We start from the raw sequence: 115,343 nt of genomic DNA, 5'->3' as shown, positions 1-115,343 counted from the left end.
GGCGGGGCGGGCGGAGGTACGCATCGTGTCGGACCGGGGTCGGCTGGTCGGCGGGCGGTAGCGGCCGGCCGAACACACCGGGCCGGCGGCATCGGGACGGCCTGGCGGACCGAGGACGAGGTGCTCGGCCGGGACGTGGCGCTGAAGCCTGCTGATGGGCAATCTGCGGCCCGCCTCCGGTCGACCTGCCGTCTCCGGTCCGCGACGTCCGCCATCGGTTCGCCGCGGTGACGCAGGTCCGCCCGTGAGGGCGCTGTGAATAATCGCTGTCGGATCATCGGAGCACGGTGATAGAAACTCGGGGTGATCATGACACTCGAGTTCCCCGTTCTGCTGCGACTGATCGACGAACGATCGACCGCCTTCCGCGCCGCGATCGCCTCCGCGCCCAGCCTCGACGCGCAGGTACCGACCTGCCCCGAGTGGACGCTGTTCGATCTGGCACAGCACATCGGCGAGGGACGCCGCGACTGGGCCGCCACCGTCGCCGCGGGGCCCGCTCCGGCCAAGTCCGCGGCACAGGGCGCCCCGGCCGCGCCCCGGGAGCGTGAGGCCCTGCTGGCCTGGCTGGCGGAGTCCACGGAGCAGCTGGTCGACGCGTTGCGGAAAGCCGGCCCGGATCGCGGTTGCTGGTCGTGGTGGGAGACGCTGCAGTCGCCGCACACCACCGGTGCCGTGGCCCGGCACCAGCTCCAGCAGATGGCGGTGCACACGTACGACGCCGAGATCACCGTCGGTGCCCCGCGGCCGCTGCCGGTCGAGGTGGCGCTCGACGGTGTCGAGGAGTTCCTGTCCACCTGCGTCGCCACGGCGAGTGCCTGGCCCCACAAGCCCGCCGCCATCGACTTCCACGCCTCCGAGGGTCGCTCCTGGCGCCTCTCGCTCTCCGCCGACGGCGCACGGACCGTCCGCCTCGCCGAGCCCGGCACCCAGCCGGCCACCGCGGCCGGCCAGGACCCGGACGCGGCTCCCGCCTCCCTCTCGATCCGGGGCACGGCCAACGAGCTGGTCCTCATCCTGCACAACCGCATCCCGATCGACTCCCTGGAGCTCGACGGCGACCGAGGCGTCTTCGAGCAGCTCGCCGCCTGGGACCCGAGCGAGTAGGACGTGACGGCGCGCCACCCCGCACGCCCGGAGGCGCAGTTGACATCGTCCTCCTCGAAGAGCACAGCCGTGAACAGGGGCACCGTTCACCCTGGGCGCCCTTCCGGGCAACTGATGACAGCGGTGTCAGCCGATGGCGGAATCGATGGGAGAGGAGACCGTCCCACACCTCGCCGGCTGCGGGTCCGGCCGCCGGAACCGGGCACCGCGTCAGGGCGTCAGCGGGGCAGCTCTCCGGAGCCGCGCTGGATCAGACGGGTCGGGATCTGGAGCCGCTGGGGCTGCGCCTGCGCGCCGTCCATCCGCCGGAAGAGCAGGTCGGCCGCCATCCGCCCCATCGCGGTCGGGTCCTGCGCCACCACCGTCACCGGCACGGGGAGCATGTCGGCGAGTTCGAAGTCGTCGAAGCCGACCAGCGCCGGGTGCGTCCCGCGGGCGGCCAGGTCGCGCAGGACGGCGACGGTCGCCCGGTTGTTACCGCACATCAGCGCGGTCACCGGCTCGGGGCCGGCCAGCATCCGGTCGAGGGCGAAGCGGATGCCCAGCGGGTCGGGCCGGCCCATCGCCACCCAGTGCTCCCCCGTCCCGCACCCCGCGTCCGCCATCGCCTCGCGGTAGCCGGCCAGCCGCTCGGCGGCGGTGTAGATGCCGGGGGCGTCACCGAGGTAGCCGATCCGGCGGTGCCCCTGGCGGATCAGGTGACCGACCCCGTCCGCCACACCACCCCGGTTGTCGGCCAGGACGGTGTCCACCGACAGTCCCGCGGCGGGGCGGTCGACGCAGACCACCGCCGTACCCGCGGCGAGCTCGCCGGCCAGGTAGCCGTGGTCGGCCGAGGTCGGCACGATGATCAGCCCGTCGACCCGGCGCTCGCAGAACTCCAGGGCCAGCTCCTCCTCCCGGACCGGGTCCTCGACGGAGGAGGCGGTCAGCAGCAGCGAGTCGTGCGCGCGGGCGATCTCCTCGACCGCCCGGCCGAGCTGTGCGTAGAACGGGTCGGCGAGGTCCTCCAGGATCAGGCCGACGCACCGCGTCCGGCTGCCCTGTCGCAGCATCCGGGCACCGTCGTGACGGCGGAAGCGGAGCTGCTCGATCGCCGCGCGGACCTTGGCCTCGGTCTCCTTGCTCACGCCCGGCTCACCGTTCACCACGCGTGACACCGTCTTCAGCGCCACGCCCGCGACGGCCGCCACGTCCTTCATGGTCGGTCGCCCGGAGGGTTCCGGCCTGACGCGCTCCGCTCCCACTGGCATGACGTGACCGCCTCTTCCTGGACCTGGGTGCTACCAGCCGGACAGTAACTCCACCAGGGTAGATAACGTTGCCGAAGGGTGGGCAACCGGGTCCGTCCCGCACCTCCGGATCCGGCCGCGGCCGGGGGCGCGGGCCCTCGGCGACGGCGGAGAGGTCGGGAAACGGCAGGACCTCCGCGCCCCCGGAAGTCTCCGGGCCGGGGGCACGGAGGTTCCGGGGGACGGAGGTCCCGAGCGTCGATGAAGCCGATCAGCCCCGGCGCGGGGCCGACGGACGGATCACTTCAGCGGGCGGCAGAGCAGCGCGTCGGGGACGCCGTGCTCGTTCCAGCGCCAGGTCATCGCGACGCCGGCGATGTACTCGTCGTCCTTGCACTGGCCCTTGTAGTAGCCGGCCGCCCAGTCGCTCTGCACCGACCCGCCGGTGGTCGGCCGGTTGTCGCCGTGGTCGAACCAGATGGTGCGGCCGCCGGTCGGCAGCGGCGCGGCGGAGGGCCGGCAGACCAGGGCGACGATCGAGCCGTTGGCGCTGTAACCGGCGGCGAAGGTGTCGTCCGGGCACTGGATCTTGTTGTAGCCCCAGGCCCAGTCACTGGTCACGTACTTCTCGCTGTTGACGACGGTCCAGTCGCCGCTGCCGGCGGCGGGCTCGTCGGCGTCGGTGCACAGACCGCTGCTGTTGCCGCGCCCGAGGGCGATCAGGCGCTCGCTGTCCGGGCAGGCGGCCTTGTAGTTTCCGTACGACCAGTCGCCCTTGGCGCGCATGGTGATCGAGAGGTTCTGGTCACCGCCCGAGAGGCTGAGCATGTTCCAGTGGTCGACCTTGTCGACCTGGCCGGTCCTGCTCTGCTCGTTGACGAGCTGGTTCCAGCCGTCGACCCGCCAGTCGCCGCCGTCCTGGAGGCCGTAGCGCTTGCCCTTGGCGTCGTAGGAGATCAGGGCCCAGTTGTCGTTCGGCTTGCCGTTGGCGTCGGTCCAGCCGACCAGCGGCCACATGGCGAAGTCGATGTCGTGGCTCGCCAGGAGGTCGGTGAACCGGTCGAACCAGTCCTTCTCCTTGGCGTTGTCGGACCCGCGGCCGGCGGCGCCGAACTCGCTGATCCACACCGGGGCGGTGAAGTGCTGACCGGCCTCGGTGACGAACAGCGCCTGATCGCCGACGGTCTTGACGAGCTCCTCGGGGCTGAGGTCCTGGTACCGGGGGTCGTTGGTCTCCCCGTTCTGCCAACCACCGCTCGCACCGGTGTGGTTGGGCCCGGTGTAGCCGTAGAAGTGCGCGGCGTAGACCAGCTTGCCCGACCGGATCAGGGTGTTCGACAGATGGCCGACCGGGGTGAGCATCGGACGGCCGTGGCTGAACATGCCCTGGGGGATGCCCTGCCAGTTGATGCCCTCCATGACGATCAGCATGTCCGGGTCGGCCTCGAGAATCGCGTTACCGGCCTCCTCGAACGCCTTGTAGAGGTCGTGGCTGTCACCCGTGCCCCAGTTGGGGTCGTCCCAGGTGTCGCGGCGGACCTCGTTGCGCAGGTCGGCGCCGACCACCCGCTTGTTCGCCTTGTAGCGGTTCACCAGGAACACCCAGTCGTCGACCCACTGCTGGGTGGACTGACCGCTGTTCCACCGCTCGTTGCCGTCCAGGGAGCAGCAGAAGCGGTAGCTGGTGGTGTGGTTGTTGAGGACGACCGCGAAGCCGTCGGCCGTGAGCGCGGCGACCACGGCGTCGTAGACCTGCAGCGGAGTTTTGCCCTTGAGCTGCGGGTTGGCGGTGACCGCCGCGTCGGGCACCGTCGTGGTGTCGTGGATCATCGCGTTGGCGAACGGCAGCCGGACGCTGTTGATGCCCAGGCCGTGGAAGTCCGACATCAGCTGGGCCATCGGCACCCGGTCCAGACCGAGCGGGATGTTGTGCGACACCTGCCCCGCCTGGTTGTTCGCCGGGTCGTCGACGTCCCCGCTGCCCTCCCAGGTGCCCTGGGCGCCGGCCCAGTTGGCCGACTTCAGCTTGAAGCGGTCTCCCTTGGCGTCGACGATGTACCGGCCTTGGGTACTCAGCGGGCCCGTCCAGGACGCGGCGAGCTGTCGTCCCGTCAGCACCGGGGCGGTGACCGCGGAGTCGGCTGCGGCGGCGACCGGCACGGCGGTGACGCCGGGCACGCCCGCGAGGACGAGTGCCGCCGCGGCGACCGCGGCGGGCAGGAAGCGGTTGACCGATCGCCGGACAACAGGAGCCGTACTGCTGGATCTCATGGTGCTTTCCCTCCAGGGGTGGGGGACGGTGGCGTCCCGGAGTGGTGCGACCGTGGATTGCTGCGGCCGGACCGTAGGGCGGTCCGGTGTCGGGGCGCGGCTGCTGGTGGTGGCGATGGGGGGTACGGCTCGTCGTCCGACGTGGCCGGTTTCCGCCGTGCACGCCCGGCGGTGACGGGCACCGGCGGCTCGGTGCGGGTGTTCGGGCCCCGGTGGCCCGCGGGGTGGTGGCGCCCTCGGGAGGAAGAGCGCCTGGATGCCCACGACGGCGCCACCGCGGGCCCATTCGTCCCAGGGGAGGGGACGCAGGGTCAGCGGGCATTTCGCGGCCGCCTTGAGCAGCGCGAGGTGTAGGCCTCCTTGATGTGCGCGCCGAAGAGGTCGCAGGTGTCGAGCCCTTCGCCGGGATGGCCCGACCGGCCCGGACGAAGGCTCCCCGCGCGGCCCGGTCCCCGTCCCGGGTGAGCTGCACGGCGCCGGCGAAGTCCGCCCCCGGATCCTCGAGGGCGCGTCGGACGGTCCGGAGGATGGCATCGGCGGAGGCGATGGCCTCGACGCGGCCGACCGCGCCGCAGTGGCAGCGCGGGCCGGACGGATCGACGCTGACGTGCCCCCTCTCGCCGGCCACTCCGTAGGCTCCGGCGAGCGGTTCACCGTTGACGACGAGACCCGATCCGATCTCCGCCCCGATGGCGATCAGGGCGAAGTTCCCGGTGCCGATGCCCTCGCCGAACCGGTGCTCGGCGACGGTCAACGCCTTGACATCGTTGTCCACGGTGCCCCGCGGCCCGGTCGCGGCCGCCACCGTCCCGACGACCGGCACGTCGCGCCGGTCCGGGAGGACGGAGTAGCGGACGCCACCCGGACGGCGGTCGACGTCCCCGGAGCCCGCGATCCCCAGGCGCCGGGTACGCTCCCTGAACTCGGTTCCGATGTCGAGGAGTTCGGCGACCAGCCCGGCCAGGAGCGCGCAGACGGCCGCAGGGCCGCGCTCGGGCCCCAGCGGACGACTGACGGTGTCGGCGCACCTCCGGGCCCGGGAGTCGCGGACCGTGCCGGGGAGCGCGTCGGCAGCGATCTTCACGCCGACGAAGTACTCACGCCCGGCGGTGACGGCCAGCGGGTTCACCGGGCGACCGGCCCCCGGCGCCGTGCGCTCCGGGGGGAGTTCGCGCGGGCAGCCGCCGACGAGGAGCGGCCTGGCGGCCTTGGTGACGGCGGTGGACGACAGGCCGGTACGGCGGACCGGTTCGACCCTGCCGACCGGGCCCTCGGCCAGCAGCATGGCGAGGACGGCGGTCTCGGCAGGCGCGGAGACCAGCGGCTGCGAGTGATTCGGAAACACGGCGGCAACGTACTCGCAATTAAATAACGTTGTCCAGTATTGATTTTCGGCCACTCCCGCCCTACGCTCTGGCCACCTTCTCCCCTGGGGACCCGCCCGTTCCCGTCCCGGGGTCGGGGCGCCGCACCGCGCCCCGCCCTTCGGCCGGTGACGTGCCGCCCGGGTCCGCTCGAATTTCGGCGTACGGAGATCAACCTGCCGGACATGGACGGCGGGACGGGCTTCCCATCGGCCTTCCCATCGGCCTTCCCGCCGGCCTTCCCGTCGGCCGGGCACAGCGGGTCGCGCCGCCGGCCGCGGCCGCCGCGGGCCGGCCGGGGTCAGCTCCGGACGCGGCTGACCCGCCCCTCGTCCCAGACCGGTTCGTCGGCCTCGACCACCCGGCCGTCCGCCCGGAAGACCAGGAAGCGGCTGAACACCCGGGCGAACCAGCGGTCGTGGGTGACCGCCACCACCGTCCCGGTGAACGCCGCCAGGGCCTCCTCCAGCGCCTCGGCCGAGATGAGGTCGAGGTTGTCGGTCGGCTCGTCCAGCAGCAGCAGCGTCGCCCCGGCCAGCTCCAGCAGCAGGATCTGGAACCGCGCCTGCTGGCCGCCCGACAGGGTCTCGAAGTTCTGCCGGCCCGCGCCCGCCAGCCCGTACCGGCTCAGGGCCGACATCGCGCGCTCCAGGTCCAGCCCGGGGCGGTCGCCCTCGCCGGCGCCCAGGATCTCGGCCGGCGTCCGGCCGGCCCACTCCGGGTGCCGGTGCGTCTGGGCGAACAGCCCGGGCCGCACCCGTGCGCCCAGCCGGCACTCGCCGGTGTGCGCCACCGTACCGGCCGCCTCCCCGCCGGCCTCGTCCAGCAGGCGCAGGAAGTGGCTCTTCCCGGACCCGTTCGACCCGAGCACGCAGACCCGGTCCCCGAAGAACACCTCCAGGTCGAACGGCCGCATCAGGCCGCTGAGTTCGAGCCCCTGGCAGGTGATCGCCCGGATGCCCGTCCGGCCGCCGCGCAGGTCCGGCGCGACCCGCTGGCGGCGTGGCGGCGCGGGCGGCGGCCCGGCCTCCTCGAACTTCGCCAGCCTGGTTTGCGCGGCGTGGTAGCGCGAGGCCATCTCGTCGCTGATCGAAGACTGCTGACGCAGCGTCCGGACCAGCTCCTTGAGCTGCTCGTGCTTCTCGCTCCAGCGCTGCCGCACCTCCGCCGCGCGCTGCCAGCGGGCCTCCCGCGCCTCGGCCCAGGTGGCGAACCCGCCACCGTGCGTCCAGGCCGTGCCGCCCTCCAGGGTGACCACCTGGCCGGCCGTGCGGCTCAGCACCTCCCGGTCGTGGGTGATCAGCAGCACGCCCTGCCGGGTCTGGGCGAGCTGCTCCTCCAGCCAGCGCTTGCCGGGCACGTCGAGGTAGTTGTCCGGCTCGTCCAGCAGCAGCAGTTCGGCCGGGCCCCGGAGCAGCGCCTCCAGGACGAGCCGCTTCTGCTCGCCGCCGGACAGCGTCGCCACCTCGCGGTACTGGGCCACCTGGAAGGGCGTGCCGAGCGCGGCGACCGTCACGGTGTCCCAGAGCACCTCGTAGTCGTAGCCCCCGGCCTCGCCCCAGTCCACCAGCGCCTGCGCGTAGCGGAGTTGGGTGGGCTCGTCGTCGGCCTCCATCATCGCGAGCTCGGCCTCGTCGAGGGCGGCGGCCGAGGCCCGCAGCGGCGGTGGCGCGACGGTGAGCAGGAGGTCCCGGACCGTCCGGTCGTCGCGCAGGCTGCCGATGAACTGCGGCATCACCGCGACCGCACCCTGGCTGCGGAACGACCCCCGCTGCGCGGGGAGTTCTCCCGCGAGGATGCGCAGCAGGGTGGTCTTGCCCGCGCCGTTGTCGCCGATGAGCGCGACGGTTTCGCCTGCCGGGACACGGAACGAGACGTCGTGGAAGAGCTCGCGACCGTCGGCGAGAACATGCCCGAGACTGGCGGCTTCGAGGTAGCCCATGCGCGGATTGTAGCGGCCGGACACTCGGTGGGCGATCCATTTTCGGCGATGCCTCCGGAGCGGGCCCGGCCGGACTGATGGATCACCAACTCTCGTTCATCAGATCATCGTTAGTCGCTCGATCGCGCAATTCACTCGCAAGTCGGAATGCCGGATAAAGGCCTTGTGCCGTTCCTTGATCTGCGGAACGGTTGTACCCGAAGGAAGCGGAACCGCAGGGCGGGCGTGATCTCCCTCCGGCTTTCCCCGTGTTCGTCCGCGCCGCCGCGCTCCTTCCGATTCCGACCCTGCCGGCCCTGCCAGGAAGGCGAGAGATATCCCATGCCGTCCGATCTCGCTTCGCACTCCGACCACCACAGCTCGCGGTCCGGTCCGGCCACCGTCGCACTCGTCGGCGCGGAATTCGGCTGGGGCAGCTCGGGGAAGCTCAGTGCCGTGCTCTCCGCCCTGCGGGACCGGCCCACCCCTCCCCTGCGGTTCGTCGGGCTGGCCTCGGGGCTGGGCCGCCCGCTGCTCGCCGAGCACGCGGTGGCCGCCTGGCACGACCTGCCCGCCGATCCCGGGCGACTGGCCCCGGCCGTCGAGGAGTTCGTGCGGTCCCAGGGGGTGCGGGCCGCCCTGGTCGTACTGGACGGCGCCGCCGCGACGGCCCTGCTGGCGGCCGGGGTGCCCACGGTGTTCGTCGACAGCCTGCCCTTCCTCTGGTCCGAGGGCGACCGGGCCGCGCTGCCACTGGACGCCACGGTGTACTGCGCGCAGAAGAGCGTCGAGCTGCCGCCCGAGTGCCTGGACCTGCTGGCCGACGCCCGGGCGCTGCGCTGGGTCGAGGCGGTCATCGCCGGGCCCCGCGGCCCGGATCCGGCGACCGGCCACCGCCGCGCCGGCCCCCGCCGCCCGTACCGGAGGGCGCTGGTCAGCCTGGGCGGGCTGCGCGCGCCGACGCTCGGCGATCCGGAGCACTACCCGCGCCTGGTCGTCCCCGCCGCCCTGGAGGCCCTCGCCGCCCACGGGGTCGAGGAGGTGCACATCGCCGGCAACCTGCCCGCCGAGCTGGCGGGCCGGCTGGTCGACGAGTCGGTCGCCCCGCCCCGGACGACCACCGGCCCGCTCGGCCACGGCGCCTTCCTGGAACGGCTGGCCGACAGTGACGTCCTGCTGACCTCCCCCGGGCTGACCACCCTCCTGGAGGCGGGCGGCCTGCGCGTCCCCACGGTCTGCCTGCCGCCGCAGAACCTCAGCCAGATCTTCAACGGCCGCTACCACGGCCAGGCGCTCGGGGCCCCGTTGCGGGTGCTCTGGCCCAAGGACGTGCTCGTCGAGGAGGAGGCGCTGGCGCTGCGCTCCGAGGGGGAGGACCACGCGCTGGAGCTGATCTACGACTCGATCGGGCGGGCCGCGCTCGGCGACGACCGCCCGGCCGTCCGCCACGCCCTGCGCGACGGCGTCCTGGAGGCGCTGCGCCGGTCCACCGCGGTCGACGACTGGGGCGCGCTCACCACCGCGGTCGGCACCGGCGGAGCGGTCCAGGTGGCCGACGCCCTGCTCGGCGTCCTGGCCGCACCGGACCGGCCCGTCTGACCGCCCGTCCCGGGCGCACCGCCCGTCACCCGCCCCGCCCGTCCCGTGAGTCGTCTGGAAGGTCCCCCCTCCGTGCGTGCACGTGATCGCTACCTCTTCATCCGGATCCTGGAAGCCTGCAACGCCGACTGCTTCATGTGCGAGTTCGCTCTCTCCCGCGATACCTTCCGCTTCTCCCGCGAGGACTTCGACGACCTGCTGCCCAAGGCCCGGGCGGCCGGCGTGGGCTACGTCCGGTTCACCGGCGGCGAGCCGCTGATGCACCCGCACGTGGTGGAGCTGGTCCGCTCGGGCGCCGCCGCCGGGATGAGGATGTCCCTCATCACCAACGGGTCGCTGCTGCCGCGGATGGCCGCCCCGCTGGCCGCGGCCGGCCTGGCGCAGGTGATCGTCAGCCTGGACGGCTCCTCGGGCGCCACCCACGACGTCTACCGGCGCTCGCCCGGGATGTTCGACAGCGGGCTCGCCGGGCTGCGCGCCGCCGCGGAACTCGGCGTGCTGCCCCGGGTCAACACCGTCGTCGGGCCGCACAACTACACCGAGATGCCCGCACTGCAGGAGGTCCTGACCGGGGCGGGGGTGCGTCAGTGGGAGCTGTCCGCGCTCAAGCTCGACCGCAGCATCACCTACCCCGACGCCGACCACGTCCGAAGCGTCTGCGATCCGATCTACGACGCCGATCCGGCCGCGCTGCTCGTCCCGATGGGCAAGCGCTTCTACGGCGACACCCCGCAGGAGCAGGAGCGGTACTTCACCGACTCCGTCACCCCGCGCGCGGCCGAACCGCTCTGCCACGTCGCGGACGACGTCATCTACGTCGACGGCAAGTACGGGCGGATGTACGCGTGCAGCTGCATCCCGCACCGGGAGGGCGACGACGGGCCGGGTGGCGCCCCGCTGCGGGAGCAGGGGGCGATCCAGCTGGACACCCCGGTCTTCCGGGCCCACGCCGAGTGGTTCCGCGAACGCGGTCCCGCGGTGTGCAACGGGTGTTCCACCACGGCCGCCGGATACAGCGACGACGTGGCGCGACTGGGGGCGGTGGGCCCGTGGCACTACTGAGCTCCGGTCCGCAGGCACCGGCCGCACCCGACCGACCGGCACCCCTGGACCCCGGCACCGACCCGGCCACGCCCACCCGGCGCACGCCCGCCGGCTCGGGGTCGGCGGCGGCCCACGGCTCGCCGCAGGGCCCCCGCGTGCTGTTGAGCGCCCGACCGGACCAGCTGGACTCGACGCTCGCCCTACGGCGGGTGGCCGCCCACCTCGGCGACCTCCGCCCGGTCGGCGCCGAGGACGTCGATCCGCCGCCGGTCGCCGCACTCGTCTGCGACGACGTGGCGAGGACGGAGCACCTGCTGGGCCTGGGCGTGCCGGTGGTGCACCTGATCTCGGGCCACCCGGTCGGCGGCCCGGCGACCGAGCACCTGCCGGCCGGCACCCCGGCGGCCGGCACCCCGGCGGCCGACAATCCGGAGACCGACGCGCCGCCGGAGCGCGCCCTGGGGCGGGTCCACCGGCCCGGGTGGCTGCCGGCGGCCGGGCCCGCCGCCCGGGGCGTCCGGCCCACCGGAGTGCTCGCGCCGCAGCGCACCGGCCGGAGCCGGTCCCGCTCGGGCACCCTGCTGCTGCTCTCGCTCTGGCGCGTACCCGCCGCCGAGGCGGAGGCCTTCGCCGGGGCGGCGCTGCCCGCCCTGGTGGCGGCCGCGCTGCACCGCACCGGGGGCTGCACCGTGGTCGCCGACACCGGGCTCGACCTGCTGCGATCCGCCCTGGGCGGCCTCACCGGGCGGCCGGGCCTGCGACTGGGCCAGGCCGCCGAGACCGACCCCGACGCGCTGCACGCCGAGGCCGGCGTGTTCCTGGCCTCCCCGGTGCTCGGGGCGCTCGCCCTCGCCCAGGCGCGGCGGGCACCGCTGGCCCTGCTACCGGCGCTCGGGCCCGCCCAGCGCGCTCTGGCCGAGCAGCTCGCCGGCGTCCTGCCCCTGCCCTCGGCCGAGGATCCCGCGGATCCGGGCCTGTGGGCGCAGTCCGGCGCCGGCGGCGCACCCGCCGCGGGCCCGTGGCACCTGCTCGACCCGGCCCTGGACGACCTGCGCGGCGCCCAGCGGGTCGCCCGCACGCTGCGCCAACTCGCGCTGGCTCCGCTGTGAGCCGCCGCCCGCCCCGATCCGCGCCCCGGACCCCACCCGGGCCCCGGGCCCGTCCTGATCCCCCCACCCCGTCCGGCCGCCGGTCCGGCCCCACCCGTCCCGGCCACCTCCACAGCCCCACCCTCAGCACCTTCACACCCGTCGACCGCGTCGTACTGGAGCCGCCATGTCCGACACCCTTCGCGAACCCACGGCTGTCACCCGCCCCGAACTGATCCGTCCCAGGGTCCCGGAGAGCGACTGGGACGACTGGCGCTGGCACATGCGTCGGCGCATCACCACCCTCGACAAGGCCCGTCAGTGGATCAACCCGAGCCCCGACGAGGAGAAGGCCATCGCCGGGGTGGCGGGCAAGTACCGCTGGAGCGTCACCCCGTACTACGCCTCGCTGATGGACCCGGACGATCCCAGCTGCCCGGTCCGGCAGCAGGCGGTGCCCGCCCTCGGCGAGCTGATGGAGTTCCCCGGCGCCGAGGTGGACCCGGTCGGTGACACCTTCTACCGCAAGACCAACCGGGTGGTGCACAAGTACCCGGACCGGGTGATCATGTTGATCACCGAGGCGTGCCCGGTCTACTGCCGCCACTGCACCCGCAAGTTCCACACGACCGACGTCGACGGCACCTACTTCCGCGACGACGAGGGCGGTTCCTACGACGAGGACCTCCGCTACATCGCCGACCACCCCGAGATCCGGGACGTCCTGCTGACCGGCGGCGACCCGCTCTCCTACCAGGACGGCAAGCTGGAGGAGATCATCGCCGGTCTGCGGGCGATCCCCAGCGTGGAGATCATCCGGATCGGCAGCCGGTTCCCCGTGCTGCTGCCCCAGCGGATCACCGACGACCTCTGCGCGATGCTCGCCAAGTACCACCCGGTCTGGCTGAACACCCACTTCAACCACCCGAAGGAGATCACCCCGGAGGCCGCGGCGGCCGTCGACCGCCTGCTGCGGCACGGGATCCCGGTCGGGAACCAGACGGTGCTGCTGCGCGGGATCAACGACGACGTCGCCACCATGCGCACGCTGATGACCGAGCTGCTGCGGATCCGGGTCCGGCCGTACTACCTGTACCACTGCGACAACGTCACCGGGGTCTCGCACTTCATGACGTCCGTCGAGAAGGGCTGGGAGATCATGGCCGGCCTGCAGGGCCACATCACCGGGTTCGGCGTCCCCCAGTACGTCCTCACCACGAAGATCGGCAAGATCCCCATCCCGCCGCCCTCCTACACCCAGATCCCCGAAGGCCTGCTGCTCCGCAACCACCGAGGCCAGGAGATGGTCGTCGACGGTTCCGCGCAGCCGATCACGGAGTCGGACACCGCATGAGCTCACTCGACAAGCGGCTCGGGCAGCGCTTCCTGCCCTACGGCGCGAACTACCTCGACTGGTCCGACATGTCGGAGCTGCGCAAGGTGATCGAGCACCAGGTCCTCTTCCGCTACCAGACCGAGACCGAGAGCATGGCCTCCCGGCTGGAGCGGACGGTGGCCGAGCGGCTGGGCGCGGGCCACGCGCTGGCCGTCCACAACTGCACGGAGGCGCTGCGGCTCGCGCTGATCTCCACCCGCCCCGCCGTCGGGGACCTCGTGTACATCCCCGCGGTCACCTTCGTCGCGGTGGCCGGCGCGGTGCTGTCCTGCGGCCTGATCCCGGTGCTCGTCGACGCCGACGACTCGCTCTCGATGGACCCGACGCTGGTGCCGCCCGACGCGCAGCGGGTGATCGTCGCCCATATGGAGGGCACCGTCGCCCCACTGCCGGCCGGGGTGCCGTACCTCGTCGAGGACTGCGCGCAGTCGCTCGGCGCCCGCTTCCCCGACGGCCGGCAGGTCGGCACGGCGGGATACGCCGGGACGTTCAGCTTCCACCACAACAAGGTCCTCACCTCGGGCGAGGGCGGCCTGCTCGTCACCAACGACGAGGACGCCTGGTCGACCATGCGCTGCTACCACGACCACGGCTCGGCCCGGGTGCCGGGCCACTACCCGACGTGGAACCAGGACGCCCACTTCGGCGAGAACTTCGTGACCAGCGAGCAGGTCGCGGCCGTCCAGTGCCAGCAGTTCCGGCACCTCGACGAGCTGCTCGCGGGGCTGGAGCGGATGTACGCCATCGCGATGGGCGAGCTGCCCGACCGGCCCGACCTGGAGGTCCGGCCGCGGGCCGCCGGCGACGTCAAGGTCAGTCTGCGGTTCCGCTGCGAGAGCCGGGAGTTGCGGGACGCCGCGGTGGCGGCGCTCAGCGCCGCCGGCATCGCCAACTGGACGCTCGGGAAGTACCTGCTGCCCGACCACCCGGTGCTCACCGGCCGCCGTTCGCTCTACCGCGACGGCTTCCCGTGGAACCACGCCCCCGACGTCCCCCTGGCCCTCAGCCACGACGGCTTCGCCCGGACCAGGGACGTCCTGGACCGCACGCTGTGCGTACCGCTCTCCCCGGAACTGCCCGAGGAGGAGCAGGCCCTCGCGGCCAAGGCCGTCCGCCAGGTGCTGGAGTCGGTGTGAACGACACCGAGGTGCTGCTGATGGTGGACGACCGGCCGTCCTCCTTCACCCGCTACGCCGCCCGGGAACTGGCCGACCGGCTGGTCCTGCTGCGGTTCGCCGAGACGCGCCAGGACCTCTCGGAGGACTACCTCCTCGAAACCGCGCACCTGCCAGCCTTCTGGGTGCGCGAGGGCGCGGCGCCGGCCCAGGAGGCGCAGCGGTACCGGCAGTGGGCGGCGGGGCTGCCCGTACCGCCCACCCGGTTCTGCAACCCGTCGGAGCCCCGGCAGGCGGCGGCCCAGCGGTTCGCGGCGCTGGCCGGCCTCCCGCACCTGACGGAGCAGCAGGTGACCCTGGTCCGGGACAAGGCCGTCATGAAGGAGCGCTTCCGGCAACTCGGACTGCGGACGGCGGAGTTCGCCCGGGTGCGGTCGGGCGCCGAGATCGGGCGGTTCGCCGACCGGCACGGCTGGCCGGTGGTGCTCAAGCCGGTGGACTCGTTCGCCTGCGTGGACACCTACCGGCTGGCCGGGCCGGGGGACCTCACCGGGATCGACCTCGGCGCCCGGCGCTGGATGGTGGAGGAGCACCTCGGCGGCACCGAGTGGGAGGTGTGCGCGATCGTGCTCGGCGGCGAGGTGCTGGACGCCTGGCCGAGCGCGATGCCCTGCCGCCCGCTGGACATCGTCGACGGCGCGATGAACGCCAACATCAGCGTCGGCACCGGCGACGGGCCGGCGGTCGACGTGCGGGCGCTGGTCCAGCGCGTCATCACCGGGATGGGCATCGACCACGGGTACGCCCACATGGAGTTCTTCCTGATCGACGGCGAGGTGTACGCGGGCGAGATCGGTGTCCGGCTGGCGGGCTGCGAGATCCCCGCCAACCACGGGCACGCGTACGGCTTCGACGTGTTCGGCGCGACGCTGGCGGTCTACCTCGGCCGCCGGCCGGAGCTCGACTACCGCGAGCGCCGCTGCGCGGGCGACCTGCTGCTGCCGCTGCCCGGGTCCGGGACGATCCGGAGGATCACCTCCCGGGAGGAGCTCCTGGGCCTGCCCGGGGTGGTCGACGCCGTCCTCAAGGTCGGTGCCGGTGATCGGGTGGCGGCCCGCCGGGCCTCCCACAACGCCTCGGGGTACGCCCATGTCGTGGGAGGGTCGGTCGCGGAGGTGGAGACCCGGATGCGCGAGGTGCTCGACCGGTTCACCATCGAGGTGGTACCGGCCCGGGAGGCCGATGCCGTCCCCACCTGACCCCGCCGGGCCGGCCGCCCGCGCGGCGGCCCGGCGCCCGACTCCGCCGCCCCCTACGGCTGTTGAACGGAGACCGACCGCGTGACCCTCCCCTCCGGCGGCCTGCCGCGCCGCTTCCTCGACCTGCTCACCCGACCCCTGGTGGCCGGGCCGGCCTGGTGGAGCGTGGTCTCCAGGCTGCCGGTCTACCTGATGTCGCTGGCCCTCGTCCTGACGGTCCGTGAGCAGGGCGGCGGCTACGCCCAGGCCGGCCTGGTGGCCGCGCTGTACACGCTGGGGATGGCGCTCGGCAGTCCGCTGATCGCCCGCCACCTCGACCGGCGCGGACGGGCGGCGGTGCTGACAGCGACCGCCCTCGCCTACCCGGCGGCGCTCACCGTGCTGGTCTGGTTCACCCACCCCGGTGGCTGGGCCCAGCCCGCCGCGGCGGTCGTCGCCGGGGCGGTGCTGCCGCCGGCGAACGCCTGCATGCGCTCGCTCTGGGCGCGGCTGCCGCTGCGGGAGGAGGAACGCGAGACGGCCTACCTCTGGGAGGCCCTGCTGACCGAGGTGCTGGTGATCAGCGCACCACTGATGCTGGCGGCGCTGATGCTGGTCGGCTCGGCGGGCCTGGCGCTCACCACGGTCGCCGTGATCGGCGGCCTCGGCACGCTGGGGCTCGCGCACACCCGGCTGCCGGTCGGTACCGAAGCCGCGGTCACCGAAGCCGCCGGTACCGAAGCCGCGGTCACCGGAGGCCGCGACTCCGAAGCGGCCGGTACCGGGGGCCCCGGCGCCGCCGGCACCCGCGCCGACGGCGCCGGCGCGGCCCACCAGGACACCGGCCCGTCCCGGTCCCCGGCCGCCGCCGGACCCGCCGACCGGAGTGACCCGCGCCGGCTGCTGGGCCCCCTGCGGGAGCCGGCGCTGCTGGCGCTGACCGCCGTGATGGCCCTGTCCGCGGTGCCCATCGGCCTGCTGACCCTGGCCATCCCGGCCTTCGTCGACCGCCACGGGGCTCCCGGCGGCGCCGGCGTGGTCTACGCGTGCTGGGGGGTCGGCAGCGCCGTGGGCGCCCTCTGGCTCGGCCGCTCGCAGTCCGAGGTGGCGCCGCAGACGCGCTTCCCCCGGCTGCTGCTGGCCTACGCCCTCGGGACGGGTCTGACCCTGCTCGCCGGTTCCCAGCTCGGTCTCGCGCTGGCGCTGGCCGTGGGGAGCGCACCCATCGCGCTGGTCTCCGCCACCGAGATGACCCTGGTGAGCACAATCGCCGACGGCCGCTCCCTGGCCGAGGCGTTCACCTGGGCCTCGCTCGCCACCGTCCTCGGTGACGCGCTGGGCCAGCAGGCCGGCGGGCTGCTGATGGACCCGCTCGGGCCGCGCGCGGTGTTCGCCGTGGCGACCGGCACCGCCCTGGCGGCCGCCGCCCTGGCCTTCGTATGCCGGGGATTGCTGACCCGGCGGGCGGCGCCGATGGTGGAGTGCGCGGTATGACCGCCGGACCCTCCGGCCGCGGCCCCCCGGCCGCCCGCGCAGCGGCCCGCCGGCCCGTCGCACCCGCCGTCCCATCCGTCCTTCCCACGCCCCAGAGGTGGTCCACCATGAACGCCGCCCCCGCCGACCGACGGCCCGACCAACGGCCCGACCTGCCCGGTCCGGCCGCCCTGTTCCGCACCGTCACCCGGCACCAGTTACCGCGGGCCGTGCGGGAGTTCCTGGACTCCCCGCAGCTCCTGCCGGTGCCGGTGCCCACCGACGACCGCGCCGACCTGGCGCAGAGCGTCGAGCTCGCCGGCCGGCTGTACGGCGGCCGGCGGCAACCGCACCCGCTCGACTTCGGGATCGTCCTCGGCGCGGCCGAGCTGCCCGAGGGGCTCGCCGAGCTGGCCCGACCGCTCGCCCGGACATGGGTGGCCGAGGAGGAGTTGGCGGACGTCGCGTCGTTCCGGGCGCGGCACAGCGGTTCGCTGCTGCTCGTCGGCCGCTACGACCGGCTCACCCTCGACCCCGTCCGGGACCTGCTGCTGGACACCTACCGCGGCCGGCCGCACGGGCTGACGCTGCTGAGCGGCCGGGACGACGCCTCGGTCGGCTGGAACATCGCCAAGCAGTACGCCGAACCGGCCCTCGACGTCGACGCGCTGGGCCTGTTCACCGACACCGACCGGCCGCCCCGGCTGCCCGGGGTCCAGGTCTTCGACGACCGTGACTTCGAGCGCGAGGACATCCAGGCCCGGATCCTCGGCACCCGGTGGCGGCGGGTGGCCTTCCAGGGGCACGGCAAGGACGACAGCGTCAACCTCGGCGAGTTCACCATCTGCGGCCTCAACGGCACGGCCACGGCCGTGCCCGGGCTGCTCGGCCCGCGCTGCGCCTACGGGCTGCCCTGCTACAAGCCCGAGGACAAGCTCGTCCCGCTCAACCGGGTGGAGGCCGTGGAGCTGGTGCTCAGCGCGTGCAACAGCGGCCCGCTCGCGGACCTCGCGCTGTACGACCCCAAGTACCAGCTGCTGCTGAACGCGCTCGACGGCCCGGCCCGCACGGTGGTCTCGGCCGTGTCGGTGCACGACTCCGACCGGCCGGAGAACGTCGCCTGGATGCACGGCGCCCTGGTCGGCGCGGACTCCGTCGACACCCTCAACGCCAGCCTGGCCGGCTCGCACCCGTACCCGGCGTTCATGCGCTTCGGGCTGCCGTCGGCGCCGGAGGACACCCCGCCGCCGCCCGCCCCGGCGGACCACCGCCCCGACCCGCTGCTGCTCACCGTGGGCGCCCGGCTCACCGCCTACCTCGGCTCGGAGCTGCTGCCGCACAACCACCCGCTGCGGCCCCGGCTGACCAGGCTCGCCCGGAAGGTCGACCTCTGGGTGGCGCGGCCGACCCATCTCGCCGACCAGTCGCCCGAGCAGATCCACGGCTCGCTGACTGCCGACCTGCAGTCCCTCGACCACGTGATCACCGAACAGGTCGCGGCCAACCCCGAGCACGAACTGATGAACTACCCGGCGCACTTCGGTGACCGCAGCAGCCTGGACCCGCAGGTGCGCGAGGTCACCTGCCACTGCGGCCGCCCCGCCCAGGAGTTCACCCGGCGCGGCCTGCTCCCGCACATCCTGGACACCACCTGCGCCGTCTGCATGCGCTGCGGCGACGTCACCTTCCGGCTCCCCGACTCCCCCGCGCTGCTCGCCCACGCCCCCGACGAGGTCGAGCAGGGCGGGGTGCTGGAGATCCGGGCCATGGTCACCGCGACCCGGAGCGGCCCCGTCCGCCTCGGCCTCTTCGTCCCGAGCTACCTGCGCGAGGACACCACGGTCGAGCCGGTCACCACCCGGCTCCGGCTGACCGGCGGCCGGCCCGAGGAGGTGGGGTTCCGTGTGCGGTTCGCCGCCGACACCGCCCCGCAGGCCTACTACTTCACGGTGTTCGCCGTGCAGGACCTCGCCGTCTCGACGGCCCGGCGCCACTTCGGGGTCGTCCCCCGCAGCGCCTGACCCACCGCACAATCCAAGGAGAACCATGGAGAGCCAGACCAAGCCGGCGATCGAACTGATCGAGCAGAACGGCGAGGTGACCCTCAGCATCGGCGGCGAGCAGGCCATGCAGGCCTGGGAGCGGGACCTGATGTGGGCCAGCGCGGACATGCTCTGCGAGTACGGCCAGGACTTCTACGAGGTGGGGCTGGGCCTCGGCCTGTCCGCGCTGCGGATCGCGGGCAACCCGGCGACCCGCCGGCACACCGTGCTGGAGCTCTTCGACGAGGTCGAGGACCTCTTCCGGGCCCGCCACCCCGAGCTGCCCGGCAACCTCGCCATCGAGCGCGGCAACTTCTTCCAGCGGATCTTCGAGCTGCCGTCCGAGAGCATCGACGGGATGTTCTTCGACCCCGCCCTCGACATGGACGTCTGGACCGACGCCGAGCTGTGGGCCAGGACCATGCCCGAGGTCGTCCGGGTGCTGCGCCCCGGCGGAGTGTTCATCCCCTTCTTCAGCACCAAGCCGGAGCTTCGCTGGCAGTACCTGCCGCACTTCCGCTCGATCCGGGTCGAGCGGCACCCCTTCGTCGCCTACGACACCACCGAGTACACCCACGGCGGCACCAGCGGTGACGCCTTCATCCAGTGCTTCCTCAAGGACTGACCGGTCCACCGCTCCCCCTCGGCCGGTCCGGCCCGTGACCGCCCCGCCGGCCGACCCCCACCCACCCCGCGCACCGGCGCTGTTCCGGAGGTACCTCCCCCCATGAGCATCACCCTGACCAACGGCTCCCGCCCCGACCTGGGCATCCGGTCGGTGTTCCTCGCCGGCCCGTTCATCCAGCTCCTGGACCCGGAGACCGGAGAGATGTCCGCCGAGTCGCGGGCCCCGTTCGACATCCTGATCAAGCACTTCGAGTCGCAGGGGCTCGCCGTGCACAACGCCCACCGGCGCGAGGCCTGGGGGGCGGAGCTGATGCGGCCGGAGCAGTGCACGAAGCTCGACCAGGACGAGATCCGCAAGGCCGACGTGTTCGTCGCCCTGCCCGGCCACCCGGCCTCGCCGGGCACCCACATCGAGATCGGCTGGGCCAGCGCCTTCGACAAGCCGATCGTGCTGCTGCTGGAGCGCGACCGGGAGTACACCTTCCTGGTCCAGGGCCTGCACACGGTGGCCTCGGTGGAGTACGTGGTTCACACGGACCTCGCCGCCGGCCTGGCGGCCGTCGACCGGGCGGTCGACCTGGCGGTACTGCGGCAGCGGGAGGGCAGCGGCACCCGGTGACCGTCCTCCGACCGACTCCCGGTCCCGTCCCGTCCCGCACCCCGGGCCGGGACGGGACCCGTCCGGCCGTGCCGCCGCACCGCCCGGCCGGACGGCCGCCGTCCACCGGCGCCCCGGGCCCGTCCGTGCGGCCGTCCCCAGACCCGTCCCCGGGCCACGGCTCCCGGGCGGCCCCCGCGGACTGCCCGCCGGGCCGCCCACCGGGCCGCCCACCGGGCCGCCCACCGGACCGGCTGCTGGCCGCGCTGCTCGCCTGCCTGGCGCTGGTCGCCACCGCGACGGGCTTCGCCCCGCCCGGCCGGGAGCGGTCCGCCGAACCGGCCGGCACACCGGCGGCGGCCGCCTACACCGTCGCGCTGACCGGGGACTCCTCGGGCGCCCGCTGGACCGGCCACGAGCGGGTGAGCTTCACCAATGTCTCGGCGCAGCCTCTCCCCGAGGTCTACCTGCGGCTGTGGGGCAACGCCCACGGGGGCTGCCCGGCGCCGGCCGTCACCGTGACGCGCCTGGTCGGGGGCGCCGCGGCCACCCTGTCGGCCGACTGCACGGTGCTGCGGGTCGCCCTGCCGGCCCCGTTGCACCCCGGGGGCCGCCACAGCATCGGCTTCGACCTCGACCTCAGGGCACCGGAACTCGCGGACAAGGCCGGGCGGTTCGGGCGGCACGGGGCGTACAGCCACTTCGGCAACGCCCTGCCGGTGCTCGCCGTGCGGGACGCCGACGGCTGGCACCTCGACCCGTTCACCGACACCGGGGAGTCCTTCTACGCGCTGGCCGCCGACTTCACCGTGGTGCTCGACCACCCGGCGGCCCTAGGGGTCCCGGCCTCCGGAAGCTCGTCCGACGGCCCGGGCGCCGCCGGACGGACCGTGACCACGGCGACGGCCCGGCAGGTGCGTGACTTCGCCTGGTCCGCGGGCCCGTTCGAGAGGAGTTCCGCGGTCTCGGCCGGCGGGGTCAGGGTCACCGTGCACGCGGTGGCCGGAGTCGGTGCGGCGGATACCCGGACCATGCTCGGCCTCGCCGTGTCCGCGCTGGACACGCACGCCCGCGCCTTCGGCGGCTACCCGTACGCGGAGCTGGACGTCGTGCTGGACGACGACCTCTGGTTCAGCGGCATGGAGTACCCGGGCTTCGTCCTGGACCGGGTGAAGACGACCGCCCACGTCCACGAGATCGCGCACCAGTGGTGGTACGGCATCGTGGGCGACGACCAGTACCACCAGCCCTGGCTGGACGAGTCCTTCGCCGAGTACGCCACCGACCTCGCCCTCGGCCGGGACGGCGCGGACTGCTGGAGCCGCGTCGCCTGGTCCGCCCCCGAGGAGCGGATCACCAACGGCATGGCCTACTGGGACGAGCACCCCGACCGGTACGGGGTGGTGGTCTACGACTACGGCGCCTGCGCGCTGCACGACCTGCGGCGGCTGATCGGCGCGGACGCGATGGCCCGCCTGCTCCACGGCTACACCCGCGCGCACTGGTACGGCGTGAGCGGCACCCCCGCGTTCCTGGCCGCCGCCGGGGCCGCCACCGCGGAGGACCTGGCCCCGTTCTGGGCGGCGCACCGGATCGGCGTCTGAGCGGCCCCGGCGCTCCGGAGCGGCTCGGCCAAAGCCCGGAGCCGCTCAGGCAGGAGCCCGGGGCCGCGCCCGGGCTCCTGCCCGGCCCCGGTCAGGAGACCAGGCTCTGCTCCTCCAGTTCCGTCAGCGTCACGGTGCACAGGCCGCCGCGCTCGGCCTTCACGTTCGTCACCTTGAGCTGGGTGCCCGGCAGCAGGATGAACTCCTCCTCGCCGGTGAACGCGGAGTAGCGCTGGATGCCCGCGGCCCGGACGGGGAGCACCTCGAACAGCGTCCGCCTGCCCCGGCTGCCGAGGAACCCCTTCGCCACGCCGAGCTCGGAGGTGCAGGAGGAGACGCCCCACCAGGTGACGGTCCGTCCGAGCGGGTACTGGGCGCGCAGGTCCAGCGAGACCCCGCGCCAGAGCGGCTCGGTGCGGGCCGGGAGCTGCGACACCGCCGAGAACAGCAGCCGTAGGTACGGGAGGTACGGCACGACCCGGCTCCGGTCCGGTGCGCGCAGGATGGCGTTGATCTCCCGGTAGAACGCGGACTCGCAGGTGTAGAGGTAGAGCGCCGAGATGGCCTCGGCGGAGAGCCCGCCGGCCGCCGCCTCCTCCGCCCGCCTGCGGCCGAAGGCGTGCGACCGCTCGACGTGCCGGTCCAGACCGGACAGCAGCGCGGCCACCGGGGCGACGGCCGCGCGGAAGTCCATCAGCGGGGTGTCGAACACCCCGGTGATCGCGGGCAGGACGAGCCCCTCGTCCTTGACGCTCGCGAGCCGCTCCAGGTAGAGCTGGTGCAGCTCCATGGTGGAGGTGATGAACGCGCCCATGCGTTCGGCGAGATCGCCGCCCTCCCCGCCGCCCTGCGCCGCGCCCTCGTTCCACCCCTTGGCCGGCAGCCAGTCGATCCCCTCGGCGCCCAGCGAGGCGAGCGCCGCGTTCACCATGGCGAAGTGGTCGCCGTCGCAGAAGATGTCGCCCTGCGCGGCCGGGTTGGCGTGGTCGATGTGCCGGACCTCGACCCCGGGATACTTCTGCTGGAGCCGGAGCACGACCTTCTTCAGGCTACGGGCGTGCGCGCCCCACCACGCGAAGACGACGCCCCGGTCCTCCTCGTCCTCGGCGTCCTGCTTGGCCCGGAGGATCTCCTCCACGATCCGCTCGGCGACCGGGCGCCAGAACGCGGTGTGCCGGTCGGTCGCCGTCGACCCGTCGCTGCTCGCGGTGAGCGCCGCGTTCAGCAGCAGCACGCCCTGGGTGAGCATCGCCTGGAACCACTCCGGCGGCTGCACGGTGTCCTGTTCCTTCAGCAGCCCGCGTATGTCGGCGATCGGCGTCTTCTTGGGGATGCCGTGCTTCCACATCGCCGCCGCCTTGATGATGCAGCGGATGCTGACCACCCGGCCGAACTGGCTGTCCTTCCAGTCGTGGAAGGTGTTGTCGAACATGGCGATGCCGGTGGCGCTCTCCGGCCGCGGGTACGGGTTCTGGCCGAAGACGACGACCTTCCACTTGTGCGGCGCGTTGGGCTTGAGCGCCTGGAAGGTCAGCTCGCGGACGGGGACGACCTCCGGGCCGCGCCCCGGGCCGATGAACGCGGCCGCGTCCGGCTGGGCCTCGATGACCGGCTTCAGCAGCGGAAGCCACGGTTCACCGCCGCCCTTGAAGAGCTCCGCGAGCGCCAGCGGGTCGGTCGGGTCGGTCGGGGCGGACGGCGCGGGGGCGTGGGCATCGCTCATGGTGGTGTGACTCCGTACAGCCGTGGTTCGGCGGACGTGACGGGGCGGCCGGACGGACCACCGCCGGGTGCCGGCGGTCGTTCGGTGAGGGCCCGTCACCTCCGCGGCGGACTCCACTGTTGTACCGGCCCGGTCCGACAGTCGGCCGTCCGGACCCGTCGGCCCGCTTCCACGCACCGCCGGTGCGGCACGCACCCGTTGTCGCCCTGTCAGTGGTCGGCGATAGCGTCGTCACCAGTTCGAGGAACCGTGTCCCGAAGGGGAGTGGAGCATGACCACCGATCGCCCGCAGACGCCGCTCAGGGTCGTGTTGACCGACCTCAACGCGCCGGTCGTGGAGGCCTGGCGAGCCGCGTTCGCCGACACTCCGGAGATCGAGATCCGCCGGGGGTCGATCCTCGACGAGGTCGTCGACGCCTGGGTCAGCCCGACCAACTCCCGCGGCCGGATGGACGGCGGGGTCGACGCGGCCGTCAAGCGGCACCTGGGCGCCGGCATCCAGTTGCGCGTGCAGCGGGCGATCCGGGACCGCTTCGCCGGGGCGCTGCCGGTCGGGAGCGCGGTGTGCGTGCCCTCCGGCGCCACCAACCCGGCGTTCCTGATCTCCGCTCCGACCATGCAGGAGTCCTCGCAGAACGTGAGCGAGACCCTGAACGTGGCCCTGGCCTGCGCCGCCGCGTTCCAGGCCGTCCACCGGCAGAACACGGCGGCGCCGGGCAGCATCCGCTCGGTCGCCCTGGTCGGCATGGGCGCCCGGACCGGCCGGGTACCGGCCCGGGTCTGCGCCAACCTGATGTGGACGGGTTACACCCTGTTCAACGACCACACCTTCGAGGACGACGACGACCTGCGCGCCACCATCACCGCACAGCTCCACGACCTGGAGAGCGCGCCCCCCGCGCAGCGGATTCGCATCACCCCGCCCGCCCGCCGCACCGGCCGCCGCTGACCGGGGGCGCCCGGCTCCCCCGCACCCTCCGTGACGACGAGCGCCCGGACCGGCCGCCGGGCCGGCCCGGTCCGCCGCGCCGCGCTCGCGGAGTCCGGCCGACCCCGGCAGGCTGGAAGGGGGGACCGAATGGCGTCGCACCGTTCAGGAGGAGCCATGGACGCGGCCGAGCTGACCGGGACCTACACCTACCGGAGCTTCCTGGAGCTGCCGGACCCGGTCCAGGACTTCAACAGACTGCGGTTCGCGCAGTTGGAGCTGAGACTGACGGCCGCGCCGGACGGCACCGTCAGCGGCCTGCTGGTCTTCCCGGCGCCGCCGGGCACCGAGGCCCAGGCCATGGTCATGACCGGCCAGGTGTCGGGCTCCTCGCCGGTGGCCTTCACCCTGACCGGCAAGGGCCGGCCCGGCACCCCGATCTCGGACTTCCACTACGACTACGACGGCGTCATCCTGCACCACTGGGACACGGGGGTGAACCAGCGGACCACTCTCGCCGGCACCGTCCTGCGCGCCGAGCCCCACGGCACCGGCGAGAACCTGGCCCCGGCCGGCCAGACCGCCGGCTTCCTCGCGGTGAAGCGCAACGCCTGACCTACCCCGGCCGGGTCCGGCAGGACCTGCTCCCACCACGGCCGGGCCGATCTGCCACCGGCCCCGCCGTTCGAGGCCCGTTCGTCCAACTCCCTCCGCCTACAGGACAACTGAGTTACCGCCAGTCATGCTCATGCTCGCAGGAGCTGTCCAGGCGCAGGCCCTACTATCGGTGGCGACACACGACTGACACCGCGTCGGCGAGTCGTCCACCGTCACGCCTGCCCCACCAGCCACCCCTGCAAGGGAGCACCGTATGCCCCGGAGCCGGAAGCTCCATCGCCTCAGCAATCCCGACACCAGCGAGCGGCACGCCCAGCGGATGCTGTTCCGCCACCTCCGCGACGACACCAACGCGAACCGCGGCCGGATGGCCAAACGGGTGCGCGAGCTCCAGCTCCTCCTGGCGATGGACCCGGTCGAGTTCGAGCAGCTGATAGCCCGGCTGATGGAGGCCATGGGCATGAAGGTCGAGCTCACCGCCCGCTCGCGGGACGGCGGGGTGGACGTGCGCGGGATCGACACGGATCCCTTCCGCGGCGGAAACGTGATCGTGCAGGTCAAGCGGTACCGGGACACCGTCACGCCGTCGGCCGTGCGGGACCTCTACGGCACGCTCCAGCACGACCGGGCCGCGACGAAGGGCGTCCTGGTCACCACCAGCCGGTTCGGCCCGAGCTCGCACCAGTTCGTGGCGGGCAAGCCCATCACCCTGATCAACGGCGCCGAACTGGTCGGCCTGCTCAAGCACCACGGTTTCCACGAGGTGTTCGCGGCCGCGCACCACGACCGCGCCGATGACCGTGCCGGTGACCAGGGCGGCGACGGCCTGTCCGGGATCGAGCTGGCCACCGAGCCCGCCCGGCTCCTCCTGCACTGGACCGGCGAGGAGGAGTACGACATCGCCGCCCTGGTGTGCCAGGGGAACAGGGCGCTGTCGGACGAGCACCTGGTCTTCTACAACAACGCATCCACACCGGACGGTTCGGTCCGGCTGGTGACCGGCTACGGCGACGCGAACGCCTGTCTGATGGTGGACTTCGACGCGCTCCCCGCCGACGCCGACCGGCTCGTCATCGTCGCCGCGGCCGACACCGCGAACCGTCCGAGCGCCACCATGGCCGGGTTCGCCGGACCGGCGCTGATCCTCGAAGCCGGCGCCGACCAGGCTCCGGCCGTCGTGCACCTGGCCGACGGCGCCGAGACCAACACCGCGATGCGCCTGGGCCGCTTCGACCGCGACAGCGCCGGGAACTGGGACTTCACCCCCGCCCTCGCCGGCTACCAGGGAGGACTGCACCAGGCCGTCGTCGCCTACGGCCTGGAGGTCGAGGACGCGTAGCCCCCGCCCGCCCCCGCCCCCGCCCCCGCCCCCGGCGTCACGCCGACGGATGGGCCTGGGCCACCAGGGCCGCGACCAGGCCCGCCGTGGCCAGCAGGAGGAGGGCCGCCGTCCAGGGGCGGCGGGCCCAGGCGGCCACGGCCGCCAGGACGAGGACGGCGGCCATCTCGTAGCCGATGAAGTCGCCGTCCCGCCGGTGCAGGCGGCGGATCGCCTCCTGCCCGGCCGGGCCGTCGTACGACCGGGCCCAGCCCTCCAGGCCGGAGTCGAAGAGCCGGGCGACGAGCGCCCCGGCGACGAGCAGCAGCAGCAGGAGGCCCAGGGCCACATCGGCCCCGGTGCCGGTGCGCGCGGGCCGCCGCAGGCGCCCGGGGCGGGAGGGGGTCTCGTCCATCCGGCGATTCTGCCAAGCCGCCCGGCCGGATTCCTGAGTACCCGTACTCATCTCCGGGCGCGGGCGGGATCATGGCCGGATCCGCCGGGCGGGGCTGCCGCGACGGGCATCGTGTCCCTACGCTCAACCGTCATGCGTATACCCGCCCCCGCACTGAGGCGCGTGCGCCTCATCGCCGTCATCGCCCTGTTCCTCGGCCTGCTGGGCTTCGGCCACCCGGCCTCCGCCGCCGAGCCCCCGCCGCCGTTCACCTTGAGCGTGGACCACCCCGTCGTGACTCCCGGCCAGGTCGGCACGCTGACCGTGACCTTCACCAATCACCAGGCCAGTGACGTGCAGTTCCTCTACGTGACGACCTACGCCTCCGAACAGACCTCACCGACCCCGGCCGGCTCGCGTCCGGAATTCGTCTCCTGCACCGGTGACGCCAGCGCGTGCGGGTTCGAGCAGACCATGTCGTACTTCAACATGACCGCCCCCGTCGTGCCCATCGCCCCTGGCGAGAGCCGCAGCGTGCGGCTCGCCTACCGGTTCACTCCCGAGTCCGACTGCCACAGCCCCTCCGTCGTCGCCTTCGGCGTCCTCTACTTCTACTACGAGTACGCGCAGGGCACGCAGACCTACGAGGGCAGGCAGTGGATCGAGGCGGGCGGCAGCCCGACCATCGCCATGACCTGCCCGGCCGCCGCGTAGCACGGACGCGCCCCCGGGGCCGGACCCGACTCGGGTCCGGCCCCGGGGGCGGGGGCGGGGTCAGGGCCGGATCGCGGACCAGGTCGCGGGCAGCGCGTCGAACCAGCCGATGACGCGGCCGCCGGGATCGTGAACCGACCGGGCGTTCGCGACGGGCGCGACGTACAGGTCGTCGACCCGGCGGGCCAGGGCGGCGATGGCGACCTGGAGCTGCATCCGGGCGAGGGCGGCGCCCGGGCAGTGGTGGGTTCCCATGCCGAAGCCGAGGTGGGCGTTCTCGCCGCGCCCGATGTCGAAGCTGTCCGGGTCGGTGAACGCGCGCTCGTCCCGGTTGGCCGCGCAGAGCGCTCCCACCGCGACCTCGCCGCGGCGGATCAGCGTACCGCCGACCTCGACGTCCTCCGAGGCGTAGCGGGGGAAGGTCGAGGTGCTGTGGAACGGCGTGAAGCGGATCAGTTCCTCGACGGCGGAGGGTACGAGGTCCGGCCGGTGGCGCAGCCGCTCCAGCTCGGAGCGGTGGTGCATCAGCGCGCGTACGAAATTGGACAGCATCAGAACGGTGTTCTGGAGCCCGGGCAGGAGCAACCGCAGTGCGGCTGTGACCAGTTGGCGGTCGGAGAGCCGCTCCTCGCCCTCGCCGCGGGCCCGGATCATGGCGCTCAGCAGGTCGTCGGCGCTCCGCCCGGCCGGGTCGCGGGCGGCGATCAGCTCCGCCAGCCGGCGGGCGAGGGCGCGCCGGTCCTCCTGGTCCGCCCCGGACGGGGGCGACGCGGTGGTGGCCGCTCCCAGCAGCCTGGCCCGCACCCCGGGGCGTTCCCCGGCGGGTATCTCGAGCAGTTCACAAAGGACCTCGGCGGCAAGGGGTTTGACGAATCCGGCCATCAGATCGGTGGTCGCCCGGGCACCGGGCGGCCCGCCACGGTCGAGCCGGCCCAGCCCGTCCAGCAGCTCGTCGGCGATCTTCTCGGTCGCCCCGCGCAGCCGCTCGATCTGCCGCGGCTTGAGGCCGCCCCTGGTCACCCTGGTCACCTGCGCGGAGGTCGGCGCCGGCTCCCGCCCGGGTGCTGCCGCCGTGCTCGCGCCGGTGACGGCGACCGGGCAGCGCGCGGCCGCGTCGGCGGCCGGACCGGCTCCATCGGGCGGGGTGGCCGGGTCGGCCGGCGGGGTCAGCCCGAAGCGGCTGTCGGTCAGGATCCGGCGGACGTCGGCGTACCGGGAGCAGAGCCACGCCGAACCGAGGTCCCTGACCTCGACCCGGCCGAGCCCCTCGGTGTCCCGCAGGCCGGCGTAGCGGTGGTCGAGGTCGAGGAGGTGGGGCTCCCCGAAGGGGTAGCGAAGCACCTCCGGTGCGGATTCGGGGTGAGTCACCGTTCGTTCCTTCCTGCGACGCGACGGGCTCGGGCGGCGTGCGTGAGGCGTGCGGGAGGTGTGCGGACCGCGGGCGTTCAGGAGCGCGGCGCGACCTGCCAGCCGAAGCCGTCGTCGTCGCCCGAGGCCCCGCGGCTCCCGGCGGCCGGGGCGGCGGCGGTCGCCACGAGGCGGGCGGGCGACCGCCGCATGTCCGAACCGGCCTTGGTGCCAGCGAAGTTGCTCATGGTCCTGCCTCCGGGGGGTGCGGCGTGGGTGTCGGAAACCTGTATACAGGGGCTTTCCGGGCTGGTCAGCAGATTGCACCGGCCTCGGGCCGACATGGCAGGGACAGTCCGTCCGGGCGCCGGGAGGCCGGTTCAGGCCAGGCCTTCGGGGGTGCAGGAAGTGACCACTACCGCCCGCTCCGACCCGGGCCACAGCATGGGACCAGTCAGCAGCCCGCTGACGACCACCAGCCGAAGGAGACTGCGATGTCCGCGTTCGAGGAGCTTGAGGAACTGGTCAACACGATGGCTGCCGCCGAGCCGGCCGAGGTCGACGAGGACGGCCTCGGCGACGTGGCGTGGAAGGTCTCGTACTCGACCTTCTACAACAACTAGCAGTGCCGGCAGGGGCACTCGCCGCACCGCGCCGGAGGACCTCCTCCGGCCGGGCGACGGGTGCCCCTGCCTCGTCCGCCGCACCGTACCCCTACCGTCCGTGCGCGATGTGCGCCTGCGGATCCGCCCGGCGGGTCCCCGTCGATCCGAGGAGCTCGACCATGAACTTCGTCATTCCGGACGAGAAGGTCCAGCAGGGCGTCAAGGTCCTGCTGGACGACTACGTCCTCGTCAACAGCACCGACACCTTCGTCATCACCTACACCCCGGACAGCCGCGACCCGGCGGCCTGGCTGGCGCTCGCGCTCCGGCACCGGGGCTTCACGGCGCCGATCGTCCCGATGCGCAAGCTGGAGGACCCGGAGTTCGCCGGGCGCCTGGAGGCGGTGCTCCCCGACCCGGAGACGCTGCCGGGCCGTCTGGTGATCCTCACCCTGGAGCGCGACACCATGTCGCACTTCAACGTCTTCGAGAACGCGCTGCGGAGGTTCGGCGGCGACCGCACGATGATCCTGCGGATCATCAGCGCCTCCACCGCGTTCTTCACCAAGTCCCTCAACCTGGCGCCGGCGCAGCTGACCCGGTTCAACGCGACGCTGCTGGAGCGGGTGAAGCCGGCCCGCAAGGTGCGGGTCACCAGCCGGGGCGGCACCGACCTGACGATCGAGCTGGACGCGGACAAGTACCACTGGATCAGCAACCGGGGCGTCTGGCGGCCCGGCGGCTTCACCATCCTGCCGGCCGGCGAGGTCGCGACGTACCCGGTCACGGTCGACGGCGTGCTGGTCGCGGACGGCGCGTTCAACGCCAACATCATCACCCCGCTGAACGCCAGCCTGGCGGCCAACCCGGTCCGGGTGGAGATCGAGAACGGCCAGGCCGTCTCCCTCACCTGCGCCGACCCGGAGCTCGACGCGATGTTCCAGCTCTGCCTGAACAGCCCCTACGGCCGCAACGTCGGGGAGTTCGGCCTGGGCACCAACCGGGGCATCGACGAGTTCATCACCGCCAACTCGCACATCAACGAGCGGCGTTGCGGTGTCCACCTGGGCTTCGGCCAGCACAACCAGCGGGTCAGCAAGGTCCCGTACATCGCGGACGTCCACCTCGACCTGATCACCGCCGGCGCGCTGGTCTGGGTCGACGACGATCCGGAGCCGATCGACCTGGAGACCTTCACCGCGACCGACGCGGAGCACCCGGCGGACGCCCTGGACGAGGACATCACCGGCGACTGCTGCGGCCTGGGCTACGGCCAGCTCGAAGGCCTGGCCGCGTGCGTCGTCCCCGGCAGCCCGGTGCGGGTCCAGCGATGACGGCGGCGAACGGCACCGCCACGGTCGCCCCCGCGCCCGCCGCCGGAGCGTGCGCCGAGGTCTCCGCCCAGGTCTCCGCCCAGGTCTCCGCCGAGGACTTCGCCCGGCGCGGCTACGTGATCCTGCGCGGTGTCCTGGACGCCCCGGAGGTCGAGCGCGCCCGGGCCCTGTGCTCCGGCTACCTCACGGGCACCGGCTCGCAGGAGATGCTCACCAGCGACTTCCTCGCCGACGACTTCCTGGCCGGCATCGTGCTGCGCGAGCGCGTGGTGCGCGCCGCCAAGGAACTGCTGGGCGAGGACCACCCCGTGCTGTACCCGAACTGCACGGCGCGCAAGAACGTGTACGTCCCCTGGCACGTCGACGCGACCTTCGTCGGACCGACCGCCTCGTACGTCTGGGAGCCCGGGTTCGCCCACGTCCAGTGCGGGCTGTACCTCCAGGACAACGACCCGGTCGGCGGCGGAGGCATCGACGTGGTGCGCGCCTCGCACCTGATGTCCTTCGACGGATACGGCACCACCGAAGCGGAGTTCGACATCCCGGCGCGGACGGTGGGCGAGTCGGATCTCCGCGAACGCGTCGATACCCGAGCGGGCGACGTCGTGATGTGGAACGCTCGTCTGATGCACACCAGCACCACCGTCCTGCGGGACCCGGGCCGGGAGAAGTTCGGGGTCTTCTTCAGCTACGCCCGGCCCCATGTGCGCGACAACCACCGCTTCCTGAGCCAGATCGCCGTGGACTCGATGCGGACGATGAACGGCGTCTCCCGGCTGATCCCCCGGCTGGCCGAGATCGCCCGGATGCGCTACCCGGAGAGCTTCCCGGCCTGGTTCGCCCAGGGAGCCACCGACGCGGGCGTCCGCATCCCCACGCTCTGAGAGGACCGGCGTGAAAGGACGAGCGACGTGACGACGACGGCACTGGCCGGCGGGGGTGAGCAGACCGCGGACCCGCCGGTCTTCCCCGACCGGCCGTTCCGGGCCCTGTGGGCCGCGACCGGTCTCTCCCAGGTCGGTTCGGCGGTCAGCAACGTCACCATCCCGATGTGCGCGGCGGTCACGCTGGGCGCCTCGGCCCTGGAGATGACCTCGCTGGCGGTGGTCGAGGTGCTGCCGTCGCTGCTGATCAGGCTCCCGGCGGCGGCGTGGTCCGACGGGCTGCGCCGTCCGCGCGCGCCGATGATGGCGGCCTGCAACCTGGTGCAGGCCGCCATCATGGGGTCCGTACCGCTGCTCTGGTGGCTCGGGGCGCTGCACATCGTCCTGCTGCTGGCGCTGACCGCGGTGGCCTCGGCGGCGCTCGGGGTGTACTCCGCGCTGTCCAGTCCGCTGCTGGTGCAGATCGTCCCGAAGGCGAACCTGGTGGAGGCCAACGGGAAGATCTCGGCGACCCGCAGCGTCGCGGACATCAGCGGGCCCGCGCTCGGCGGCGCCCTGCTCGCCCGGGTCGCGGCGCCGTACGTGGTGCTGGTCGACGCGCTCTCCTTCCTGGCCTCCGCGGCCCTGCTCACCCGGGTCCGGCCCGCGAGCGCCGACACCGGGCCGGCCGACGCGGTGGCCGGTGGGCCCGCGGGCGCCGCCGGTCCCGCCGGAACCGCCGAAGGCGCCGTGCCGGCCGAGCCCGTGAAGACCGCGGAGACCTCGAAGACGTCCACGACCTGGAAGCAGCGGCTCGGCGCCGCCGCCAACGTCCGCCTCGCCCTCGCGATGGGCCGGCAGTCCGGGGTCCGGGCGGTGGTCACGGTGTCCTTCGTCAACGGGGTCACCCAGCCGGTGCTCGTGCTCTTCCTCGTGCACGCGGTGCACATGGGGCCGTCGCTGATCGGCTCGCTGCTGGCACTCGGCGCGGTCGGCGGGGTGACCGGCGGCATGCTCGTCGGCCGTGCGCAGAAGCGGTTCGGGTCGGGCCGCACGCTCGCCCTGGGCACCGCCGTCAGCCTGCTCTCGCTGGCCCTGCTGCCGTTCGCCGCCTCCGGGCCGAGCGCGATGGCCGGGCTGGTGCTGCTGGAACTCGCGGGCAGCTTCGGGGGGACGCTGCTGATCGCCAGTGTCTTCGGCAGCCTGCAGGCCGCGGCGCCGAAGGACCGGATCGCCCAGGTGATGGCGATGGCCTTCGTGCTGTTGCAGGCCGCCAGCCTGATCGGGGTGCCGGTCGGCGGCGCCCTGGCCGTCGCCTTCGGGACGCGGTGGGCGATGATCGCCGCGTTCGCGGTGATGGCCGCCGCACTGGGCCCGCAACTCGTCCGCTGGGCCCTGACCCGGTGGGCCCCGGATCCGCCCATCATCCTCTGACGGCCCTTCGGGAGCCGGCCCCCGCCCGGGGGCCGGCTCCGGGGGCCGGGCCCTGAACTCCGGCCCCCGGTACCGGTCCGGCCGCCCACCCACCGCGGTTCCGGTTCCTCGGAGCCGCGGTGACCGCGCGGCGGAACCGGCCCGGGACCGGCTCGCAACGACGTACGTGAAGGGGTCGGCGTGAGAACGCGACGCGTGAGGTCTGACCAGCCGGCCGGAAGGGGTCCGGGGCGCGACGGCGCCCGAGCCCCCCGGACCGGACCGCACGCCCCGGCCGGGAGCGGGTCCACCCATGTACTTGACCAAGACCACGGTTGACACCCCGGGCGCCGCGCCGCAGTCCGCGCGCGAGCTGCACCGGCACCTGCTGTGCAGCAGGGCCGGCACCGACTGCCTCCAGCACGCGCGGATCGACGTCCACGAGGGCTTCGTGGTGTTCAACCTCTATGTGCAGGCCCGCGACCTGCTGGACGCGGCGCGGGTGGCCGAGCAGCTCTGCTGCCGGACCATGGCCGGCGCCGGAACCTGCCCGAGCTGGGCCGTCCGCTCCACCGAGGTGGGGCCCTGAGGCGGCCGGGGACCGCGTTACTCCAGGTCGTCCGGGGTGATCCAGGCCCGCGAGACGGCCTGGGCGCCGGCCTGGAACCTGCTGCGCGCACCGAGCCTGGTGTGCAGGTCCGAGGCGACCCGGCGGGCCGTGCGGACCGAGACGCCCAGCTGCCGGGCGATCGCCTCGTCGGTCAGGCCCGCGGCCAGCAGCCTGAGCACCTGGCGCTCCTGGCCGGAGAGCCCGACGTCGTCGCGCCGGCGCGCGGCGCCGAGCACGGTCGCGGACCGCCAGACCGAGTTGAACAGCGCGGTGAGGGCCGTGATGATCCCGACGCTGGAGATCACGACCGCCGCGGTGCCCTGCTCGTCGGCCGTGTCGAGCGGCACCACGGCCACCCGCCGGTCCACGATGAGCATCCGCAGGGGCAGCGACGCGGTGGTGCGCACCTCGCTGCCGAGCCCGCTGAGCCACTGGGCGTACTCCAGCGTCGGCCGGTGGTTGCGGACACTGTCCTGGTAGACCGTCCGCAACCGCACCCCGCGGTCGATCGCCTCGGCGTCCAGCGCCCGGCTGGCGTTGATGTTCTCCTCCGACTGGGCGCCGCCCGGCATGAAGGAGCTGGCCTCCCACTCGCAGCTGCGCGCGAGTTCGCTCAGCCGGTCGCGGATCGCCTCGATGCCGGACAGCCGCTCGATGCCCGGCTCGGTCTCGGCCGGGCGGCTCTCCGCGCGCTCGGCCAGCAGGGTGGACAGCGCGGCCGTCCCCTCCTCGATCTGCTGGTGCCGGCGGGCCATCTCGGCCTGCTGACGGGCCACCAGCGCCGAGAGTCCGATCTCCGGCCGGACGGCTCTTGGCCCGGGCCGGCCCGGGAACACCTGGAGCAGCGAGATGCCGGTGAGCTCGTCGAGCGCGACCCGGATCTGGGCGTGGTCCACGTCGAGCCGGCGGGCGAGGACGTCGAGGCTCTCGTCCGGGTGCTGGAGCATCGCGAGGTACACGGACTCGGCGAGGCTGCTCAGCCCAAGCCCTTCGAACATTGACCACTCCCTCCAGGGCTCGTCCGACCGGCCCGCCGGGACGCGGGTCGACCGTCCCGGCGGGGCGCGAATTCCGGACATGCCCTGACTCGGTCCGGCGGCTGACGTCGGCGCACAACCCCTGCTCTCGACGTGCACGCACTGAGTCCGGCAATTGACTTTCACAGACTGGCACTTGACGTGGCCACCCACAAGTGAGCCTGCGACGGCAGGCCGACGGCGGCGGCGCCGGCGGCCGGTGCGCCCCCCGCCGCGCCCGCCCCGGGGCGGCGCGGCCCGGCGGCCCGTCCGGCATCGTCGCGGGTCAGCGGCGCTCCGGGGCCGGTCCTCGGCCGCGCCCGGGGCGGGCCGGTGGCGGGCCCGGACGCCCGGTGGCAGGTTCCGGCCGGGCCGCGGCGCACCGGCACGGGCTCCGGCGCACTCACTCCGGTACCGGCGCACGGTCACGCGCCCGGCGCCCTGTCGCACCACCGTCGGCCGCCGGCCCCGGCCGGCGGGGGTCACCACCGCGTTTCCGGCCTCCGCGCGAATTCCGGCCTCCGCGCGGGTGCGGGCCCCGCGTGCTCCCAGCCCCGCGCGGCCGCCAAGCGGTACGGCTACCGGGGCGCGGCGCCGCGCCGGGCCACCAGGTGGAAGAGCCGGGCGAACCCACGGTAGGGATCGCGCAGTCCGGCCTGCCACTCCAGCTCGCAGAGGTCCACGAACTCCTCCGGTGACGGCTCGTCACGGCGGTGGTCGGAGAAGACCCGCACGCCGAACCACTCCACCGTCGGAGCGCCGAGCCCGGCCAGCCGCCGGCCGAGGTCCTGCGGGGTGTCCGGCCGGGTCGGCAGGTACTGCCCGCCCCGCTCGCCGGACTCCAGCAGGGTCGCCAGCGCGCCCCGCCAGTCGCCCTGGAGCCCGTCGCGCATCGCCTGGGAGTCGCGGTTCACGGTGAGCAGCGAGAGCAGGCCGCCGGGCGCGGCCAGCCGGACCAGCGCGTCCAGCATCGGGCCCGGGTCGGTGAGGTAGAGCAGGACGCTGTGGCAGCAGACCAGGTCGAAGCCCGTCCCGACCAGGTCGGGCGCCGCTTCGCCCAACCCCTGGACCAGGGTCACCCGCCGGCCGACCTCGGGGGGCTCCGCGGCGACCAGGTCGGCGGCGGCCCGCAGCAGGGTCTCGTCGTTGTCCACCACGGTCACCTCGTGCCCGGCCCGCGCCAGGAGGACCGCCTGCCGGCCGAAGCCGCCGCCGATGTCCACCACCCGGCAGGGGCGCTGCGGCAGGTGCCGGGCCAGCGCGCGGGTGACCAGGTCGAACCGGACCTCGCCGCGGATGCTCCGGGCGTGGTCGAGGTAGGCGTCGGCCCGCGCCTGCGCGGAGTCCGTCCAGAGGTTCCGCTCCGGCCAGGCGGCGGGTTTCGTCATCGGGGGTCGGTCCCTTCCTGGATGCCGTCGTGGGGCGGGCGCCGCGGGACCTCGGCCGGCCGGTCCCGGTGAGGCGCCGCGCAGCCAGTGTGCTGCTCCCGACGGGCCGTTGTCCCGGGCCGGCCGGTGGCCGAAACCTGCACCGGCATGAACCGGCCCGTTCCGCCCGGTCCGGCCGCTTCCGCCCGGCCGGGCCCGGCCGGAAACCGCCCCGGGCGCCGGTTCCGGGCGGCAGCAACCGACCACTTGCGCGCCGGGCGCCGGGCCCCGACCGCGCCCCCGCGGACCCCGCCCGCGCCCCCGCCGGCCCCGCCCGCCCTCAGGACTGCTGCGCCGCCAGCGCGCAGAGCTCGGACCGGTTCGGCAGCCCGGTCTTGGCGATCAGGCTGGCGACGTGCTTCTCGACGGTGCGCGGCGAGATGTAGAGCCGGGCGGCGATGTCCTTGTTGCTGAGCCGGTCGGCCAGCAGCTGGAAGATCTCGTACTCACGGACCGTCATGCCCTTGAGCCGCAGCTGCGCCGGGATCCGGTTGCTGCCGGTGCGGTGCTGGCGGACGGGCGCGCCGATGGCCCGGAGCAGCGTCCGGCAGGCGCCGACGACGGCGGTGGCGGAGGTCTCCCGGAAGTGGTGCTCGGCCTCCCGGAGCCATCCCTCCGGGTCGCCCCAGCCCAGGGCGTGCGCCTCCTCGGCGATCAGCCGCTGTCCGAGGTGGCGGGCGGTGGGGTAGGGCGCACCGACCTCCTGGGCGAGCTGGGCGGCCCGGCCGGCCGCCTCGGGATCGCCCTCGCGGCCGAGCAGCACGGCGTCGGCGAGCAGGACGAAGTGCCGGTTCCACCGCATCCGGCCGGCCGAGCTGGCGGCCACCCGGTCGAGGCGGCCGCGGTCGAGACGGCCGTCCAGCAGGTCGAGCAGCAGGCCGAGGCCGTGCCGGCCGCCGAGGTGGAAGGTGCTCGGGTTCTCGGCCTCCAGGGCCTGGAGGCCTGCCATGTCCCGGGCGGCCCGGTCCCGGTCCTCCTCCAGGAGGGCGCAGAACACCCGGGCCAGCCCGAGGGCGAGCGGCTCCTCGGGCGAGCCGCTGCCGCCCCAGCGGCCGAACTCGGTGAGCGACTCCTCCATGGCGACCCGGTCGCCCTGATGGGCCGCCAGGACGGAGCGGGTCATCAGCAGGTAGCGGGCGACCGGGGTCAGCCGCAGCCGGGCCGCCATGGTCAGCGCCTCGTCGCCCAGCACCCGGGCCTCGGCGAACCGGCCGCAGAGCACGTCGTGCAGGGCGAGGATGCCGTCGAGGGTGTAGACGACGGTGACGGCGCCCAGGCGGCGGGCCTCGGTCCGGGCCTCGTCCAGGGTGGCGGTGCCGCCGTCGGCCAGCCAGCGGCTGCCGCCGAGCCGGGTGAGCGCGTACATCCGCTGGAGCGGCAGGCTGTGCCGCTCGGCGGTGTTCATGGCCCGTTCCAGGTAGGTGACCGCCTCGGCCGGGTCGCGCTCGCGGGCGACGACGCCCAGCAGCTCCCAGGCCTGGCAGGCGACCAGCGGCTGGTCGTGCCTCTCGGCGGTGTCGATCGCGGCGCGGGCCAGCCGTTCGGCCCGCTGGGTGCGGTCCTGGCCGGGGGTGTCGAGGCACAGGTAGGCCTCCACCACGTCGGTCAGCGCGGTGTGCGCCTCGTCCGGGTCCGGTCCGAGCAGGGCGCGGGCCCGCTCGATCTGGTTGTTGCCGTCGGCCCAGCGGCCCGCCATGTAGGCCACCTGTGCCAGCCGGGTGTGCAGGGCCGCCAGCCGGGGCGCGCCCAGACCGGCGCCGACCAGCTCCCGCAGGCTGCTCGCGAGGCTGAGCGCGCGGGTCAGCTCGCCGGTCTCGGCGAGGGCGGGCAGCAGGGCCTCCAGGGCCTCGGCGCGGGCGGCCGAGTCGGTGCCCCCGGCCAGCAGGGTCTCGGCCCGGTCGAGCAGGGTGACCGCGGAGCCGACCGTGCCGTTGGCGAGGGCCCGGCGGCCGGCCTCGGTGAACAGCCGGCCGGCCCGGACGGGGTCGCCGGCGTCGGCGCGCAGGGTCGCGGCCAGCGGGCACCAGTCGCCCTGGAGGTCGGGGTGGAGGGCCTCGATCGCGTCGGCGGCCTGGTGGGACAGGGCGGCCCGGGCGGTCGGGGTGAGCTGGGCGAGCAGTGCCTCGGCGGTCAGCGGGTGCTGGAAGGCGTACCAGTCGGGGGCGGGCTCGTCGGCCGCGACCAGCCGGGCGGTGACACCGGCGTGCAGGTGGCTGAGCAGGCTGCGGTCGTCGGCGCCGGTCATCAGCTGGAGCACCGACAGGGGGAAGCGCCGGCCGAGCACGGCGGCGGCGGCGAGCAGGGTCTGCCCCTGCGGGCCGAGTTCGTCGATGCGGTGGATGGCGCCTTCGAGGAGCGCCCTCGGCACGTTGCGGCGCAGGTTCCCGGCCACCCGCCAGGCGGTGTTCTCGCGGACCAGCGCGCCGCCGGTGACGGCGCCCTGGAGGAGTTCCTCGACCAGGAACGGGATGCCGGCGCTGTCCTCCCGGATCTGCGTCAGCACTTCGGCGGGCACCAGGTCCGGCTCGGTGTCCAGGCAGGAGGCGATCAGGCGGTTCACCTCGTCGTCGTCCAGCGGCGCCAGCCGGAAGACCGTTCCGCTGCGGCGGCGCCCGGCCGACTCGGCGAGCAGGAGTGCCTCGCCCGGCTCCGACCGGACGGTCGCCACCAGCATGACCGGCTGCTGTTCGAGGTTGTCGACGAGGTACTCGACGACGGCCAGCGTCTCGGTGTCGGCGTCGTGCAGGTCCTCCAGGACCAGCAGGCAGCCCTGGTCGCGGCCCGCGGAGGCGAGCAGCCGCAGGACGGCCTCGGCGAGCACCACGGTCGATCCCTGGTCCGGGGTGCCGGTGCTCCAGTCCGGGATGAGCCGGCCGAGCACCGGGCGGTAGGGGCCGAGGCTCGCTTCGTCCGGCGTCTCCCCGCCGCGTGAGAGCGGCATCAGCGCCTCGGTGAGCGGCCGGAGCGGCACCATCGGTCCGATGGTGCTGCTCCGGCCCCGCAGGACGCGGATTCCTGCGTCGACCGCCTCGCCGATCAGCTCGGCGACCAGTCGCGACTTACCGATTCCGCCCTCGCCGACCAGGAATGTGGTACAGCCGCGCGAGCGGCGGAGATCCCGCAGTGATTCGCCGAGTCCGGCGACTTCGGCATCACGGCCGATGAGATGGGCTGCCCGCACACGCATAGCCCCGGATAGTAGTCGCTCTCCCCGCGGAGCGTCGTGTTCATGTTCGGAACGGCCCTACGTGAGTGCAGGTCAGAACGGCACCGAGACAGTGGTGGTGATGGAGCCGAGGCCCACGACCACGCCGCTGCCGAGGCTCATTCCGGCCAGGGCCCGGGTCCGGGCGCAGGCCCCGTTCCGGCGGACCAGGCGGATCTCGCCGGCCGGGTCCGGGGTGGTCGCGGCCTGGTTCGTGGCCTCGCTGCGGACAGCACCGTTGTACAGGGAGTGGGACATGGGGCTTTCCTTTCCATTCGGGAAGCGGTGCGTGGTGATAAGTGGCGCTGTGCTCTGCTGTTTTGTTTTCGTTTCAGGTGGTCTTGTGCTATTCGGTCCTGTTTGGTTCTCTTAGGTTCTCTTCGGTTCTCTTCAGATGGTCGAAGGGGCCGGTGGGGGGCCGGGGGCCGCGTCCAGCAGCAGGACGGAGGGCACGGTGTCGGCGAAGCCCAGCCGAAGCAGCGCGTAGCCGATCCCGGAGAGCCCGGTGAGCAGCCCCGGCGTCGGCACCTGTCCGGGGGTCCCGCAGCGGGGTCCCCAGTCGTGGAGCTGCCCGAGGACCGTTCCGGCCCGGCCGGTCAGGCTGTTGCGCGCGCCGCGGTGGCCGCGCTCGGCGAGCGCCGCCAGCGCCTCCGCGGTGCCCAGCTCTCCGTGGCAGAGGCTGAGGTCCGCCAGCGGCGGCTGTCCGGTGAGCCGGTGCACGGCGTCCCGCAGCGGGCTGTCGGGCTGCTCGGCGCACAGGCCCGCGTCGGCCGCCGCCAGCACGGTGCCGGCCGTCCCGGAGCACCAGCCGCCGGTGAGCCGGTCCGCCGCCAGGGCGGCGGTCAGCCGGGCCCGGCCGGCGGCGGCGAACCGCGCGCCGCGCGGGCCGCCGGTGAACCGGGCGTGCCGGGTGAGCGCCCAGCCGATCCCGGCCTCCCCGAAGGCGAAGCCGACCCGGTCCGGCGCCGCGGCGCCGAGCGGACCGGGCGGTGGCAGGCCGAGCAGCCGCTCGGCGATCCGGTCCGCGAGCTCGGCGGCCCGCTCCAGCCCGCGCTCGCGGTGCACCGCGTGCAGGGCCGCGAGCGCCCCGGCCAGGCCCGCCGAGACGCCGGGCCGGGCCTCCTCGTCGAGCGCCGCCACGGCCAGCGCGTCCAGGGCGGCCGGCAGGCAGTCGGCGAGGCCCTCGTCGACCAGGCCGGCCAGCCGGGCGAGGGAGTAGCAGAGGCCGCCCAGGCCCTCGAAGCCGCCCGGGCCCACCGCCAGGCTCAGCTCCGGGTCGGCGGCGGCCGCGGCGACGAGGTCGGGCAGCGGGGCGACCGCCGCCCGGGCCAGACCGGTGTGGCGGGCGGAGCCTGTCAGCGCACCGAGCTGGGCCAGGAACAGCGCCACCCCGCAGTAGCCCTGGGCCAGCCCGGCGCCCATCGGCAGCACCGTCCAGTGCTCGTCGACGGCCTCCAGGCCGATCCAGTTGACCCGCCCGTGGCCGCTCACGGAGCGGCCGGCGATCTCGTCGGCGATCCCGGAGGCGGCGGCGAGCAGCGCGGACGGCTCCGGGACGGCGGCGGGCGAGGGGCGGGTGCGCCCACCCGTCCGGTGCCGGGGGCCGGTGGCGTCCGGCCCGACGGAGGCCAGCGTGGCCGAAATGATCCATTCCTGGTCGTGGCGGTCGACGGTGTTCATGCCGTCGAGCTTCGCCCGCGCGGTGGCGAGGCCGGAGGTGTCCAGGACGCCGGGCACCGGGCTCCCGTCCGAGGCGAACACCGCGGGCTCGCCGGGCCGGTGGAAGAAGACCGGGACGTCGCCGTCCCACAGGTCGGCGATCTCGTGCTCGATCAGGGCCTGCCGGGCCGGGTCGCCCTGCGATTCGGCCCAGAGCACCGCGAACAGGGCGTCGCGGTCGAGCCCGTCGCCCAGCAGCTGCGGGTGGGTCGCCTCGGCCAGCAGGGTGGCGTAGAGCATCGTCGGGCGGATCACGAGGCGGCCGACGGTCGCCGCCCCGGTGGCCAGCAGCCCGGCCGGGTCGGCGAGTTCGGCCCGGTGCCGGACGACGGCGTCGTACCCGGCGCGGAACCCGGCCAGCGTCGCGGAGAGCCGGTCCGCGCTGCCGGCTCCCGGCACGGCGCCGTACGGCCGGTTCTTGGCACCGGTGAACGGCGCCCCGCGGCGCACCAGGCGCATCTCGTCGGTGCCGGTGTCCTCCCAGACCATCCGGGTGTTGGGAAACTCCCCGCCCGGCGCGGCGCCGAGGGCGGAGACGTCGACCGCGCCCAGCTCACCGACCAGCAGCTGGGGCAGCAGGCAGGTGCGGTGCACCGAGGCGGCGTGCGCCGCGGCCGCCGGGTCCGGCAGGGTGGTGCTCCCCTCGCCGAGGACGGGGTGCAGCAGCGTCTCCACGTCGACGAGCACCGGCTGGTCGCCGTGCGCGAGGAGGTTCTCGCAGTGCAGGTCCACCCCTTCGAGGGTGTAGGCGAGGGCGAGCAGGGCGCCCTGGCGGCGGTGGAACCGGTCGATCTCGACCAGCGAGCGGCAGGGCCGGTGCTCGATGAACTCCAGCCAGCCGTAGCCGTCCCCGCCGACCCAGCGCGGGGTGCGCGGCGCCAGGCCCGGCACCTTGGCCTCCAGCCAGTCCGTCATGGCGTCCAGGAGCGCGTGCTGGCCGATCGGCCGGGGCTTGTAGACCGCGGTGGAGCCGGCGGCGAACCGCAGCACCGTTACCGACCGGCCCTGCTGGTGGAGGTCCCCGCGGCCCAGCTCGACGGCGGCCAGCGGGCCCTGGTCCCGGCCGTCGAACAGCCCCGCGGTGAGCGCCGGCCGGTCGGCGGCGAGCCGGGTCAGCAGCTCCGCGCCGGAGCGGGCGGTGTGACGGGACGTCCGGGCCATCAGCCGGGCGAGCACCGGGTAGCGGGTGAACAGCCGGGCCAGTCCGGCCCGGGTGCCGGTGCGGGCCGCGAAGTCGGCGAACCGGTCCGCGCCGGTGGCGCCGGCCAGGCCGCCCGCGTCCCGGGCGGCGGCGAGCTCCACGACCAGTGTCCGGGCCGCCTCGCCGGCGAGGCGCTCGGCCAGCCAGCGCGAGTACGCCGGGGCGAACACCGCCAGGTCGGCCGGCTCGGCGCCGCCCGCCAGCGCCCGCGCGGTCAGCTCGGCGGTGGCGGCCGCCACCAGCGGGCGCAGCAGCGGTGCGAACACCGTCGCCCCCTCGCCCGCTTCGAGCGGCACGCCCCCGGGGCGCTCCGGCGCGCCGGCGACGGCCCGCTCCGCGAAGACCGCCCACGAGGGCTTGGCCAGCCGGCCGGCCAGGCGCTCCGGCGCCTCGGCGGCGAGCGCCGCGGCCAGCCCCGGGTCGACGCCCAGCCGGGCCAGCCGGGCGGCCTCGCAGGCCTGCTCGACCGCCGAGCGGGTGCGTGCCCCGGCCGTCGGGCCCGCCGCCGGCGCCACCGGCGGGTGCGGGGCCGACAGCCGTTCGCGCAGCGTCGCGGCCGGCGCCCACCAGGAGGGCGCCGGCCCTGAGGCCCGGGAAGCGGTGTCGGTTGTGGTCACGTCCGCCACCCTTCCAGCGGCGCGACCCTCCGTACAGGGGAGCACCACCCGTAGATTTCGCCGCGGACTACCCAGACGCCGTACCCGGCGTGCCCCAGCTTTGCGCGCCCGGGTGGTCGGACGGGTCGCGGGGGCGGGCGCCGGGTCGGCCCCGGGGGCCGCCGGGACCGCGCGGAGCTGCGGCGGAGCGGTCCCGCGGCCACCCGCGGCGCCACCCGCCGCACCCGGTCGCGGCGGGGCGGCGGCGGGCGGCGGCGGGGGCGGCCGGGGGGCGGGGGTCCGCGGTCGCACGGGCGCGCCGCCCCCGGTGGGCGGCAGCGGGCCGCCCCCACCCTTCGGGCCCGCCGCCCCGTACCGGACGGACCGGGACGATTCGCCGGCGGATCCGGACGGGGCGCCCGGCGCCGTCCGCGCGACGGGCGCCGTCCGGACCGGCCCCGGCGCCCCCCGCGGCGGGGAATGCGGGTGATCGCGCCCCATGCGGCGCGGCGCACCGGAAGCGAAGACTCCTCGCCGAGAGGCTCACCCCGCTGACCGAGGAGTGCACATGGGCAACCCCCTGCCGCTTTGTGTCGTGGCCCTGGACCCGGTGCTGGAAGCCGGCGCCGTCAGCGCGCTGTCCGGCAACCCGGACATCGCCCTGGTCCAGCCCGAGGAGAAGGCCGACGTCGCCGTCGTCCTGGTCGACCGGGTGGACCGTCAGGAGCTCGACCTGGTGACCGCGACGCGCACCGGACCGCACCGGCCCGCCGTCGTCGTGATCGCCGCCGACCTGTCCCCGGCCGAGGCCGCGGACGCCATCAACGCCGGGGCCCGCGGCCTGCTGCGCCGGCGCGAGGTCAACGCCGACCGGCTGGCCCGGACGGTGCTCACCGTGGCCGGCGGCGACTGCACGGTGCCACCCGACCTGATCGACGGGCTCCTCGACCACGGCACCGATCTCGACCCGCACCCCGGCGCCCGCGGCCACGGCCCCGGCTGGGGCCTGGACGAACGGGAGCGCGCCGTCCTGCGGCTGGTGGCCGACGGCCACGAGACCGACGAGATCGCCCGGGCGCTCTGCTACTCCGCACGGACCGTCACCACCGTGGTCCGCGACATCACCCAGCGGTTCCGGCTGCGCAACCGCGCCCACGCGGTGGCCTACGCCCTGCGGGCGGGTCTGCTGTGAGCGCCCTCGCCCTCGCCACCAGGCCCGAGACCGAGCGGCGGCCCGCCACCGCCCTGCGCGTCCACCTCGGCCCGGCGGGCGGGCCGGCCCGCGAGAAGGTGGCCGCCAACCTGCGCCGGGCCGGCATCGAACTCGCGGCCGGCCACTCCGGGGCCACCGTCCGGGTGGCCGCCGGGCCGACGCCCGGCGCCGCGCTGGACGGCTGGCCGGAGCCCGACGGCCGCCCGCTGCTGCTGGTCGCCGACACCTTCACGGCCGACGGGGTCCGGCGAGCCGTCCGCGCCGGCGCGGTGGCCATGCTGCAGTCCGCCGAGGCCACCCCGGAACGCCTGCTCACCGCCGTCCGCTGCGCCCGGCACGGCGAGGGCCGGATGCCCTACGGCGTCCTGGTCGGCCTGCTCGGCCCGGCGGAGGACGGCGCGCCCGCCCCGCGCCGGCCCGCCCCCGAATCCCCGCTGACGGCCCGGCAGACCGCCGTGCTCGGACTGGTCGCCGAGGGCCACGGGAACGCGGCCATCGCCCGCGAACTCTCCTGCTCCGAGCACACCGTGAAGAACGTCATCTACGACCTGATGGCCCGGCTCCAGGTCCGCAACCGGGCCCACGCGGTGGCCCACGCCGTCCGCACCGGGCTGATCTGACCCGGCGCCGCCCCGGCCCGCCGCGGCCGGAGCCGCCGAACAGAGACATTGACGCAGCAAAAGCGGCGCCCCGCGCTGCCGCTCCTTCCCTACTCCCTCGCCGCACCCGACCGGCAAGCTCCGGTTGTGCCCCGACCACCCGGGGCGCGCGACGTTCTGACTATCCCTTGGAGGTGAGCCGGTGGACCGCGGTGACGTCCGGACGACATCGTTCTCGCAGCAACGGCTGTGGTTCCTCGACCAGCTGCGGCCCGGTACGGCGGATCATCTGCTGCCGCTGGCCCTGCGCCTGCGCGGCGGCGTCGACGCCGCCGCCCTCGCCGCCGCCCTGACCGCCGTGGTTGCCCGGCACGAGGTGCTGCGCACCCGGTACGCGGCCGCCGACGGCGAGCCGGTGGCCCGGGTGGCGCCCGCCGTCGAGGTCCCGCTGGAGACCGTCGAGGCGCCCGCCCCCGGCGAAGCCGGCATCACCGCCGTCCTCGACCTGGTGCTGCACCGGCCGATCGAGCTGACCACCGCGCCGCCGCTGCGGGCCACCCTGGCCCGGCTCGCGGCCGACGACCACCTGCTGGTCGTCGTGGTGCACCACATCGCCTTCGACTTCTCCTCCTGGAACATCTTCACCCGCGAGCTGGCGGCCGCCTACCGCGCGGCGACCACCGGCGGCCCCGACGGCCTGCCGGACCTCCCGCTCCAGTACGCCGACTTCGCGGCCCGCCAGCACGAGCGCACCACCGGACCCCGGCTCGCCCGGCAGCTCGGCTACTGGGGCTCCCGGCTGGCCGGGCTGCCGCCCCTGGAGCTGCCCACCGACCGCGCCCGGCCCGCCGAGTGGGACGGCGCCGCCGCGGTGGCCCGGTTCACCCTCCCCGCCGAGCTGGTGGCACGCGCCGACCGGCTGGCCCGGTCCCGGCGCGCCACCCGGTTCATGGTGCTGCTGGCCGCCTTCCAGGCCCAGCTGGGCCGGTACAGCGGGCAGAGCGACTTCGCCGTCGGCACCCCGGTCGCCGGCCGGGGCCAGGCCGCCACCCGGGACCTCATCGGCCCGTTCGTCAACACCGTGGTGCTGCGCGCCGACCTGTCGGGCCGGCCCAGCTTCGGCGAGCTGGTGGACCGGGTCCGCAGCGGCTCCCTCGCCGACCTCTCGCACGCCGAGACGCCGTTCGAACGCGTCGTCACCGAGCTGGCCCCGGACCGCGACCTCAGCCGCAACCCGCTCTTCCAGGTCTCCTTCCTGACCCTCGACTCCCAGGCCGAACCGCCCGCACTGCCCGGCCTGGACGTCGAGCTGGTGCCCACCCCCGTCGCCGGGACGCCGTTCGACCTGGCGCTGGACCTGCTCGGCCGCCCCGACGGCAGCCTGGGCCTGCGCCTGCAGTACGCCACCGCGCTGTTCGCCCCCGAGACGGCGGCCCGCCTCACCGAGGACTACGTCGGGCTGCTGCGCGAGGTGCTCGCCGCCCCGGACGAACCGCTGGCCCTCGCCACCGCCCGGCTGGCGCCGCTGCCCTCCGGCGAGCGCCGCCGCCGGCTCGCGCTCGGCCTCGGCGCCGCCCGCGAGGTGCCCTCCCCCACCGTCCCCGACCTCTTCGAACGGCAGGCCCGCAGCACCCCGGACGCCATCGCCGTCCGCTCCACGGACGGCGAGCTGAGCTACGCCGGACTCGACGCCCGGGCCGACCGCCTGGCGCACCGGCTGCGCGGCCTCGGCGTCGCCCGCGGCGTCCGGGTCGGCGTCCTGCTGGAGCGCGGCACCGGCCTGCTCACCGCGCTGCTCGCCGTCCTCAAGGCGGACGGCGTCTACGTCCCGCTCGACCCGATGCACCCGGTGAAGCGGATCGGCTACCTGGTCGAGGACACCGGGGCGGCCGTGGTGGTCACCACCGGCGCGCTGGCCGGCCGGGTGGCGGACACCGCCGCGACCACCCTGCTGCTCGACGGCGACGGCCCGCAGACCGGCCCGGTGACCCGGCCGGACCGGCTCGACCGGGCCACCGGCCAGGACGACCTCGCCTACGTCTTCCACACCTCCGGCTCGACCGGCATGCCCAAGGGCGTGCAGATCCCGCACCGGGCGCTGACCAACTTCCTCCGGTCGATGGCCGCCCGGCTGGAGCTGCCGCCGCACGCCACCGTCCTCGGACTGACCACCGCCTCCTTCGACCCCTCGATGCTGGAGCTCTGCCTGCCGCTGCTCACCGGCGCCCGGCTGGTGCTCGCCGACACCGAGCAGGCCCGCGACCCCGAGCGGCTGATCCGCCTGATCGGCGAGGCCCGCCCGCACGTCGTCCAGGCCACCCCCTCGATGCTGCGGATGCTGACCGACACCGGCTGGCTGCCCGCTCCCGGCCTCACCGTGCTCTCCGGCGGCGAGAAGCTGCACACCGAGCTGGCGGCGACGCTCGCCGCCGGCGGCGCCCCGGTGTGGGACCTCTACGGGCCGACCGAGGCCACCATCTGGACCAGCGTGGCCCGCCACGGCGCCGACGGACAGGTGCTCACCTGGGCCGCGGTGGACAACACCAGCGTCCGGGTGCTCGACGACCGGCTGGAGCCGGTGGCCGAGGGCGGCACCGGGCAGGTCTGCATCGGCGGCGACGGCCTCGCCTGGGGCTACCGCGGGCGGCCCGGCCAGACCGCCGGCGCCTTCCTCCCCGACCCGCACGCCACCGTCCCCGGCGGCCGGCTCTACACCACCGGCGACCTCGGCCGGCTGCGCCCGGACGGCTCGCTGGAGATCCTCGGCCGCAGCGACCACCAGGTGAAGATCCGCGGCCACCGGATCGAGCCGGGCGAGATCGAGGCCGCGCTGCTCGCCCTGGACGGCGTGCGCTCCGCCGTCGTCCACCCGACCCCGGACGGCTCCGGCGGCCGCCAGCTCACCGCCTACCTGGTCGCGGAGGACGCCGAACGGCCGCCCACCGGCGAGGAGCTGCGCGCCGCCCTGCTCGACTCGCTGCCGCACCACCTCGTCCCGGCCGCGTTCGTGCTGCTGGACGCCATCCCGACCGCGGTCAGCGGCAAGGTCAACCGGCACGCGCTGCCGGTGCCGGAGCCCCGCACGGCCACCCCCGCCTCCGCCGCCCCGCGCACCCCGCGGGAGCGGGCCGTCGCCGCGGTCTGGGAGGAGGTCCTCGGCAGCACCGGGATCGGCGCCCACGACGACTTCTTCCGGCTCGGCGGGCACTCGCTGCTCGCCACCCGGGTGGCCGTACGGCTGCGCGCCGCCCTCGGGGTGGACGTGCCGGTGCGGGCGCTCTTCGACCACCCCACCGTCGCCGCCCTCGCCGCGGCCCTGGACGGCTACCCGCGGACGGCCGCGGACGGCCCGCTTCCCCGGCTGACCGCCCGCCCGCGCGGGGACCGCGCGACCGCGGGCCGCTGACCCCTCCTTGCCCTCCTCGCCCCAAGGAACCCCCATGACCACCGCCACCACCACCGACACCTCCGTCTTCGAGAAGCTCGAGTCCGAGGTGCGGTCGTACTGCCGCACCTTCCCCGTGGTGTTCGAGCGCGCCAAGGGCGCGCTGCTGCACACCGACGACGGCCGGGCCTTCATCGACTTCTTCTGCGGCGCCGGCAGCCTCAACTACGGGCACAACGACGACGCGGTCAAGCAGCGCGTCCTGGACTACCTCGCCGCCGACGGCGTGATGCACGGCCTGGACATGCACACCGTCGCGAAGCGCGAGTTCCTCACCCGCTTCAACGAGATCGTCCTGCGGCCGCGCGGGCTCGACTTCAAGGTGCAGTTCACCGGCCCGACCGGCACCGACGCGGTGGAGGCGGCCCTCAAGCTGGCCCGCCGGGCCACCGGCCGCACCGGGCTGACCGCCTTCACCGGCGCCTACCACGGCATGTCGCGCGGCTCGCTGGAGGTCACCGGCAGCCGCCGGGCCCGCCGGGCCGGCGCGGTGACCGGCGGCGACGTCACCTTCGTGCCCTTCGAGGACGGCCCGCTCGGCCCGTTCGACTCGATCGACCTGATCGAGCGGCTCTGGGCCGACCCGTCCTCGGGCACCGAGCCGCCGGCGGCGGTCGTCGTCGAGCCGGTGCAGATGGAGGGCGGCGTCTACCCGGCGAGCCGGGAGTGGCTGCGCCGCCTGCGCGGCGTCACCGAGCAGTACGGCGTGCTGCTGATCCTCGACGAGATCCAGTCCGGCTGCGGCCGCACCGGCACCTTCTTCGGCTTCGAGGACGCCGGGATCGTGCCGGACATCGTCACCGTCTCCAAGTCGCTCAGCGGCTACGGGCTGCCGCTCTCGCTCACGCTGTTCCGCCGCGAGCTGGACCTGTGGCAGCCCGGCGAGCACACCGGCACCTTCCGCGGCAACCAGCTGGCCTTCGTCGCGGCCACCGCCGCCTGCGAGTTCTGGCAGCAGGACGCCTTCCTGACCGCACTGGAGCGGAACTCGGCCCGGCTCGACCGGTTCCGGACGGAGCTCGCCGCGCTGGACCCGGAGCTGGTGCTGCGCGGCCGGGGCATGGTGCTCGGCATCGACACCGCCCCGGCGGGCGGCGCCGACCGCGCCGAGCGCGTCCAGCGGTACGCCTTCGACCACGGCCTGATCATCGAGCGCTGCGGCCGGCACGACGAGGTCCTCAAGGTGATGCCCCCGCTGACCATCGCGCCCGAGCTGCTGGACGAGGGCCTCGGCGTCCTGCACGACGCCCTGCGCGCCAACTGACGGTCCGCCACCCGAGTCACCGAGTCACCCGAGGAGGAACCCCCGATGCCCCGACCGCCCCGCCGCCACCTGGTCTCCCTGGACGACCTCTCCGACCGCGAGCTGCGCTGGATCGCGTACCGCGGCGCCCAGTACGCCGCCGGCGAGTGCGAGAGCGCCCGGCCGCTCTCCGACGCCGTCGTCGGCGTGCTGTTCCGCAAGACCTCCACCCGCACCCGCACGGCGTTCTCCGCCGGCGCGCTGCGGCTCGGCGCCCGGCTGATCACCTACGGTCCCGACGACCTCCAGGAGAACACCGGCGAGACCACCGAGGACACCGCCGAGGTGCTCTCCCGGATGCTCGACGTGCTGGTGGCGCGCACCGCCGGCAGCACCGAGGAACTCCGCGCCTACGCCGCCCAGCAGCGGATGTCCGTCGTCAACGCGATGAGCGCCGCCGAGCACCCCACCCAGGCGCTCACCGACCTCACCACCATGCTCGGCCACTTCGGGCGGATCGAGGGACTGCGGGTGCTCTACGCCGGGGAGGGCAACAACACCGCCTCGGCGCTCGCCCTCGCGCTCGCCCGCTTCCCCGGCGCCGAGCTGCACCTGCGGACCCCGGCCGGCTACGGGCTCGACCCGGCCTACCTCGACCGCGCCCGCACCCTCGCCAAGGAGGCCGGCGCCCTGGTCGAGGAGCGGCACGACATGGCCGACCTGCCGGAGGCCGACGTCGTCTACACCACGCGCTGGCAGACCACCGGCACGGCCAAGGCCGACCCCGACTGGCGGCGCGACTTCGAGCCGTTCCGGGTCGACTCCTCCGTGCTCGCGGCCTGCCCCGGCGCCGTCTTCATGCACGACCTGCCGGCGCACCGCGGCGACGAGGTGACCGGCGACGTGCTGGACGGACCCGCGAGCATCGCGTTCCAGCAGGCCGAGAACAAGTACCACAGCGCCCGCGCGGTCCTGGAGTGGTGCCTCGGCGGCATCCCGGCCGAACAGGCCTGACGGCCGGTCGGCCACCGGCGGACGACCCGGCGCACGTTTCCCAGGGAGGTAGCTCAGCAATGTCCGACACCATACGAATGCCCGGCGGTGGGTGGCGCCTGTGGCCGCACTTCGCACTCCGCGGGCCGGGCTTCCCCGCCGCCGGGGTGCTCCGGCTGGCGCCGGAGGGCCTGGCCACGGCCGCCGACAAGTTCACCCCCGGCGAGGTACCGGCGAAGGCCGACTGGGAGGCCTTCGAGGAGGCCTTCACCGCGGCCGCCGTGCAGACCGCGCGGGACCTCCAGGAGATCGCCGCCTCGGGACCGTTCCGGGCCGCGGTGGCCTGGCAGAACCGGGCGGTGCTGGGCACCGGCATCAAGTCGTTCCTCGACTGGACGCCGTCCGCCGAGGGCCGCACCAGCATGCCGCGCCAGCGCGAGGAACTGATCGCCCACTACTGGCAGCGGTTCTGCGTCAAGAACGACACCATCGGCTTCTTCGGCCCGGTCGGCTGGGGCACCTTCGACACCGACCGGCGCGGCGTCGAGGTCCACCCCGGCACCGGCCTGGTCGCCGACTCCCAGGTGTACTTCTCCAGTTGGTCGATGGACGCGCTGGCCAAGGCGATCGACCGGGACCCCCGGGTCCGCGACTGGACGCCGCCGCGCCCGGTGCCGTTCGTCCGGGCCGCCGAGGGCACCGTGCTGGTGCCCGGCCGCCCGCCGCTGCCGGTCTCCGAGGCCGCGCTCGCCGTCTTCCGGCTCTGCGACGGCCGCCGGACCCCGGCCGGGATCGCCGAACTGGCCGGCCGGGAGCTCGGCCGGCCGCTGCCCGCCGCGGAGGTCACCGCCGCGCTGGAGTGGCTGGTCGCCCGTCGGCTGGTGCTGTGGAAGCTCGACGTCCCGGCCGGCACCTACCCGGAGCGGGAACTGCGGGCCATGCTCGACCGCATCGGCGACGCCGAGGTGCGCGAACCCGCGCTGGCCCGGCTGGCGGTCCTCGAAGAGGGCCGCGACCGGGTGCAGCGGGCCGGCACCGACCCCGAGGAGCTGACCGCCGCCCTCGCCGCGCTGGAGGGCGCCTTCGCCGAGATCACCGAGGTCGCGGCGGTCCGCGAGAAGGGCGCCCGGACGGCGCCCAACCGCGCCCTGGTCTACTCCGACACCCGCCGCTCCGCCACCGCCACCGTGGGCACCGCCGTCCTGGAACAGCTCGCCCCGCTGGAGCTGTGCATGACCGCCGCCCGCTGGATGACCAACCGGTACGCGGAGGCGGTCGGCGAGCGCATCCGCACGGCCTACCGCGCCCTGCGCGCGCGCGGCGGCGGCGGCCCGGTCGACCTAGGCTCGCTCTGGTTCGCCTGCCTGCCCGCCCCGCACCCGGAGTCGATCGCCGACATCGACCGGATCCAGGCCGACCTGCGCGAGCGCTGGCGGCGGATCATCGACGCACCGGCCGGCGCCCGGCGGGTCCACCTCGCCGCCGCGGACATCGCCGAGCAGGTCCACGAGGCGTTCCCGGAGGGCGGCCGGGGCTGGTCGCTCAGCCGGTACATCAGCCCCGACCTGATGATCATCGCCGAGGACCTCGACGCCGTCGGGCGCGGCGAGTTCGAGCTCGTGATCGGCGAGCTGCACGTCGCGATGAACACCCTCGGGCAGTCCCTCTTCGTCCACCAGCACCCGGACCGCGAGCAGCTGATCGACGAGACCAGCCGCGACTTCCCCGGCCCGCGCCTGCTCCCGATGCTGCCCAAGGAGCTGCCGCTCAAGTGGTCCGCCCGCAGCCGGCAGGCGCTGGGACGGCCGCAGGACCACTACGTCGCCCTCACCGACCACACCTCCGACCCGCACCGCCCGCGCACCGTGCGCTCCGGCGACGTCCTGGTGGAGGAGCGCGACGACCGGCTGGCCGCCGTGCTGCCCGACGGCTCCGAGTTCGAACTGCTCGACGTCTTCTGCCACGCGCTCACCAACCGCGTGATGGACCGCTTCACCCTGCGCTCGGACGGCGACCACTCGCCGCGGATCACCATCGACTCCACCGTGGTCGCCCGGGAGACCTGGCGCTTCGCCGGAGCCGCCCTGGACTTCGCGGACGAGAAGACCGAGGCCCGGCGGTTCGTCCGGGCCCGGCAGTGGCGGGACGCCCACGAGCTGCCCCGCTTCGTCTTCGTGGTCTCCCCCACCGAGCCCCGGCCGTTCTTCGTCGACTTCGACAGCCCGGTCTACGTCACCATCCTCGCCAAGGCCGCCCGCCGGCTCGCCCGCAAGGACCCGGACGCCCGCCTGACCGTCAGCGAGATGCTCCCCACGCCCGAACAGGCCTGGCTCACCGACGACCAGGGGCAGCGCTACACCTCCGAACTGCGCCTCGTCGCCGTCGACCGGACCACCGGGACGGAGGAGCCGGCATGAGCACCCCCGCCGGGGCCACCTTCGTCGACGCCATCCGGGCGCACGCCGACCGCGCACCGCAGGCCCCCGCCCTGCTGACCCCCGGCGGACCGGTCGGCTACGGCGAACTCGCCGAGCGGATCGGCCGACTGGCCGCCCACCTGGCCGCCCACGGCCTCGGGCCGGAACGGGTCTGCGCGGTGGCGCTGCCACCCGGCGCCGACGCCGTGGTGGCGATCTCCGCGGTCGTCCGCACCGGCGGGGCGTTTCTCGCCCTGGACACCGAACTGCCCGACGGGCGGCTCGCCGCGCTCGCCGCCGGCGGCGCGGCGGCGCACCTGCTCACCACCGCGGCCCTGGCCGACCGGCTCGGCCCGCTCGTCGGCGCGCCCGCCCTGCTGCTCGACCGGCTGCCCGCCGACCCGCCGGCCGCGCCCGCGTTCCCCGCCCCGCACCCGCGTTCGCTCGCGTACGTCAGCCACACCTCCGGCTCGACCGGAGCGCCCAACCCGGTGCTGATCGAGCACCACGGCCTCGCCACCTATCTGCGTGCCGTCGCCCGCGACAACCACCTCGGCCCCGGCACCGTCACCCTCCAACTCGCCCCTCCCGGCTACGACGCCTCGATCCGGGACACCTTCGCCCCGCTGACCGCCGGCGGCTGCGTCGTCCTCGTCGACCGCTCGCGCCTGCTGCGCGCCGAGGCCTTCGCCGACACCGTCGCCGAGTACGGCGTCGACACCGTCCTCAGCACCACCCCGTCCTTCCTGACCTTCCTCTCCCAGCACCCGCGCGCCGCCGAACGGCTGCGCTCCCTGCGCCTGCTCTGCTCCAGCGGCGAGTCGCTGCGCCCGTTCCTCGCCGCCGGCGGCCGCGCCCTGGTCGGCGGCCGGCTGGTCAACCAGTACGGGCCCACCGAGTGCACCATGACCTCCACCCGCTACGAGGTGCCGGCCGACCCGGACACCGCCACCGACACCGTCGGCACCCCGATCGAGGGCACCGTCGTCCGGCTGCTCGACCCGCGGGGCCGCGAAGTCCCGGACGGCCAGGTCGGCGAGGTGCACATCGGCGGCGCCGGGGTCGCCCGCGGCTACGGCGGACTGCCCGGCCTGACGGCCGACCGCTTCCCGCCCGACCCGCACGGCCCGCCCGGCACCCGGCTGTACCGGACCGGCGACCTCGCCCGGCGCGGCCCCGACGGCACCCTCGACTACCTCGGCCGCGCGGACCGCCAGCTCAAGATCCGCGGCCACCGGGTCGACCCGGCCGAGATCGAGGGCGCCCTGCTCACCCACCCCGACGTCACCGGCGCCGTGGTGACCGCCGAGACCGACGACCGGGGCCGGACCTGGCTCGACGCCCACGTCACCGGCCCGCTCGCCGCCACCCCCGACGCCCGGCTGCGCGCCCACCTCGCGCTCACCCTGCCGCCGCACATGATGCCCCGGCGCTTCACCCGGCTGGAGCGGCTGCCCGTGACGCACAGCGGCAAGACCGACCGCCGCGCCCTGCGCGCGCCCGTGCCGGAGGCCGTCGCGTGACGGCCGCCGACACCCGCCCGCTGACCGGTCTCGCCACCGACACCGGCCTGCCCGGGCCGGCCGACGTCCTGGCCGCCGCCGAGCGGATCGCCCCGCACGTGCGGCACACCCCGCTGCTGCGCCACGACACCCTGCCCGGCCTGCTCGTCAAGGCCGAACACCTGCAGCACAGCGGGTCGTTCAAGCTGCGCGGCGCGGCCAACGCGATGCTCGCGCTCGGCGCCGACGAGGTGGTCGCCGGCTCCTCCGGCAACCACGGCATCGCGGTGGCCACCCTGGGCCGGATGCTCGGCGTCCGGGTCACCGTGGTGATGGCCGCCGGCGCCGCCGAGGCCAAGGAGCGGGCGATCCGGGCGCTCGGCGGCCGGGTCCTGCGGGTGCCCGGCGGGGTCGCCGAACGCGACCGCCACGCCAGGGACCTCGCCGCCCGCACCGGCGCCGCGCTGGTGCCCTCCTCCGACCACGGACTCGTGATCGCCGGTCAGGGCACCGTCGGCCTGGAGGTGTTCCGGGACGCCCCCGACCTCGACGCGATCTTCGTCCCGGTCGGCGGCGGCGGCCTGCTGGCCGGCGTCCTGCTGGCGGCCGCCCGGCTGCCGAGGCCGGTGCGCGTCATCGGCGTGGAGCCCGAACGGGCCCGCCGTTACGCCCGCTCGATGGCCGCCGGCGAACCGGTCGAGCTGCCGCCCAGCGACACCGTCGCGGACGGGCTGCGCGGCCAGCGGCCCGGTGAGCTGACCTTCCCGATCGTCCGGCGGCGGGTCGACGACCTGATCGGCGTCGACGACGCGGCGGTGCTGCGCGCCATGGACCTGCTGCACCGCGCCGGCATCGCCGCCGAACCCAGCGGCGCCGCCGCGCTGGCCGGCGCGCTGGGCTCCGGCGCCCTGCGGCCCGGCGCGGCGGGCCGCACCGCGGTCGTCGTCTCCGGCGGCAACTCCGCCGCCGTGCTGGCCGCCGCCGCGGCGCGCTGAGCGCCCTGCGCCCCCTCTCGTTCCCCGTACACCCCACCCCTTCGGAAGGACCCACCATGACCACCATCGACACCGCCGAACTCGCCGGGCAGATCGCCGGCTTCTACCGCGAGACGCTCGGCGACGACAGCCTGGACACCGACAGCGACTTCTTCGAGGCCGGCGGCGACTCGCTCGCCGCCTTCCAGATCGTCGACCGGCTCCAGGAGCTGGTCGGCGCCGAGATCGCCGTCGCCCTGGTCTTCACCTACCCGTCCCCCGCGGAGCTCGCGGAGGTCGTCGTCGACGACCTGTCCCTCGCTCCCGCCTCGGCCTAGGGGGCACCGGCATGCACGAGGAATCCGTCTCCCTGAGCGGCCGGTGGCGGCTGTGGGACCAGGTCGCGGTGCGCGGCCCGGGGTTCCCGGCCGATGGGGTGCTCCGGCTGGCGCCGGAGGGCCTGGCGGCGGCCGCGAACAAGTTCGGGGCCCGGGACAAGCTCTCCGGGGCCGCCTGGCAGGCCTTCGAGGAGGAGTTCACGCAGTCCGCCGCCCGGGCGGCGGAGAACGCGCAGGAGATCGCCGCCTCCGGGCCGTTCCGCGCGGCGGTCGCCTGGCAGAACCGCGGGGTGCTCGACTCGGCGATCCGGCCGTTCCTCAACTGGTCGCCCGCGACCGAGGGCCGGACCTTCAAGCAGCGCCAGCGCGAGGAGCTGGTCGCCCACTACTGGCAGCGGTTCTGCGTCAAGAACGACACCATCGGCTTCTTCGGCCCGGTCGGCTGGGGCACCTTCGACCCCGACCGGCCCGGCATCACCATGGACCCGGGCACCGGGCTGATCGCCTCCTCGGAGGTCTTCTGGTCCAGCTGGTCGATGGACGCGCTGGCCCGCGAGATCGGCGCCGACCCGGCGGTACGCGTCTGGACGGCGCCCCGCCGGGTGCCCTTCGTCCGGCTGGAGGAGGACGCGGTACGCGTCCCCGGCCGCCCGCCGCGCCCGGTGGAGCCGGAGACGCTGCGGGTGCTGCGGCTCTGCGACGGCACCCGCACCGCCCACGCCATCCAGCAGGAGACCGACCCGGGGACGGACGTCCCCGCGCTCCTCGACGAGCTGGTCCGGCGGCGCTGGATCACCTGGCAGCTCGACCTCCCCGCCGACATCCGGCCGGACCGCCGGCTCCGGACCGCCCTGGAGCGGATCGGCGAACCCGCCGTGCGCGCCGAGGCGCTCGCCCGGCTCGACGAGCTGGAGCGCGCCGGCGAGGCCGTCCGGGCCGCGGCCGACGACCCCGAGCGCCTGGTGGCCGCCCTCACCGAGGTCGAGCAGACCTTCCAGCGGGTGACCGACGCGGCCGCCAAGCGCGAGAAGAGCGGCACCACGGCGCCCGGTCGCGCGGTGGTCTACCAGGACTGCCGGCGTGCGGCCCACGTGACGCTCGGCAGCCGGGTGCTGGAGGCGCTCGCCCCGCTCGAACTGCTGATGGACGGCGCCGCCTGGCTCGCCGCCGCGCTGGCCGCCCGGGTGTCGGAGCGGGTCGCCGCGGTGTACGGGAAGCTGCGCGCCGAGACCGACGCCGACCGCCCGGTGGACCTCGCCACCTTCTGGTTCGCCTGCATGCCCGTGCTGCACGGCGCGGCGGGGGCCGACGCCGCCGAGCTGCAGGCCGAGTTCGAACGCCGCTGGCAGCGGATCCTGCCGTCCACGGAGGGCGTGCGCCGGGTCAACGTCGCGGGCGCCGACCTCGCCGACCGGGTGGCGGAGGCCTTCGGGCCGGCCGCCGCCGCGGGCTGGACCGCCGCCCGGTACATCAGCCCGGACATGATGATCGCGGCGGAGGACACCGCGGCGATCGACCGCGGCGAGTTCGAACTCGCCCTCGGCGAGCTGCACCTGGCCTCGAACACGCTCGGCAACGAGCTGTTCGTCAACCAGCACCCGGACCGCCGGGAGCTGTTCGACCGGACCGACCGCGACCACCCGGCGCCGCGGCTGATGCCGCTGCTGCCGAAGGAGCACAAGGCCCGGCTCTCCGCCCGGATCCGGCACGCGCTGGTCCGCCCGCAGGACTACCAGGTCGCCCTGCTCGACAACACGGCCGACCCGCACCGCGACCGGACGGCGCCGAGCGCCGACGCCGTGGTGGAGCAGCGGGACGGCCGGCTGACCGTGGTGCTGCCGGACGGCGCCGTGTTCCCGGCCGTCGAGGTCTTCTCGCACGTGCTGACCACCCTGGTGATGGACCGCTTCCGGCTGCTGCCGGAGGCCGACCACTCCCCCCGGATCACCATCGACAAGATGGTGGTGGCCCGGGAGACCTGGCGGTTCATCGGCTCCACGCTGGACTTCGCGGACGAGAAGACCGAGCCGCGCCGGTTCGTCCGGGCCCGGCACTGGCAGGACGCGAACGAGCTGCCCCGCTTCGTCTTCGTGGTCTCCCCCACCGAACCGCGGCCGTTCTTCGTCGACTTCGACAGCCCGGTCTACGTCAACATCCTCGCCAAGGCCGCCCGCCGGCTGGCCCGCAAGGATCCGGACACCCGGCTCACCGTCACCGAGATGTTCCCCACGCCGGAGCAGGCCTGGCTCACCGACGACCAGGGCCGCCGCTACACCTCCGAACTGCGCCTCGTCGCGGTGACCGACTGACCGACCCGCACCACCCGAGCACCACCGACCCGGGCCGGGCTCCCCCAGGAGCCCGGCCCGGGTCGGTGGTGTGTCCGGCCGACGCGGGGCGCCGCGCGCGGCCGTCCCACGCGGGCTGTCGGGAACCAGGGCGGGGCCGGGGGCGGGGGCGGGCCGCCGGCGGCGGGGTGTACCCGGCCCGGCGCCCGAGAGCCGGCGCCCGGAGCGCCGGGGACGGGGCTCCCGGGACGGGGCGCCGGGGGCGGGGCTCCCGGGACGGGGCGCCCGGGACGGGGCTCCCGGGACGGGGCGCCCGGGACGGGACCTCACCCTGGTGGAGCGACCGCGGCGGCGCGGCCCACCCCGCCCCGCGCCGACGGGTGGAGGCCGTCCGGGCCCGGCCCGGACACGGCGAAACCGCGAGGGCGGGGGCGCTGTGTGCGCCCCCGCCCTCGCGGTGGTTCCCTCCCCCGGGGTCAGCCGGTGCTCGCTCCGCCGTCGGCGAGGATCGCGGTGATCGTCTCGGCCAGGCGGCCGAGGTGGGGCGGCTTCATGACGCCGAAGTGGTCGCCGGGGATCCGGTGCAGGGCGACCTCGCCGGTGAGCTCCTGCCAGCGGGTCAGGTACTCCCCGAAGTCCTGCCCGGAGGCCACCTCGTGCTCGCCGTCGGCGAGTTCGTCGCTGGCGATCAGGTTCAGCCGCCCGGGGTAGTTGCGGTGACGGTAGGTCAGGCACATCTCCATGACCTCCCGCCACATCCGGGCGGAGGGCAGCCAGACCTCGCCGGCGCCGTGCTCCGGCAGCACGATCCCGACCTCGGGGTCGACGTCGTCCACCAGGTGTTCGAGCAGCGCCAGGGTCTCCCCGCGGAGCGCCGAGGTGTCCTGCCCGGCCGGGGCGGCGGCCAGTTCGGTCAGCTTCGCCACGCAGCTCTCGATCAGCCGGTACTCCTTCCACAGCTCGGGCCGCTCGTGGTTGTCCAGCCCCGGGTCGAGCAGGACGAAGGTGACCTCCTCGCCCTCGGCGGTGAGCCGGTGGGCCAGCTCGCTGGCGATGCCGCTGCCTCCGCACCAGCCGAACAGCCGGTACGGGCCCTGCGGGGCGGCGGCCCGCAGTTCGGCCAGGTAGCGCTCGGCCATCTGCTCGGTGGAGGGGACGGGCTGCCCGTTCTCGGCCTGGAGGCCGGGCCAGGCGAAGGCCGCGACCGGCTGGTCCGGGTCGAGGTACGGCACCAGCGGGCGGTACCAGTGGGCGCTGCCGCCGCCGGGGTGCACGCAGAACAGGGGCGGCCGGCTGCCTTCCCGGCGGAGCCAGACCAGCGCCTCCACCGGCTCGCCGGCCGCCGCCGCGTCGACGGCCGCCGCCAGCCCGGCGACGGTCGGGTCCGCCACGAACGAGCGCACGGTCAGGTCGATTCCGTGCCGCTCGCGCAGCAGGGCGGTGATGCGCAGGATGGCCAGCGAGTGGCCGCCGAGGAGGTAGAAGTCGTCGTCCACCCCGACCTGTCCGAGGCCGAGCACCTCGGCCCAGACCTCGGCGACGGCCCGCTCGGTGGCGGTGCGCGGCGCCGCGGAGCCGGCGGTCGGCGCGGGCCCGGAGGGCTCCGGGAGCGCGGCGCGGTCGATCTTGCCGTGGGCGGTGAGCGGGAGTGCGGGCAGTTCCACCCAGGCGCCGGGGACGAGGTAGTCGGGCACCCGCCGCCGGAGCTGCTCGCGCAGCGCGGCGACGTCCAGCGGGCCGGACCCGGGTTCCGGGACGACGTAGCCGACCAGGCGCTTCTGGCCGTCCGGTCCGGGGTGCACGGCCGCCGCGGCCGCCCGGACCGGCGCGAGGCCGCCGATCATGGCCTCCACCTCGGCGAGTTCCACCCGGTGGCCGCGGATCTTCACCTGGTTGTCGCGGCGGCCGACGAAGGACAGCGTCCCGTCGGGGTCGCGGCGGACGATGTCCCCGGTCCGGTAGAAGCGGGCGCCGGGGAGCTCGCCGGACGGGTCCGGCACGAAGCGGTCCGCGGTGAGGTCGGGGCGGCCGAGGTAGCCGCGGGCGAGCCCGGGGCCGCCGACCAGCAGTTCACCGGCCACGCCGAACGGCACCGGGTCGAGGTGGTCGTCGACCACCAGGACGCGGGTGTCGGTGATCGGCACGCCGATCGGCACCCCCCGGTCGGCGTCGGCCCCGGTCACCCCGCGCAGCGCCGTGCTGAAGGTGGTGCACTCGGTGGGTCCGTAGCCGTTGGTGAGCGCGACGCCGTGGCCGAGGGCGGTGCGCACGTGCGCGGGCGAGAGGGCGTCGCCGCCGGCCAGCACCTGCCGCACCCCGGCCAGCGCGGCCGGCTCGGTCTCCACCATGTGCTGGAACAGGCCGGCGGTGAGCCAGAGCAGCGTGACCCGGTGCCGGCGGAGCACCTCGGCCAGTTCGGCGGCGGTGGTCGCCCCGGGCGGGCAGACCGCCAGGCGGGCACCGTTGCCCAGCGCCCCCCAGACCTCCAGGGTGGAGGCGTCGAAGGCGAGCGGCGCGTGCAGCAGCAGCACCTGGCCGGGGTCGAGGTCGGCGTAGTTGGGGTCGTGCACCAGCCGGACCACGGCCCGGTGGGTGACCTGGACGCCCTTGGGCCGGCCGGTGGAGCCGGAGGTGTAGGTGACGTAGGCCAGGTTGTCGGGGTGGGTGCCCGCCTCGACCGGGGTCTCCGGCAGGACGGCGAGGCCGGTCCAGGCCGCGTCCAGCGGGACGCAGCGCAGGTCGGCGATCCGTGCGAGGCGGTCGGTGTCCTCCGGCCGGCAGATCACCACGTCGGCGCGGACGTCGTCCAGCACGAAGCCGATCCGGGCGTCCGGGTAGGCGGGGTCGAGCGGGACGTAGTAGCCGCCGGCCTTGAGCACGCCGAGCATGGCCAGTACCGCCTCGACGCCGCGGTCCAGGCAGATCGCGACCGGCGTCTCCGGGCCGACGCCCAGCCCGCGCAGCAGGTGGGCCAGCTGGTTGCTGCCGGTGTCCACCTCCCGGTAGGTGAGGCTCCGTTCGGCGTCCTCCAGGGCGATCGCGTCCGGGTCGGAGCGCTCCGCGACCAGCTCGGGCACGCAGACCTCGGGCAGCGGGCGGGTGGCGGGGGCGGTCGCGCCCGGCCGGTCCAGGCCGGGGGCCCGGAAGGCCTGCGGGTCGGCGTCGGCGTCCTCGGCCATCGCGGTGAGCACGGCGATGAAGGTCTCCCCGATCGCCGCCAGCCGCTCCCGGCCGACCCAGCCGGGGCGGCAGGTCATCCGCAGCTCGCCGGGGAAGGTCCAGACGTCGAAGGTGAACTCGTTCGGGCTGTGGTCGGTGACGGTGCCGATGTCCGACCGGTGCTCGTCGAGCACGTGGAAGTCCAGGTAGGCGAAGACCACCTCGACCAGTGGCTCGCCGCCGCCCCACTCGCGCTGCATCGCGGGCAGCGGGTAGCGGCGGTGCGGCCACAGGGCCAGCTCCTCGGCGAACACCGAGCGCACCAGCTCGCGCCAGCTCGGCGCCCGCAGGTCCACGGCGAACGGCACCGTGTTGAGGTACATGCCGCGGACCCGGTCGCCGCCCGGCAGTTCGGGCCGGCCGTTGGTCACCGCCCCGGCGAGGAACCGGCGCTGGCCGCTGAGCAGGCCGAGCACCTTCAGGTGGGCGGTGTAGAGGACGGTCTTGAGCGAGCTCTGGGTGTCGGCGGCGAGCCGGCGCAGCTTCGGCTCCAGCGCCGCCCAGGGCAGCCGCACCTCGGTGGCGGGCAGGTGCGCCTCGGCCGGGGCGGTGTCGGCGGGCAGCCGCAGCCGGTCGTGGCCGGTGATCCGGCCGCGCCAGAACTCCCGGTCCGCCGGGGAGGCCAGGGCGCGCTTCTCCAGCTGGATGAAGTCGGCGTAGCGGACCTCCGGCGGCGCCGCGGCCGGGGCGCCGGTGCCGGCGGCCAGCTCCCGGTAGGCGGCGCGCAGTTCACCGATGACGGAGTGGTGGCTCCAGCCGTCCAGGATGGCGTGGCACTCGACGTGGGTCAGCAGCCACTCCCGGTCGCCGACCAGGTGGGCGTGGTAGCGCAGCAGCGGGGCGCGCCCGACGTCGAACGGGGTGCGCTGGGCCTCGGCGCGGAAGCGCCGGACGGCGGCCTGCTGCTCCTCGGCCGGCAGGTGGCGCAGGTCGTCCACGCCGATCTCCAGGTGCAGGTCGTCCGCCGCGTGCACCAGCTGGAGCGGTTCGGAGTACCCGGAGAGGTCGAAGGAGGTGCGCAGGATCTCGTGCCGCTCGATCAGCAGCCGGACCGCGCCGTTCAGCGCCTCGGCGGAGAACGGGCCGTCGTCGACGATCTGGAAGGTGCTGGCGTTCTGGTAGGTGTTGCGCTCGGGGTCGGCCAGCATCTCGTAGACCATGCCGACCTGGACCTGGCCCATCGGGTAGGCGTCGGCCAGGCCCTCGGGGAGGCGCTCGCGGTCGGCCGGGTCGAGCAGCTCGAACCGGCCCACCAGGGCGGTCTCGGCCGCGCCGGCGGCCGGCCGGTCGGCCGCCAGCGGGGCCAGCTCGGCGACGGTCTGGCGGGCGAAGACGTCCTGGACGGAGAGGGCGAGCCCCTGGTCGCGCAGCGCGCCGACGGCCCGGATGGCGCGCATCGAGTCGCCGCCGAGCTGGAAGAAGCCGTCGTGCACGCCGACCTTGTCGACGCCGAGGGCGGCGGCGAAGGCGTCCGCGAGGGTCTGTTCGAGGGCGCTGCGCGGGGCGACGAACGCGCCGACCAGCTCGGAGCGGGTCCGGTCGGGTGCGGGCAGCGCCTTGCGGTCGGTCTTGCCGCTGGGGGTCAGCGGCAGCGTCTCCAGCGTCGTCCAGTGCACCGGGCGCATGTGCTCCGGCAGCCGTCCGCGCAGGTGCTCGCGGGCCGCCTCGACGTCGGCCCCGGCCGGTACCAGGTAGCCGACCAGCTGGTCGTCGTGGACGGCGACGGCCGCGGCGGCGACGCCGGGGGCCTGCGCCAGGACCGCCTCGATCTCGCCGAGTTCGACCCGCTGACCGCGGATCTTCACCTGGTGGTCGAGCCGGCCGAGGTACTCGATCTCGCCGTTCGCCCGGTACCGGGCGAGGTCGCCGGTGCGGTAGAGCCGGCCGCCGGGCTCGGTGGCGAAGGGGTCGGGCACGAAGCGGTCGGCGGTGAGCTCCGCCCGGTTCAGGTAGCCGCGGGCCAACTGGACCCCGCCGAGCAGGAGTTCGCCCGGCACGCCGATCGGCTGCGGGCGCAGCGCGGCGTCCACGATGTAGGTGCGGGTGTTGGAGATCGGGCGGCCGATGGTGACCGGCCGGCCCGGCTCGCAGCGGATCGCGGTGACGTCGACCGCGGCCTCGGTGGGCCCGTACAGGTTGTGCAGGTCGCAGCCGATCCGCTCGTGCACGGCGGTGACCAGCTCGGCGGGCAGTGCCTCGCCGCTGCACACCATGCGGCGCAGCGAGGGCAGCGGCGGCAGCGGCTCGGCGAGGAAGGCCCGCAGCATCGACGGTACGAAGTGCAGGGTGGTGATCCGCTCGGTGCCGATCAGTTCGGCGAGGTAGGCCGGGTCGCGGTGGCCGCCGGGGCGGGCCAGGACCAGGGTCGCACCGGTGATCAGCGGCCAGAAGAACTCCCAGACCGAGACGTCGAAGCTGTACGGGGTCTTCTGCAGCACCCGGTCGTCGGCGTCGAGCCCGTAGGCCTCCTGCATCCAGTGCAGCCGGTTGACGATGGCCCGGTGCTCGACCAGCACGCCCTTGGGGCGGCCGGTCGAACCCGAGGTGTAGATCAGGTAGGCCGGGTGCTCGGGCGCCGCCGCGAAGACCGGGTCGTGGCCCCAGCCGCCGGGCAGTTCGGCGGTGATGTCCACCAGGTGCGGGGCGCCGCCGGTCACCAGCGGGGTGAGCCCCGGGTCGGTGACCACGGCGAGGGCGCCGGAGTCGGCCAGCATGAAGGCGAGCCGGTCCGCCGGGTAGTCGGGGTCGAGCGGCAGGTACGCGCCGCCGGCCTTGAGCACCGCGAGCAGCGCGACCACCAGGTCGGCGCCGCGGTGCAGGCAGACGCCGACCACCGACTCGGGGCCGACGCCGAGCCGGCGCAGGTGGTGGGCGAGCTGGTTGGCCCGGACGTCCAGCTCGCGGTAGCTGAGCTCGGCGCCCTCGAACCGCAGGGCGGTGGCGTTCGGGGTGCGGGCGACCTGCGCCTCGAACAGCAGCGGCAGGGTGCCGGTGGGGTAGCCGCGGCCGGTGGCGTTCCAGCTGAGCAGCTGGCGCTCGCGCTCCTCCCGGGGGAGGATCTCCAGCTCGTCCAGCGGGGTGTCGGGCTCCGCGACGGCGTGCTCCAGCAGCTGGGTGAACTGGGCGGCGAACCGCTCGGCCGTCGCCCGGTCGAACAGCGCGGAGGCGTAGTTGACGCCGCCCGCGAGCGAGCCGTCCGGCTGGGCGGCCAGGCCGACGGTGAGGTCGAACTTGGCGGTGCTCTCGCCGACCGGCAGCCGCTCGACGGTCAGGCCTCCCATGGCCGCGGGCGTGGAGGCGCCGGCGGCGTCCTGCCACAGCAGCATGGAGGAGAACAGCGGTGTCCGGGCGGGGTCGCGCTCGGGCGCCAGCTCCTCGACCAGGCGCTCGAACGGCACCTCCTGGTGGCCGTACGCGTCCAGGGCGGTCTCCCGGACCTGGGACAGCAGCTCGGCGAAGGTCCGCGGGCCGGCCAGGTCGACCCGGAGCACCAGGGTGTTGAGGAAGAGGCCGACGACGTCCTGCACCTCGGCGCGGTCGCGCCCGGCGACCGGGGAGCCGACGGCGACGTCGCGCTGCCCGCTCCAGCGGCCGAGCAGGACGGCGTGGGCGGCCAGCAGAGCCATGAAGGGGGTGGCGCCGTGGTCCCGGGCCAGCGCCGTCAGCCGTCCGGCGGTCGCGGCCGGGACGACCAGCGGCACCAGGGCGCCGGCCGCGTCGCGCACCGGCGGGCGGGGCCGGTCGGTGGGCAGCTCCAGCGGCGCCAGTGCGGCCAGCCGCTCGTTCCAGTGGTCGAGGCGGCGCCGGAGCGCCCCGTCGGAGAGCCGCTCGCGCTGCCAGACGGCGTAGTCGGCGTACTGGACCGGCAGGTCCGGGGTGCGGGCCGGGCGCCCGGCGACGGCGTCGTCGTAGCGCTCGGCGAGTTCGCCGACCAGGAGGTCCTCGGACCAGCCGTCGCAGGCGATGTGGTGGACGGTCAGCAGGACGACGTGCTCCCGCGGGGCGAGCCGGGCCAGGACGGCGGACAGCACCGGGCCCTCGGCGAGGTCCACCGGACGGCGGGCGCCGGTGGCGAGGTCGGCCAGCCGGGCGTCGGCGGCGGCCCGGTCCAGGGTGCTCAGGTCCTCCTCGGTGAGCGGCACGACGCTCGGCGCGTCGACCACTTGGACGGGTTCGCCGTCGACCACCGGGTACCTGGTCCGCAGGACTTCGTGGCGGTGCTGGATCCCGTCGAGCGCGGTCCGCAGCGCGGCCCGGTCGAGGGGGCCGGTCAGCCGCAGCGAGGCCGTCACCAGGTACTCGGTGCTGCCGGGCTGGAGCCGGTCGAGGATCCAGAGGCGGCGCTGGGCGAAGGAGAGCGGCAGCGGGCCGCCGCGCGGTGCCCGGGCGATGCCCTCGGCCGGGGCGGTGCCCGCCCGGCCGGCGAGGCGCCGGCGCAGCAGCTCCTGCCGCAGCCGGGTGCGGTCCGTGGTGTCGGTCATCGGTGCCCCTCCTCGGCGAGCAGGCCCGCCACTTCCTCGTCGGTGAGCGCGGTGATCTCGGCCTCGACGGCGTCGGTCACCGCCTCGGTGAGCCGGGCCACCGTGGTGGCCTCGAACAGCAGGCGCAGCGGCAGCTCGACGGCGAACGTCTCGCGGAGCCGGGCCAGGACCCGGGTGGCCAGCAGCGAGTGGCCGCCCAGGGCGAAGAAGTCGTCCTGGACGCCGATCCGCTCGACGCCCAGCACCTCGCCCCAGATCGCGGCGACCGCCTCCTCGGCGGGGTCGCGCGGGGCCAGGTGCTCGCGGGCCCCGCCGGCCAGGGCGGCGGAGGCGTCGGGCAGTGCCTTGCGGTCGACCTTCTTGCTGGCGGTCAGCGGGAGCGCGTCGAGCGGCACCCACAGCGCGGGGATCATGTACTCGGGGAGCAGCGCCCGCAGGTGGCCGCGGAGTTCGGCCACGTCGGGCATCGGGCTGCCGGGCCGGGCGACCAGGTAGGCGGCCAGCCGGCGTTCGCCGGGGGCGGTCTCCGGGGCGGTCACCACCGCCTCCTGGAGGGCGGGGTGGCGGGCCAGCGCCGCCTCGATCTCGCCGAGTTCGATGCGCAGGCCGCGGACCTTGACCTGCTGGTCGATCCGGCCGAGGAACTCGATGGTGCCGTCCGGCCGGTGGCGGGCGAGGTCGCCGGTCCGGTAGAGGCGCCCGCCCGGCTCGCCGCCGAAGGGGTCGGGCACGAAGCGCTCGGCGGTCAGCTCCGGGCGGCGGTGGTAGCCGCGGGCCAGCCGGACGCCGCCCAGGTACAGCTCGCCGGGGACGCCGACCGGGACGGGCCGCTGGTCGGCGTCGAGGATGTGCGCGCGGGTGCCGGGGACGGGCCGCCCGAGCGGCAGGGCCGAGGCCTCGTCGCCCTGCGCCGGCACCTCGGAGACGGGGTGCAGCAGGCAGGTGACGGTGGCCTCGGTCGGGCCGTAGTTGCACAGGAAGCGGGCGGGCAGGCCGGTCTGCGCCCAGCGCCGCGCGTCCAGGCCGGTGACCACGTCGCTGCCGACGTTCATCAGCTTGAGCCCGCTCAGCAGGTGCAGGTCGGGGGACTCCAGGACGGCCCGGTAGTAGGACGGCGTGATCTCGACGACGGTGACGCCGTGCTCGGCGAGCCGGACCGGCAGCTCGGCCGGGGTCCAGAACACCGGGTCGGCGACCACGATGGTGGCGCCCGCGACCAGGGTGGCCGCGATCTGGTCCATCGCCACGTCGAAGGTGAGGGCGGAGAGCAGGACCACCCGCTCGCCGGGGGCGATGCCGTACTGGTCGGCGATCACCCGGCAGTGGTGGGCGTAGGAGCGGTGCTCGATCATGACGCCCTTGGGGCGGCCGGTCGAGCCGGAGGTGTAGATGACGTAGGCGAGGTTCTCCGGCCGGATCAGGACCGGCTCGGCCCCGGTGGCGGCGCTGTCGGTTCCGGCGGCGGTCCCGTCGTCGGTGCGGGTCCCGTCGTCGGTCCCGTCGGCGAGCACCACCCGGTGGGAGCCGGTCACCCGGTCGGCGAAGGCCCCGGTGGTGACCACGAGTTCCGGGCCGGCGTCGGCGAGCATGAACTCCAGCCGCTCGGCCGGGTGCTGCGGGTCGAACGGCACGTACGAGCCGCCGGCCTTCAGCACCGCGAGCAGCACCACGACCGCCTCGACGCCGCGCTCCAGGAGGGAGCCGACGACCGTCTCCGAGGTGACCCCGAGGGCGCGCAGCCGGGCCGCGAACCGGTCGGCCCGCGCGTCGAGTTCGGCGTAGCTCAGCCGCTGGTCGCCGAAGACCACGGCGACCGCGTCCGGGGTGCGCCGGGCCTGCCGGGCGAAGAGCTCGGGCACGCAGAGCCCGTGCTCCTCGACCGGGTCGAGCTCGGCGGCCCGCCCGCCGGCCGGGTCGGCCCAGCGGGTGAGGACGGTGTGCCGCTCCTCGTCGGTGAGCATGCCGAGGTCGCCGATCCGGGCTCCGGGGGCGGCGGTGACGCTGCCGATCAGGGTCAGGTAGTGGCCGGCCATCCGTTCGACGGTCGCCCGGTCGAAGAGCGCGGTCGCGTACTCGAACCAGCAGTACATCCGGCCGCCGCGTTCCTTGACGGTCACGGTGAGGTCGAACTTGGCGATCTCCAGGCCGGCCCGGACCGGCTCCACGGCGGCCGCGCCGAGCCGGGCGGGGACGCCGGCCAGGTGCTGGTGCTCGAACATGACCTGGAACAGCGGGTTGCGGGAGAGGTCCCGCTCCGGGCGCAGCGCGTCGACCAGGTGCTCGAACGGCACGTCCTGGTGGGCGAAGGCGTCGAGCACCGAGCCGCGGACGTGGTCCAGCAGGTCCGGGAAGGCCGGGTTGCCGGCCAGGTCGTTGCGGATCACCAGGTTGTTGGTGAAGAACCCGACGAGGTCCTCGGTCTCCTGGCGGGTCCGCCCGGCGACGGGGGTGCCGACCGCGAGGTCGTCGAGGCCGGTGTAGCGGTGCAGCATCACCTGGAAGACGGCGAGCAGCACCATGAACGGGGTCGCGCCGTGCCGGCCGGCCAGCTCGGTGACGGCCCGGCCGACCTCCGGCGCCACCTCGACGACCACGTTGGCGCCGCGCGAGTCGCGGACGGCCGAGCGGAGCCGGTCGGTGGGCAGCTCGACCGGCGTCAGGCCGCCCAGGCGGTCGCGCCAGTAGGCGAGCTGGTGGTCCAGCCGGCCGGCGTCCTGCTGCTCGCGCTGCCAGACGGCGAAGTCCGCGTACTGGACCGGCTCGGGGGCCGGCAGGGCCGGCGCGTCCTCGGTGAAGGACCGGTAGGCGAGGTCGAGTTCGCGCAGGTAGACGTTGGTCGACCAGGCGTCGAAAGCGATGTGGTGCAGGGTCAGGACGAGCAGGTGGTCCTCGGGGGCGGTGCGGATCAGGGTCGCCCGCAGCGGGTGGCCCTGGGCCAGGTCGAACGGGGAGCGGGCCAGCTCGTCGACCAGGGCGCGGGCCCCTGCCGCGGCGTCCGGCCCGGCCGACAGGTCGGTCAGGGTGAAGTCGACCGGCCCGGCGGGGTCGACGACCTGGACGGGGTCGCCGCCCTCGGAGCGGTACCGGGTGCGCAGCACCTCGTGCCGGGCGGAGAGCGCGTCCAGCGCGCCGCGCAGCGCCGCGGTGTCGAGCGGGCCGGTCAGCCGCAGCGCCAGCGGGACGACGTACTCGTGGCTCCCGGGCTCCAGCTGGTCGAGGAACCACATCCGCTGCTGGCCGAAGGAGAGCGGCAGCGGGCGGTCCCGGCCGACGGGGCGGACGGCGTCCGCCCCGGTGTCGGGGCCGGTAGCCGCGGCGCCGTCGATCCGGGCGGCCAGCCCGGCGACGGTCGGCGCGTGGAACAGCTCGCCGACGGTCAGCTCGATGCCGAACGCGCGCCGCAGCCGCAGCACCAGCTTGATCGCGAGCAGCGAGTAGCCGCCGAGCAGGAAGAAGTCGTCGTGCGCGCCGACCCGTTCGACGTCCAGCACCTCGGCCATCAGTGCGGCGACGGTCCGCTCGGCGTCGGTGCGCGGGGCCTCCCAGGCCCGCGCGGCCGGGCGCTCCGGCTCGGCGGCGGGCAGCCGGCGGCGGTCCACCTTGCCGTTGGGCGTGAGCGGCAGCTCGTCGAGCTCGACCACGGCGGACGGCACCATGGCCTCCGGCAGCGCGGCGGCCAGCCGGGCGCGCAGCCCGTCCGGCTCGATCCGCGCCCCGGCGGCGGCCACCACGTAGGCGGTCAACCGGGTGTCGCCGGTGCCGGACCGGTGGGCGGCCACCACGGCGGCGGCCACGGAGGGGTCGGTCGCCAGCAGCGCCTCGATCTCGCCGGGCTCGATCCGCACGCCGCCGATCTTGACCTGGTCGTCGACGCGTCCGACGTACTCCAGCGCGCCGTCCGCGCGGCGGCGCACCAGGTCGCCGGTGCGGTAGCGGCGGGCGCCGGGCACGGCGGCGAACGGGTCCGGGACGAACCGGTCGGCGGTGAGGTCGCCGCGGCCGGCGTAGCCGCGGGCCAGACCGATGCCGCCGACGCAGAGTTCGCCGACGACGCCGACCGGCACCAGACGGTCCTCGGCGTCCACCACGTAGGTGCGCACATTGGGCAGCGGCAGGCCGATCGGCACCTGCTCGCCGGGCTCGGCCGGGTCGTAGGGCCAGGCGGTGGAGTCGATCGCGCACTCGGTGGGGCCGTAGGTGTTGACCACCTCGACGTCGACGATCCGGCGCAGCCGGGCGCAGAGTTCGGCGGGCAGCGGCTCGCCCGCCGAGCAGACCACGCGCAGCGCGTCGCAGTCGGCCAGCGCCGGTTCGTCGAGCAGCAGGCGCAGCATCGAGGGCACGCCCTGGAGCACGGTGACGCGGTGCTCGGCGACGGCGCGGGCCATCACCGCCGGGTCGCGGTGGGCGTCCCGCGGGCCGGTGACCACGGTGGCGCCGCAGACCAGCGGGGAGAGGAACTCCCAGACCGCGGCGTCGAAGCCGATGGTGGTCTTCTGCAGCACCCGGTCACCGGGGCCGAGGCCGTAGCGCTCCACGGACCAGAGCACCCGGTTGCGGATCGCGGCCTCCGGGACGACCACGCCCTTGGGCCGGCCGGTGGAGCCGGAGGTGTACATCACGTACGCGGCCTCGGCGCCGGTGGCGCCGGCGGGTTCGAGGTCCGCCGACGGCGCCCCCGCCGGGTCCTCGCCGCCCTCGCCGCCCTCGCGGTCGAGGACGAGCGTGTTCGGGTGCGGCGGCAGCTGGCCGAGCAGGGACTCCTCGGTGACCAGCAGGCCCACCCCGGCGTCGGCGACCAGGTGGGCCAGCCGCTCGGCCGGCTGCTCCGGGGCCAGCGGCACGTAGACGCCGCCCGCGGTCAGCACCGCGAGCAGGGTGGCGACCAGGTCGGTGCCGCGGTGCAGGGCGACGCCGACGGGGCTCTCCCGGCCGACGCCGCGCGAGCGCAGCACCCCGGCGAGCCGCCGGACCCGGTCGGCGAGAGCGGCGTAGTCGGTCCGCCGCGCGCCGGACACCACGGCGACCGCGTCCGGGGTGGCCAGTGCCTGGGCGAAGAACAGTTCGGCCAGCGACTGCCGCGGGCGCCCGGTCTCGGTGCGGTTCCAGCGGGCGAGGTCGGCCAGCTCCGCGTCGGGGACGGTCTCCAGCGTGTGGGCGGGGGCCGCCGGGCGCTCGGCGACGGCCGCCAGCAGCCGCAGCAGGCTCGCCGCCATCCGCTCGATCCGGGCCCGGTCGAAGAGCGCGGTCGGGTAGATCAGCCGGGCCGCGAACGAGCCGTCGGGGAGCTCGGACAGGTGCAGCGAGAGGTCGAACGCGGAGTGCTCGGTGGCCGCCTCGACCTTGCTCACGTCAAGCCCGGGCAGCCGCAGCGGGCGGCGCTCGGCGTTGTGCAGCGCGAAGCCGACCTGGAACACCGGGTTGCGGGAGAGGTCGCGCTCGGGCGCGAGGTCGGCGACCACCCAGCCGAACGGCACGTCCTGGTGCTCGTAGGCGTCCAGGGTGGTCTCGCGGACCCGCGCCAGCAGGTCGAGGAAGGATCCCCGGCCGGACAGGTCGGTCCGCAGCACCAGCGTGTTGAGGAACATGCCGACCAGCGGCTCCAGGGCCACTTCGTCGCGGTCCGAGACCGAGACGCCGACGGCCACGTCGCGGGCGCCGGACCAGCGGGCGAGCAGCAGCTGGAACGCGGCCAGGTGCACCATGAACGGCGTCGCGCCGCCGTCCCGGCCGAGCGCGGCCAGCCGCTGCGCCAGCTCCGCCGGCACGGTGAACGGGACGCTGTCGCCGGCCGGGTCCCACTGCGCCGGGCGGCGGCGGTCGGTGGGCAGCTCCAGCGGTTCCAGGCCGGCCAGCCGCTCCCGCCAGTAGCCGCGCCGCCGCTCGGCCCGCTCGGGGGTGGCGGCCCAGGTGTCGCGCTGCCACTGCGCGAAGTCGGCGTACTGCACCGGGACGGGCTCCAGCGGCGACGGCCGCCCGGCCGCGAAGGCGTCGCAGAGCTCGTGCAGCTCGCGCGCCAGGATGCCCCAGGACCAGCCGTCGAAGGCGATGTGGTGGACGGTCACCAGCAGGACGGCCTCGTCCTCGGCGAACCGGGCCAGGGTCAGCCGCCAGGGCGCCCGGGCGCGCAGGTCGATCGGGGCGCGCAACTCGGCGGCGTGCAGCTCGCGCACCCGCGCCTCGCGGCCGTCCGCCGGCACCCCGGTCAGGTCGAGCACGGCGAGCGGCACGGGGCCGGGCTCGTCGACGTACTGCACCCCGGTGCCGCCCTCGGTGCCGTAGCGCGAGCGCAGCACCTCGTGCCGCGCCGCGACCTCGGTGAACGCGGCCTCCAGCACCGGCAGGTCGAGCGGGCCGCGGATCCGGAACGCCTCGCACATCAGGTACTCGGTGGAGGCGCCGGAGCGCAGCTGGTCCAGGAACCACAGCTGCTCCTGGGCGTAGGAGAGCGGGAGTCCGCTGTCACCGGTGGGCATCGGACGCCTCCAGGAGCGAGTCGGGGCTGACGGCGGCCGAGTACGGCTCGGCCATGGCCACGGCGATCCGGCGCGGACCGGTGAACGGCTCGCGGGCGTGCGCCGACAGCATGTTGTCCACCAGCAGGACGTCGTCCCGCTGCCAGTCGAAGCGGCGCCACTCGGCGCGGTAGCAGGCGCGCAGGTGCGCGATGACCTCGTCCGGCACCGGCCGGCCGTCGCCGTAGTAGGTGTTGGTCGGCAGCTGGGAGTCGTCGTACATCTCGCGCAGCGCCGAGCTCACCTCCTCGCCGAGCGTGGTCACGTGGAAGAAGGTGAGGTGGTTGAACCAGACCGTCTCGCCGGTCACCGGATGGCGGTGCACCGCCCGGCGGCGGGCGCGGGTGCGCAGGCCGTCGGCGGTCCACTCGGTGGCGACGCCGTTGCGGGCGCAGTAGGCGTCGACCTCGGCGCGGTCGGAGGTGTTGAAGGCCTGCTGCCACGGCACGCCGAAGCCGTCCGAGAAGTTGCGCACCACCATCCAGCCGCGGGCGGCGAACTCCTCGCGGACGGCGGGGTCGATCGCCTCGTACACCCGGCGGGTGTCGGCGAGCGGGGTGGCGCCGAGCGTCTCCGGCGGCTCGACGCAGTGGAAGAACAGGGTCATCGGCCAGTCGGCCTGGTAGGAGTTCTCGTTGTGGAGGAAGATCTCCTCGCTCGGCGGGTAGTCGGTCGAGGTGTACACCTGCCCCTTGATGGTGCTGCGCGGCGAGGACCGCTCGGCGTAGGCCAGGGGCGAGCCGGACACCGCCCGCACCGCCGCCTCGAACCCGTCCACCCCGCCGACGCCGAACCCGCGCAGCAGGACCGCGCCGTGTTCGAGCAGCCGGCCGCGGACGAACGGTCGGGCGGCCGAGAGGTACTCGGCCAGGGGCATGCCGGGAGTGTCGGCCGGCACCGTCAGGGGGAGGACGGAGCCCGCGCCGTTCTCCCGGGGTCGGTCCGCCGGCGCGGGCCGTATGGAGGGGTTCGCAGTCATGCGCCTCAGCGTCGTCGCCCGGCGGCCGCTCCCCGGAGAGAACAACCGGCAGTCACGGCGGCAGGCTTGGCGTCGCGGTGACTGCGCCTCCTTCTCTGCAGCCGGACCGGGCCGGTGCGGCAGGCTCGCTGGCGCCGCCACCGGTCACGTGAGGTGCGTGACGCGGCAGTTCACCCGAGGGAGGCCCGTCGTGGCCGAGGAAGACACCGACGACCGCACCTACCGCGTCGTCCTCAACGACGAGGAGCAGTACTCCGTCTGGCCCGCCGACCGGGACCTCCCGCTCGGCTGGTACGCGGAGGGCACCGAGGGCACCAGGGCCGACTGCCTGACCCACATCGGCACGGTCTGGACCGACATGCGGCCGCTCAGTCTGCGCCGCCAGATGGAGCGGGCGGCCGGCTAGCGGCCGGTCCGGCCCCGCGAGGTGTGTGACAGATGACCAGCCCCGACACGCGGGCTCCGGCGGACGAGCAGACCCGGCCGCCGGACCCGCCCGATCCACCCGCTCCGGCGGACGCGACCGATCCACCCGGCCCGGCGGACGCGGCCGGAACGGAAGCCGTGGTCCCGCTGCACCGCAACCGCGACTTCCTGCTGCTGTGGGGCGGCTCGGCCGTCTCCCTGCTCGGCTCGACCGCGACCACCATCGCCTACCCGCTGCTGGTCCTCGCCCTCACCGGCTCGCCGTTCGACGCCGGGCTCGCCGGCTTCGTCGCGCTGCTGCCCGCCCTGCTGCTCCAACTGCCGGCCGGCGCCCTGGTGGACCGCTGGCCGCGCCGGCGGCTGATGATCTGGTGCGACGCGCTGCGCGCGCTCGGCGCGGCGGTCATCGCCGGCGCGGCGGCGCTCGACCTGCTCAGCCTCCCGCTGGTGCTGGTGGTGGGGTTCACCGAGGGCGCGCTCACCGTCTTCCACGGCCTCGCCGCGCACGCGGCCGTCCCCAACGTCGTGGCACCGGGCCAGCTCTCGCTGGCGCTGTCCCGCAACGAGGCGCGCGGGCGGGGCGCCGTGATGCTCGGCACGCCGCTCGGCGGCATCCTGTTCGGGCTCGGCCGGGCCGTGCCGTTCGTCGCCGACGCGCTGACCTACCTGGTCTCGCTGACCGGCCTGCTGTTCATCCGCAAGGAGTTCGAGGCCGAGCGGTCCGCCGGCACCGGCACCATGCGCGAGCAGGTCCGGGAGGGCCTGGGGTGGCTCTGGAAGCACCCCTTCCTGCGCACCACCACCCTGCTGGTGGCCGGCAGCAACCTGATGTTCCGGGCGCTGTTCCTGGTCGCCATCGTGCTGGCCACCGACGTCGGCGCGTCCTCGGCCGGGGTCGGCCTGATGGTCGGGGTCGCCGGTGCCGGCGGGCTCGCCGGCTCGCTGGCCGCCCCCTGGTGCGCCCGCCGCCTGGGCCTCAGCGCCCTGGTGATCGCGGCGAACTGGGCCTGGGCCGTGCTGATGGTGGTGATCGCCGTCAGCCGCGACCCGTTCACGCTCGCCGCCGCCTACGCGGCGATGTGGTTCGTCGGGCCGCTGTGGAACGTGGCGCTCGGCAGCTACCAGCTGGGCATCACCCCCGACCGGCTGCGCGGCCGGGTGCTCGCGGCGATGAGCACGCTGTCCAACGGGGCCCTGCCGATCGGCTCGCTGCTCGGCGGCCTGCTGCTCGACTCGGCCGGCGCGCGGACCGCCGCGGTGGCCCTGGCGGGCTGGATGGTCCTGCTCGCCGTCGCCGCCTCGGTCGCCCGCACGGTGCGCACCGTGCCCGGCCCGGCGAACCCGTGACCCGACGGCGCCACCCCCGCCGCCGTACCGCTCCGCCGGCGGCCCTCGCCCCGGCCGCTCCCCCGGTCCCCGCGCTCCCCCGCGGCCACACCCCCGGCCCCGGCGGCGACGGCCGGACCACCCCTCGATCCAGTGCTGACAGGAGGAACTAGCGTGTTCCGCACCATGCTCGGGCCGCGCCCCGATCCGACGGGGCGAGGCCATCATGCCGGCACCTGACGACCGGCCGGCCGGCGTCCTCGGCACGATCGGCGGCACCCCGCTGGTCGAACTCGCCAAACTCGCCCCGGGCCGACACTTCACCACCTACGCCAAGCTGGAGGCGTTCAACCCCGGCGGCAGCATGAAGGACCGCTCGGCGCTGGAGATGCTCCGCGAACGGATCCGCACCGGCGCGCTGGTGCCCGGCCGCTCCGTGGTCGTCGAATCCAGCTCCGGCAACCTCGGGATCGGACTCGCCCAGGTCTGCTCCTACTACGGGCTCCGGTTCATCTGCGTGGTGGACCCGCGCACCAACCGCCAGAACATCGCCATCATGCGGGCGCTCGGCGCCGAGGTGGAGGTGGTCCAGGAGACCGACCCGGTGACCGGCGAGTACCTGCCGGTCCGGATCCGCCGGATCAGCGAGCTGACCGCCCGCATCCCCGGCGCCTACTGGCCCAACCAGTACGCCAACCCGCTGAACCCCCAGGCGCACCGGCGGACGATGCGCGAGATCCTGGACGCCGTCCCCGGCGGGATCGACTACCTGTTCTGCGCGACGAGTTCCTGCGGCACCCTGCGCGGCTGCGCGGAGCAGGTCCGCGAACTGCGCCTGCCGGTGACCGTGGTCGCGGTGGACGCCAGGGGCAGCGCCATCTTCGGCGGCGTCCCGACCTCCCGGCTGATCCCGGGCCACGGCGCGGCCGTCCGGCCCGCGCTCTACCGCGACGGCCTCGCCGACGAGGTCGTCCACGTGACCGACCTCGAATGCGTGGTCGGCTGCCGCCGGCTCGCCGGCCGCGAGGCCATCCTGGCCGGCGGCTCGTCCGGCGCGCTGGTGGCGGCGATCGACCTGATGGCCGACCGCATCCCCGCCGGCTCGCGCTGCGCGGTCGTCCTGCCCGACCGCGGCGAGCGGTACCTCGACACGATCTACAACGACGAATGGGTCGCCCGCCACTTCGGCGACGTGTCCCACCTGTGGAAGGAGAAGGAGTACGCGATGAAGGTGGCACCATGCTGATCCTCGGAGCAGGGGAGGTCCGGCAGGTCCTCGACGGTGCCGAGAGCGAGGTCGTCGCGGCCGTCCGCCGCGCCTACGTCCTGCACGACCGGGGCCGCACGGCCCTGCCGCACTCGGTGTTCCTCCGCTTCCCCGACGACCCGCGCAACCGGATCATCGGGCTGCCCGCCTACCTCGGCGAGGACGTCCCGGTGGCGGGCATCAAGTGGATCTCCTCCTTCCCCGGCAACACCGCCGCCGGTCGGGAGCGCGCCTCCGCCGCGGTGATCCTCAACTCCATGGCCACCGGGCACCCGGAGGCCCTGCTGGAGGGCTCGCTGATCTCGGCCCGGCGGACGGCGGCCAGCGCCGCCCTCGCCGCGTCCGTCCTCACCTCGGAGACCCCCGAGACCGGAGCCACCCTGATCGGCTGCGGCGTGATCGGCTTCGAGATCCTGAACTACCTCCGGGCCGTCCTGCCGGACCTCGGCACCGTCACCGTGTTCGACCTCGACCGGTCCCGCGCGGAGGCCTTCGCCGCCCGCTGCGAGGCCCGCTGGCCCGGGCTCAAGACGGCCGTCGCCGAGTCGGCCGAGGACGCGATGGCCGCCCACCGGCTGGTCTGCCTGGCCACCACCGCCGGGACCCCGCACCTGACCACCGAGGCCTGCCGGCCGGGCACCCTGGTGCTGCACGTGTCCCTGCGCGACCTGACCGCCGCGAGCATCCTGGGCGCGGTCAACGTGGTCGACGACGCCGACCACGTCTGCCGGGAGCGGACGTCCCTGCACCTGGCCGAGGAGCTGGTCGGCAACCGGGACTTCATCTCCACCTCGCTCGGCGCCGTGCTCCGCGCCGACCAGCCCTACCGGCGCACCGAGGACGGCGTCACCGTCTTCTCGCCGTTCGGGCTCGGCGCGCTCGACCTCGCCCTGGCGGGCCTGGTCCACCGGCAGGCACGCGAGCGCGGGCTGGGCACCCGGGTGGCGGGATTCCTGCCGGAGGGCGCCGGAGCCGCCGCCGGGTGACGCCACCGGCGCCGCCGGGGCCCCGGGACCGCCGCTCGGCCGGCGGCGGCCCGGGGCCCGGGGGCGGGCGGGCCCGGCGGCGGGGCGCGCCGCGGGACACCCGGGGGTGCGCCCCACCGACCGGAAACCGGGTCGTCGCAGGTCAGAGCCGTGGGCCGGTACGATGATCCCTCACCTATCGGGGGGTCAGATGAGCCAGCCGGACGTTCCGGCCCTGGGACCGCTGCTGCGCGCGCACCGCCACGCCGCCGGGCTGACCCTGGAGGAACTGGCGGAGGGTTCGGGCGTCAGCGCCCGCGCCATCGGCGACATGGAGCGCGGCCACAGCCGCGGCCCCCAGGCCCGCACCGTCCAGGCCCTCGCCACCGCCCTGGGGCTCGCCCCGGCCGCCACCGGGACGCTGCTGGGCGCGGCCCGCGCCGGCCGGCGACGGCACCCGGCCGCCGAGGCCACCGGGCTCTGCGACCTGCCGCCCGCGGTACCCGACTTCACCGGCCGCGAGACCGAGACCGACTGGCTCGCCCGGACCGCCGGCGCCCCGGCCGGTCCACCGGTCTCGATCGTCTCCGGCGCGCCCGGACTGGGCAAGACCGCACTCGTCGTGCACGCCGGGGCGCGGCTGGCCGACCGGTTCGCCGACGGCTGCTTCTTCGTCGACCTGCGCGGCCTGGACGCCGAACCGGTCACCCCGCACGACGCCCTGGGCCGCCTGCTGCGGGCGCTGGGCGTCCGCGAACGCGACCTGCCGGGCGAGACCGACGAGCGCCGCGGGCTCTACCGCCGGCTGATGCGGGAGCGGGAGGCCCTCGTCGTCCTGGACAACGCCGCCCGCGAGGCCCAGGTCCGCGCGCTGCTGCCCGGCCCGGGCGCGGGCCGGCTCTGGGTGACCAGCCGCCGCACGCTCGCCGGGATCGAACACGCCCGGCGGCTCGTCCTGGCGCCGCTGCCCGTCGGCGCCGCCACCGCGCTGCTCGGCGCGATCCTCGCCCAGCGCGAGGACGAGCCGGCGGGCGGGTCCGCCCCGGCGGCGCTGGCGCGGATCGCGGAGCTGTGCGGGCACCTCCCGCTGGCGCTGCGCATCGCCGGGAACCGGCTGCTCAGCCGGCCCGCCTGGAGCGCGGACGGCCTCGCTGAACGGCTCGGGGACGAGGACCTCCGGCTGCGCCGCCTGACCGCCGGGGACCTGCGCATCCGCTCGGCGTTCCGGCTCTCCTACGAGCAGCTGGCCGAGCCGGTGCGGCGCCTCTTCCGCCGGCTCGCGCTCGTCCCGGGGGCGGACTTCGACACCGGCGCCGGCGCCGCCCTCACCGGTCTGCGGCCGGACGCGGTCGAGGAGATGCTCGACGAACTCCTCGACCTCGGCCTGCTCGGGCACACCGCCGGCGACCGGCTGCTCTTCCACGACCTGCTGCGGCTGTACGCGCGCGAGCGGCTCCACGAGGAGGAGACCCCGCAGGACGTCGCCGCCGCCGAGGCGGCGCTGTACCGCTGGCTGCTCGACGGGGCGGCGGAGGCCGGGCAGTGGTTCCAGCCCGGACCGCCGCCGGCCGGCCGCGCGGCGGCACCCGTCGGCTTCGGCTCGGCGCGGGCCGCGCAGGCCTGGCTGGAGGCCGAGAGCGCCAACTGGCTGGCCGCCCTGCGCGCCGCGGCCGCGGCCGGCCGGCACACCGACGTCGTCCGGACCGCGGAGTCCATGCACTGGTTCTCCGACCGCTGGACCAACTGGGGCCACTGGCCCACCGTCTTCGGACTGTCCCGCACGGCGGCGCACGCCCTGGGCGACGACGTCCTCGCGGCCACCCACGCCAACTACCTGGCCTGGGCGGTGCACTACTGCTCGCACCAGCCCCGCGAATCGTCCGCCATCGCGGAACAGGCGGCCGAACTCGCCCGCCGCGGCGGGGACGTCACCCAGGAGGCGTGGGCGCACTTCTACGCGGCGGCGGCCGCCAACCGGCTGGGCGAGCCCGCCGACGCCGTCCCCCGGGCCCGGCGGTCGGCCGAACTCTTCGCGACGGCGGGCGACCGCGAGGGCCGCCCCCAGGCCCTGCTGGCCCTGGCCTCGGCCCAGGCCGGCACCGGCGGCCACGCGGACGCGGTGGCCACCACCGACACCATCCTCGCCCTGCTCGCCGACCCGGCCACCGCACCCGCCGCGCACATCGGCGACTTCACCCGGACCAACGCCCTGTCCCAGCAGGGCGGCGCCCTGCTCGCCCTCGGCCGCGCCCAGGAGGCCGAGCGGACCTACGCCGAAGCCCGCACCGTGGGCGCCCGCGTCGCCGTCCCCCTCCTCCAGGCCATCGCCGCCCTCGGCCAGGCCCAGGCCCTGGCCGCCCTCGGCCACCACGACCGCGCCCTCACCACCGCCCGCGAAGCCAGAACCTTCGCCGAATCCGCCGCCGACCCCACCCGCCTCACCGAAGCCACCCAACTCGAAGCCACCCTGACGGCGCTGAAGGAATGACCCTGGCGCGGCGCCGGCGGAGCCGGACTCGTTCCTGCCCGAGTCGTCTCGGGGCGACCCTCAGGTGTCCGGCACGGCGGAGCTGCCCTCTGCTACCGGCTCGGGGCCTCGTGCGCGGTCCGCAGCGGTCGATCGGAGCGCCACCCGGCGAACGAGCCGTCGCGGGAACGTACGCCCTCAAGGTCGCCTTCGAACAGCACTGCGGCCTCCGGCCTGCGTGCCGGAGGATCGGCCAGATAGCTGTTGCCGTGATCCCAGGTCCGAAGCTCGCCCGGGAGCGCTTCGTACCAGGCCAGGCCACGGACATTGCAGTTCCTGCACAGGAGCCCCCGCACACACCGTCCGCACGACGACTGTCCGGGGCAGCATCGGTGGTCGTGATCGATGTGCCACCAGGACGGGCCCTCCATCGACGAATCGCCCCCCAAGCGGTGGCACAGCGGGCAGGTATCGTCCTGTGCTCTCAGGATCGCGTTCACCCGGGCGAGCGTCAGCTTGTGCCGGCGCGCCTGCCGGATCGCGTTGCGGCACCTCTGACATGTCTTCCCCCGGGGGCCCGCATCGATCCGCCACAGCGTGTCCGCGCACACTTCGCAGGGGTCGCCCAGGGTTTCGACCCATGCGTAGAACTCCTCGTCGGTTTCCCAGTCCACCGGAGCAGGGTAGAGAGCATCACTGACAGTCCCGGGACCGTGACAGCCGCCGTCCTGACCACGCTGGACTGCGACTGCTCCGCACCCGACCTCCGCGCCTGTGCGCCGGCCGCTCTCGCCGACGCCGCGGTCAGGTGTCGGCCAGGCCCTGTTGGATGGCCAGCACCGCGAGGCGGACGCGGTTCGGGCTGCCTTCGGTGCGATCAAGCCGGTCTTCCAGGACGGGTACCTGCACGACCTGCCCGGTTTCACCCCGATCGGCGCGGTGGACGCCGGGGAGCCGCTCACTCCGCCACCGCTCCGGACGCGTTGATCCCGTCCGGCCCCCGGTCGACCGGGCTCAGCCCGGGAGGGCCGGGTGGGTGGCGGGGTCGTGGGCGGTGGACTGCCAGGCGCGGGGGGTGAGGCCGTAGGTGGTGCGGAAGACGCGGCTGAAGTGGCTGGTGCTGACGAAGCCCCAGCGGCCGGCGACGGCGGCCACGGTGGCGGGGCGGGCCGACGGGCGGGCCAGGTCGCGGCGGCACATCTCCAGGCGGCGCCGCTGGATCCAGCGGCCCACGGTGACGCCCTCGTACTGGAAGAGCTTGTGCAGGTAGCGCACCGAGAAGTGGTGGGCGGCCGCGATCCCCTCCGGGGAGAGCCCGGGGTCGGGGAGCCGGCGCAGGATGTACTCCTTCGTCCGGGCGATCGTGGCCAGGACCTCCTCGGGCACCGGTCCGGCCGCCCGCCGGCGGTGCTCGTGGGCGAGGACGGTGAGCAGGTCCACTGCCGTACCGGCGAGCCGGGCGGCCACCCGCGGGTCCGGTGCGACCCCGGGGCGGGCCAGCCGGTCCAGGTAGGCGGCCACCAGCGCGGCCGTCCCGGTGTCCGAGCGGAAGGCCGTGCCGGACAGCTCCCGCAGGTCCTCCTCGGCCACTCCGGCCGCTGCCCGGGGCCAGTGGAAGGCCGTGCCGGAGAAGGCCTCCGACACCTCCAGGACGACCGGGCGGCCGGTCCGGGCGACGGCGAACCCGCCCGGCCGCAGGGGCACCCCGTGACCGTCCAGGAGCAGTGCGGCCGTGCCGTGCCGCGGCAGCACCAGGGTGATGTGGTCGCCGCGGCCGCACAGCACCACGCTGCGGCCGTGCGCGGTCGGCCACGGACCGGCGACGATCGAGGAGACCCGCAGCGGGCCGAGCCGGTGGCCGGCGATGCTCGCGGCGAAGGGGACGTGGCCGGACGGGGCGTGCCCGGACGGGGCGAGGACGGGCATCGGTACTCCTGCGACGGCCGCCGGGGTGGTCCCGGGCGGCCGGGTGCTGGCACGGGGTGAGGGAAGGGCGCGGGCGACGCGGCCCGCCCTCCCATCCCAGCCGGTCGGACAGCCGGTGACCAGGAAGAACAGCAGGAGGAACTGCGCGGTCGCCGGTGCCGCACGAACCCTCGTCCTACCCCGCACCGGCCCCGGCTACCAGCGGCGGCCGGCCTACCAGGAGTGGCGGTGCAGGGCGAGGTGGAGGGTGTCCACGGCCTGGATGAGGGCGGAGCGGGCCGAGCCGGTGCGGCAGTGCGAGTCGAGCAGGACGAAGCCGTGCACCACGCCCTGGTAGCGGGTGGCCACCACCGGCACCCCGGCCCGGCGCAGCCGGGCCGCGTAGGCCTCGCCCTCGTCCCGCAGCACGTCGGCCTCGGCGGTGATCACCAGCGCCGGTGGGAGCCCGGCGAGTTCCTCCAGTCCGGCGCGCAGCGGGGCCGCCAGGGACTGCGCCCGGTCGGCCGGGTCGGGCAGGTAGGCGTCCCAGAACCGGCGCATGTCCGCCCGGTGGAGGAAGTACCCGTCGGCGAAGGCACGGTAGGAGGGGGTGTCGAAGTCCGCGTCGGTCACCGGGCAGATCAGCACCTGGTGGAGCAGCTCGGGGCCGCCGCGCCTGCGCAGGAGCAGGGTGAGCGCCGCGACCAGGTTGGCGCCCGCGGAGTCGCCGGCGGCGGCGATCCGGCTCCCGTCCAGCCCGATCTCGTGGCCGTGCGCGGCGATCCAGCGGGCGACGGCGTAGCACTGCTCGACGGCGACCGGGAACCGCTCGGCGGGCGGGCGCCCGTAGTCGACGAGGACCACGGCGGCGTCCGCGCCCACGGCGAACTCCCGCAGCAGGTGGCGGTAGCTGTCGGCGTCGCCCAGCACCCAGCCGAGGCCGTGCAGGAAGAGGACCACCGGGGTCGGCCGGGCGGCGTCGACCGGGCGGATCACCTGGATCCGGACGTGACCGGCCGGTGTCGGCAGCGCCAGCCGGGTGGCGACGGTGTCCCGGTGGCCGTCCGACGGGTGGGGCCCGGCCAGGAAGGCGAGGTCGAGGGGCTCCGGCGCGCTCCCGCCGGGCGGCGCCGCCGTCCGATCGCGGCGGGCGTGGGCGCGGGCGGCCAGGAAGTCCTGGAGGCCGTCGTCCAGGATCGGGCCCGGGGCCTCGGGGGTGGTGCTCTCGGACACTGGTGTGCTGCTCCTGGCGTAGCGGCCGGGTCGGACCGGCTTCCGCGGGTGGGCGTGGCCCCGCCCGGGTGGTCGCGGGCTCGCCCGGCGCCGCGGGTCCGGACACGGCGGCGAGCCGGGGGTACTGCCGCCGTGCCCGGAGAGCGTGCCGGCCGGGGCCCGGGGCGCCCGGCCGGCACGTCGTCATCTTAGGGACCGGCCGGGCCCGGGACCGTACCCGGAGCGCACTGGAAGCCGCCGCTCCGTGCACGGCGGTCGGCCGGTCCCGCGCGCCGCTCCGTGCACGGTGGTCAGCCGGCCGTGCGCGCCTCCTCCGTACGCCGCGCCCGCCACTCGCGCGGGGACGTCCCGTACGCGGCCCGGAAGGCCCGGCTGAAGTGCGCGGGGTTGACGAACCCCCAGCGCTGGGCGACCGCCGAGACGGTCGGCGCGCTGCGGCTGCGCCGGCCGAGCTCCCGGGCGCACTCCTCCAGCCGGCGCCGCTGGATCAGCCGGCCCACCGTCACGCCTTCGTTCTCGAAGAGCCGGTGCAGGTAGCGCACCGAGATGCGGTGGGCGTCGGCGATGCCCTGCGGGGTCAGCCCCGGATCGCCGAGGTGGCGGTCGATGTGGGCGCGGACCAGCCGGACGAGGTGGGCGCCGGCCTCGTCGGGGCCGGCGGCCGGGCGCCCCGCCAGCTCGCCGACCAGGGTGAGGAACAGGTCGGCGACGCTGCCCGCCAGGAGGTCCCCGACGGCGGACGGGTAGCTGGGCGCGGCGTCGGCGAGGGTGTCGAGGAAGGGCAGCAGGACCGCCCCGAGACTCTCCCGCGAGGTGACGGCCCGCCCGGTCACCCGGCGGATGTCGGCCTCCGGCACACCGAGCAGCCGGTGCGGCAGGTGGAACACGTGGGAGCGGAAGCGCTGCGGGTAGTCGACCGAGTAGGGGCGCGCGGTGTCGTACAGCACGAGGTCGCCGGGCGCGACCTCGGCCCGGCGGCCGTCCTGGGTCAGCACGGCGTGGCCGGACACCTGGACGCCGACCGCCACCTGGGCCTCCGCCCCGGCCGAGCGCGCGATCAGGCCCGGCGTCCGGGACAGCCGGGTGGCGTCCGCCTCCAGGGTGGACACCCGCAGGCTGCCCAGCCGGTGCGACTCCAGCCGGCCGTCGAACGGACCGTCGGCGAGCGGCACCACCTCCACCGGCGCCAGCGCGTACGAGACCGCCCGGCCCCAGTGCCCCGCCTTCTCCCCGTCCGGCACCGCGGCGGTTGTGACCCGCAGGTTCACCTGGCTGCCCCTCTCTGTCGGCGTTCACGGCCGAAGCCCCGCACGACCAGCCTGCGGCAGGGAGCGGAAGAGTGCCTAGGTCGTCTGACTGTCGTTCTGACGAGCCGGGGCGACCGGGCGCGCTGGGCTCGGCTCCCCCGGGCCGGCGACCCTCCCGGCGGGGTCGGCCGTCCGTTCCGCCCGCGCCGGGGCGCGGCACCCGGCGGGCCTGGTCGCCGGGCGGCGACCCGTCGCCGGGCAGGGTCAAGGCTAACCGGCCGTCAGCCGTGCTCGCGCCCGCCCGGCACCGCCCGCACGCCCCGGACCTGCGCCGATGCGCCGGTCCGGGGCGTGCGGGGGCCGCGGGGGGTGGTGGGGTGGCCGCCGGGGCGGGCCACCCGCCGGATCAGGCGTCGGATCAGGCGCCGAGGAACTCCAGCAGGTCCTTGGTGAACGCGGCCTCGTAGGCCCCGACCAGGCCGTGCGGGGCGCCCGGGTAGACCTTGAGGACGCCCTGGGAGAGCAGCTCGACGCTCTTCTCGGCGGAGGCGGCGATCGGCACGATCTGGTCGTCGTCGCCGTGGGCGACCAGGACCGGGATGTCGATCTTCTTGAGGTCCTCGGTGAAGTCGGTCTCCGAGAACGCCTCGACGCAGTCGAGGGCGCCCTTGAGGCCGGCCTGCATGCCCTGCAGCCAGAACTCGCGGCGCTTGCCCTCGGAGACCTCGGCACCCGGCCGGTTGAAGCCGAAGAAGGCCTCGCTGAGGTCGTAGTAGAACTGCGAGCGGTCGGCCGCGACACCGGCCCGGATGCCGTCGAAGGCCTCGATCGGGGTGCCCTCGGGGTTGTCCTCGGTGCGCAGCATCAGCGGCGGCACGGCGCCGAGCAGGACGGCCTTGCGCACCCGGTCGCTGCCGTGCCGGCCGAGGTAGCGGGCGACCTCGCCGCCGCCGGTGGAGTGGCCGACCAGGACGGCCTCGGTGAGGTCGAGCCGCTCCATCAGCTCGGCCAGGTCGTCCGCGTACCGGTCCATGTGGTTGCCGTCCCAGGTCTGCTCGGACCGGCCGTGCCCGCGCCGGTCGTGGGCGACGACCCGGTAGCCGGCCTCGGCGACGGCGACGGCGAGGCCGTCCCAGGCGTCGGCGTTCAGCGGCCAGCCGTGCGAGAGGACGACGGGGCGACCGGTGCCCCAGTCCTTGTAGAACTTCTGCGAGCCGTCGGAGAGCGTGATGGTGGGCATGAGGCGCCTTTCGGAAGGGGTGTCACGGCCGGGCCGGAGAGCCCGGGCCGGAGAGCCCGGGCCGGGGGCGGCCGGGCCTCCGTGCGGAACACCGGGAACGCTAGGGCGCCGTCGGGCCGAGCGGTGCTCCCTCCCTGCACAGCCCTTGCCCACGCGCGCACCGCCCGTCTCCCCGACCACCCGGGGCGGCTCCGGGCCGGCCGGGGACCGCCCGGCCGGTCTCCGCATACCGGACAGTCAACTACCGCATCGAACACGGCCTTTCACGTCAACGGACCATCCGTCCAGGGCTATTGACTAAGAATCCAACAGTGGCGATTCTCATCGCACCGAGTACGCGGGACATGACAGTCGCCCGGCGCGGAACAATCAAACACCCCGCGCCGGCGGGTCGTTCGTCCCCGTCGTCCCTGCATCGACGACACGAATGGTGACCGATGAAACCCCCACAGCCCCACCCTCATCCGCACCGCAGGCGCAGAATCGTCACGGCCCTGGCCTCGCTCCTCACCCTCTTCTCCCTGCTGTTCGCGGCCCCCGCGCCGGGGGCCTCGGGCGGGACGGGCTGGTGGAACCCGGTCGCCCGGCCCGCGCCGGACTCGCAGATCGGCGTCACCGGTGAGCCGTTCCGCGGGACCGACGCCCAGGGCAAGGTCCGCGGCTTCGTCGACGCGCACGACCACCTGATGTCCAACGAGGCCTTCGGCGGCCGTCTCCTGTGCGGGAAGACGTTCTCCGAGGCCGGGATCGCGGACGCGCTCAAGGACTGTCCCGAGCACTACCCCGACGGCTCGCTGGCGGTCTTCGACATGATCACCAAGGGTGGCGACGGCAAGCACGACCCGGTCGGCTGGCCCACCTTCAAAAACTGGCCGGCCCACGACTCGCTGACCCACGAGCAGAACTACTACGCCTGGGTCGAGCGGGCCTGGCGCGGCGGCCAGCGGGTGCTGGTCGACGACCTGGTCACCAACGGGGTGATCTGCTCGGTCTACTTCTTCAAGGACCGCGGCTGCGACGAGATGGACTCCATCCGCCTCCAGGCGCAGAAGACGTACGACCTGCAGGCCTACATCGACCGGATGTACGGCGGAACGGGCAAGGGCTGGTTCCGGATCGTCACCGACAGCGCGCAGGCCCGCCAGGTCGTCGCGCAGGGCAAGCTCGCCGTCGTGCTCGGCGTGGAGACCTCCGAGCCGTTCGGCTGCAAGCAGATCCTGGACGTCGCCCAGTGCGGCAAGGCCGACATCGACCGCGGCCTGGACGAGCTGTACGGCCTGGGCGTGCGCAGCATGTTCCTGTGCCACAAGTTCGACAACGCGCTGTGCGGGGTCCGCTTCGACGAGGGCGCGCTCGGCACGGCGATCAACGCCGGCCAGTTCCTGTCCACCGGCACCTTCTGGACCACCGAGCAGTGCGCCGGGCCGCAGCACGACAACCCCATCGGCCTCGCCGCGGCACCGGAGGCCGAGAAGCTGCTGCCGCCGGGGGTGACCGTGCCGGCGTACGCGGCGGGCGCCCAGTGCAACTCCCGCGGCCTCACCGACCTCGGTGAGTACGCCGTGCGCGGGATGATGCAGCGCAAGATGATGCTGGAAGTCGACCACATGAGCGTCAAGGCGGCCGACCGCGCCTTCGACATCCTGGAGTCCGCGTCCTACCCGGGCGTGATCTCCTCGCACAGCTGGATGGACCTCGACTGGACCGAGCGCGTCTACAAGCTCGGCGGCTTCGTCGCCCAGTACATGAACGGCGCCGAGGCGTTCAGCGCGGAGGCGAAGCGCACCGACGCGCTGCGCGACAAGTACGGGGTGGGCTACGGCTACGGCACCGACATGAACGGCCTCGGCGGCTGGCCCGCGCCGCCCGGCGCGAACGCCCCGCACCCGGTCCAGTACCCGTTCCGCACCACCGACGGCGGCTCGCTCGTCGACCGGCAGACCACCGGCGAGCGGACCTGGGACTACAACACGGACGGCGCCGCGCACTACGGCCTCGTGCCGGACTGGCTGGAGGAGATCCGGCTGGTCGGCGGGCAGGGCGTGGTGGACGACCTGTTCCGGGGCGCCGAGTCCTACCTGACCACCTGGGGCAGCACCGAACAGCACCGGGCCGGCACCAACCTGGCCGCCGGCGCCCCGGCGACGGCCGCGTCCACCGAATGGAACCCGTTCGTCAGCTACGCGGCCGGCCGGGCCGTGGACGGCGACGGCGGCACCCGCTGGGCCAGCGACTGGAACGACGACCAGTGGCTGCGGCTCGACCTCGGGTCCACCACCCTGGTCGGACGCGTCACGCTGGACTGGGAACGCGCCTACGGGAAGGCGTACCGCATCGAGGTGTCCACCGACGGGGCCACCTGGAAGTCGGTGTGGTCCACCACCACGGGGGCGGGCGGGCTGGAGACCGCGCGGTTCACCGGCGTCCCGGCCCGGTACGTCCGCGTCCACGGGGTCCAGCGCGGCACCAGCTGGGGCTATTCGCTCGACGAGGTCGGGGTCTACAGCACCTGACGGGCGGCGCGGGCACGGCTTCGCGGCCCCGGGCGACCGCCCGGGGCCGCGGGGCGTGCGCGGCGCTCAGTTCCGGCGGGTGTGCGGCATCAGGTAGACGTCCACCGCGACCTGGCGCTCGGGGTGCGCCGAGGGGAACGAGGAGAACTCCAGGTAGTACGGCAGCGGCGGGCGCTCGGTGCGCTGCATCCCCTTGGTGGCGGCGCTGACCGCCAGGTGCATGTAGGTGAACGGGATCAGCTCGGGCGGTCCGACGTGACGCATCGCCAATCCTGTTGAAGCCGGAACGACTTGGACGCCCATCCCGTCCCGGGTCTGCGGGTCGAAGCGGTCCGAGACCGGCACGCAGATGTCGTGCCGGGTCCGGGCGCCGATGAAGAAGTCCGGGTCGTCGTAGGAGACGCCCAACGCCTTGGAGCGGGCCGGGCAGTGGCCGTGGGTGGTGAGCCAGCCGCGCAGCCGCTCCCAGGCGGTGTCGGCGCTGTCGATCGGTCCGAGGTGGGAGTAGAACGCGACCCGGCGCTGCGGGATCGCGGCCGGCCGGATGTCCGAACCGGCCGCACCGGCGGTCGGCCAGGCGGTGTTCTGCGGGTTGGTGCGCAGGTCGGTGGGACATATCCCGTACGCGGACCGGAACGCGCGGGTGAAGGCCGCGTGCGAGTTGTAGCCGGCGCTGACCGCGATGTCGATGATCGTGCGGTCCCCGTAGACCAGCCGGTAGGCCGCCAGGGAGAGCCGGAGCCTGCGGACGTAGCGGTGGATCGGCTCGCCGACCTGGTGCCGGAAGACCCGGCGCAGGTAGTCGGGCGAGGTGTTGGTGGCCATCGCCAGCTCCTCCAGCGAGACGGCGGCCTCACCGTCCCTGACCTGGGCCACGATGTGGGGGATGGCCCGGCGCAGACGCTCGTCGTGGCTGCTCAGCGTGTCGATCTTCATAGCAGACTGAAGCCCTCCGCTTCTCGGGTCCCTCGGGCGGGGTCCGACGGGCGACCGGAGCCGAGCCCGGGCCTGTTGGAGCCGACGCCTGACCGACCGATGGCATGACAATCGATCGCACCTCAATGCCTACCTGCGCGGTCACCCCCCGTGCGCGCCAGGGTCAGACGTCCAGATCCACCTCGCCCCGTGGCATGTCCGGTGGACGGACGCCGCCCTGACAGCGGCTCCCGGGGACGGGCGAAGACGGTTCCCGACGGGCACCTGGCCCTGACGGGGATTCTCACGATGCTAGGGGGGGCGTCCATGGCTGTCCAGCGGGCCGCAGCCGGTGCACGGAGGTGCGCCACGGCGGCCACGGGAGGTCAGGGGTCCGTACCCGGGTGTGCCGACGCCTCAGGACACCGGCTGGCGCAGGATGGTACGGCGTCGCTCGGGGGCCGTCCTGGTCGGGTCCGAGAGGTAGATCTCGTGGTGCCGACCGGCCTCGCGCAGCCCCTCGGTGTGCAGGTAGTCGTGCAGCAGCTTCACCGTCCGCGGCTCGGTCTCGTACGGGCCCTGGTGCAGCACCTGGACGCAGCGGCCCTCGGTGAAGGACTCCCGGCGCAGCCGGCCGACCGCCTCGGCCCCGGCCTTCCCTTCCGCCTTCCCTTCCGCCTTGGCCTCCACCTTGGCCTCCGCCTTGGCGAGCGCGGCCGCGAGTTGCGCGTCGGTGTAGGGGACGGGCTGGCGGATCAGCAGGGTCCACCGCCAGCCGGCCCGGGCGCCGGGGCCGTAGGAGTCGGCGGAGACGGCGTCGAAGTGCGGGTCGTCGCTGTGCCAGAGCCCTTCCAGCGGCATCACCGCGTAGTCCGTCCCGGTGTCGGCCCGGACGGCGAACTTCAGGGCGTAGGAGACCGCGTACAGCGCGGCGATGGCGGGCCCGAACTCGGGGCTCTGCTGCGGGTCGCCGGTCCCGTCGAGGGCCAGGAAGGCGAACTCGGGGACGTCGAGCGGTTGCGGGACGGCCTTCGCGCGGTACAGCTCGCCGCCCAGCTTGCGGTGGTCGGTCTTCTCGGCCTTCTTCCCGGTCTGCCCGGTCTTCCCCCCGGCCTTGCCGGCCTGCCCTGCCTGCTCTGCCTTCTCGGCCTTCTGCTCGGTCTTGTTCTCGGCCTTGCCGGTGGTACCCATGGTGCACAACTCCCGTACGACTGCGGATCGGGGCGCCCGGGGCGCCGGTGGAACAGGGCGACCGGTGGCCCCCGCAGGGGCGAACGAGACGGCGCGACGACGGTCACCGCGCGTCCGGTCGCACGGTCCGGGCCGCCGCCCCGCCGTCGGTCCGGGCTCCTGACCCGGGCTTCACCCAGGAGCGGGCCGGTCCGGGACCGCTTTTCCACCGTTGCGGTCAAGTACTCCCCCGGCAACCGATCCAAAGCTTGACTGAGCCGGTCAACAACGCTCCTACCGCTTCTCACCCGGTCGTTTCGCTGCGAGAACTGACGTGCGCGGTTCCCCCATCCGGATGACGAGAGGGATGCATCGTGACTCCAGCCGCCCAGTGGACCCCCGTGCCGGTGCCGGCCGCAGCGGACCCCCATGAGGTCCCGTCGCACTGGTTCAACCTCGTCCCCAGCCTGCCCGGCCCCGTCCCGCCGCCCCGCGAGCCCGAGGGCGCCGAGCACGACGCCTGGGGCTCCCGGCTCGCCCTGCAGCAGCGGATCCGGCTCGACGCCGTCCGCGCCCAGGACGGTGCCACCGAACCCTTCCTGGCCATCCCGGAGCGGGTGCGCGAGGAGCTGGCGTCGATCGGACGCCCCACCCCGCTGCTGCGGGCCCGGGCCCTGGAGCGCTACCTGGAGACCCCGGCCCGGATCTACCTCAAGCGCGAGGACGTGCTGCCCACCGGCAGCTTCAAGCTCAACTCGGCCATCGCCCAGGCCCACTACGCGGCCGAGCAGGGCGTCGACACGCTGGTCACCGAGACCGGCGCCGGCCAGTGGGGCCACGCCGTGGCCTGGGCCGCCCGCCGATTCGGCCTCAGGGCCGTCATCTACTGGGCCGGCGTCTCGGCCCGCCAGAAGCCCGGCCGCCGGGCGCTGATCGAGATGCTCGGCGCCGAGGTGCACGCCTCCCCCAGCGAGCGGACGCCGGTCGGCAAGGCGCTGCTGCGCGACGGCCGGCACCTGCTGGGCTCGCTCGGCACCGCGATCGGCGAGGCGATCAGCCACGCCGCGCTGCACCCGGAGACCCGCTACATCTCCGGCAGCAACCTGGCCCACGTACTGATCCACCAGACCGTCATCGGCCAGGAGACCAAGGCCCAGCTGGCCGCCCTCGGCGAGCGGCCGGACACGCTGGTGGCCTGCGTCGGCGGCGGCAGCAACCTGGGCGGCTTCATGGGCCCCTACCTCGCCGAGAAGGCGGAGCGCGGCGACGACCTGCTGCTGCTCGGCGCGGAGTCCGCGAGCGCCCCCCGGCTGACCCGGGGCACGCTGCGCTACGACCACGCCGACCCGGAGGGCGTCACCCCGCTCGGCAAGTCGTACACCCTCGGCCGGGACTACGAGCTGCCGGAGACCCACGTCGGCGGTCTGCGCCAGCACAGCGGCTCGCCGCTGATCGGCGTGCTGCGCGGCGAGGGGCTGCTGGACGCGGTCGCGTACGAGGAGACGGACGTCTTCGAGACCGGGCGGCTGGTGCTCTCCACCGAGGGGATGCTGATCGCGCCGGAGTCCTGCCACGCCCTGCGCGCGGCCGTGGACCGGGCCGTCCTGGCCCGCGAGACCGGGCGGGCCGAGGTGATCGTCGCCTGCGTCAGCGGCAACGGGCTGCTCGACCTCGACGGCTACCTCGCGCACCGCTGACCACCGGCGCCCCGCGCCCACCACAGGCACCCGTCACCGGGCCCTCCGCCGGGCCCCGCACCACCGCCCGCGCACGCCGGGAGCGTGCCACCGCGTGCCCGGGGCCGCGCGCACCACCGGGGGCACCACCCCCGCGCACGACCGAGGTCACGGCACCACCCGCACCGGCACCGCCCGGGCGAGGCGCACGCGCCCCAGGACCACCCGTTCCGACACCACCCGTTCCGACACCCTGCACGAAAGGACCGACGTGTCCGACGGAACCATCATCGAGCTGTCCAGCGGGACCAGCCCAAGCTGCCCGTACTATCTCGGCGAGTCCATCGGCGACCGGCTGCCCGAGTACCTCGGCCGGCACGCCTTCGACGAGTTCTACCTGGTCACCAGCCAGCCGCTGTACGAGCTGTTCGGCCGGGACCTCGCCAACCGGCTCGGCCGGGCCGGCGTCGCCGTCAACCTGATCACCGTGGCCGAGGGCGAGGGCGTCAAGGGCTGGCCCGAGCTCACCGCCCTCTGCGAACGGCTGGTGGCCGCCGGGGCCACCAAGGACTCGATCGTCGGCGCGCTCGGCGGCGGCATGATCAGCAACCTGGCCGGACTGGCCGCCGCCATGGTCTACCGGGGCCTGCGCTTCGTCGAGATCCCGACCACCATGCTGAACCTCACCGACGGCACCCTCAGCAACAAGCAGGCGATCAACGGCGCCCTCGGCAAGAACCAGTTCGGCGTCTACCACGCGCCGCTGTTCATCTGGGCCGACGTGGCGATGCTGCGCAGCGAGCCGGAGCGCCAGCACCGCAGCGCGCTGGTGGAGGCGCTGAAGAACGGCCTGGTCAACGACGCCGCGTGGGTCGACCGGATGGAGGGCCTGCTGACCGGCGGTGTGGCGGGCATCCGGGACGACCTGCTCGGGGTCTGCCACGAGGTGGTCCGCAGCAAGCTGGGCATCCTGGCGCAGGACCCGGGCGAGCGAGGCGCCGGCATCATCCTGGAGTACGGCCACACCGTGGGGCACGCCGTGGAGTTCCTCTCCGGGGGCGCGCTGCTGCACGGCGAGGCGGTCGGCATCGGGATGTGCGCCGCGGCCCGGCTGGGCATCCGGCTCGGGATCACCGCGCCGGAGGTGCTGGCGCGCCAGGAGCACCTGCTGGGCACCCTGATCGGCAGTCCGACCACGGTGCCCCGGGAGTTCACCCCGGAGCGGATCGTCGAGGTCATCCTCAGCGACAACAAGCGCCGGGCGGGCAGCGCGGTGCGGTTCGTGCTGGTGCCCGAGATCGGCCGGGTGCACATCGTCGACGGCGACCACGAGACGCCGGTGCCCGAGCCGCTGCTGAAGAGCGTCCTCGCCGAGGCCTGACCGCCCCCCTACGCGCCCGGGCACCGCGCGCACACCCCCGACCGCCGGCCCAGCAGGGCCGGACGGCCCGTTCGGCCTCCCGAAGGAGTCATCCATGAACGACGCGCATTCGCCGGAGATCGCCGAGACGGTCTACCGGCTCGACGGCCCGCTGCGCTGGGCGCTCGGCGAGGTGCAGGACCTGCTGCGCTCCGTCGGCGCCGCGCCCGGCCAGCAGGTGGTCGACGTCGGCGCGGGCACCGGCTACGCGGCCGTGCCCGCCGCCCGGCTGGTCGGGCCGGAGGGCTCGGTGCACTGCGTCGACGGCAGCCCGGAGCTGCTGGAGGTGCTCGCCGGCCGGGCCGCCCGCGAGGGCGTGGCCGACCGGGTGACCCGCACCGTGAGCCCGGTGGTCCCGCTGCCCGTCGCCGACGCCGCCGCCGACCTGGTGATCTCCACCTACGTCCTGCACGAGCTGGCCGACGACGCGCCCGCCGCGATCGCCGAGATGTACCGGGTGCTGCGCCCCGGCGGGCGGGTGGCGCTGGCGGACTACCGCAAGACCGCCGACAAGGAGCGCAACCGGGAGATCGAGGCCTGGTACGCCCGCCAGCCCGACGGCGCCGGTCCCGAGGAGGTGCACCTGCGCTTCACCCTCAACGAGTTGGAGGAGATGCTGCGCGCCGCCGGCTTCCAGCGGATCGAGCTGCGCACCTGGCACGACTTCCACGTGCACGCCACCGCGGAGAAGTGACCGGCCCCCGGGCACCGGAGCCCCGGCGCGGCACGCACCGACGCGGCCGCGCACCAGCACCCGGCGACCGGCCGGTCAGGACCCGCCGGTCACCGTCGTCACCACCGTCACCAGCCAGAAGGAGAACTGTCGTGGTCAAGCTTGCCTACAACGCCAACGGCCTGCGGACGATCTCGGTGGAGCGGGCGATCGAGGCGGTCGCCGACGCCGGCTACGAGGGGATCGAACTCTCGCTCCACCCGGCCCACCTGGACCCGTTCGCCTTCGGCCCCGCCGAGGCCGCGCCGATCCGCAAGGCCCTGGAGCGCACCGGCCTGACGGCCTGCTGCCTGGCCGCGGGCGCCGACAACCTGCTCGGTGAGGAGCGCTTCGAGCCCTCGCTGATCCACCCCACCGCCGAGGGCCGGGCCCGCCGCGTCGACCTCGTCCTGCGGTCGGTCCGGATAGCCGACGAACTCGGCATCCCCTACGTCAACTTCGCCACCGGCAAGCGCAAGCCCGAGGTGGCCGAGGAGCAGGCCCGGCAGTGGCTGGACGAGGGCGTCCGGCAGGTGCTGGACGGCCCGGGCACCGCGGTGCTGGCGATGGAGCCCGAGCCGGAGTTCTTCCTGGAGAGCAACGACGGGGTCGCCCGGCTGGCCGACGCGCTGGCCTCGGACCGCTTCGCGCTCGCCCAGGACCTCGGCCACTGCCGGGTGGTGGAGGAGGACTACCTCGCCTCGGTGGAGCGGAACCTGCCCTATACGAAGATCATCCAGGTCGAGGACATCAAGGGCCGGGTGCACCACCACGAGATCCCCGGGGACGGCGACATCGACTTCGCCGGCTTCTTCTCGGTGCTGGGGCGCGGCGGCTACGACGGCTACGTCAGCGTGGAGCTGTACAACCACGCCGACCGCTACGAGCACGCGCTGCGCCGCAGCCGCGAGGTGCTGACCGCCGCGATCGCCGCCGCCGCGCAGGGCTGAGCCCGTCGTGCCCGCCGACCGCCCCGGCCCGCCGCCGCCCCCGCCGCCGCTGGCCCCCCGGGCCCTGCACGGGACCGGACTGACGCCGCTGTTCGACCACCACATCCACACCGACCTGCGCAACGCGGACGACTACGAGCTGATGGCCGTCAGCGGGGTGCTCACCGCGCTCGCCCCGTGCTCCGCCTCGCTGGAGGCCCGGGACTCCGGCAGCGCCTTCGCCGCCCGCTTCGAGCGGCTCGCCGGAGCCGAGACCGCCCGGGCCGCCGCGTACGGGATCGACCTGCACGTGGCGCTCGCGGTGCACGCGGCCGACATGGCGGGGCTGCGCGGCGCGCTGGCCGGGATCGAGGTGCTGGAGCGGTACCTGGACCACCCGAGGGTCCGGGCGCTGGGCGAGGTGTCGCTGCGCGGCGGCGGCCCGGACGAGGTCGAGGTGCTGGAGCGGCAGCTGAAGCTGGCGTCGGCGCGCGCGCTGCCGGTACTGGTCGAGTCGCCGCCCGCGCTGCCGGCCTTCCGGGAGATGCTGGCGCCGCTGGCGGGCGCGGTGGAACGGGCCGGCATCGACCCGGCCACGATCGCCCTGCTCGACCTGGACGAGCAGCGGATCGACCTGCTGGCCGAACACCCGGCGCTGCGCGGGCTCGGCGGGTACGGGATCGCCGTCGCCCCGCGCCAGGACGCGCTGTTCCAGGTCCGCGAGAAGCAGTCGCACCGCGAGGTGCTCGGCCTGCTGGACCGGTTCGGCCCGGAGCGGCTGATGCTCAACACCGGCCTGCACTTCGGCTCGGCCGACCCGCTGGGTCTGGCCAGGACGGTGCACCGGCTCCGACTCCATGGTGTCCCCGAGCAGATCGTGAGGGCTCTCGCTCATGGCAACGCTGCCCAGTTCTTCGCCGTCCCCCACCGGGTCCCCGCCGCCGGGTGAGCCGGCCGGCGCCCGCCCGCACGGGCTGCCCGACCGGGGCGTCCCCGTCGAGCGGGTGCTGGCCGAGCTGGCCGGGCTCTGCGCGGACGACCACGACTACCGGGACGGCACCGTCTTCAACTCGATCTGCTCGACGCCGCTGCCGGTGGCCGAGCAGGTGTTCGCCGCCCACCAGCAGTCCAACATGGGTGACAACCGGATCTTCCCCTCGCTGCCCCGCGCCGAGGCCGAGGTGACGGCCATGCTGGCCGACCTGATGGACGGCCCCGGGGCCGCCGGGGTGGCCACCTCGGGCGGCACCGAGGCCAACCTGCTGGCGGTGCTCGCCGCGCTCCGGCACCACCGGGCCCGCTTCGGGGCCGGTGCGCCGGCCCGGGTCCTGATGGGCGACAGCGCGCACTTCTCCTTCGACAAGATCGCCGCGCTGCTGGCGGTCGAGGTGGTCCGCGTCCCCTCCGACGAGCGGCTGCGGGTCGACACCGGGCGGCTGCTGCCGCTGGTGACCCCGGAGACCGCGCTGGTGGTGGCCACCGCCGGCAGCTCCGAGTCCGGCGCCGTGGACGACGTGCCGGCGATCGCCGCGCACGCCTCGGCGCTGGGCGTACCGGTGCACGTGGACGCCGCCACCGGCGGGTTCCTGGTGCCGTTCGCCCGCGAGCTGGGCGACGACCTGCCGGCGATCGGCTTCGGCGTCGACGGCGTCAGCTCCATCACCCTGGACCCGCACAAGTACGGCGGCGCGCCGATCCCCGCGGGCCACGTGCTCTTCCGCGACCCCGGGGCGCCGGACGCGCTGCGCACCTCCTCGCACTACCGGGGCACCCTCGACCACCACGCCCTGCTCGGCACCCGGCCCGGCGGCGCCCTGCTGGCCACCTGGGCGGCGCTGCGCGCCCAGGGCCGCAGCGGCTACCGGGCCTCGGTCGCCGGGCTTTGGGAGCGCCGGGCGCTGCTGGTGCGGCTGCTCACCGAGGCCGGTTTCGAGGTCGCCCCGCGGCCCGAGCTCACCGTGGTGACGGTCCGCCACCCGAGCCCGGAGAAGCTGGTCGACGCGCTGGAGGAGCGCGGCCTGATCGCCTCGGTGGCCCGCCGGCTGGGCCTGCTGCGGCTGGTCGTGCACTGGCACCAGAGCGAGCGGCAGCTGCGCGGCCTGGTCGCCGCGCTGGCCGAGGTCGACGGGGGCCGGCCGTGAAGATCCTCTTCGTCTCGATCAACAAGCTGAAGTCCTTCCGGCCGGTCCTGCCGATCGGCATGGTCACCATCGCCACCCAGGCACGGGCGGCCGGGTACCAGGTCGAGACGCTGGACCTGATGTGGGAGGAGGAGGACGAGCCGGTCGTCCGGGCCGCGGTCCGCGCCTTCAAGCCCGACGTGGTGGGGATCTCGATCCGCAACGTCGACTCGCAGAGCATGCTGGAGCCGGTCGTCTACACCCCGCTCGCCCGCGAGGTGGCCGACTGGTCGCGCGACGAACTGCCCGGCGTCACCGTGCTGCTGGGCGGTCCGGGGTTCTCCACCGTCCCCGAGGACCTGATGGACTTCGTCCGGGCCGACTACGGGATCACCGGTTTCGCCGAGGAGTCCGTCCAGCCGCTGCTGGACCACCTGGCCCGGGGCGAGGAACCGCTGGACGTGCCCGGGGTGATCAGCCCGCGCGAGGGCGGCGGCTACCACCGGCGCGACGCCGTCTTCCGGATCGACTACCGCAAGGCGGCCCGCCCCGACCCGGCCCTGTACGACCAGCGCTACTTCAGCTACTCGTACGAGACCCACGACCGCAGCCTCAAGGTGCCGGCGACCATCCAGACCAAGAAGGGCTGCGTGCTGGAGTGCGTCTTCTGCAGCAACTTCCTGGTGGACGGCACCGGCGTGAAGTTCGACGAGGTCTCCCGGGTGGCCGACGAGGTGGAACGGCTGCGCGACGAGGGCCTGGAGGTCCTGGAGATCGTCGACGGGGTCTTCAACCTGCCGCTCAACTACTCGCTGGAGGTGCTGCGGGAGTTCGTCCGCCGGGGCATCGAGATGCCGTGGTCCTGCATGGTCAACCCGGGCAACGTGACCTCCGAACTGGTCGACCTGATGGTCCGCACCGGCTGCTACTACGTCGAGTTCGGCACCGACTCGGCGTGTGACCGGATCCTGCGCGGGCTGAAGAAGAACTTCCGCCAGCGCCAGATCATCGAGTCGCACCGCAAGTTCGTCGAGGCCGGCATCCGGGTCGAGCACTGCCTGTTCATCGGCAGCCCCGGCGACGACCGGGACTCGGTCCGCGAGACCTTCGACGTGATGGAGCAGCTCGTGCCGCCCGCCACGCCCGACGTGCACGCCTTCTGGACGCTCGGCCTGCGGGTCTGCCGGGGCACCGCCCTGCACACCACCGCCGTCGCCGAAGGCATGATCACCGGAACGGAGCGATTCATCGTGCCCAAGTACTACTGCTCCCGCGCGGTCATCGAGGACGCCGCCGTCCTCGACGAGATCCAGGCGCGGGTGCTCGCCAACGACAACTGGTACCTGTGGTGGGGGCTCAACTCGATCAGCCTGCGCGAGCGCATCACCATGGCCCGCGCGGAGAGCGAGCGGATCGAGGCCGAGCTGAACGACCACCTGCCGCCGCTCCCGGCGGCCGGGGACGGTGCCCGGTGAGCGCCGGGGCGGACCTGCGGCTGACCGGCCCCGGCCGGCTCACCGTCGACGAGGCGAAGCCGCCGACCGCGCCGCTCGGCCCGGACGAGGTCCTGGTCGAGGTCGACCGGGTCACCCTGTGCGGCAGCGACCAGGCGCTGTACGACGGCGCCTACGGCGGCCCGAGCAGCTACCCGCTGCGCTTCGGCCACGAGTGGTCCGGCCTGGTGGTCGACACCGGGAGCAACGGCCGCGCGCTGCTGGGCCAGTGGGTCACCGGCGACTGCTCGCGCTGGTGCGGGGACTGCCCGCGCTGCGGCACCGACCGCAACGTCTGCACCCGGATCGAGAAGTTCGGCCTCACCGTCGACGGGTTCTCGACCCGGCTGCGGACCGTGGACCGCCGCTACCTCTACCCCGACACGCACGGCCTGGGCCCCGGCCTGCTGGCGCTCTCCGAGTTCTTCGCCGTCGCCGCCCAGGGCCTGCAGCGGATCGACCCGCGCCCCGACGAGCGGATCCTGGTGATCGGCGCCGGCGCCCTCGGCCTGGCGAGCTACCTGCTGCTCACCGGGGCGTACGGGGTGGGCGAGGTGGAGCTGCTGGAGGCGGACCCGGTGAAGGCCGCCGCCGTCACCGCGCTGCTGCCGAGCGCCCGGGTCCGCACCGCCGCGCCCGAGCCCGACGCCGCCGCGCGGTCCGCCGGCGGGTACGCCGCCCTGACCGCCGCCGCCCGGTACGACCTGACCGTGGACTGCTCCAGCGGCGCCGACGGCCTCGCCACCGCGCTGGCCTGCGCCGTCCCCCGCGGCCGGGTGCTCTGCTTCGGGCTGCGCCGCAGCGCCGCACTCCGCACCGACCTGCTGGTGGCCAACGCACTGACCCTGGTCGGCTCGATCGGCGGCACCGGCGGCTTCCACCGCGCCCAGGAGTTCCTGGCCGGCCACCGCGAGGAGGCCGGGCTGCTGGTCACCCACCGCCTGCCGGCCGAACGGGCGGCGGAGGCCTTCACGCTCGACCCCCGTACCCGGATCAAGACCCAGCTGATGTTTGGAGAGGATGCCCGGTGACCACCGCCGACCGCCCCCCGCACCTGCGCTATCCGGAGATCCGGGAGGCCGCGCTGGCCGACCTGGCCGCGTTCGAGAAGCTCAGCCCCGACCAGGTGCCCGACCACCAGTTCGCTCTGCTGCGCCGTCAGTTGGACCACGCCTTCGCCAACTCGCCGTTCTACCGGGAGCGCTGGGCCGGGCGGCACGGCTCGCTGCGGCCCACCAGTGCCGAGGAGCTGCGGACCCTGCCCTTCACCACCAAGGCCGAGCTGCGCGGCGCCTACCCGTTCGGCCTGCTGGCCGTCGGCCGGGAGGAGCTGATCCGCTACGGCGAGTCCACCGGCACCACCGGCAGCCCCACCTCCTCGATGATCACCTACGAGGACTGGATCCGCGGCAACGTCGCGGTCGAGCAGTCCGTCGGCCACGTGCTCGGCCCCGGCGACCTCGTCTTCATCGCCATCCCCTACGAACTCGCCTTCGCCTCCTACGACCTGGACCGGGCGCTGGAGCAGAACGGCGCGGCCGTGGTGCCGGTCGGCACGCTCAGCCTGGTCTGCCCGTTCGAGCGGATGGTCGAGATGATGTGGACCGTCCGCCCGACCGCCCTGGTCTGCACGCCGAGCCGGGCGCTGCGCCTCTACGACATGCTGAAGGACACCGGGCGCGACCCGGCCGAGATCGGGCTGAAGACCTTCCTCTACGTCGGCGAGACCTGCTCCCCCGCCAAGCTGGAGAAGATCGCCGCGCTCTGGGGCGTCCGGCTCTCCAACGCCTACGGCTCCACCGAGACCAACTCGCTCGGCCTGGTCTGCGAGCGGGGCAGCCTGCACCTCACCGAGGACCGGCACCTGTTCGAGGTGATCGACCCGGAGACCACCGACCCCGTCCCCGACGGCACCGCCGGCGAACTGGTCATCACCGCCCTGGCCGGCCGGGCCATGCCACTGCTGCGCTACCGCAGCGGCGACTTCGTCACCGTCTCCGCCGAGCCCTGCGCCTGCGGCAGCCCGCGCCGGGTGCTCTCGCACCACGGCCGGGTCAGCGAGCAGCTGACCGTCGGCGGGCAGCGGATCAACAAGCTGGCGCTGGAGCAGACCGTGCTCGCCACCGAGGGCGCCGGCCTCTACTGGGCGGCCGGCGTCTCCGGGGACCACCTGGAGATCCGGGTCGAGGCCGAGGTCGAGGACCCGGCGGCGCTCTGCGCGGCCGTCGCCGAGCGGGTCACCGCGGAGTTCGCGGTGCCCGCCTCGGTCGCCCCGATCGACCGCGCCCAGGTGCGGCGGGCGATGGACCGGATGCTCAAGCCCGGCAGCCTCACCATCGAGGACCTGGAGGCGGTCTCATGACCCTCGGCCTGCGCCCGGGCAACCCCGCCGAACCCCGGCACAACGACCCCGGCACGATCGCCGTGGTCGGCCTCGGCCGGCTCGGCTCGGTGCTGGCCGACCGGCTGGCCGAGCGCTTCCCGGTGCTGCTCAACGACAGCGACCCCGCGGTCGCCCGGCGGGTCGCCGCCGAGCTGTCGCTGCCCGACATGGACCAGCGCGAGATCCTCTCCGCCGCCGACACCGTGCTGCTCTGCGTCCCGCCGCAGGAGACCGCGGCCGCGCTGCGCCGGCTCGCCGCGCTGACCGAACAGGTCGGCCGCCGGGCGCTGTTCGTCAACATGGCGACCAGCGTGCCCACCGAGGACCTGCCGGACCTCGGCGTGGAGGTGGTCGGCCTCAAGCCGGTCTGCCAGTTCACCGCCGTGGCCCTCGGCCTCAAGACCGTCCTGGTCACCTCCGCACCGCGCCGGATCGGCCTGCTGCGGACCCTCGCCGCCGACCTCGGCGAGGTGGTGCTCGGACCGGAGGCGTGCGTCGGCCCGGCCAACCGCGCCGCCACCAAGGCCGCCCTGCGCGCCTGCGCCGAACTGGCCGCCGAACTGACCGGCCGCGGCCTGCCCACCGACATCGTGCGGGCGGCGATCCGCAACGTCTTCGTCGGGACGGCGCTGGACTACCCGCCCTCGGACGCCAACCCCTACACCCGCTCGGTGCTGGAGGAGATCGCCGCCGAGGCCGCCGGCACCGCGCCGCCCGCCGCCGACCGGGCACCGGCCGGGCACCGGGCCGCCGTCCGGCCACCGACCGTCCTGCCGCCCACCGACCTCGTCCCGCCGGACGCGCTCGGCTGGGCCGCCTGGGCCGAGCGCCCCGTCACCCCGGGAGGACCCGCATGACCACCACCCCGCCGGACGTCCCGCACGGCGGCGCGCACTGCGAGACCGCGTCGATGCGCAAGCAACTCGCCGCGCACGACCTGCCGATCAGCGAGGCGATGCTGTTCGGCGTGGCCGGCGGCATCAACTTCATGCACATGCCCGCCCCGCCCGGCGGACGCGGCTTCACCGGCGGCCGCAACGGCCCGTTCCCCGAGTTCACCCGGCGGATGGCGGCCGGCGTCGGCCTCGACCTGGAGGTCGCCGTCACCGACGACCCCGAGCGTGCCTGGGGCGACCTGCTGGCCGAACTCGACCTCGGCCGCCCGGCGGTGGTCTACGCGGACCTCTTCCACCTGCCGTACTTCCAGGCCACCCGGCACTTCGGCGGCCACGCGATCGTCGTCGTCGGCCACGACCGGGACAACGACACCGTCACCGTCTCGGACCGCCCGGCCCGCGCGCAGACCCTGACCACGGCCGAACTCGCCACCGCCCGGGCCTCCGGCCACCAGCCCTTCCCGCCCCGGCACGCCCTGCTGCGCGCCGACTGGAAGGCCGCCCGGTACCCCACCGAGGACGACATCCGCCAGGGCATCCGCTGGTCCTGCCGCGCGATGCTGCACCCGCCCGTGCCCAGCTTCGGGCTGCGCGGCCTCGACTCCTACGGCGCCGGTCTGCGGCACCTGCTGCTCAGCGACACCCCCGCCGCCGCCGTGGTGGACGAACTCGCGGGCGCCTACGTCGACTTCGAACTGGCCGGCACCGGGGGGAACGCCTTCCGCAACCTGTTCCGGACCTTCCTGACCGAAGCCGCCGAGCTCACCGGGGACCACCGGCTGGCCGACGCCGCCCTGCTCTGCGCCGACAGCGCCGGGCGCTGGGAGCGGGTGATCGCCCTGCTGCTGCCCGACTGGACGCCCGCGTTCACCGAACTCGGCGCCGCCTACCGGGCACGGGAGGCCGAGCTGCTGGACGGCGGCGCCGCCGCCCTCGCCCGGGCCGCCCTGCTCGGCGAGCGGCTGCCCGATCTGCGGGCCGCCGCGGCCGCCGGGCTCGCCCCGGTGCGCGAGCGCCTCGCCGGGGAGCTGCGGGCGGCCCTGGCCTCCGTCGCCGAGACCGAGCGGGAGCTGTTCGCCCTGCTGAGGGAGGTGTGAGCGGGGTGTCCACCGGCCTGCTGCCGGCCGTCCGGACGCCGACCCGCCACCGGCTCTCCGACGAGGCCGACCGCCTGGCGTACGACCGGTACGTGGCCGCCCGCAACCAGTACAAGGAGGAGTTCCTCGACCTGCTGGAGAGCGCCTGCACGGACGGCCCGGTGCTGGAGGTCGGCCCCGGCTACGGCGGGTTCGCCGCCCTGCTGCTGGCCCGCCGCCCGGTCGACCTGCGGGTGCTCTGCACCGACCCGGGCGCCGTCGCCCCGCTGCGCGAGCGGCTCGGCGCGGCGGTGCCGGTCGACCACTGGCCGGCCGGCGCCCCGCTGCCGGCCCCCCTCGCCGGGCGCCACCCGCTGGTCTACAGCGTGCACGCGCTCGGGGAGTGCACCGACCCCACCGCCCTGCTCCGCGGGGCGGCGCGGGCCCTGGCCCCTGGCGGCCGGCTACTGGTCAACGACCTGCGCCGGGACCCGGATCCGTTCATCCTCGAATACACCCTGCGCGAGATGGCCGCCGACGACTCGCCCGACGGCCAGTACCGCTTGCGCACCTACCTGGACTCCCTGCGCGGCGCCTGGACCGGCGCCGAACTGCGTCAACTGCTCGACGCCGCGGGGATGGCCGACTGGGCGGTCGGCCCGGACGGCCCGATGGCACTCACCGTCGAGCACCACCGCGCCACCTGACGACCGGAGAGGCACATGACCCAAGAAGCGATCACCCGGAACTTCCTCGACACCCCCAGCTTCTGGCGCGACTACCCGGAGCGGGACATCGAGTTCGTCCGCTGGTACCCGTGCGACGTCAAGCCGCTGTCGGCGGACCAGATCTACGCCACCCGGGAGAAGTTCCCGAAGACCACGTCGTTCTACGTGCACATCCCGTTCTGCAACCAGGTCTGCACCAGTTGCCCGTACAACAAGTTCTCCACCCGCAACACCCTCACCCAGCGCTACATCCAGGCGCTCAAGCGGGAGATCGACCTCTACTCGCAGCTGCCGCACGTCCGGGACACCGTCTTCACCTCCGGCTACTTCGGCGGCGGCACGCCCACCACGCTGCGCGCCGAGGAGCTCGACGACCTGCTGGGCTACATGAAGCAGCGGCTCAACTTCAGCCCGGACTGCTCGGTCACCATCGAGTCCACCCCCGTCGACGTCGACCAGCAGAAGCTGGACGTGCTGCTCAAGCACGGCGTCAACCGGATGAGCCTGGGCGTCCAGACCTTCCACGACCCGCTGCTGCGCTACCTCGGCCGGGCCCGGGCGCACACCGGCGAGTCCGCCACCCGCACCATCGAGCTGATCGACCGCAGCGGCCTGGAGAACCTCTGCATCGACTACATGATCGGCATCCCCGGCCAGACCCCCGAGCTGTGGGCGCAGGACATCCGCACCCTGATGGACCTCCCGGTGACGTCCTTCTCGGTCTACAACTACGCGGTCATGCCCGGCTCGGAGGTGTTCTTCGCGCTGCAGAGCGGCGCCACGCCGCCCTGCCCGAGCACCCGCGAGGCCGACGAGATGTACCAGTACCTGCACACCACGCTGATGGACGCGGGCTACCTGGCGCTCACCTACAACGACTTCATCGAGCCGATGCGGCCCGAGTGGGAGGCGGCCGGGGTCAAGACGTACCCGGTGGTGAAGGACGGCAGCAAGCCGTACCGCGGCCTGGAGACGGACACCTTCTACCTGACCGACCACCTGTCCCAGATCTGGGGCCGGTGCGGGGACATGGTGGCCATCGGCTCGGGCGCCTACGGGTACCTGAACAACCACATGTACCTCAACGAGCCGGACATCGAGTCGTACATCAGCCGGTGCAACGAGGGCCGGCTGCCGGTGGTGATGGGCGCCTACACCGACGAGCACGAGCAGCGCTGCCGCAGCCTCGTCCTGGGGCTGAAGCTGCTGCGGGTCAAGCGCTCGGTCTACCGCGAGCGGCACGGCGTCGACCCGTACGAGTACTTCAAGGACAAGATCGACGACCTGGTGGCCAAGGGGCTGCTGGAGGTCGACGCCGACGCGATCCAGGTCACCTACCCGAAGGGCTGGTACTACATCGACAACATCTCCAAGAGCTTCTACTCGGACGCCAACTACCGGCTCCCGCAGCCGACCTCGGCGAGCACCGAGATCCTCAAGTGGCAGATCGACCGCACCGACGGCCGGAAGGGGCTCCCCCTTGTCCAGTTCTGAGACCACCGCGCGCCGCTCCCGCCGGGGGCGGATCTTCGACCTCGCCGAGCGGGCCCCGCAGGGCGACCCGTTCGAGACCGCCGAGGAGTGCCGCGCCTACGACCGCAGCGTGCGCACCTCGATGATCATCCCGATGCAGCACATGATGAAGCTGATCGGGCCGGACTGCGGTCCGGACAAGGACGTCCTGGAGATCGGCTGCGCCAGCGGCCTGCTGTCGCTGCGCCTGGCCGCCCAGCACCGCGACTCCACCTTCACCGGGCTGGACAGCAACGACGCCTTCCTGGAGGTCGCCCGGGAGAACACCATCTTCGCCAACCTGGTCTCCTACGGCGGCGACTTCGCCTGCGACTGGGCCCGGTACAGCCGGCTGCCGTACCCGGACGACAGCTTCGACGTGGTGTTCAGCTTCTGCGCGATCAACCGGTGGGACAAGCCCGCCCGGATCCTGCCCGAGCTGGCCCGGGTCTGCCGCCCCGGCGGCGCCGTCCTGCTGTACGACCTGGCCCGGGACGCCGACGAGGGCATGGTCTCGTTCGTGCTGCAGTACGCCGGCGGTGACGCCAACGCGTTCATGACCTCGCTGCGGGCCTCGTACTCCACCGAGGAGATGCGCGAGCTGCTCGACCAGGTCGGCCTGAACGACTGGAGCGTCACCAAGGAAGGCATCAACCTGGTGGTCTCCTCCCGGGCCAGGGACACCGGGTACACGGTCGGCGAGCCCGGCATCTACGAGCGGATCTTCGACTGACGGTCCCCGTCCCCAGGTCCGGGTGGGGTGCCCGCCGCTGCGGCGGGCACCCCACCCGGACCACCCCCGGACCACCCCGCCCGCGCCACCGCCCGTCCCCGGAAGGAGCACGACCATGCCCACCGCCGATCTTCGCCGGTACCGGGTCGGCGTCGTCCAGCTGTCCGTCGCCACCAACCGCCGTGCGGAGAACCTGGCGCGGGCCGAGAAGCTGGTGCGCGCCGCGGCCGACGACGACTGCCGGCTCGTCGTCCTGCCCGAGGTGTTCGCCACCGCGCTCAACCTGCCGAAGAGCCACGAGATCGCCGAGCCGGTGCCCGGGCCGCTCACCGAGTGGCTGGCCGGCCTGGCCCGCGAACTCGGCGTCTGGATCGCCGCCGGCGTGCTGGAGCGCGCCGGGGACGACGTGCACAGCACCGCCGTCCTGCTGGACGACACCGGGGAGCTCGTCGGCACCGCGCGGCGCACCATGGTGTACGACCTGGAGGCGCACTTCATCACGGGCCGCACCGGCGCCCGCGTCTTCCCGACCCCGCTCGGCCGGATCGGCTTCGCGCTCGGCTACGACGTGCAGTTCCCGGAGGTGCTGCGCGGCCTGTTCGCCGACTCGGCGGAGATCATCGTGGCCCCCTCCGTCCTGCTGCGGCCGTTCGCCGAGCCGGTGCGGCAGATGCTGCTCGCCCGGGCCGCCGAGAACTGCGCCTACGTGCTGTTCGCCAGCGCGACCGGCGAGAACACCCTCGCCGGGCTCACCTACATGGGCCGCAGCGCGATCCTGCGCAGCCCGCTGGCGATCGGCGCCTACTCCCGGGACTTCCGCAAGCAGCAGCCGGTGCTCGCCGAGGCCGACCGCGAGGAGGTACTGCTGACCGCCGACCTGGACCTGCACGAGCTGCGCCGGATGCGCGAGGCGGCGCCGTTCGCCGCCGACTTCCGCCGCTCGCCGCTCGGCCTGGCGCTGACCGCCGCCACCCACCCGGACGGGCCGCTGCCCGACTGGGCCGCCGCGGCCCTCCCCCCGCACACCGCACCGCACACCGCACCGCATGCCGCTTCGGACACCCCGGACGCCCCGACCCCGGCGGCCCCCGACGCCCCGGCGGCCCCCGACGCCCCGGCGGCCCCGGACACCTCGGCGGCCCCGGACACCTCGTTCGCCTCGGATGGAGCCTGACCAGATGACCGTCGAACGCTCGCTCGCCACCAGCCGGCCCCGGGTCGCGCTGATCCAGTCCTTCTGGGACCCGGACCCGGAAGTCAACCTGGCCCGGACCCTCGCCCTGCTGGACACCGTCCAGGACGTCGAACTGATCATCCTGCCGGAGTTCTTCCTCGGCCCGCCCTTCTACTTCCCCGGCCGCGCCCACCTCAAGGGCGTGATCGACCAGCCGGTGCCGGGCCCGCTCTTCGACCAGCTCGCCGAGGTGGCCCGCGCCAAGGGCTGCTACCTGCTCTGCGGCACCGTCGTGGAGCGGGAGGGCGACCGGTACTACAACACCTCCGTCCTGCTGGACGACCAGGGCCGGATCGCCGCCAAGGCCCGCAAGACCCACCGGTTCGCCGCCGAGATGGTCACCGTCTCGCCCAGCGACGAACTGGTCATCGTGGACACGCCGTTCGGCCGCCTGGGGATCTGCGTCTGCTCCGACTTCTGGATCCCCGAGGTGCCGCGGACGCTGGCGATGCGCGGCGCCGAGATCATCGCGGTGCCGGGGGCGGCGCTGCGCGGCAACATCCAGATCACCCGGCCGTGCATCCAGGCCAACTCCTCCTTCAACGTCTGCTACACCCTCCTGGCCAGCGCCGTCGGCGAGGTGACCGGCGAGCGCGCCGGACGGACCGTCACCATCTCGGTGGCCGGCCACAGCACCGTCGCCTCGCCCGAGCACCTGGTCGGCTCGCTGGACGAGGAGGAGGGCGTGCTGATCGCCGAGCTCGACCTGGACCGGGTGCGCGAACTGCGGGAGGTCGACCTGTCGTTCCGCAAGAGCCTCTACTTCTGCCTGCACGGCCGTCGGCCCGAGCTGTACCAGGACCTGCTGAAGCCGTACGCCGGCCACCAGGACCTGGAGACCCTCATCACGGACTACCTCACCGCCCGACGGAGCTGATTCGCCATGGCACCCAGCCTGCTGTACCCCGCCGCCGACCACCTGCCCACCGGTGCCGACCGCGAGCCCGCCCTGAAGGAGGTCCTCGACTGGGCCGACCGGGCGGCCGCCACCAACACCGCCGACGCACTGCTCGCCTTCTTCGGCCAGCCGCTGGACCCGCGCACCCTGCGGCTGACCGGCCTGCACCACGTCGCCGTCTACCTGGGCGACTACCGCACCGAGGAGGAGTACGAGGCCTGGCTGGAGACCGTCCGGTCCCACCCGGGACTCGGCCGGGTGTCCGCCGGCCCCTCGCACATCGCGCCGCGGGTACACGGCACCCCCGGGCACTGGATCAACCTGACCACCGAACGCGGCACCGAGGTCGAGTTCTTCACCTGCCGCGCCTACGGGGCCTGGGCCGACGAGCCGCCGGAGCGCAAGCGGGCGCTGATGTCCCACCTCGGACTCAGCGTCGACACCCCGGACCACGTCCGCCGGGTGCTGGACTACCTGGCCGGCTTCGACAGCGTCGAGGTGCTGGCCTACGCCCCCGAGGACGAACTCGGCCACACCTACGGACACCTGCTGCGCACCGACACCGACCGGGTGCTGGAGCTGGTGCACGCAGGACGGAGCCAGGCATGAGCGAGCGGAGCGAGGCCATCATCCAGTGCCGCGCGTTCCGCGAAGCGGCCACCGAGCGAAGCGAGGCGGGCGCATGAGCGAGCGGAGCGAGGTCATCATCCAGTGCCGCGCGTTCCGCGAAGCGGCCACCGAGCGAAGCGAGGCGGGCGCATGAGCGGGTTCCCGGTACCGGCCCGGCTGCCGGAGAACGTGCCCGGGCGGTTCTACGTCAACGCGGAGTGCACCGACTGCGACACCTGCCGCTGCATCGCCCCGGACTCCTTCGTCCGCAACGACAAGGCCGGCTACACCTTCGTCGCCCGCCAGCCGGCCGACGAGGACGAGGAGGAGCTGGTGTACGAGGCGATGGACTGCTGCCCGGCCGACGCCATCTGCGAGGACGAGTGAACCCCCGTCCGCCGGGGCCGAGGATCCTCGGCCTCGGCGGCTCGCTGCGCCCCGGCTCGACCAGCCAGCTGCTACTGCGCCGCGCCCTCGCCGTCCTGGACGCCGACGGCTGCCGGACCTCCCTGCTGGACCTGCGCGAGCTGGACCTGCCGTTCTGCAACGGCGACAAGCAGGACCCGTGGCCGAGCCGCCCGGACGTCAAGCTGCTGCGCGAGGAGTTCCGCGCCGCCGACGGCGTCATCCTGGCCGGGCCGGAGTACCACGGGACCATCGGCGGGGCCCTGAAGAACGCCCTGGACCTGCTGGACTTCGAGCACGTCGAGGGGAAGGTCTTCGGGGCGATCTGCGCGCTCGGCGGGCGCAACAACTCCAACGCGCTCAACCACCTGCGCCTGGTGGCCCGCTGGTACCGGGCCTGGATGGTGCCCGAGCAGGTCGCCGTCCCGCAGGCCCGCGGCGCGCTGCCGGGCGGCGAGCCGGCCGATCCCGAGCTCGGTGCGCGGGTGGACGAGCTGGCCCGCAGCGTGGCCCGGGCGGCGGCGTTGCTGCGGCCCGGGGCGGGCGGTCCGGCCGTCGTCGGGTCGGTCCGGCCGGGACCGGCCGTCCCGGAAGAAGTTCCGAACGTGTCCAGGACAGTCAAACGCGGGAGCTGACCCGTTGGTAGCGTCACCCCTGTGAATAAGACGCACACATTGGGTGCGCATTTCCAGGGGGCCGGAGAATGGTTCCCGGTGCACCCCAGACCACTTCTCGTGATCAGTCTCCGCCATCCGTCCAACGGAACTCCGCGGGAGGCGACCTGGCTTCGCCTCACCGCCTTTCTGTTCAATCGCGGGATTTCCGACGACCGCACCGTCGGTATCGAAGTCCTGTACGACGATCCGGAGTCCACGGCGCCCGACCGGCGGCGTTTCGACGCCTGCCTGTCGGTGCCCCGGGACCGGGTCGCCGGGCTGTCCCTGCTCGATCCCCGCCGGGACAGCCTGGGCATCCGCGTGCTGCCCGTCCTGAGCGAACGGCTGATGCTCTGGCGGGGCGGTTCGGCCCAGGCCGAACCGCCCGTCCGCCACCGGCACGTCACACCGGCCGCCGACCTCCCGCTGCGGGCCAACTGGCCGCGCTACGAGGTCTACCGGGGCTCGCCCGTGCTCACGCCCGGGCACCCCGAGGTGATCGGCTGGTACGCCACCGCGGCCTCCTCGGCCGGCGCCGTGGGCGGCAGCCACCTCCCCCCGCGCACGCCCGCCACCGGCGTGCCCCGCCGGCCGTACGGTGCGGTCCGGCGCGCCTCCGGAAGGGGTCAACGACCATGACCACGACGACCACGATGAACTGGGACCGGGCCTACAAGGCCGGTGACCACCACCAGTACTGGGAGCTCAGCGCCCCCTCCCCCGACCTGGTCGGCTTCCTCGCCGCCACCCCGCCCGCGCCCGGCGCCCGGGCCCTGGACCTCGGCTGCGGCACCGGCTGGGACACCGTCGCGCTGGCCCGGGCCGGGTACCGCGCGACCGGGGTCGACATCAGCGGTGAGGCCGTCGGCATGGCCGTCGCGCGCGCCGCCGAACTGGGCCTGGAGATCGAGCTGTCGGTCGGCGACGTCCGCGGACTCGACCTGCCGGACGAGGAGTTCGACCTGCTGGTCGACCGCGGCTGCTTCCACCACCTCGGCCCGGACGACCGCGACCGCTACGCGGCCGAGGTGGCCCGGCTGCTGGCCCCCGGCGGCCTGCTCTACCTGCGCGGGAGCCGGCAGGAGATGTTCCCCTTCAAGCCGGTGGACGCCGCCTCGCTCGCCCGGCACTTCCCCTCGGACCGGTTCAGCACCGGCCCGTTGATGCCCTTCCAGCTCCACACCGACGTCCTCCAGCTGGACGCCAACGCGGTGGTCCTGCGCCGCGCCGACTGACTCCGGGGCGGCCCCCGCCGCCCGCCGGCGCGCCCGTGCGGCGCGCCCGCCACCCTCGCGGCGGACCGCCGCGACCACCCCTCGCGATCCGTTTCGCGCCGGCCTGACCGAGACCGGCGGACATTCCGTGCTTCCCCGTTTCCGGAGCCCGATGCCCGCTTCGTCCGACGGCTTCCGGCGCTCCAAGAAATGAGCCACCTATGCCCACCCCGCAAAGCCGGGACAAAAGTCCCTGGCTCATCCTCGGCGTGCTCAGTATGGGCTTCTTCATGACGCTGCTCGATATGACGATCGTCAATATCGCGCTGCCCCATGTGATGACCGGAGTGCACGCCTCGCTGGACGAGGGCCTGTGGGTGTTCAGCGCCTACATCCTCGGCTACGCCACCCTGCTCATCGTCGCCGGCCGGCTCGGCGACCTGTTCGGCCCCCGCCGGGTCTACCTGTACGGCCTGGCGGTGTTCGTGGTCGCCTCCTGCGTGTGCGGGGTCGCCCCCAACGCGGGCGTGCTGATCGCGGCCCGGGCCGTCCAGGGCATCGGCGGGGCCATGCTCGCCCCGCAGATCCTGCCGATCGTCACCATGGTCTTCCCGCCCTCCAAGTGGGGCGCGGCGTTCGGGTTCACCGGCGCGCTCTCCGGGCTCGCGGTGCTCACCGGGCCGACCCTGGGCGGGGTCATCGTCAGCTACCTGGACTGGCGGTGGATCTTCTACCTCAACCTGCCGATCGGCGTCGCCACCGCCTACCTGGTGCTGCGGCACGTCCACGACTACCGGCCGGGCAAACGCCAGCCGCTCGCCGTGCTGCCCACCGCCCTGCTCGTCCTCGGCCTCACCGCGCTGGCCTTCGGCCTGATCGAGGGCGAACGCCTGGAGTGGAACGCCACCGCCTGGGCGGCGATCGCGGCGGGGCTCATGGTCCTGACGTACTTCGTCCTGGACCAGCGCAGGCACCAGCGGTCCGGCCCGCTGCTCCCCTTCGACCTGCTGCGACTACGCAACTTCGCCTCCGCCAACATCATCGCGGCGATCATGGGCTTCTCGATGCTCGGCGCCTTCCTGCCGATCTCGCTCTACCTCCAGACCGTGCTCGGGATGTCCCCGCTGCGGGCCGGCTTCACCATCGCCGCGATGCCGCTCACCTCGGCGCTGGTCGCCGGGGTCGGCGGCAAGCTCTCCGACCGCGGCTCGGGCAAGGCCGTCATCCTGACCGGGCTGGCCTGCTTCACCGCCGGGCTGGGCTCGTTCATCCTGGTCACCGGGACGGACACCGGCACGCTCCAGCTGATCGGCCCGTTCGTGCTGGCCGGCCTCGGCATGGGCCTGGTGTTCTCGCCGCTGTTCAGCGTCGGCATGCGCCAGGTTCCGCCGCCGCAGGCCGGGGTGGCCTCCGGACTGGTCAACACCGCCCAGGAGATCGGCGGCCTGCTGGCCAGCGCGGCGATCGGCGCGATCCTGTCGCTGCGGCTCTCCAGCGGCCTGCGCGGCTGGGTGAACGAGCAGGCGCTCGCACTGCCGCCGGAGGCCCGGGAGGGCTTCAAGCGGGCGTTCGCCCCGCTCACCGACGGCGCCCTGAAGATCGGCAGCGGCGGTCCGCCGCCCGCCCTGGCCGGGGCCGACCCGGCGCAGGCGGCCAAGGTCCAGGACGCCTTCGCCGAGGCCTTCACCAGCGCCATGCACAGCGGGCTGCTCCTGCCGGTGGGCCTGCTGGCCGTCGGCTGGGTGGCCGCCCTGCTCCTCATCCGGGACGTCCCGGCACCGGCCTTCGGAGCTCCACGACCGCCCGCCGCCAGGGCCACGGGCAGCGCCCCGGCGGCGGCCGAGAAGGCCTGAGGCCACCGGACCGGTGGCTCCGCGCCACCGACCGACATCCCCCGTCCACCATCCACCCACCACCTACCGATCCGAACCGCATCCGGCCGGTCCGCACCGGCGGAACGAACAGAACCGAGGAGTCATCCGATGTCCCAGTCCCCCGTGGTGCTGTCCACGCACATGATGGCGACGTACATGGTCAAGCCCGGCTGCGCCGAGCAGGCCCGTGACATCATCGCCCGGCACTGGCCCACCCTGAAGGCGCACGGCCTGGTCACCGACGAGCCCGCCACCGTCTACCACAGCGAGAGCGAGCACGGTCCGGTCTTCTTCGAGATCGTCACCTGGGTCGACGAGAACGCGGTCAGCCGCGCCTTCAACACCCCGGACGTCAACGCGATCTGGCAGGAGATGGCGGCGATCACCGAGGCCCGCGAGGGCCGGCCGCCGGTGGACTACCCGATCGTGCACCGGATGGGCTACTTCCAGGACGAGCCCGACCTCCCCGAGGAGGACGCCTACACCGGGCTCGCCCACTACCTCGTCCGCCCGGACAAGGTCGCCGAGTTCCACGAGCTGATGGCCCGTGACTGGCCGACCCTGCGCGACGAGAAGCTGACCACCGGCGACCGCGCCGTCGTCTACTTCGGCGAGGACGCCACCGGCCCGTTCTTCCTGGAGATCGTCCGCTGGTACGACCAGCAGGGCCCCAGCATCGCGTACCGCAACGACAAGGTCAGCGCGATCTGGCAGGACGTGTTCCGCTACACCGAGGGCCGCAGCGGCCGCCCCGCCTCCGAGTACCTGTGGGCCGGCGAGCTCCGCTACCCGTACCACGACGCCGACTGACGTAACGTCAACACCCCAGAGAACCATCAGCGTTCGGACGGGCCGGGGCGCCGCCCCCGGCCCGTCCGGCCCCGTCCGACCGGAGCTTCCTCGGTGACCCGCAAGACCCCCCAGACCTTCGACACCCCGCCCGCCCCCGTCCTGGCCGACCGGCTCAGGTCCGAGCTGGAGGACAGCGCCGTGCCCGGCCGGGCCGACGGCGAGAAGGCCTACCTGAAGAGCCGGCTGGAGCACATCGGCGTACCGCTGCCCGCCATGCGCACCGTGGTGCGCAACTTCGTCCGCCGCCACCCCGGGATCGACCGGGACACCCTCCTGGAGCTCACCGAGGAGCTCTGGGCCCCGCCCGTCCACGAATCGCGCTCCTGCGCCGCGCTGCTCCTGGAGAGCCGCTCCGACCTGCTGGTCCGCGAGGACACCGGCTACCTGGAACAGCTGCTGCGCGAGTGCGAGACCTGGGCGCACGTCGACCTGATCGCCCCCAAGGGCGCCGGCGCCCTGCTGCTGCGGCTGCCGGAGACCGCCGAGGACTTCCTGCGCTGGAGCCGGGACGACCACCAGTGGGTACGGCGCGGCGGCATCCTGTCCTACCTGCTGGCCCTGCGCGACCGGGGCGAGTTCCCGCACTACTTCGCCGCCTTCGGCGAACTCGCCGACCCGCTGCTGACCGACTCCCGGTTCTTCGTGCGCAAGGCGCTGGGCTGGGCCCTGCGCGAGGGCGCCAAGCACCACCCCGAGGAGGTCGCCGACTGGCTGCGCGCCCGCCTGCCCCGGGTCTCCGGGCTCACCCTGCGCGAGGCGATCCGGCCGATCGACGACGACACCTGCCGGAGCCTCCTGCAGGAGCACGCCGAACTCGGCGGGCGCCGACCGCGCGGCTGACCGCCCGCGCCGCGCCCGGCCGCCACCGCACACCGCCCGGAGGCCCGCATGACCACGCACAGTCCCGCCGACCGGCACCGCCGGCCGCTCCCGGTCGTCCAGGTGCTCGCCGAGGACGGCCGGCACCGGACGATCTGCCGGATGTGCCACGGCGGCTGCGGCGCCGTCGTGACCGTCGACCAGGGGCGGCTGACCGCCATCGAGGGCGACCCGGAGAACCCCAACAACCACGGGTTCCTCTGCGCCAAGGGCCGCGCCTCGCTGGAGCACCTCAACCACCCCGACCGGCTGACCACGCCGCTGCTGCGCACCGGGCCGCGCGGCAGCGGCGAGTTCCGGCCGATCGGCTGGGACGAGGCGCTGGAGCGGACGGCCGTCGCGCTCGACCGGGCCCGGATCGAGCACGGCCCGGAGGCGGTGGTGCTGGCCCAGGGCACCGACCGCAACTACCAGGAGTGGCTCTTCCGGTTCGCCAACAGCTTCGGCACGCCCAATGTGCTCGGCCCGGCGCACGTCTGCTTCTACCCGAGGGTGATGGCCGGCATCCTCACCGCGGGCGGCTTCACCTTCTGCGACTACGAGGGCCGGCCCGACCTGGTCCTGGTCTGGGGCTCCAACAAGGCGCTCACCCACGGCGACGGGGTGATCGGCACCCGGCTGCTCGCCTCCGTCCGGGACGGCTCCCGGATGATCGTGATCGACCCCCGGCGGACCTCGCTGGCCACCCGCGCCGAGCAGTTCCTCCAGGTCCGCCCGGGCGGGGACGCGGCGCTGGCGCTGGCGATGATCCACACCGTGATCGAGGCGGACGCCTACGACCACGCCTTCGTCGAGAAGTACACCGTCGGCTTCGAGGACCTCGCCGCCCACGTCGCCGACTGGACGCCGGAGTCAGTCGCCGAGCGGACCGGCGTGCCGGCCGACCTGATCAGATCGGCCGCCCTCGCCTACGCGGCCGCGCCGAGCGCCGCGATCGAACTCGGCACCGGGCCCCAGCAGCACCGCGACTCCTTCCACACCTGCCGGGCGGTCCTGCTGCTCTCGGCGATCTGCGGCAACCTGGACCGGCCCGGCGGCGACGTCCTGTGGGACCCGCCCGGCATCGACGGCCGCCGGTCCTTCCCGCGCGCCGAGCTGCTCGCGCCCGAGCAGGCCGCCAAGCGCCTCGGCGGCGACCGGCACCGCATCCTGGCGATGTCCGGCTGGGCCCACCCCGGCTCGGTCTGGGACGCCGTGCTCGAACCCGACGCCCCGCACCCGGTGACCACCATGCTGGTGCACGGCAGCAACCTGCTGCTCAACTACGCCGACTCGGACCGCGTCCGGCGGGCCCTGGAGCGGCTGGACTTCCTCGCCGTCGCCGACCTGCGGCTCACCCCGACCGCCGCCATGGCCGACGTCGTCCTCCCGGTCGGCGGCTGGCTGGAGCGGGACCAGATCGTCGAGCACGCCC

Annotated in this window: 85 protein-coding genes and 1 pseudogene (1 of these 86 only partly in view); 63 read left to right on the top strand and 23 right to left on the bottom strand. The window is 74.6% G+C overall.

Annotation, left to right across the window (positions count from 1 at the left end; translation table 11 throughout):
- Positions 1–309 precede the first annotated feature (309 nt).
- Positions 310–1,107 carry a maleylpyruvate isomerase N-terminal domain-containing protein gene (locus tag ABZ497_RS08280; RefSeq protein WP_359804033.1) on the top strand — a complete coding sequence of 266 codons (798 nt, stop codon included), beginning with the start codon at positions 310–312 and terminating at the stop codon, positions 1,105–1,107.
- 218 nt (positions 1,108–1,325) lie between these two features.
- Here ABZ497_RS08280 and ABZ497_RS08275 read toward each other — a convergent pair whose 3' ends face one another.
- The 4 genes and pseudogenes from ABZ497_RS08275 to ABZ497_RS08260 form a co-directional block, all read right to left on the bottom strand.
- Positions 1,326–2,360 (bottom strand): LacI family DNA-binding transcriptional regulator, encoded by a 1,035-nt coding sequence (locus ABZ497_RS08275; protein WP_359803998.1) that lies wholly within the window; start codon positions 2,358–2,360, stop codon positions 1,326–1,328.
- Between the two features lie 279 nt (positions 2,361–2,639).
- Positions 2,640–4,610: a cellulase family glycosylhydrolase gene (locus tag ABZ497_RS08270; RefSeq protein ID WP_359803997.1), complete on the bottom strand. Its 1,971-nt coding sequence runs from the start codon at positions 4,608–4,610 to the stop codon at positions 2,640–2,642.
- Between the two features lie 475 nt (positions 4,611–5,085).
- Positions 5,086–5,895 (bottom strand): annotated as a pseudogene (locus ABZ497_RS08265) (ROK family protein); the annotation flags it as partial.
- Between the two features lie 380 nt (positions 5,896–6,275).
- Positions 6,276–7,916: an ATP-binding cassette domain-containing protein gene (locus ABZ497_RS08260; protein WP_359803996.1), complete on the bottom strand. Its 1,641-nt coding sequence runs from the start codon at positions 7,914–7,916 to the stop codon at positions 6,276–6,278.
- A 321-nt stretch (positions 7,917–8,237) separates the two neighbouring features.
- Between ABZ497_RS08260 and ABZ497_RS08255 the strand changes: the two genes are divergently transcribed.
- From ABZ497_RS08255 to ABZ497_RS08205, 11 genes are all read left to right on the top strand, one after another.
- Positions 8,238–9,494, top strand: a complete 1,257-nt coding sequence (locus tag ABZ497_RS08255) for a hydroxymethylcytosylglucuronate/cytosylglucuronate synthase (protein ID WP_359803995.1) — start codon at positions 8,238–8,240, stop codon at positions 9,492–9,494.
- 72 nt (positions 9,495–9,566) lie between these two features.
- Entirely contained in the window at positions 9,567–10,556 is a 990-nt protein-coding gene (gene blsE / locus ABZ497_RS08250) for a cytosylglucuronate decarboxylase (RefSeq protein ID WP_359803994.1), read from the top strand.
- Entirely contained in the window at positions 10,544–11,647 is a 1,104-nt protein-coding gene (gene blsF / locus ABZ497_RS08245; RefSeq protein WP_359803993.1) for a CGA synthase-related protein, read from the top strand. The genes blsE and blsF overlap by 13 nt, the downstream gene beginning before the upstream one ends.
- A gap of 166 nt (positions 11,648–11,813) precedes the next feature.
- Positions 11,814–12,980, top strand: a complete 1,167-nt coding sequence (blsG, locus tag ABZ497_RS08240; RefSeq protein ID WP_329486280.1) for an arginine 2,3-aminomutase — start codon at positions 11,814–11,816, stop codon at positions 12,978–12,980.
- A complete protein-coding gene (locus tag ABZ497_RS08235) occupies positions 12,977–14,158 on the top strand; it encodes a DegT/DnrJ/EryC1/StrS family aminotransferase (RefSeq protein WP_329486281.1) in 1,182 nt (393 codons plus the stop codon). The genes blsG and ABZ497_RS08235 overlap by 4 nt, the downstream gene beginning before the upstream one ends.
- A complete protein-coding gene (locus ABZ497_RS08230; RefSeq protein WP_359803992.1) occupies positions 14,155–15,396 on the top strand; it encodes an ATP-dependent carboxylate-amine ligase in 1,242 nt (413 codons plus the stop codon). The genes ABZ497_RS08235 and ABZ497_RS08230 overlap by 4 nt, the downstream gene beginning before the upstream one ends.
- 81 nt (positions 15,397–15,477) lie before the next feature.
- Positions 15,478–16,869 (top strand): MFS transporter, encoded by a 1,392-nt coding sequence (locus ABZ497_RS08225; RefSeq protein ID WP_359803991.1) that lies wholly within the window; start codon positions 15,478–15,480, stop codon positions 16,867–16,869.
- Positions 16,870–16,976: 107 nt separating this feature from the next.
- Entirely contained in the window at positions 16,977–18,869 is a 1,893-nt protein-coding gene (locus ABZ497_RS08220; protein WP_359803990.1) for a hypothetical protein, read from the top strand.
- 25 nt (positions 18,870–18,894) lie between these two features.
- On the top strand, positions 18,895–19,515 hold the full coding sequence (locus ABZ497_RS08215) for a class I SAM-dependent methyltransferase (RefSeq protein WP_359803989.1): 621 nt from the start codon (positions 18,895–18,897) through the stop codon (positions 19,513–19,515).
- Between the two features lie 102 nt (positions 19,516–19,617).
- Positions 19,618–20,136, top strand: a complete 519-nt coding sequence (locus tag ABZ497_RS08210; RefSeq protein ID WP_359803988.1) for a nucleoside 2-deoxyribosyltransferase — start codon at positions 19,618–19,620, stop codon at positions 20,134–20,136.
- A 125-nt stretch (positions 20,137–20,261) separates the two neighbouring features.
- Positions 20,262–21,719 (top strand): M1 family metallopeptidase, encoded by a 1,458-nt coding sequence (locus tag ABZ497_RS08205; protein WP_359803987.1) that lies wholly within the window; start codon positions 20,262–20,264, stop codon positions 21,717–21,719.
- A 91-nt stretch (positions 21,720–21,810) separates the two neighbouring features.
- Here ABZ497_RS08205 and ABZ497_RS08200 read toward each other — a convergent pair whose 3' ends face one another.
- Positions 21,811–23,442: an ADP-ribosyltransferase domain-containing protein gene (locus ABZ497_RS08200; RefSeq protein ID WP_359803986.1), complete on the bottom strand. Its 1,632-nt coding sequence runs from the start codon at positions 23,440–23,442 to the stop codon at positions 21,811–21,813.
- A 271-nt stretch (positions 23,443–23,713) separates the two neighbouring features.
- On the opposite strand from ABZ497_RS08200, the gene ABZ497_RS08195 reads away from it, so the two are divergent.
- The 3 genes from ABZ497_RS08195 to ABZ497_RS08185 all read left to right on the top strand — a co-directional run bounded on the left by ABZ497_RS08195 (position 23,714) and on the right by ABZ497_RS08185 (position 26,327).
- Entirely contained in the window at positions 23,714–24,391 is a 678-nt protein-coding gene (locus ABZ497_RS08195; protein WP_359803985.1) for a macro domain-containing protein, read from the top strand.
- Positions 24,392–24,547: 156 nt separating this feature from the next.
- Positions 24,548–24,985, top strand: a complete 438-nt coding sequence (locus ABZ497_RS08190; protein WP_359803984.1) for a hypothetical protein — start codon at positions 24,548–24,550, stop codon at positions 24,983–24,985.
- 256 nt (positions 24,986–25,241) lie between these two features.
- The gene (locus tag ABZ497_RS08185) at positions 25,242–26,327 is read left to right on the top strand and encodes a restriction endonuclease (protein WP_359803983.1); all 1,086 of its coding nucleotides are present in this window, start codon (positions 25,242–25,244) and stop codon (positions 26,325–26,327) included.
- Positions 26,328–26,364: 37 nt separating this feature from the next.
- Here the strand turns inward: ABZ497_RS08185 and ABZ497_RS08180 are convergent, their stop codons facing one another.
- Complete coding sequence (locus tag ABZ497_RS08180) at positions 26,365–26,721, bottom strand: DUF6234 family protein (protein WP_359803982.1); 357 nt, start codon at positions 26,719–26,721, stop codon at positions 26,365–26,367.
- Between the two features lie 132 nt (positions 26,722–26,853).
- Between ABZ497_RS08180 and ABZ497_RS08175 the strand changes: the two genes are divergently transcribed.
- Entirely contained in the window at positions 26,854–27,414 is a 561-nt protein-coding gene (locus ABZ497_RS08175; RefSeq protein WP_359803981.1) for a hypothetical protein, read from the top strand.
- Between the two features lie 60 nt (positions 27,415–27,474).
- Here ABZ497_RS08175 and ABZ497_RS08170 read toward each other — a convergent pair whose 3' ends face one another.
- Positions 27,475–28,782, bottom strand: a complete 1,308-nt coding sequence (locus ABZ497_RS08170) for a cytochrome P450 (RefSeq protein WP_359803980.1) — start codon at positions 28,780–28,782, stop codon at positions 27,475–27,477.
- 77 nt (positions 28,783–28,859) lie between these two features.
- Complete coding sequence (locus ABZ497_RS08165; protein WP_359803979.1) at positions 28,860–29,009, bottom strand: hypothetical protein; 150 nt, start codon at positions 29,007–29,009, stop codon at positions 28,860–28,862.
- A 246-nt stretch (positions 29,010–29,255) separates the two neighbouring features.
- Here ABZ497_RS08165 and ABZ497_RS08160 point away from each other — a divergent pair, with 246 nt between their 5' ends.
- The 5 genes from ABZ497_RS08160 (at position 29,256) to ABZ497_RS08140 (ending at position 33,565) form a co-directional block, all read left to right on the top strand.
- Positions 29,256–29,384, top strand: coding sequence for a hypothetical protein (locus ABZ497_RS08160; RefSeq protein ID WP_329486296.1), 129 nt, complete (start codon positions 29,256–29,258; stop codon positions 29,382–29,384).
- Positions 29,385–29,545: 161 nt separating this feature from the next.
- Positions 29,546–30,700, top strand: coding sequence for a hypothetical protein (locus tag ABZ497_RS08155; protein WP_329486297.1), 1,155 nt, complete (start codon positions 29,546–29,548; stop codon positions 30,698–30,700).
- Complete coding sequence (locus tag ABZ497_RS08150) at positions 30,697–31,584, top strand: phytanoyl-CoA dioxygenase family protein (RefSeq protein ID WP_359803978.1); 888 nt, start codon at positions 30,697–30,699, stop codon at positions 31,582–31,584. Before ABZ497_RS08155 ends, ABZ497_RS08150 begins: the two co-directional genes overlap by 4 nt.
- A gap of 27 nt (positions 31,585–31,611) precedes the next feature.
- Positions 31,612–32,997: an MFS transporter gene (locus ABZ497_RS08145; RefSeq protein WP_359803977.1), complete on the top strand. Its 1,386-nt coding sequence runs from the start codon at positions 31,612–31,614 to the stop codon at positions 32,995–32,997.
- A 292-nt stretch (positions 32,998–33,289) separates the two neighbouring features.
- Positions 33,290–33,565 carry a hypothetical protein gene (locus ABZ497_RS08140; protein ID WP_329486300.1) on the top strand — a complete coding sequence of 92 codons (276 nt, stop codon included), beginning with the start codon at positions 33,290–33,292 and terminating at the stop codon, positions 33,563–33,565.
- Between the two features lie 17 nt (positions 33,566–33,582).
- Here ABZ497_RS08140 and ABZ497_RS08135 read toward each other — a convergent pair whose 3' ends face one another.
- From ABZ497_RS08135 to ABZ497_RS08115, 5 genes are all read right to left on the bottom strand, one after another.
- Positions 33,583–34,584, bottom strand: a complete 1,002-nt coding sequence (locus ABZ497_RS08135; RefSeq protein WP_352291388.1) for a LuxR C-terminal-related transcriptional regulator — start codon at positions 34,582–34,584, stop codon at positions 33,583–33,585.
- Between the two features lie 596 nt (positions 34,585–35,180).
- Entirely contained in the window at positions 35,181–35,990 is an 810-nt protein-coding gene (locus tag ABZ497_RS08130; RefSeq protein ID WP_329486302.1) for a methyltransferase domain-containing protein, read from the bottom strand.
- A gap of 319 nt (positions 35,991–36,309) precedes the next feature.
- Entirely contained in the window at positions 36,310–39,216 is a 2,907-nt protein-coding gene (locus ABZ497_RS08125) for an AAA family ATPase (protein WP_359803976.1), read from the bottom strand.
- A 72-nt stretch (positions 39,217–39,288) separates the two neighbouring features.
- Entirely contained in the window at positions 39,289–39,492 is a 204-nt protein-coding gene (locus ABZ497_RS08120) for a hypothetical protein (RefSeq protein WP_329486304.1), read from the bottom strand.
- A 132-nt stretch (positions 39,493–39,624) separates the two neighbouring features.
- A complete protein-coding gene (locus ABZ497_RS08115; RefSeq protein ID WP_359803975.1) occupies positions 39,625–42,771 on the bottom strand; it encodes a type 2 lanthipeptide synthetase LanM family protein in 3,147 nt (1,048 codons plus the stop codon).
- 547 nt (positions 42,772–43,318) lie between these two features.
- On the opposite strand from ABZ497_RS08115, the gene ABZ497_RS08110 reads away from it, so the two are divergent.
- From ABZ497_RS08110 to ABZ497_RS08065, 10 genes are all read left to right on the top strand, one after another.
- Positions 43,319–43,942 (top strand): response regulator transcription factor, encoded by a 624-nt coding sequence (locus ABZ497_RS08110; RefSeq protein WP_329486306.1) that lies wholly within the window; start codon positions 43,319–43,321, stop codon positions 43,940–43,942.
- Complete coding sequence (locus tag ABZ497_RS08105; protein ID WP_359803974.1) at positions 43,939–44,583, top strand: response regulator transcription factor; 645 nt, start codon at positions 43,939–43,941, stop codon at positions 44,581–44,583. Before ABZ497_RS08110 ends, ABZ497_RS08105 begins: the two co-directional genes overlap by 4 nt.
- A gap of 181 nt (positions 44,584–44,764) precedes the next feature.
- Positions 44,765–47,968 carry an amino acid adenylation domain-containing protein gene (locus tag ABZ497_RS08100; RefSeq protein WP_359803973.1) on the top strand — a complete coding sequence of 1,068 codons (3,204 nt, stop codon included), beginning with the start codon at positions 44,765–44,767 and terminating at the stop codon, positions 47,966–47,968.
- A 34-nt stretch (positions 47,969–48,002) separates the two neighbouring features.
- Entirely contained in the window at positions 48,003–49,271 is a 1,269-nt protein-coding gene (gene ectB / locus ABZ497_RS08095) for a diaminobutyrate--2-oxoglutarate transaminase (protein WP_359803972.1), read from the top strand.
- A gap of 45 nt (positions 49,272–49,316) precedes the next feature.
- Positions 49,317–50,264, top strand: a complete 948-nt coding sequence (locus ABZ497_RS08090) for an ornithine carbamoyltransferase (protein WP_329486311.1) — start codon at positions 49,317–49,319, stop codon at positions 50,262–50,264.
- Between the two features lie 59 nt (positions 50,265–50,323).
- The gene (locus tag ABZ497_RS08085) at positions 50,324–52,660 is read left to right on the top strand and encodes a lantibiotic dehydratase (RefSeq protein ID WP_359803971.1); all 2,337 of its coding nucleotides are present in this window, start codon (positions 50,324–50,326) and stop codon (positions 52,658–52,660) included.
- Positions 52,657–54,183, top strand: coding sequence for an amino acid adenylation domain-containing protein (locus ABZ497_RS08080; RefSeq protein ID WP_359803970.1), 1,527 nt, complete (start codon positions 52,657–52,659; stop codon positions 54,181–54,183). Before ABZ497_RS08085 ends, ABZ497_RS08080 begins: the two co-directional genes overlap by 4 nt.
- Positions 54,180–55,157, top strand: a complete 978-nt coding sequence (locus ABZ497_RS08075) for a pyridoxal-phosphate dependent enzyme (protein WP_359803969.1) — start codon at positions 54,180–54,182, stop codon at positions 55,155–55,157. The genes ABZ497_RS08080 and ABZ497_RS08075 overlap by 4 nt, the downstream gene beginning before the upstream one ends.
- Before the next feature lie 56 nt (positions 55,158–55,213).
- Positions 55,214–55,474 (top strand): phosphopantetheine-binding protein, encoded by a 261-nt coding sequence (locus tag ABZ497_RS08070; protein WP_329486317.1) that lies wholly within the window; start codon positions 55,214–55,216, stop codon positions 55,472–55,474.
- 11 nt (positions 55,475–55,485) lie between these two features.
- Entirely contained in the window at positions 55,486–57,783 is a 2,298-nt protein-coding gene (locus ABZ497_RS08065; protein WP_359803968.1) for a lantibiotic dehydratase, read from the top strand.
- A 455-nt stretch (positions 57,784–58,238) separates the two neighbouring features.
- Here ABZ497_RS08065 and ABZ497_RS08060 read toward each other — a convergent pair whose 3' ends face one another.
- The 3 genes from ABZ497_RS08060 to ABZ497_RS08050 are packed head-to-tail and all read right to left on the bottom strand — an operon-like array spanning position 58,239 to position 72,956.
- On the bottom strand, positions 58,239–65,462 hold the full coding sequence (locus tag ABZ497_RS08060) for an amino acid adenylation domain-containing protein (RefSeq protein ID WP_359803967.1): 7,224 nt from the start codon (positions 65,460–65,462) through the stop codon (positions 58,239–58,241).
- Positions 65,459–71,938 (bottom strand): amino acid adenylation domain-containing protein, encoded by a 6,480-nt coding sequence (locus tag ABZ497_RS08055; protein WP_359803966.1) that lies wholly within the window; start codon positions 71,936–71,938, stop codon positions 65,459–65,461. The genes ABZ497_RS08060 and ABZ497_RS08055 overlap by 4 nt, the downstream gene beginning before the upstream one ends.
- Positions 71,925–72,956, bottom strand: coding sequence for a TauD/TfdA family dioxygenase (locus ABZ497_RS08050; RefSeq protein WP_352291402.1), 1,032 nt, complete (start codon positions 72,954–72,956; stop codon positions 71,925–71,927). Before ABZ497_RS08050 ends, ABZ497_RS08055 begins: the two co-directional genes overlap by 14 nt.
- Positions 72,957–73,146: 190 nt before the next feature.
- On the opposite strand from ABZ497_RS08050, the gene ABZ497_RS08045 reads away from it, so the two are divergent.
- From ABZ497_RS08045 to ABZ497_RS08025, 5 genes are all read left to right on the top strand, one after another.
- Entirely contained in the window at positions 73,147–73,362 is a 216-nt protein-coding gene (locus ABZ497_RS08045) for an MbtH family NRPS accessory protein (protein ID WP_329486323.1), read from the top strand.
- A gap of 32 nt (positions 73,363–73,394) precedes the next feature.
- Positions 73,395–74,729, top strand: coding sequence for an MFS transporter (locus ABZ497_RS08040; protein ID WP_359803965.1), 1,335 nt, complete (start codon positions 73,395–73,397; stop codon positions 74,727–74,729).
- A 205-nt stretch (positions 74,730–74,934) separates the two neighbouring features.
- Entirely contained in the window at positions 74,935–75,954 is a 1,020-nt protein-coding gene (gene sbnA, locus ABZ497_RS08035) for a 2,3-diaminopropionate biosynthesis protein SbnA (protein ID WP_329486327.1), read from the top strand.
- Positions 75,948–76,961, top strand: a complete 1,014-nt coding sequence (gene sbnB / locus ABZ497_RS08030; protein ID WP_359803964.1) for a 2,3-diaminopropionate biosynthesis protein SbnB — start codon at positions 75,948–75,950, stop codon at positions 76,959–76,961. The genes sbnA and sbnB overlap by 7 nt, the downstream gene beginning before the upstream one ends.
- A gap of 190 nt (positions 76,962–77,151) precedes the next feature.
- Positions 77,152–79,428: a helix-turn-helix domain-containing protein gene (locus tag ABZ497_RS08025; protein ID WP_359803963.1), complete on the top strand. Its 2,277-nt coding sequence runs from the start codon at positions 77,152–77,154 to the stop codon at positions 79,426–79,428.
- Positions 79,429–79,520: 92 nt separating this feature from the next.
- On the opposite strand, the gene ABZ497_RS08020 is transcribed toward ABZ497_RS08025, so the two are convergent.
- Positions 79,521–80,081, bottom strand: a complete 561-nt coding sequence (locus tag ABZ497_RS08020) for an endonuclease domain-containing protein (RefSeq protein WP_359803962.1) — start codon at positions 80,079–80,081, stop codon at positions 79,521–79,523.
- A 151-nt stretch (positions 80,082–80,232) separates the two neighbouring features.
- Here ABZ497_RS08020 and ABZ497_RS08015 point away from each other — a divergent pair, with 151 nt between their 5' ends.
- Entirely contained in the window at positions 80,233–80,394 is a 162-nt protein-coding gene (locus ABZ497_RS08015; protein WP_359803961.1) for a hypothetical protein, read from the top strand.
- Positions 80,395–80,421: 27 nt separating this feature from the next.
- Here the strand turns inward: ABZ497_RS08015 and ABZ497_RS08010 are convergent, their stop codons facing one another.
- The 4 genes from ABZ497_RS08010 to ABZ497_RS07995 all read right to left on the bottom strand — a co-directional run bounded on the left by ABZ497_RS08010 (position 80,422) and on the right by ABZ497_RS07995 (position 85,032).
- Entirely contained in the window at positions 80,422–81,333 is a 912-nt protein-coding gene (locus tag ABZ497_RS08010; RefSeq protein WP_359803960.1) for a helix-turn-helix domain-containing protein, read from the bottom strand.
- Positions 81,334–81,546: 213 nt separating this feature from the next.
- Positions 81,547–82,545, bottom strand: a complete 999-nt coding sequence (locus ABZ497_RS08005; protein WP_359803959.1) for an alpha/beta hydrolase — start codon at positions 82,543–82,545, stop codon at positions 81,547–81,549.
- Between the two features lie 290 nt (positions 82,546–82,835).
- Positions 82,836–83,813 carry a helix-turn-helix domain-containing protein gene (locus ABZ497_RS08000; RefSeq protein ID WP_359803958.1) on the bottom strand — a complete coding sequence of 326 codons (978 nt, stop codon included), beginning with the start codon at positions 83,811–83,813 and terminating at the stop codon, positions 82,836–82,838.
- Between the two features lie 397 nt (positions 83,814–84,210).
- Positions 84,211–85,032, bottom strand: coding sequence for an alpha/beta hydrolase (locus ABZ497_RS07995; protein WP_359803957.1), 822 nt, complete (start codon positions 85,030–85,032; stop codon positions 84,211–84,213).
- A gap of 437 nt (positions 85,033–85,469) precedes the next feature.
- On the opposite strand from ABZ497_RS07995, the gene ABZ497_RS07990 reads away from it, so the two are divergent.
- Complete coding sequence (locus tag ABZ497_RS07990; RefSeq protein WP_359803956.1) at positions 85,470–87,545, top strand: discoidin domain-containing protein; 2,076 nt, start codon at positions 85,470–85,472, stop codon at positions 87,543–87,545.
- A gap of 66 nt (positions 87,546–87,611) precedes the next feature.
- On the opposite strand, the gene ABZ497_RS07985 is transcribed toward ABZ497_RS07990, so the two are convergent.
- Both ABZ497_RS07985 and ABZ497_RS07980 read right to left on the bottom strand, forming a co-directional pair.
- Positions 87,612–88,481: a helix-turn-helix domain-containing protein gene (locus ABZ497_RS07985; protein ID WP_329486337.1), complete on the bottom strand. Its 870-nt coding sequence runs from the start codon at positions 88,479–88,481 to the stop codon at positions 87,612–87,614.
- 396 nt (positions 88,482–88,877) lie between these two features.
- The gene (locus tag ABZ497_RS07980; protein WP_359803955.1) at positions 88,878–89,651 is read right to left on the bottom strand and encodes a GyrI-like domain-containing protein; all 774 of its coding nucleotides are present in this window, start codon (positions 89,649–89,651) and stop codon (positions 88,878–88,880) included.
- Between the two features lie 353 nt (positions 89,652–90,004).
- On the opposite strand from ABZ497_RS07980, the gene ABZ497_RS07975 reads away from it, so the two are divergent.
- The 25 genes from ABZ497_RS07975 to ABZ497_RS07855 all read left to right on the top strand — a co-directional run.
- Positions 90,005–91,327, top strand: coding sequence for a TrpB-like pyridoxal phosphate-dependent enzyme (locus ABZ497_RS07975; RefSeq protein WP_359803954.1), 1,323 nt, complete (start codon positions 90,005–90,007; stop codon positions 91,325–91,327).
- A gap of 250 nt (positions 91,328–91,577) precedes the next feature.
- Positions 91,578–92,687: a 2-deoxy-scyllo-inosose synthase gene (locus ABZ497_RS07970; protein ID WP_359803953.1), complete on the top strand. Its 1,110-nt coding sequence runs from the start codon at positions 91,578–91,580 to the stop codon at positions 92,685–92,687.
- Between the two features lie 94 nt (positions 92,688–92,781).
- The gene (locus ABZ497_RS07965; protein WP_329486341.1) at positions 92,782–93,420 is read left to right on the top strand and encodes a methyltransferase domain-containing protein; all 639 of its coding nucleotides are present in this window, start codon (positions 92,782–92,784) and stop codon (positions 93,418–93,420) included.
- A gap of 131 nt (positions 93,421–93,551) precedes the next feature.
- The gene (locus ABZ497_RS07960; protein WP_329486342.1) at positions 93,552–94,388 is read left to right on the top strand and encodes a sugar phosphate isomerase/epimerase family protein; all 837 of its coding nucleotides are present in this window, start codon (positions 93,552–93,554) and stop codon (positions 94,386–94,388) included.
- A 7-nt stretch (positions 94,389–94,395) separates the two neighbouring features.
- Positions 94,396–95,316 carry a deoxyribonuclease gene (locus ABZ497_RS07955; RefSeq protein ID WP_329486343.1) on the top strand — a complete coding sequence of 307 codons (921 nt, stop codon included), beginning with the start codon at positions 94,396–94,398 and terminating at the stop codon, positions 95,314–95,316.
- Positions 95,261–96,508, top strand: a complete 1,248-nt coding sequence (mfnA, locus tag ABZ497_RS07950; protein ID WP_359803952.1) for a tyrosine decarboxylase MfnA — start codon at positions 95,261–95,263, stop codon at positions 96,506–96,508. Before ABZ497_RS07955 ends, mfnA begins: the two co-directional genes overlap by 56 nt.
- The gene (locus ABZ497_RS07945) at positions 96,505–97,962 is read left to right on the top strand and encodes a cobalamin-dependent protein (protein WP_329486345.1); all 1,458 of its coding nucleotides are present in this window, start codon (positions 96,505–96,507) and stop codon (positions 97,960–97,962) included. Before mfnA ends, ABZ497_RS07945 begins: the two co-directional genes overlap by 4 nt.
- Entirely contained in the window at positions 97,959–99,011 is a 1,053-nt protein-coding gene (locus ABZ497_RS07940) for a zinc-binding dehydrogenase (protein ID WP_359803951.1), read from the top strand. The genes ABZ497_RS07945 and ABZ497_RS07940 overlap by 4 nt, the downstream gene beginning before the upstream one ends.
- Positions 99,008–100,342, top strand: a complete 1,335-nt coding sequence (locus ABZ497_RS07935) for an AMP-binding protein (RefSeq protein WP_359803950.1) — start codon at positions 99,008–99,010, stop codon at positions 100,340–100,342. The genes ABZ497_RS07940 and ABZ497_RS07935 overlap by 4 nt, the downstream gene beginning before the upstream one ends.
- Entirely contained in the window at positions 100,339–101,220 is an 882-nt protein-coding gene (locus tag ABZ497_RS07930) for an NAD(P)-binding domain-containing protein (RefSeq protein WP_359803949.1), read from the top strand. The genes ABZ497_RS07935 and ABZ497_RS07930 overlap by 4 nt, the downstream gene beginning before the upstream one ends.
- Entirely contained in the window at positions 101,217–102,356 is a 1,140-nt protein-coding gene (locus tag ABZ497_RS07925) for a BtrH N-terminal domain-containing protein (RefSeq protein WP_359803948.1), read from the top strand. Before ABZ497_RS07930 ends, ABZ497_RS07925 begins: the two co-directional genes overlap by 4 nt.
- Before the next feature lie 5 nt (positions 102,357–102,361).
- Positions 102,362–103,042 (top strand): methyltransferase domain-containing protein, encoded by a 681-nt coding sequence (locus tag ABZ497_RS07920; protein ID WP_359803947.1) that lies wholly within the window; start codon positions 102,362–102,364, stop codon positions 103,040–103,042.
- A 15-nt stretch (positions 103,043–103,057) separates the two neighbouring features.
- Positions 103,058–104,557, top strand: coding sequence for a coproporphyrinogen-III oxidase family protein (locus ABZ497_RS07915; protein WP_352291421.1), 1,500 nt, complete (start codon positions 103,058–103,060; stop codon positions 104,555–104,557).
- Positions 104,544–105,308 carry a class I SAM-dependent methyltransferase gene (locus ABZ497_RS07910; RefSeq protein WP_329486352.1) on the top strand — a complete coding sequence of 255 codons (765 nt, stop codon included), beginning with the start codon at positions 104,544–104,546 and terminating at the stop codon, positions 105,306–105,308. Before ABZ497_RS07915 ends, ABZ497_RS07910 begins: the two co-directional genes overlap by 14 nt.
- A gap of 115 nt (positions 105,309–105,423) precedes the next feature.
- On the top strand, positions 105,424–106,482 hold the full coding sequence (locus ABZ497_RS07905; protein WP_359803946.1) for a carbon-nitrogen hydrolase family protein: 1,059 nt from the start codon (positions 105,424–105,426) through the stop codon (positions 106,480–106,482).
- 4 nt (positions 106,483–106,486) lie between these two features.
- Positions 106,487–107,419, top strand: a complete 933-nt coding sequence (locus ABZ497_RS07900) for a carbon-nitrogen hydrolase family protein (RefSeq protein WP_359803945.1) — start codon at positions 106,487–106,489, stop codon at positions 107,417–107,419.
- A gap of 6 nt (positions 107,420–107,425) precedes the next feature.
- Entirely contained in the window at positions 107,426–108,049 is a 624-nt protein-coding gene (locus ABZ497_RS07895; RefSeq protein ID WP_329486356.1) for a hypothetical protein, read from the top strand.
- Positions 108,050–108,199: 150 nt separating this feature from the next.
- Entirely contained in the window at positions 108,200–108,436 is a 237-nt protein-coding gene (locus tag ABZ497_RS07890) for a ferredoxin (RefSeq protein WP_329486357.1), read from the top strand.
- The gene (locus tag ABZ497_RS07885; protein WP_359803944.1) at positions 108,433–109,089 is read left to right on the top strand and encodes an NADPH-dependent FMN reductase; all 657 of its coding nucleotides are present in this window, start codon (positions 108,433–108,435) and stop codon (positions 109,087–109,089) included. Before ABZ497_RS07890 ends, ABZ497_RS07885 begins: the two co-directional genes overlap by 4 nt.
- Before the next feature lie 99 nt (positions 109,090–109,188).
- Positions 109,189–109,749, top strand: coding sequence for a hypothetical protein (locus tag ABZ497_RS07880; protein ID WP_329486359.1), 561 nt, complete (start codon positions 109,189–109,191; stop codon positions 109,747–109,749).
- Positions 109,746–110,345 carry a methyltransferase domain-containing protein gene (locus ABZ497_RS07875; RefSeq protein WP_329486360.1) on the top strand — a complete coding sequence of 200 codons (600 nt, stop codon included), beginning with the start codon at positions 109,746–109,748 and terminating at the stop codon, positions 110,343–110,345. Before ABZ497_RS07880 ends, ABZ497_RS07875 begins: the two co-directional genes overlap by 4 nt.
- A 200-nt stretch (positions 110,346–110,545) precedes the next feature.
- On the top strand, positions 110,546–112,177 hold the full coding sequence (locus ABZ497_RS07870) for an MFS transporter (RefSeq protein ID WP_359803943.1): 1,632 nt from the start codon (positions 110,546–110,548) through the stop codon (positions 112,175–112,177).
- A gap of 129 nt (positions 112,178–112,306) precedes the next feature.
- Positions 112,307–113,008 (top strand): hypothetical protein, encoded by a 702-nt coding sequence (locus ABZ497_RS07865; protein WP_352297866.1) that lies wholly within the window; start codon positions 112,307–112,309, stop codon positions 113,006–113,008.
- A gap of 93 nt (positions 113,009–113,101) precedes the next feature.
- The gene (locus ABZ497_RS07860; RefSeq protein WP_329486364.1) at positions 113,102–113,890 is read left to right on the top strand and encodes a DNA alkylation repair protein; all 789 of its coding nucleotides are present in this window, start codon (positions 113,102–113,104) and stop codon (positions 113,888–113,890) included.
- A 48-nt stretch (positions 113,891–113,938) separates the two neighbouring features.
- Positions 113,939–115,343, top strand: the 5' portion of a protein-coding gene (locus tag ABZ497_RS07855) for a molybdopterin-dependent oxidoreductase (protein ID WP_359803942.1). 776 nt of this gene lie beyond the right edge of the window; the window shows 1,405 of its 2,181 coding nt (coding positions 1–1,405); its start codon is at positions 113,939–113,941; its stop codon lies beyond the right edge, outside the window.

It is taken from the genome of Kitasatospora sp. NPDC005751, from assembly GCF_040630835.1.
GTDB lineage: Bacteria > Actinomycetota > Actinomycetes > Streptomycetales > Streptomycetaceae > Kitasatospora.
Note: the sequence above shows the minus strand (reverse complement) of the source record. Positions and strands in the feature narration are given on the sequence as shown.

Bases quoted from the DNA above. Each gene is read 5' to 3' on its own strand.
- ABZ497_RS08280 (WP_359804033.1), top strand. From the start codon at position 310: ATGACACTCGAGTTCCCCGTTCTGCTGCGACTGATCGACGAACGATCG.
- ABZ497_RS08275 (WP_359803998.1), bottom strand. From the start codon at position 2,360: ATGCCAGTGGGAGCGGAGCGCGTCAGGCCGGAACCCTCCGGGCGACCG.
- ABZ497_RS08270 (WP_359803997.1), bottom strand. From the start codon at position 4,610: ATGAGATCCAGCAGTACGGCTCCTGTTGTCCGGCGATCGGTCAACCGC.
- ABZ497_RS08260 (WP_359803996.1), bottom strand. From the start codon at position 7,916: ATGGGCTACCTCGAAGCCGCCAGTCTCGGGCATGTTCTCGCCGACGGT.
- ABZ497_RS08255 (WP_359803995.1), top strand. From the start codon at position 8,238: ATGCCGTCCGATCTCGCTTCGCACTCCGACCACCACAGCTCGCGGTCC.
- blsG (WP_329486280.1), top strand. From the start codon at position 11,814: ATGTCCGACACCCTTCGCGAACCCACGGCTGTCACCCGCCCCGAACTG.
- ABZ497_RS08235 (WP_329486281.1), top strand. From the start codon at position 12,977: ATGAGCTCACTCGACAAGCGGCTCGGGCAGCGCTTCCTGCCCTACGGC.
- ABZ497_RS08220 (WP_359803990.1), top strand. From the start codon at position 16,977: ATGAACGCCGCCCCCGCCGACCGACGGCCCGACCAACGGCCCGACCTG.
- ABZ497_RS08215 (WP_359803989.1), top strand. From the start codon at position 18,895: ATGGAGAGCCAGACCAAGCCGGCGATCGAACTGATCGAGCAGAACGGC.
- ABZ497_RS08210 (WP_359803988.1), top strand. From the start codon at position 19,618: ATGAGCATCACCCTGACCAACGGCTCCCGCCCCGACCTGGGCATCCGG.
- ABZ497_RS08200 (WP_359803986.1), bottom strand. From the start codon at position 23,442: ATGAGCGATGCCCACGCCCCCGCGCCGTCCGCCCCGACCGACCCGACC.
- ABZ497_RS08195 (WP_359803985.1), top strand. From the start codon at position 23,714: ATGACCACCGATCGCCCGCAGACGCCGCTCAGGGTCGTGTTGACCGAC.
- ABZ497_RS08190 (WP_359803984.1), top strand. From the start codon at position 24,548: ATGGACGCGGCCGAGCTGACCGGGACCTACACCTACCGGAGCTTCCTG.
- ABZ497_RS08185 (WP_359803983.1), top strand. From the start codon at position 25,242: ATGCCCCGGAGCCGGAAGCTCCATCGCCTCAGCAATCCCGACACCAGC.
- ABZ497_RS08180 (WP_359803982.1), bottom strand. From the start codon at position 26,721: ATGGACGAGACCCCCTCCCGCCCCGGGCGCCTGCGGCGGCCCGCGCGC.
- ABZ497_RS08175 (WP_359803981.1), top strand. From the start codon at position 26,854: ATGCGTATACCCGCCCCCGCACTGAGGCGCGTGCGCCTCATCGCCGTC.
- ABZ497_RS08165 (WP_359803979.1), bottom strand. From the start codon at position 29,009: ATGAGCAACTTCGCTGGCACCAAGGCCGGTTCGGACATGCGGCGGTCG.
- ABZ497_RS08160 (WP_329486296.1), top strand. From the start codon at position 29,256: ATGTCCGCGTTCGAGGAGCTTGAGGAACTGGTCAACACGATGGCTGCC.
- ABZ497_RS08155 (WP_329486297.1), top strand. From the start codon at position 29,546: ATGAACTTCGTCATTCCGGACGAGAAGGTCCAGCAGGGCGTCAAGGTC.
- ABZ497_RS08150 (WP_359803978.1), top strand. From the start codon at position 30,697: ATGACGGCGGCGAACGGCACCGCCACGGTCGCCCCCGCGCCCGCCGCC.
- ABZ497_RS08140 (WP_329486300.1), top strand. From the start codon at position 33,290: ATGTACTTGACCAAGACCACGGTTGACACCCCGGGCGCCGCGCCGCAG.
- ABZ497_RS08135 (WP_352291388.1), bottom strand. From the start codon at position 34,584: ATGTTCGAAGGGCTTGGGCTGAGCAGCCTCGCCGAGTCCGTGTACCTC.
- ABZ497_RS08130 (WP_329486302.1), bottom strand. From the start codon at position 35,990: ATGACGAAACCCGCCGCCTGGCCGGAGCGGAACCTCTGGACGGACTCC.
- ABZ497_RS08125 (WP_359803976.1), bottom strand. From the start codon at position 39,216: ATGCGTGTGCGGGCAGCCCATCTCATCGGCCGTGATGCCGAAGTCGCC.
- ABZ497_RS08120 (WP_329486304.1), bottom strand. From the start codon at position 39,492: ATGTCCCACTCCCTGTACAACGGTGCTGTCCGCAGCGAGGCCACGAAC.
- ABZ497_RS08110 (WP_329486306.1), top strand. From the start codon at position 43,319: ATGGGCAACCCCCTGCCGCTTTGTGTCGTGGCCCTGGACCCGGTGCTG.
- ectB (WP_359803972.1), top strand. From the start codon at position 48,003: ATGACCACCGCCACCACCACCGACACCTCCGTCTTCGAGAAGCTCGAG.
- ABZ497_RS08090 (WP_329486311.1), top strand. From the start codon at position 49,317: ATGCCCCGACCGCCCCGCCGCCACCTGGTCTCCCTGGACGACCTCTCC.
- ABZ497_RS08085 (WP_359803971.1), top strand. From the start codon at position 50,324: ATGTCCGACACCATACGAATGCCCGGCGGTGGGTGGCGCCTGTGGCCG.
- ABZ497_RS08080 (WP_359803970.1), top strand. From the start codon at position 52,657: ATGAGCACCCCCGCCGGGGCCACCTTCGTCGACGCCATCCGGGCGCAC.
- ABZ497_RS08070 (WP_329486317.1), top strand. From the start codon at position 55,214: ATGACCACCATCGACACCGCCGAACTCGCCGGGCAGATCGCCGGCTTC.
- ABZ497_RS08065 (WP_359803968.1), top strand. From the start codon at position 55,486: ATGCACGAGGAATCCGTCTCCCTGAGCGGCCGGTGGCGGCTGTGGGAC.
- ABZ497_RS08060 (WP_359803967.1), bottom strand. From the start codon at position 65,462: ATGACCGACACCACGGACCGCACCCGGCTGCGGCAGGAGCTGCTGCGC.
- ABZ497_RS08055 (WP_359803966.1), bottom strand. From the start codon at position 71,938: ATGCCCACCGGTGACAGCGGACTCCCGCTCTCCTACGCCCAGGAGCAG.
- ABZ497_RS08050 (WP_352291402.1), bottom strand. From the start codon at position 72,956: ATGACTGCGAACCCCTCCATACGGCCCGCGCCGGCGGACCGACCCCGG.
- ABZ497_RS08040 (WP_359803965.1), top strand. From the start codon at position 73,395: ATGACCAGCCCCGACACGCGGGCTCCGGCGGACGAGCAGACCCGGCCG.
- sbnA (WP_329486327.1), top strand. From the start codon at position 74,935: ATGCCGGCACCTGACGACCGGCCGGCCGGCGTCCTCGGCACGATCGGC.
- sbnB (WP_359803964.1), top strand. From the start codon at position 75,948: ATGCTGATCCTCGGAGCAGGGGAGGTCCGGCAGGTCCTCGACGGTGCC.
- ABZ497_RS08025 (WP_359803963.1), top strand. From the start codon at position 77,152: ATGAGCCAGCCGGACGTTCCGGCCCTGGGACCGCTGCTGCGCGCGCAC.
- ABZ497_RS08010 (WP_359803960.1), bottom strand. From the start codon at position 81,333: ATGCCCGTCCTCGCCCCGTCCGGGCACGCCCCGTCCGGCCACGTCCCC.
- ABZ497_RS07995 (WP_359803957.1), bottom strand. From the start codon at position 85,032: ATGCCCACCATCACGCTCTCCGACGGCTCGCAGAAGTTCTACAAGGAC.
- ABZ497_RS07990 (WP_359803956.1), top strand. From the start codon at position 85,470: ATGAAACCCCCACAGCCCCACCCTCATCCGCACCGCAGGCGCAGAATC.
- ABZ497_RS07985 (WP_329486337.1), bottom strand. From the start codon at position 88,481: ATGAAGATCGACACGCTGAGCAGCCACGACGAGCGTCTGCGCCGGGCC.
- ABZ497_RS07980 (WP_359803955.1), bottom strand. From the start codon at position 89,651: ATGGGTACCACCGGCAAGGCCGAGAACAAGACCGAGCAGAAGGCCGAG.
- ABZ497_RS07965 (WP_329486341.1), top strand. From the start codon at position 92,782: ATGAACGACGCGCATTCGCCGGAGATCGCCGAGACGGTCTACCGGCTC.
- mfnA (WP_359803952.1), top strand. From the start codon at position 95,261: ATGGCAACGCTGCCCAGTTCTTCGCCGTCCCCCACCGGGTCCCCGCCG.
- ABZ497_RS07930 (WP_359803949.1), top strand. From the start codon at position 100,339: ATGACCCTCGGCCTGCGCCCGGGCAACCCCGCCGAACCCCGGCACAAC.
- ABZ497_RS07925 (WP_359803948.1), top strand. From the start codon at position 101,217: ATGACCACCACCCCGCCGGACGTCCCGCACGGCGGCGCGCACTGCGAG.
- ABZ497_RS07915 (WP_352291421.1), top strand. From the start codon at position 103,058: ATGACCCAAGAAGCGATCACCCGGAACTTCCTCGACACCCCCAGCTTC.
- ABZ497_RS07905 (WP_359803946.1), top strand. From the start codon at position 105,424: ATGCCCACCGCCGATCTTCGCCGGTACCGGGTCGGCGTCGTCCAGCTG.
- ABZ497_RS07900 (WP_359803945.1), top strand. From the start codon at position 106,487: ATGACCGTCGAACGCTCGCTCGCCACCAGCCGGCCCCGGGTCGCGCTG.
- ABZ497_RS07895 (WP_329486356.1), top strand. From the start codon at position 107,426: ATGGCACCCAGCCTGCTGTACCCCGCCGCCGACCACCTGCCCACCGGT.
- ABZ497_RS07890 (WP_329486357.1), top strand. From the start codon at position 108,200: ATGAGCGGGTTCCCGGTACCGGCCCGGCTGCCGGAGAACGTGCCCGGG.
- ABZ497_RS07875 (WP_329486360.1), top strand. From the start codon at position 109,746: ATGACCACGACGACCACGATGAACTGGGACCGGGCCTACAAGGCCGGT.
- ABZ497_RS07870 (WP_359803943.1), top strand. From the start codon at position 110,546: ATGCCCACCCCGCAAAGCCGGGACAAAAGTCCCTGGCTCATCCTCGGC.
- ABZ497_RS07865 (WP_352297866.1), top strand. From the start codon at position 112,307: ATGTCCCAGTCCCCCGTGGTGCTGTCCACGCACATGATGGCGACGTAC.